General features: G+C 59.9%; 110 protein-coding genes and 2 riboswitches (2 of these 112 cut by a window edge). Of the genes, 58 read left to right on the top strand and 52 right to left on the bottom strand.

The features are described from left to right. A protein-coding gene (glcE, locus tag FMN63_RS16990) for a glycolate oxidase subunit GlcE (protein WP_148585284.1) crosses the window boundary here: on the top strand, positions 1-643 show its 3' portion. It extends 548 nt beyond the left edge of the window; 643 of the gene's 1,191 nt are visible here — the last part of the coding sequence; its start codon lies beyond the left edge, outside the window; the stop codon is at positions 641-643. A gap of 43 nt (positions 644-686) precedes the next feature. Beyond that, complete coding sequence (locus tag FMN63_RS16985) at positions 687-1,046, top strand: DUF4870 family protein (protein ID WP_148585283.1); 360 nt, start codon at positions 687-689, stop codon at positions 1,044-1,046. A gap of 73 nt (positions 1,047-1,119) precedes the next feature. Here the strand turns inward: FMN63_RS16985 and FMN63_RS16980 are convergent, their stop codons facing one another. After that, on the bottom strand, positions 1,120-1,749 hold the full coding sequence (locus FMN63_RS16980) for a hypothetical protein (protein WP_148585282.1): 630 nt from the start codon (positions 1,747-1,749) through the stop codon (positions 1,120-1,122). Positions 1,750-2,019: 270 nt separating this feature from the next. Here FMN63_RS16980 and glcF point away from each other — a divergent pair, with 270 nt between their 5' ends. Beyond that, positions 2,020-3,357, top strand: coding sequence for a glycolate oxidase subunit GlcF (gene glcF, locus FMN63_RS16975; RefSeq protein WP_148585281.1), 1,338 nt, complete (start codon positions 2,020-2,022; stop codon positions 3,355-3,357). A 58-nt stretch (positions 3,358-3,415) separates the two neighbouring features. On the opposite strand, the gene clcA is transcribed toward glcF, so the two are convergent. The 3 genes from clcA to FMN63_RS16960 form a co-directional block, all read right to left on the bottom strand. After that, positions 3,416-4,777: a H(+)/Cl(-) exchange transporter ClcA gene (gene clcA / locus FMN63_RS16970; protein ID WP_148585280.1), complete on the bottom strand. Its 1,362-nt coding sequence runs from the start codon at positions 4,775-4,777 to the stop codon at positions 3,416-3,418. 155 nt (positions 4,778-4,932) lie between these two features. Further along, entirely contained in the window at positions 4,933-5,697 is a 765-nt protein-coding gene (locus tag FMN63_RS16965; RefSeq protein WP_498930155.1) for a L,D-transpeptidase family protein, read from the bottom strand. A 251-nt stretch (positions 5,698-5,948) separates the two neighbouring features. Continuing rightward, positions 5,949-6,674: a DUF2927 domain-containing protein gene (locus FMN63_RS16960; RefSeq protein ID WP_148585279.1), complete on the bottom strand. Its 726-nt coding sequence runs from the start codon at positions 6,672-6,674 to the stop codon at positions 5,949-5,951. 250 nt (positions 6,675-6,924) lie between these two features. Between FMN63_RS16960 and FMN63_RS16955 the strand changes: the two genes are divergently transcribed. Further along, on the top strand, positions 6,925-7,674 hold the full coding sequence (locus FMN63_RS16955; protein WP_148585278.1) for a protein phosphatase CheZ: 750 nt from the start codon (positions 6,925-6,927) through the stop codon (positions 7,672-7,674). 143 nt (positions 7,675-7,817) lie between these two features. Further along, entirely contained in the window at positions 7,818-8,498 is a 681-nt protein-coding gene (locus FMN63_RS16950) for a DNA-3-methyladenine glycosylase I (RefSeq protein ID WP_148585277.1), read from the top strand. A gap of 314 nt (positions 8,499-8,812) precedes the next feature. Here FMN63_RS16950 and hisG read toward each other — a convergent pair whose 3' ends face one another. Genes hisG through hisS form a run of 3 tightly spaced genes read right to left on the bottom strand, consistent with a single transcriptional unit; the run spans position 8,813 to position 12,401 of the window. Continuing rightward, entirely contained in the window at positions 8,813-9,781 is a 969-nt protein-coding gene (gene hisG, locus FMN63_RS16945) for an ATP phosphoribosyltransferase (protein ID WP_148585276.1), read from the bottom strand. After that, positions 9,778-10,932: an ATP phosphoribosyltransferase regulatory subunit gene (locus FMN63_RS16940; RefSeq protein WP_148585275.1), complete on the bottom strand. Its 1,155-nt coding sequence runs from the start codon at positions 10,930-10,932 to the stop codon at positions 9,778-9,780. The genes hisG and FMN63_RS16940 overlap by 4 nt, the downstream gene beginning before the upstream one ends. A 2-nt stretch (positions 10,933-10,934) precedes the next feature. Then, a complete protein-coding gene (hisS, locus tag FMN63_RS16935) occupies positions 10,935-12,401 on the bottom strand; it encodes a histidine--tRNA ligase (RefSeq protein WP_148585274.1) in 1,467 nt (488 codons plus the stop codon). Between the two features lie 472 nt (positions 12,402-12,873). Here hisS and FMN63_RS16930 point away from each other — a divergent pair, with 472 nt between their 5' ends. The 4 genes from FMN63_RS16930 to FMN63_RS16915 all read left to right on the top strand — a co-directional run bounded on the left by FMN63_RS16930 (position 12,874) and on the right by FMN63_RS16915 (position 17,373). Then, positions 12,874-14,016: a glycosyltransferase gene (locus FMN63_RS16930; protein ID WP_148585628.1), complete on the top strand. Its 1,143-nt coding sequence runs from the start codon at positions 12,874-12,876 to the stop codon at positions 14,014-14,016. A 9-nt stretch (positions 14,017-14,025) separates the two neighbouring features. Next, a complete protein-coding gene (locus tag FMN63_RS16925) occupies positions 14,026-15,525 on the top strand; it encodes an ArnT family glycosyltransferase (protein ID WP_162855045.1) in 1,500 nt (499 codons plus the stop codon). A gap of 95 nt (positions 15,526-15,620) precedes the next feature. After that, a complete protein-coding gene (locus FMN63_RS16920) occupies positions 15,621-16,418 on the top strand; it encodes a ChbG/HpnK family deacetylase (protein WP_162855044.1) in 798 nt (265 codons plus the stop codon). 358 nt (positions 16,419-16,776) lie between these two features. Further along, positions 16,777-17,373 (top strand): Crp/Fnr family transcriptional regulator, encoded by a 597-nt coding sequence (locus FMN63_RS16915; RefSeq protein WP_209001155.1) that lies wholly within the window; start codon positions 16,777-16,779, stop codon positions 17,371-17,373. Positions 17,374-17,520: 147 nt separating this feature from the next. Here FMN63_RS16915 and FMN63_RS16910 read toward each other — a convergent pair whose 3' ends face one another. Beyond that, entirely contained in the window at positions 17,521-17,952 is a 432-nt protein-coding gene (locus tag FMN63_RS16910; RefSeq protein ID WP_148585272.1) for an RrF2 family transcriptional regulator, read from the bottom strand. 97 nt (positions 17,953-18,049) lie between these two features. Between FMN63_RS16910 and FMN63_RS16905 the strand changes: the two genes are divergently transcribed. From FMN63_RS16905 to yciA, 3 genes are all read left to right on the top strand, one after another. Beyond that, the gene (locus FMN63_RS16905) at positions 18,050-18,553 is read left to right on the top strand and encodes a group III truncated hemoglobin (protein ID WP_209001154.1); all 504 of its coding nucleotides are present in this window, start codon (positions 18,050-18,052) and stop codon (positions 18,551-18,553) included. Next, positions 18,544-18,765, top strand: coding sequence for a hypothetical protein (locus FMN63_RS16900; protein WP_148585271.1), 222 nt, complete (start codon positions 18,544-18,546; stop codon positions 18,763-18,765). Before FMN63_RS16905 ends, FMN63_RS16900 begins: the two co-directional genes overlap by 10 nt. 224 nt (positions 18,766-18,989) lie before the next feature. After that, complete coding sequence (yciA, locus tag FMN63_RS16895) at positions 18,990-19,376, top strand: acyl-CoA thioester hydrolase YciA (RefSeq protein ID WP_148585270.1); 387 nt, start codon at positions 18,990-18,992, stop codon at positions 19,374-19,376. A 217-nt stretch (positions 19,377-19,593) separates the two neighbouring features. Here the strand turns inward: yciA and FMN63_RS16890 are convergent, their stop codons facing one another. Next, the gene (locus FMN63_RS16890) at positions 19,594-19,893 is read right to left on the bottom strand and encodes a hypothetical protein (protein WP_148585269.1); all 300 of its coding nucleotides are present in this window, start codon (positions 19,891-19,893) and stop codon (positions 19,594-19,596) included. 41 nt (positions 19,894-19,934) lie between these two features. Further along, positions 19,935-20,058, bottom strand: a riboswitch (SAM-I-IV-variant riboswitch). 84 nt (positions 20,059-20,142) lie between these two features. Here FMN63_RS16890 and FMN63_RS16885 point away from each other — a divergent pair. Beyond that, the gene (locus FMN63_RS16885; RefSeq protein ID WP_148585268.1) at positions 20,143-20,844 is read left to right on the top strand and encodes a YoaK family protein; all 702 of its coding nucleotides are present in this window, start codon (positions 20,143-20,145) and stop codon (positions 20,842-20,844) included. Positions 20,845-20,903: 59 nt separating this feature from the next. On the opposite strand, the gene FMN63_RS16880 is transcribed toward FMN63_RS16885, so the two are convergent. From FMN63_RS16880 to FMN63_RS16865, 4 genes are all read right to left on the bottom strand, one after another. Further along, positions 20,904-21,629 (bottom strand): ABC transporter ATP-binding protein, encoded by a 726-nt coding sequence (locus FMN63_RS16880; protein ID WP_148585267.1) that lies wholly within the window; start codon positions 21,627-21,629, stop codon positions 20,904-20,906. Continuing rightward, complete coding sequence (locus FMN63_RS16875; protein ID WP_162530073.1) at positions 21,626-22,864, bottom strand: ABC transporter permease; 1,239 nt, start codon at positions 22,862-22,864, stop codon at positions 21,626-21,628. The genes FMN63_RS16880 and FMN63_RS16875 overlap by 4 nt, the downstream gene beginning before the upstream one ends. Beyond that, positions 22,861-23,874, bottom strand: a complete 1,014-nt coding sequence (locus FMN63_RS16870; protein WP_148585265.1) for an efflux RND transporter periplasmic adaptor subunit — start codon at positions 23,872-23,874, stop codon at positions 22,861-22,863. The genes FMN63_RS16875 and FMN63_RS16870 overlap by 4 nt, the downstream gene beginning before the upstream one ends. 140 nt (positions 23,875-24,014) lie before the next feature. Further along, positions 24,015-24,227: a SlyX family protein gene (locus tag FMN63_RS16865; protein WP_148585264.1), complete on the bottom strand. Its 213-nt coding sequence runs from the start codon at positions 24,225-24,227 to the stop codon at positions 24,015-24,017. A 198-nt stretch (positions 24,228-24,425) separates the two neighbouring features. Here FMN63_RS16865 and FMN63_RS16860 point away from each other — a divergent pair, with 198 nt between their 5' ends. Continuing rightward, a complete protein-coding gene (locus FMN63_RS16860; protein WP_148585263.1) occupies positions 24,426-25,124 on the top strand; it encodes a glutathione S-transferase N-terminal domain-containing protein in 699 nt (232 codons plus the stop codon). A gap of 23 nt (positions 25,125-25,147) precedes the next feature. On the opposite strand, the gene FMN63_RS16855 is transcribed toward FMN63_RS16860, so the two are convergent. The 6 genes from FMN63_RS16855 to FMN63_RS16830 all read right to left on the bottom strand — a co-directional run bounded on the left by FMN63_RS16855 (position 25,148) and on the right by FMN63_RS16830 (position 31,269). After that, a complete protein-coding gene (locus tag FMN63_RS16855) occupies positions 25,148-25,351 on the bottom strand; it encodes a hypothetical protein (protein WP_148585262.1) in 204 nt (67 codons plus the stop codon). Positions 25,352-25,740: 389 nt separating this feature from the next. After that, positions 25,741-27,384 (bottom strand): chaperonin GroEL, encoded by a 1,644-nt coding sequence (gene groL / locus FMN63_RS16850; RefSeq protein WP_148585261.1) that lies wholly within the window; start codon positions 27,382-27,384, stop codon positions 25,741-25,743. Between the two features lie 57 nt (positions 27,385-27,441). Further along, entirely contained in the window at positions 27,442-27,729 is a 288-nt protein-coding gene (gene groES, locus FMN63_RS16845; protein ID WP_148585260.1) for a co-chaperone GroES, read from the bottom strand. A gap of 277 nt (positions 27,730-28,006) precedes the next feature. Further along, positions 28,007-28,570 (bottom strand): hypothetical protein, encoded by a 564-nt coding sequence (locus FMN63_RS16840; RefSeq protein WP_148585259.1) that lies wholly within the window; start codon positions 28,568-28,570, stop codon positions 28,007-28,009. Positions 28,571-28,755: 185 nt separating this feature from the next. Then, complete coding sequence (locus FMN63_RS16835; protein ID WP_148585258.1) at positions 28,756-30,249, bottom strand: sigma-54-dependent transcriptional regulator; 1,494 nt, start codon at positions 30,247-30,249, stop codon at positions 28,756-28,758. 213 nt (positions 30,250-30,462) lie between these two features. Continuing rightward, the gene (locus FMN63_RS16830; protein ID WP_148585257.1) at positions 30,463-31,269 is read right to left on the bottom strand and encodes a hypothetical protein; all 807 of its coding nucleotides are present in this window, start codon (positions 31,267-31,269) and stop codon (positions 30,463-30,465) included. A gap of 350 nt (positions 31,270-31,619) precedes the next feature. Here FMN63_RS16830 and FMN63_RS16825 point away from each other — a divergent pair, with 350 nt between their 5' ends. Beyond that, positions 31,620-33,203 carry an EAL domain-containing protein gene (locus FMN63_RS16825; RefSeq protein WP_148585256.1) on the top strand — a complete coding sequence of 528 codons (1,584 nt, stop codon included), beginning with the start codon at positions 31,620-31,622 and terminating at the stop codon, positions 33,201-33,203. Between the two features lie 350 nt (positions 33,204-33,553). Here FMN63_RS16825 and FMN63_RS16820 read toward each other — a convergent pair whose 3' ends face one another. The 5 genes from FMN63_RS16820 to ileS form a co-directional block, all read right to left on the bottom strand. Further along, positions 33,554-34,882 carry a M16 family metallopeptidase gene (locus FMN63_RS16820; protein ID WP_209001153.1) on the bottom strand — a complete coding sequence of 443 codons (1,329 nt, stop codon included), beginning with the start codon at positions 34,880-34,882 and terminating at the stop codon, positions 33,554-33,556. Positions 34,883-34,884: 2 nt separating this feature from the next. After that, complete coding sequence (locus FMN63_RS16815; protein WP_209001210.1) at positions 34,885-36,285, bottom strand: M16 family metallopeptidase; 1,401 nt, start codon at positions 36,283-36,285, stop codon at positions 34,885-34,887. Positions 36,286-36,552: 267 nt separating this feature from the next. Next, complete coding sequence (locus FMN63_RS16810; RefSeq protein ID WP_148585255.1) at positions 36,553-37,260, bottom strand: hypothetical protein; 708 nt, start codon at positions 37,258-37,260, stop codon at positions 36,553-36,555. A gap of 78 nt (positions 37,261-37,338) precedes the next feature. Then, positions 37,339-37,872 carry a signal peptidase II gene (lspA, locus tag FMN63_RS16805; RefSeq protein ID WP_148585254.1) on the bottom strand — a complete coding sequence of 178 codons (534 nt, stop codon included), beginning with the start codon at positions 37,870-37,872 and terminating at the stop codon, positions 37,339-37,341. Between the two features lie 21 nt (positions 37,873-37,893). Then, a complete protein-coding gene (ileS, locus tag FMN63_RS16800; protein WP_148585622.1) occupies positions 37,894-40,854 on the bottom strand; it encodes an isoleucine--tRNA ligase in 2,961 nt (986 codons plus the stop codon). Positions 40,855-41,209: 355 nt separating this feature from the next. Between ileS and FMN63_RS16795 the strand changes: the two genes are divergently transcribed. Then, positions 41,210-42,517 carry a glycosyltransferase family 87 protein gene (locus FMN63_RS16795; protein WP_162530057.1) on the top strand — a complete coding sequence of 436 codons (1,308 nt, stop codon included), beginning with the start codon at positions 41,210-41,212 and terminating at the stop codon, positions 42,515-42,517. Here FMN63_RS16795 and FMN63_RS16790 read toward each other — a convergent pair. The 3 genes from FMN63_RS16790 to FMN63_RS16780 form a co-directional block, all read right to left on the bottom strand. Beyond that, the gene (locus tag FMN63_RS16790; protein WP_148585252.1) at positions 42,509-43,444 is read right to left on the bottom strand and encodes a DMT family transporter; all 936 of its coding nucleotides are present in this window, start codon (positions 43,442-43,444) and stop codon (positions 42,509-42,511) included. The genes FMN63_RS16795 and FMN63_RS16790 overlap by 9 nt on opposite strands. A gap of 264 nt (positions 43,445-43,708) precedes the next feature. Then, positions 43,709-44,707, bottom strand: coding sequence for a bifunctional riboflavin kinase/FAD synthetase (locus FMN63_RS16785; RefSeq protein WP_148585251.1), 999 nt, complete (start codon positions 44,705-44,707; stop codon positions 43,709-43,711). 357 nt (positions 44,708-45,064) lie between these two features. Next, on the bottom strand, positions 45,065-45,511 hold the full coding sequence (locus FMN63_RS16780) for a MaoC/PaaZ C-terminal domain-containing protein (protein ID WP_498929547.1): 447 nt from the start codon (positions 45,509-45,511) through the stop codon (positions 45,065-45,067). Positions 45,512-45,761: 250 nt separating this feature from the next. Between FMN63_RS16780 and FMN63_RS16775 the strand changes: the two genes are divergently transcribed. Beyond that, positions 45,762-46,145, top strand: coding sequence for a response regulator (locus tag FMN63_RS16775; RefSeq protein ID WP_006935666.1), 384 nt, complete (start codon positions 45,762-45,764; stop codon positions 46,143-46,145). Positions 46,146-46,345: 200 nt separating this feature from the next. Then, positions 46,346-47,011, top strand: coding sequence for a protein phosphatase CheZ (locus FMN63_RS16770; RefSeq protein ID WP_148585249.1), 666 nt, complete (start codon positions 46,346-46,348; stop codon positions 47,009-47,011). 200 nt (positions 47,012-47,211) lie between these two features. Here FMN63_RS16770 and FMN63_RS16765 read toward each other — a convergent pair whose 3' ends face one another. Continuing rightward, the gene (locus tag FMN63_RS16765) at positions 47,212-48,087 is read right to left on the bottom strand and encodes a TIGR01459 family HAD-type hydrolase (protein ID WP_148585248.1); all 876 of its coding nucleotides are present in this window, start codon (positions 48,085-48,087) and stop codon (positions 47,212-47,214) included. Positions 48,088-48,201: 114 nt separating this feature from the next. Between FMN63_RS16765 and mutL the strand changes: the two genes are divergently transcribed. Both mutL and FMN63_RS16755 read left to right on the top strand, forming a co-directional pair. Then, on the top strand, positions 48,202-50,094 hold the full coding sequence (gene mutL / locus FMN63_RS16760; protein WP_148585247.1) for a DNA mismatch repair endonuclease MutL: 1,893 nt from the start codon (positions 48,202-48,204) through the stop codon (positions 50,092-50,094). A gap of 63 nt (positions 50,095-50,157) precedes the next feature. Then, positions 50,158-51,030, top strand: a complete 873-nt coding sequence (locus tag FMN63_RS16755; RefSeq protein WP_209001152.1) for an alpha/beta hydrolase — start codon at positions 50,158-50,160, stop codon at positions 51,028-51,030. An 87-nt stretch (positions 51,031-51,117) separates the two neighbouring features. On the opposite strand, the gene FMN63_RS16750 is transcribed toward FMN63_RS16755, so the two are convergent. Then, complete coding sequence (locus FMN63_RS16750) at positions 51,118-52,302, bottom strand: porin (protein WP_148585245.1); 1,185 nt, start codon at positions 52,300-52,302, stop codon at positions 51,118-51,120. A 161-nt stretch (positions 52,303-52,463) separates the two neighbouring features. Next, entirely contained in the window at positions 52,464-52,940 is a 477-nt protein-coding gene (locus tag FMN63_RS16745) for a nucleoside deaminase (RefSeq protein WP_148585244.1), read from the bottom strand. Between the two features lie 215 nt (positions 52,941-53,155). On the opposite strand from FMN63_RS16745, the gene FMN63_RS16740 reads away from it, so the two are divergent. Next, the gene (locus FMN63_RS16740; protein WP_209001150.1) at positions 53,156-54,631 is read left to right on the top strand and encodes a pseudouridine synthase; all 1,476 of its coding nucleotides are present in this window, start codon (positions 53,156-53,158) and stop codon (positions 54,629-54,631) included. Further along, a complete protein-coding gene (gene rsmD, locus FMN63_RS16735; protein ID WP_148585242.1) occupies positions 54,628-55,185 on the top strand; it encodes a 16S rRNA (guanine(966)-N(2))-methyltransferase RsmD in 558 nt (185 codons plus the stop codon). The genes FMN63_RS16740 and rsmD overlap by 4 nt, the downstream gene beginning before the upstream one ends. 76 nt (positions 55,186-55,261) lie before the next feature. On the opposite strand, the gene FMN63_RS16730 is transcribed toward rsmD, so the two are convergent. The 6 genes from FMN63_RS16730 to purD form a co-directional block, all read right to left on the bottom strand. Further along, entirely contained in the window at positions 55,262-56,122 is an 861-nt protein-coding gene (locus FMN63_RS16730; RefSeq protein WP_209001149.1) for an MBL fold metallo-hydrolase, read from the bottom strand. A gap of 217 nt (positions 56,123-56,339) precedes the next feature. Beyond that, the gene (locus FMN63_RS16725) at positions 56,340-56,600 is read right to left on the bottom strand and encodes a hypothetical protein (protein ID WP_209001148.1); all 261 of its coding nucleotides are present in this window, start codon (positions 56,598-56,600) and stop codon (positions 56,340-56,342) included. Between the two features lie 193 nt (positions 56,601-56,793). Beyond that, positions 56,794-57,642 carry a patatin-like phospholipase family protein gene (locus FMN63_RS16720; protein ID WP_148585241.1) on the bottom strand — a complete coding sequence of 283 codons (849 nt, stop codon included), beginning with the start codon at positions 57,640-57,642 and terminating at the stop codon, positions 56,794-56,796. Between the two features lie 123 nt (positions 57,643-57,765). After that, positions 57,766-60,894, bottom strand: a complete 3,129-nt coding sequence (locus FMN63_RS16715) for a sensor domain-containing protein (RefSeq protein WP_148585240.1) — start codon at positions 60,892-60,894, stop codon at positions 57,766-57,768. Positions 60,895-61,303: 409 nt separating this feature from the next. Then, positions 61,304-62,224, bottom strand: coding sequence for an alpha/beta fold hydrolase (locus FMN63_RS16710; RefSeq protein ID WP_148585239.1), 921 nt, complete (start codon positions 62,222-62,224; stop codon positions 61,304-61,306). Positions 62,225-62,327: 103 nt separating this feature from the next. Beyond that, positions 62,328-63,605 (bottom strand): phosphoribosylamine--glycine ligase, encoded by a 1,278-nt coding sequence (gene purD / locus FMN63_RS16705; protein ID WP_148585238.1) that lies wholly within the window; start codon positions 63,603-63,605, stop codon positions 62,328-62,330. Positions 63,606-63,905: 300 nt separating this feature from the next. Between purD and ubiA the strand changes: the two genes are divergently transcribed. Beyond that, complete coding sequence (gene ubiA, locus FMN63_RS16700) at positions 63,906-64,862, top strand: 4-hydroxybenzoate octaprenyltransferase (RefSeq protein ID WP_148585237.1); 957 nt, start codon at positions 63,906-63,908, stop codon at positions 64,860-64,862. Positions 64,863-64,913: 51 nt separating this feature from the next. On the opposite strand, the gene FMN63_RS16695 is transcribed toward ubiA, so the two are convergent. Continuing rightward, entirely contained in the window at positions 64,914-65,504 is a 591-nt protein-coding gene (locus tag FMN63_RS16695) for a DUF6101 family protein (protein ID WP_209001147.1), read from the bottom strand. 443 nt (positions 65,505-65,947) lie between these two features. Here FMN63_RS16695 and FMN63_RS16690 point away from each other — a divergent pair, with 443 nt between their 5' ends. From FMN63_RS16690 to lpxK, 6 genes are read left to right on the top strand one after another with little or no spacing between them, the layout of a single operon-like run. Next, the gene (locus FMN63_RS16690; RefSeq protein WP_148585236.1) at positions 65,948-67,291 is read left to right on the top strand and encodes a TldD/PmbA family protein; all 1,344 of its coding nucleotides are present in this window, start codon (positions 65,948-65,950) and stop codon (positions 67,289-67,291) included. Beyond that, the gene (locus tag FMN63_RS16685) at positions 67,278-68,111 is read left to right on the top strand and encodes a 3'(2'),5'-bisphosphate nucleotidase CysQ (RefSeq protein ID WP_148585235.1); all 834 of its coding nucleotides are present in this window, start codon (positions 67,278-67,280) and stop codon (positions 68,109-68,111) included. Before FMN63_RS16690 ends, FMN63_RS16685 begins: the two co-directional genes overlap by 14 nt. Positions 68,112-68,145: 34 nt before the next feature. After that, positions 68,146-68,385, top strand: a complete 240-nt coding sequence (locus FMN63_RS16680; RefSeq protein ID WP_148585234.1) for a DUF4170 domain-containing protein — start codon at positions 68,146-68,148, stop codon at positions 68,383-68,385. A gap of 31 nt (positions 68,386-68,416) precedes the next feature. Next, positions 68,417-69,115, top strand: a complete 699-nt coding sequence (locus FMN63_RS16675) for a lysophospholipid acyltransferase family protein (protein ID WP_148585233.1) — start codon at positions 68,417-68,419, stop codon at positions 69,113-69,115. After that, the gene (locus tag FMN63_RS16670; protein ID WP_148585232.1) at positions 69,108-70,424 is read left to right on the top strand and encodes a 3-deoxy-D-manno-octulosonic acid transferase; all 1,317 of its coding nucleotides are present in this window, start codon (positions 69,108-69,110) and stop codon (positions 70,422-70,424) included. Before FMN63_RS16675 ends, FMN63_RS16670 begins: the two co-directional genes overlap by 8 nt. Beyond that, entirely contained in the window at positions 70,421-71,443 is a 1,023-nt protein-coding gene (gene lpxK, locus FMN63_RS16665) for a tetraacyldisaccharide 4'-kinase (protein WP_148585231.1), read from the top strand. Before FMN63_RS16670 ends, lpxK begins: the two co-directional genes overlap by 4 nt. A gap of 26 nt (positions 71,444-71,469) precedes the next feature. On the opposite strand, the gene FMN63_RS16660 is transcribed toward lpxK, so the two are convergent. Next, the gene (locus tag FMN63_RS16660) at positions 71,470-71,685 is read right to left on the bottom strand and encodes a DUF2093 domain-containing protein (RefSeq protein WP_162530072.1); all 216 of its coding nucleotides are present in this window, start codon (positions 71,683-71,685) and stop codon (positions 71,470-71,472) included. Between the two features lie 307 nt (positions 71,686-71,992). On the opposite strand from FMN63_RS16660, the gene tldD reads away from it, so the two are divergent. Together tldD and FMN63_RS16650 are read left to right on the top strand one after the other, a co-directional pair. Further along, positions 71,993-73,417: a metalloprotease TldD gene (gene tldD / locus FMN63_RS16655; RefSeq protein WP_148585229.1), complete on the top strand. Its 1,425-nt coding sequence runs from the start codon at positions 71,993-71,995 to the stop codon at positions 73,415-73,417. Positions 73,418-73,436: 19 nt separating this feature from the next. Further along, complete coding sequence (locus FMN63_RS16650; RefSeq protein ID WP_148585228.1) at positions 73,437-74,051, top strand: HAD family hydrolase; 615 nt, start codon at positions 73,437-73,439, stop codon at positions 74,049-74,051. An 11-nt stretch (positions 74,052-74,062) separates the two neighbouring features. On the opposite strand, the gene FMN63_RS16645 is transcribed toward FMN63_RS16650, so the two are convergent. Then, positions 74,063-74,737 (bottom strand): hypothetical protein, encoded by a 675-nt coding sequence (locus tag FMN63_RS16645; RefSeq protein ID WP_209001146.1) that lies wholly within the window; start codon positions 74,735-74,737, stop codon positions 74,063-74,065. Positions 74,738-74,978: 241 nt separating this feature from the next. On the opposite strand from FMN63_RS16645, the gene FMN63_RS16640 reads away from it, so the two are divergent. After that, complete coding sequence (locus FMN63_RS16640; RefSeq protein ID WP_148585227.1) at positions 74,979-76,772, top strand: monovalent cation:proton antiporter-2 (CPA2) family protein; 1,794 nt, start codon at positions 74,979-74,981, stop codon at positions 76,770-76,772. 91 nt (positions 76,773-76,863) lie between these two features. Here the strand turns inward: FMN63_RS16640 and FMN63_RS16635 are convergent, their stop codons facing one another. After that, a complete protein-coding gene (locus FMN63_RS16635; RefSeq protein WP_286192691.1) occupies positions 76,864-77,346 on the bottom strand; it encodes an invasion associated locus B family protein in 483 nt (160 codons plus the stop codon). A 575-nt stretch (positions 77,347-77,921) separates the two neighbouring features. Here FMN63_RS16635 and coxB point away from each other — a divergent pair. The 8 genes from coxB to FMN63_RS16600 all read left to right on the top strand — a co-directional run bounded on the left by coxB (position 77,922) and on the right by FMN63_RS16600 (position 84,597). Beyond that, positions 77,922-78,893: a cytochrome c oxidase subunit II gene (gene coxB / locus FMN63_RS16630; RefSeq protein WP_148585226.1), complete on the top strand. Its 972-nt coding sequence runs from the start codon at positions 77,922-77,924 to the stop codon at positions 78,891-78,893. Between the two features lie 77 nt (positions 78,894-78,970). Beyond that, complete coding sequence (gene ctaD, locus FMN63_RS16625; RefSeq protein ID WP_148585225.1) at positions 78,971-80,566, top strand: cytochrome c oxidase subunit I; 1,596 nt, start codon at positions 78,971-78,973, stop codon at positions 80,564-80,566. Positions 80,567-80,716: 150 nt separating this feature from the next. Next, a complete protein-coding gene (locus FMN63_RS16620; RefSeq protein ID WP_148585616.1) occupies positions 80,717-81,652 on the top strand; it encodes a heme o synthase in 936 nt (311 codons plus the stop codon). A gap of 4 nt (positions 81,653-81,656) precedes the next feature. After that, positions 81,657-81,818 carry a cytochrome c oxidase system small membrane protein gene (locus tag FMN63_RS29575; RefSeq protein ID WP_162855043.1) on the top strand — a complete coding sequence of 54 codons (162 nt, stop codon included), beginning with the start codon at positions 81,657-81,659 and terminating at the stop codon, positions 81,816-81,818. 10 nt (positions 81,819-81,828) lie between these two features. After that, positions 81,829-82,437: a cytochrome c oxidase assembly protein gene (locus FMN63_RS16615; protein ID WP_148585224.1), complete on the top strand. Its 609-nt coding sequence runs from the start codon at positions 81,829-81,831 to the stop codon at positions 82,435-82,437. Between the two features lie 45 nt (positions 82,438-82,482). After that, a complete protein-coding gene (locus FMN63_RS16610) occupies positions 82,483-83,355 on the top strand; it encodes a cytochrome c oxidase subunit 3 (protein WP_148585223.1) in 873 nt (290 codons plus the stop codon). 84 nt (positions 83,356-83,439) lie between these two features. Further along, a complete protein-coding gene (locus FMN63_RS16605) occupies positions 83,440-83,832 on the top strand; it encodes a DUF983 domain-containing protein (protein WP_148585222.1) in 393 nt (130 codons plus the stop codon). 27 nt (positions 83,833-83,859) lie between these two features. Further along, entirely contained in the window at positions 83,860-84,597 is a 738-nt protein-coding gene (locus FMN63_RS16600; RefSeq protein WP_148585221.1) for an SURF1 family protein, read from the top strand. A 205-nt stretch (positions 84,598-84,802) separates the two neighbouring features. On the opposite strand, the gene FMN63_RS16595 is transcribed toward FMN63_RS16600, so the two are convergent. Beyond that, positions 84,803-85,291: a peroxiredoxin gene (locus tag FMN63_RS16595; protein ID WP_148585220.1), complete on the bottom strand. Its 489-nt coding sequence runs from the start codon at positions 85,289-85,291 to the stop codon at positions 84,803-84,805. A gap of 145 nt (positions 85,292-85,436) precedes the next feature. Beyond that, positions 85,437-86,258 carry a protein-disulfide reductase DsbD domain-containing protein gene (locus FMN63_RS16590; RefSeq protein WP_148585219.1) on the bottom strand — a complete coding sequence of 274 codons (822 nt, stop codon included), beginning with the start codon at positions 86,256-86,258 and terminating at the stop codon, positions 85,437-85,439. Between the two features lie 184 nt (positions 86,259-86,442). Between FMN63_RS16590 and FMN63_RS16585 the strand changes: the two genes are divergently transcribed. From FMN63_RS16585 to FMN63_RS16565, 5 genes are all read left to right on the top strand, one after another. After that, positions 86,443-87,039 carry a YqgE/AlgH family protein gene (locus tag FMN63_RS16585; protein WP_148585218.1) on the top strand — a complete coding sequence of 199 codons (597 nt, stop codon included), beginning with the start codon at positions 86,443-86,445 and terminating at the stop codon, positions 87,037-87,039. A 229-nt stretch (positions 87,040-87,268) separates the two neighbouring features. Beyond that, complete coding sequence (gene thrC, locus FMN63_RS16580) at positions 87,269-88,675, top strand: threonine synthase (RefSeq protein WP_148585217.1); 1,407 nt, start codon at positions 87,269-87,271, stop codon at positions 88,673-88,675. A 4-nt stretch (positions 88,676-88,679) separates the two neighbouring features. Then, positions 88,680-89,969: a M16 family metallopeptidase gene (locus tag FMN63_RS16575; protein ID WP_148585216.1), complete on the top strand. Its 1,290-nt coding sequence runs from the start codon at positions 88,680-88,682 to the stop codon at positions 89,967-89,969. 29 nt (positions 89,970-89,998) lie between these two features. Further along, a complete protein-coding gene (locus FMN63_RS16570) occupies positions 89,999-90,637 on the top strand; it encodes a GNAT family N-acetyltransferase (protein ID WP_148585215.1) in 639 nt (212 codons plus the stop codon). A 31-nt stretch (positions 90,638-90,668) separates the two neighbouring features. After that, the gene (locus FMN63_RS16565; RefSeq protein ID WP_148585214.1) at positions 90,669-93,578 is read left to right on the top strand and encodes an EAL domain-containing protein; all 2,910 of its coding nucleotides are present in this window, start codon (positions 90,669-90,671) and stop codon (positions 93,576-93,578) included. Positions 93,579-93,806: 228 nt separating this feature from the next. Here FMN63_RS16565 and FMN63_RS16560 read toward each other — a convergent pair whose 3' ends face one another. Genes FMN63_RS16560 through ispH form a run of 4 tightly spaced genes read right to left on the bottom strand, consistent with a single transcriptional unit; the run spans position 93,807 to position 97,186 of the window. Further along, positions 93,807-94,730 (bottom strand): diacylglycerol/lipid kinase family protein, encoded by a 924-nt coding sequence (locus FMN63_RS16560; RefSeq protein WP_209001145.1) that lies wholly within the window; start codon positions 94,728-94,730, stop codon positions 93,807-93,809. 32 nt (positions 94,731-94,762) lie between these two features. Next, positions 94,763-95,218 (bottom strand): ribonuclease HI, encoded by a 456-nt coding sequence (rnhA, locus tag FMN63_RS16555; protein WP_148585213.1) that lies wholly within the window; start codon positions 95,216-95,218, stop codon positions 94,763-94,765. Beyond that, on the bottom strand, positions 95,215-96,180 hold the full coding sequence (gene thrB / locus FMN63_RS16550; RefSeq protein WP_148585212.1) for a homoserine kinase: 966 nt from the start codon (positions 96,178-96,180) through the stop codon (positions 95,215-95,217). The genes rnhA and thrB overlap by 4 nt, the downstream gene beginning before the upstream one ends. Before the next feature lie 4 nt (positions 96,181-96,184). Beyond that, on the bottom strand, positions 96,185-97,186 hold the full coding sequence (ispH, locus tag FMN63_RS16545; RefSeq protein WP_148585211.1) for a 4-hydroxy-3-methylbut-2-enyl diphosphate reductase: 1,002 nt from the start codon (positions 97,184-97,186) through the stop codon (positions 96,185-96,187). Between the two features lie 188 nt (positions 97,187-97,374). Between ispH and FMN63_RS16540 the strand changes: the two genes are divergently transcribed. From FMN63_RS16540 to FMN63_RS16505, 8 genes are all read left to right on the top strand, one after another. Then, a complete protein-coding gene (locus FMN63_RS16540; RefSeq protein WP_209001144.1) occupies positions 97,375-97,959 on the top strand; it encodes a hypothetical protein in 585 nt (194 codons plus the stop codon). 214 nt (positions 97,960-98,173) lie between these two features. Continuing rightward, a riboswitch (glycine riboswitch) is annotated at positions 98,174-98,266 on the top strand. A gap of 182 nt (positions 98,267-98,448) precedes the next feature. Further along, complete coding sequence (gene gcvT / locus FMN63_RS16535) at positions 98,449-99,600, top strand: glycine cleavage system aminomethyltransferase GcvT (RefSeq protein ID WP_148585209.1); 1,152 nt, start codon at positions 98,449-98,451, stop codon at positions 99,598-99,600. Between the two features lie 26 nt (positions 99,601-99,626). Next, entirely contained in the window at positions 99,627-99,998 is a 372-nt protein-coding gene (gene gcvH, locus FMN63_RS16530; protein WP_148585208.1) for a glycine cleavage system protein GcvH, read from the top strand. 3 nt (positions 99,999-100,001) lie between these two features. Beyond that, a complete protein-coding gene (locus tag FMN63_RS16525) occupies positions 100,002-100,487 on the top strand; it encodes an OsmC family protein (RefSeq protein ID WP_148585207.1) in 486 nt (161 codons plus the stop codon). A 232-nt stretch (positions 100,488-100,719) separates the two neighbouring features. Then, the gene (gcvPA, locus tag FMN63_RS16520; RefSeq protein ID WP_148585206.1) at positions 100,720-102,066 is read left to right on the top strand and encodes an aminomethyl-transferring glycine dehydrogenase subunit GcvPA; all 1,347 of its coding nucleotides are present in this window, start codon (positions 100,720-100,722) and stop codon (positions 102,064-102,066) included. Then, the gene (gcvPB, locus tag FMN63_RS16515; protein WP_148585205.1) at positions 102,063-103,655 is read left to right on the top strand and encodes an aminomethyl-transferring glycine dehydrogenase subunit GcvPB; all 1,593 of its coding nucleotides are present in this window, start codon (positions 102,063-102,065) and stop codon (positions 103,653-103,655) included. Before gcvPA ends, gcvPB begins: the two co-directional genes overlap by 4 nt. A gap of 284 nt (positions 103,656-103,939) precedes the next feature. Then, positions 103,940-104,407, top strand: coding sequence for a MarR family winged helix-turn-helix transcriptional regulator (locus FMN63_RS16510; RefSeq protein ID WP_148585203.1), 468 nt, complete (start codon positions 103,940-103,942; stop codon positions 104,405-104,407). A gap of 22 nt (positions 104,408-104,429) precedes the next feature. Next, positions 104,430-105,074: a cysteine hydrolase family protein gene (locus tag FMN63_RS16505; RefSeq protein ID WP_148585201.1), complete on the top strand. Its 645-nt coding sequence runs from the start codon at positions 104,430-104,432 to the stop codon at positions 105,072-105,074. Positions 105,075-105,109: 35 nt separating this feature from the next. Here the strand turns inward: FMN63_RS16505 and FMN63_RS16500 are convergent, their stop codons facing one another. Continuing rightward, the gene (locus tag FMN63_RS16500) at positions 105,110-105,814 is read right to left on the bottom strand and encodes a glutathione S-transferase family protein (RefSeq protein ID WP_148585199.1); all 705 of its coding nucleotides are present in this window, start codon (positions 105,812-105,814) and stop codon (positions 105,110-105,112) included. Between the two features lie 95 nt (positions 105,815-105,909). Between FMN63_RS16500 and FMN63_RS16495 the strand changes: the two genes are divergently transcribed. The 3 genes from FMN63_RS16495 to tyrS all read left to right on the top strand — a co-directional run bounded on the left by FMN63_RS16495 (position 105,910) and on the right by tyrS (position 108,645). Then, positions 105,910-106,353 carry a MarR family winged helix-turn-helix transcriptional regulator gene (locus FMN63_RS16495; protein WP_148585198.1) on the top strand — a complete coding sequence of 148 codons (444 nt, stop codon included), beginning with the start codon at positions 105,910-105,912 and terminating at the stop codon, positions 106,351-106,353. Between the two features lie 98 nt (positions 106,354-106,451). Next, positions 106,452-107,036: a hemerythrin domain-containing protein gene (locus FMN63_RS16490; protein ID WP_148585196.1), complete on the top strand. Its 585-nt coding sequence runs from the start codon at positions 106,452-106,454 to the stop codon at positions 107,034-107,036. Between the two features lie 331 nt (positions 107,037-107,367). Continuing rightward, the gene (gene tyrS / locus FMN63_RS16485) at positions 107,368-108,645 is read left to right on the top strand and encodes a tyrosine--tRNA ligase (RefSeq protein WP_148585194.1); all 1,278 of its coding nucleotides are present in this window, start codon (positions 107,368-107,370) and stop codon (positions 108,643-108,645) included. A 5-nt stretch (positions 108,646-108,650) separates the two neighbouring features. Here tyrS and FMN63_RS16480 read toward each other — a convergent pair whose 3' ends face one another. From FMN63_RS16480 to FMN63_RS16465, 4 genes are all read right to left on the bottom strand, one after another. Further along, positions 108,651-109,211 (bottom strand): DUF4166 domain-containing protein, encoded by a 561-nt coding sequence (locus tag FMN63_RS16480; protein WP_148585192.1) that lies wholly within the window; start codon positions 109,209-109,211, stop codon positions 108,651-108,653. Positions 109,212-109,365: 154 nt separating this feature from the next. After that, the gene (locus tag FMN63_RS16475; protein WP_148585190.1) at positions 109,366-109,581 is read right to left on the bottom strand and encodes a tautomerase family protein; all 216 of its coding nucleotides are present in this window, start codon (positions 109,579-109,581) and stop codon (positions 109,366-109,368) included. 1 nt (position 109,582) lies between these two features. After that, the gene (locus FMN63_RS16470) at positions 109,583-109,969 is read right to left on the bottom strand and encodes a nuclear transport factor 2 family protein (RefSeq protein WP_148585188.1); all 387 of its coding nucleotides are present in this window, start codon (positions 109,967-109,969) and stop codon (positions 109,583-109,585) included. Beyond that, positions 109,966-110,580: a glutathione binding-like protein gene (locus tag FMN63_RS16465; RefSeq protein WP_148585187.1), complete on the bottom strand. Its 615-nt coding sequence runs from the start codon at positions 110,578-110,580 to the stop codon at positions 109,966-109,968. The genes FMN63_RS16470 and FMN63_RS16465 overlap by 4 nt, the downstream gene beginning before the upstream one ends. Positions 110,581-110,736: 156 nt before the next feature. On the opposite strand from FMN63_RS16465, the gene FMN63_RS16460 reads away from it, so the two are divergent. Both FMN63_RS16460 and FMN63_RS16455 read left to right on the top strand, forming a co-directional pair. Further along, entirely contained in the window at positions 110,737-111,111 is a 375-nt protein-coding gene (locus tag FMN63_RS16460; RefSeq protein WP_148585185.1) for a winged helix-turn-helix transcriptional regulator, read from the top strand. Between the two features lie 42 nt (positions 111,112-111,153). Then, positions 111,154-111,492 (top strand): hypothetical protein, encoded by a 339-nt coding sequence (locus tag FMN63_RS16455; protein ID WP_148585183.1) that lies wholly within the window; start codon positions 111,154-111,156, stop codon positions 111,490-111,492. Positions 111,493-111,591: 99 nt separating this feature from the next. Here FMN63_RS16455 and adh read toward each other — a convergent pair whose 3' ends face one another. Further along, on the bottom strand, positions 111,592-112,533 hold the 3' portion of the coding sequence (gene adh / locus FMN63_RS16450; protein ID WP_148585181.1) for an aldehyde dehydrogenase. Its footprint extends 579 nt past the window's final position; the window shows 942 of its 1,521 coding nt (coding positions 580-1,521); its start codon lies off the right edge, out of view — the gene reads right to left on this strand; the stop codon is at positions 111,592-111,594.

Here is a 112,533-nt window from a genome sequence, read left to right as displayed (position 1 = left end):
GCCGGAAACATCGGCGACATTCATGCTTTCCGGGCTCAATGACGACGACGGCATCAACGCGTTGTGCCAGGCCATGGGGTCGTCTGCGGAAATCTCGGGCGCGGCCCATCTGCCCGCGGGTGTGAATGGCGGCAGCAGCTCAACCGTGCTGCGCCTGGAAGGCTTCTCGACTTCGGTGGATTACCGCTTCAAGACCCTGCAGGCACTGCTTGCAAGCTATGGTGCTCCGTCGCGGCTGGAGGCGGTGGAGACCGGCTCGCTCTGGCAGACGATCCGGGATGTCAAACCCTACGCCGGCGGTCAAACGCCTGTCTGGCGGATTTCCGTTGCGCCGACGGCAGGGCCGCAACTGGTTGCCAGCTTGAGGGAAACGTTCGAACTGCAGGCCTATTACGACTGGAGCGGTGGTCTCGTCTGGCTGTCCTGTCTGGACGGCAGCCTGCACGAGGCAGATATCAGAGCAGCGATCGATACTGTCGGCGGCGGTCATGCAACGCTTGTGCGGGCCGATGCGTCTCAGCGCTCGAATGCTTCGGTGTTTCACCCGCAGCCCGCTCCGCTGGCAGCCTTGTCACGCCGCCTGAAGGAGCAATTCGACCCGAAAGGCATCCTAAATCCTGGAAAAATGGTCAGTGGCGTGTAGTGTGAAGGCATAATTTCACGCGCATTTCAAACGGGGTGCCTTCATGGATCAACAGTCCGAAGTTTCAGGTTACATGGAGCCCGGCGGCAAGAACGCCACGCTCGTCTATATTCTTTATCTGGCAAATATCATTGTTCCCTTCACCGCCATTGTCGGTGTCATCTTCGCTTACATCAATCGAGGCAAGGGATCTGCCTGGGTCGACAGCCACTACACCTACCAGATCCGCACTTTCTGGATCGGATTGCTCTATGGCATCGTCAGCGGTCTTCTGACCCTGGTGCTGATCGGCTTCCTGATGCTGATTGCCGTGCTGATCTGGATGATCGTTCGCTGCATCAAGGGGCTTCAGCTTGCAGGCCGCAACGAGCCTGTGCCGAACCCGGAAAGCTGGTTGTTCTGAGAATGAGACAAGGCCCGTCCGCGGTGCGCGGTACGGGCCTCGAACTTTCAGAAAAGGGTCTCTGCGGCGAATATCACTGCGCCGGCAGGCATTTCACCGTGACCTTGTAGGCGTAGCCATCACGCTGATTCGAGGTGTTTTTCCAGGACCACTTGTTCTTTTTGGCCTTGTTCTTCTTTGCCGCCACGGCGTCCAGCTCGAAATAGGCCTTCGCGGACACAGTCCAGGTCTTGCCGAGCGCGACAGACTTCTTCATGCCCCCCTTCAGCACCTTGTCCAGATTGAGCGAGCACGCCTGAACCGGATCCCAGCCCTGCCACTTCACCTTGGCCATTGGGATCACCGGCTTGTAGGAAAGGGAAACCGTGCGCTTGGTGCCTGCGCCGACATCGCGGTACTGGAAACTCTTGCTCCACAGGGTACCGTCCCCTTCGAAATACAGCACGTTCTTGAAAGAACCGACCTTCATGGCGACAATCCGCTCGCCACTCGTGGCCTTGGCCGAAAGGCGCAGCAGGAACCGGTGATTGCCGGACTTGATCTTGGTGTAATTGTAGGAGTTTGCCTTCACTGCGACGGGAATAACGTCGATGCCGTCGCGCTTGACTTCCACTTTCTCGATCCAGTCCTTAGCCATGGCACCTGTTGCAACACTGGCCAGAACAGCGGTCAGGACGGCGGTTTTTGAAATCGTCTTAATCATCAAATCAATTCCTTGTTTGGCATATCAATCGCCCACGCCTTGCACCTTAGGCAGCCGGGGTTGAACCGATCCTGAGCGCGCCATTTATTCTGGGTTCATGTTGCAGGGCCTGGTGTGCCTGGGGCGCCGAAAGCGGTGGGAAGGAGAGTCCGCAGCGGCAAAACCGTTGTGCCTCAAAGGTGCCTTGTGCGGTTCTTCTTCTGACCGTACGATCCGCCTCGCTCGGAAGGAGAGGCCCGGTTTGACGGGCCATTGAGGGATACGGGAGCAATGCAGACAAATTTCACCGCAGAACAGTTGAAAGACAGTCACGTCGCGGCGTCGGAGAAAATCCTGCGCAAATGCGTACACTGCGGTTTCTGCACGGCCACGTGCCCGACCTTCACACTGCTGGGCGACGAACTCGACAGCCCGAGAGGCCGGATCTACCTGATCAAGGATATGCTGGAGAACGACCGTCCGGCGGACAAAACCATCGTCAAGCATATCGACAGGTGCCTGTCGTGCCTTGCCTGCATGACCACTTGTCCCTCCGGCGTGCACTACATGCATCTGGTCGATCATGCGCGCACCCACATCGAGAAAACCTACAAGCGCCCGCTTGCCGACCGCCTGATGCGGTCGTTGCTCGCCTTCGTGCTGCCTCACCCCAAACGGTTCCGTCTGGCTCTGATGGGCGCTTTTTTCGGTCGGCCTTTCGCGGGTCTCCTGAAGAAGATGGGCGGCCCGCTCGCCAAGATGGGCGCGATGCTGGAACTGGCACCTTCCAAAGCACCTGGGCGTGGTCAGCTCGAAGGGCCCGGAGTGTTTTCGGCTGAAAGCCCCAGGCGCAAGGGGCGCGTTGCGCTCCTCAGCGGCTGCGCCCAGCCTGTGCTCAATCCCGGTATCAACGACGCGACCATCCGTCTGTTGCGCCGCGCCGGGTATGAGATCGTGCTGCCGAAGGGTGAGATCTGCTGCGGCGCGCTTGTTCATCACATGGGCAAGGAAGAGGCCTCCCTGGAGAACGCCCGCCAGAATGTCGATGTCTGGATGAAGGAAGCCGATGGGGAGGGGCTGGACGCCATTCTCATCACCGCCTCGGGCTGCGGCACCACCATCAAGGACTACGGCTTCATGCTGAGGGACGACCCGGCCTATGCCGAAAAGGCGGTCCGGGTGTCAGCTCTTGCGAAGGACATCACAGAGTTTCTGGCAGAAGTCGACCTGGGCGAGCCGCCGATGACGCCCGGCCTGACGGTTGCCTATCACTCGGCCTGCTCCATGCAGCATGGCCAGAAGATCACCCGCCAGCCGAAGGATCTCCTGAAGGCAGCCGGTTTTGTCGTCAAGGATGTTCCCGAAGGCCATCTTTGCTGTGGGTCGGCCGGCACCTACAACATTCTCCAGCCGGAGATCGCCCGCCGTTTGCGCGACCGCAAGGTCGCCAACATCGAAAAGACCCGGCCGGATGTGATCGCAACAGGCAACATCGGCTGCATGACGCAGATCGGTCTTGGCACCGACATTCCGATCCTGCACACGGCCGAATTGCTTGACTGGGTTTATGGCGGCCCGCAGCCTGAGAGCCTGACGCCGGTGCTTCAGCAGCGCGTGGCGGCGGAGTAGCCAGGTTCAGGGTGCAGGGCAGGACGACCCGCAACTTGCGGGGCGGAGCTGTGGCCAGTCACTTCTCGCGTGCACCCAGTTGAAGCGGTGTCTTGTCTTCGTCCGGCGGGTCATCCACAGGCTGACCCGCCAGACGGAGCGTGCGTTCCAGAAGTTCCTCGTAAATGGGACGTCCGCCCATGTGGTGGGCCGCAAGCGAGGCCGTGGTGCAGGTGATCAGCACCGGCATGATCAGCGAATAAGCGCCTGTCAGCTCCATGACCAGCACCACGCCGACGATCGGTGCACGCACCGAGGCGGCGAAAAAGCCGCCCATGGCAGCGACGGCGCATGCGCTGCGGAACTCATCTTCCACCGGCAACAGTTCGACTGACAAGACGCCGAAAGCAAGACCGGCACAGGTCGCGATCGACAGCATCGGGGCAAAGATGCCGCCGGGAACGCCGGATGCATAGGAAAAGAGAACTCCGCCGAAGCGCAGCAGTGTCAGCAACAGCAGCGTCACCACTCCGTAATTCGTCAGAATGAGGTCGTGAACCAGTTCCTCCCCGCCCTTTGTTGCCGCCGGAAGAACGTTGAGCAGAAGGCCTGTCGCCGCCCCGATGAGAACGGCCGGCACCCAGCGCAGACCGGAGGGGATCTTCAGGAAGAGATCCATGACCGTGATCAGCGCACGGTTGAAGAACACGCCGAGAGCCCCGAGGAGAAGGCCGAGAACCGCCAGCAGCGCAAAGCTCCAGACAGGCACGAAACCGACATCCACCTGCAGCGTCGGACCGATACCGGTCAGTTGTTCGGTGATGGCCGCACTCAGGATCGATGCGATGATCACGGCCATATACGTGCGATAGCCGAACGGAAACTGGCGGCGGGTTTCCTCGACGATAAACAGGATTGCGGCAAGCGGGGCGTTGAACGCGGCTGCAAGTCCGGCTGCCGCGCCGGCGGCCAGCAGCCCCTTGTGGTCATCTCCCGACAGGTCCTGCGAGCGCGACAGGGCCTCGGCGGTCATCGCCCCCATGTGGATGGTCGGACCCTCCCGCCCGAGCACAAGCCCGGCTCCGAGCGCCAGCAGGCCACCAAAGAACTTGGCAATGAGAACGCGCGGCCAGTGAAGCGGCCGCTTGTCTTCCATTGCGCCTTCAATTTCCTGGATGCCGCTGCCGGCAGCTTCCGGGGCGATGCGCTTGACCAGCACATAGGCCCCCGTGACACAGGCGGCCGAGATGGCCATGGACACGACATACGGCAGGTACCCCGGACCAAGAGCCTTCCGAAGCGCCGTATAGTGGGCAAAAAGGAAGTCTAGCCCGGTATGAAATCCGGTCGCCAGGCTGCCGACCAGAATTCCGACAAGGGTGGCCTTCACAAAATAGGCGGCATCCGAACGAACCGAAAAGGAGGAGAATGGGTCTTTCATGCCGCGGTCCTGAAGGAGAATTCGAAGAAACGTGGGGCAGGCCGGCGATTCGACCCTTCGTGCCGTCACACTGCAAAGAAAAGCCGCGACTCGCAACAAAAACGCGCGGCAAGCCGCGCGTCAGTGTTTCGTTCACCGGAGGGCGATCAAGGCCGTCAGATGACATGCACCGTTGTGCCGACCTTCACCCGTTCGTAAAGATCCATGACATCCTCGTTGCGCATGCGGATGCACCCGGAGGAGACCGCGTGGCCAATGGTCCAGGGCTGGTTGGAGCCGTGGATACGGTAGAGGGTGGATCCCAGATACATGGCGCGGGCGCCAAGCGGGTTTTGCGGTCCGCCGGCCATGAATGTGGGCAGGTCGGGACGGCGCTTGCGCATTTCCGCAGGCGGGCGCCAGTCCGGCCATTCCGCCTTGCGCGAAACCTTGTGGGTGCCCGCCCATTCGAAGCCGGGCTTGCCGACGCCGACGCCATAGCGCCGCGCGGTGCCATCGCGCTGCACCAGATAGAGGTACTTCGCATTGGTGTCGATCACGATCGTGCCAGCCTTGTACGGGCCGTCGTAGTCAACGATGGTCGGCAGGAACTGCGGCGCGATCTGGCGGGACTGCGGTGCTTTCGCCTGGCGTTGCTGCTGCTGGCGCACCGGTTGCTGACGGGGAGACCACCAGTTGGCACGGCGCACCCGAGGCTGTTGAACGCGTTGCTGGTAACGCTGCGTCGTCGCGCGCCGCTGCACCTTTGGCTGGAGCTGCAGCATCCAGGGTTCGGTCAGGTTTGGGCTGAGCACGAGCGGGGGCGGCGAGACCTGACCCGCGGTTGCCGGAGAGCCGGAAAAACCGGCAAGACCGGTTGAAAGAACAAGGACACCGGCAAAACCGAGAGCCTTGGGAAGCATATTGCGCAAGCGGAACATGGCAGCACTCATCAACTTGTTATCGACCACGTTCAGCGGCCTTTTACAGCCGCCGGTTAACGGATTGGCAACGATGATAAGCAGCTCAGGCTATTGCAAAGATGAATCCGATGCACGGAAATCAGGTAATCTTTTCTTATGGTTAGTCGTTGGTTGAGGAACAGGCTTAATGAAAACACAACCGCGCCAGCCGTCGCTGGAACAGCCTTTGCACGCCGTTTGAAAAGACAGTGCTTTCCACGATTCCTTGGTTAACGCACGCGCCGCCGGGCATCGCGTGCCACCAGCGGCAGGATGGGCCGGGTCTGCTGCATGGACATGCCTGGCTTGATGCGCGGATCGTAAAGCATGTTCAAAATGATCTGGTCGAAGACGGTAAAACGGCTGTGGCGCGACGAATCGTTAAAAACCGAATGGGTGAGCTGCTCGTCGTCGTTCATCGGGCCCAGCCCCTGCAGAAGTTCCTCGACAAGACAGCGTTTGAACAGGAACTCGCCTTCGTCGGAAACGATGACGGCCGCCGAGCGCTTGATGCCGTTGCGGCCGGAAACGACACGCACAAGGCAACGGCCCGGAACCCGGGCACGATCGTTCTTGTATATGTCCTTTTTCACCACAGGCTCATACTGGGCCCGGTCGACCACATAGACCTCGAAATTCGCGGCCGCGGGATCGTTGGTGACCTTTGTCGTGATTCCACCGACGCGCTTGCCGATTTCCCGGATGAACCTGTGAACGGTCTGCGTCCTGTCGCGGGCGGACAGGTTATGGACATAGAACAGGACCGGTTTGGTGAATTTCTTGACCAGATAGGGACGCCAGCTCCAGCTACGGTACTCAAGCCCGAACACCGTCTTTTCAAAACCCGCGAGAAGCTCTTCCGTAGAAAAGGAATCGTTCGCAGACGAAGCGGAACTGAAAGTGACGGGACCTGTAAGAAGCAGCAGACAGATGACGAGGAAGCGCACGAAATTCATCTAGGTCAAAGCACCGTTGGCAGCCACACTGGCCTGAGGGTCATGCCTGTTCATGCGCGCTCAGTTCGTTGTTAACGAGGGCAGGATACCCAAAGCGTCTCCGTGAGGAAAGCCAAGAAACCGTTACCAAACACCAAATGATGTCATTAAGGCTGCCAAGCTTTGGAAAAACAATTCTTTAAACTTCCCGCGCTATAAGGACGATATTGCGATTTACGAAAGCCTGCAGGGGCGGGAAACGGGAGTAGGCATGGCCGCGGTGAAAAGATCCTTTCGAGCGGAAAGCTTGATACGCATGAATTCCGGGGCGAATGAAAACCCCGCCTATGCAGAAGAACGTCGTCACCAGGAAGTTCTCGCGGAAATAGCCAGCCTCAAATCCATGATGAGGAATGGCCCGGACACGTCGGCGCAGCTTGATCCGGAAGAGATGAGTGCGAAGTTCATGGCCGAGTTCCGCAAGGAGCTGTCAGAGGCCGCCAAGCTGAAGGTCGAGCTGGACGCCATCTATGAGGCAATCGCGCAGACGAAGCGTGAGATTGCCACCCTGCATCAAACCACCGGTGCCAAAGGTGAAGAGATGACCCGGGTCACCAACGAGCTTGATGCCGTTGTGCTCGGAACGGAAGGGGCGACCGAAACAATTCTCTCGTCTGCCGAATTCATCGATGAAACGGCCAATACGCTGTCCGCGCGTCTCGGCAAGGAAGATTCCGAACTTGCCAACGATATCCGGGACAAAGTGATCCATATCTTCGAAGCCTGTAACTTCCAGGATCTGACCGGTCAGCGGATCACCAAAGTGGTCTCGACGCTGCGGTTCGTCGAAGACCGTATCACGCAGATGATGGATATCTGGGGCGGCATCGAAACCTTCAAGGATATTGAAGTTGAAGAGCGGGAACGGAAAGAGGGCGATGCTGCATTGCTCAACGGTCCGGCGCTCGAAAGCGATGTCGATGTGGCGACGCAGGACGATATCGACGCCCTGTTCGCCTGACCCAATTTTCCTGCCTCCAGTTACGAAACCCGGCCTGTCTGGCCGGGTTTTTGTTTTTCAAGGGACAGCTCACATTTCGGGTTGCCTCAAGGTAATGGGGAGGATACCAAGATGGGAACAAATGGTGAATATCAAGGTGGCGCATGGCAGATCGGAAACCAGCAGAAACGACCAAACCGGAACGCGACCCGGTCACAGGCCTGCTGTTGGGCGAGGACGGCAGGAACCGTTGCTGGTGGCACGGCGGGCTGGCGGACTACCAGCAGTATCACGATACGGAATGGGGCTGGCCGGTTGACGAGGACAGGCGTCTTTTTGAAAAGATCTGCCTGGAAGGGTTCCAGTCGGGCCTGTCCTGGCTGACCATCCTGCGCAAGCGCGACGCCTTCCGGGCAGCTTTCGCCAATTTCGAGTTTGAACGGGTGGCAGAGTTTACGGAAGCCGACGTTGAACGCTGTCTGCAGGATAGCGGTATCGTCCGCCATCGCCGCAAGATCGAATCCACCATCAACAACGCGCGGCGGGCCCTGGAACTGCGCCAGGAATTCGGGTCTCTTGCAGCCTATTTCTGGTCGTTCGAACCAAAACCGGCGGATCGTCCGCAGAAACTGGATTTCGCCACCGCCAAAACCCTCGGCAAGACAGCCGAAAGCACGGCGCTTTCCAAGGACCTGAAAAAACGTGGCTGGAGTTTTGTCGGTCCGACAACTGTTTATGCCTTCATGCAATCCATGGGCATGGTCAACGACCACCTGGAAGGCTGCTGCTGCCGGGAAAGCGTCGAAGCGGCACGCGCAGCGTTCAAGCGTCCGGTACCGCGCTGAAGGCCCTCAGGTCTTGAAAAGTTGCAAGACCTAATTTCTAATCCCTATCCACGGACGCTTCAGTTCGTTCTCCAGTAAGAAGCAGGGGCTCAGGCGGTTCAGCCGACTGTGATTCTTGCCATTTCGTCTTCATTTACGAGGCCACACACTCGCGACCCTCGGCAGGAGACGCAGGGCTGTGAACTGGCTCGGCAGGGTTCCCTTCCCCCTGTGGGGAAGGGTTAGGGAAGGGGGTATTCGGCGAAGCCGAAAAAACTCCAGACTCAAGCAAACCCTGCAATCATATCTCGGGTTCCGGAAACGCTGCGGCGTGCTTATGCGCCCACCTTTGCCTTCAACGGAGAAAATAGCCGGTTCTCCTTGGAAAAGATGTAGTCGAGCGTTTCGACGGTAACCGTCTCCGCGCCTTCCTCGATCAACAGCTGGGCACAATCGGCAACGGCATCCTTGGGGCACAGAACGCTGACATGATGCAGGTCGTCGACCTCGGAAAAGCGCTGCTGAGCTCCCACATTGCTGACACTCCGAAGGGCCTGTGTGCGGTCGGCGACGACGGCTTTCACCAGCTTGACGTTGCGCGCAGCATCTTCCGCAGCCACCCGGTCGAGGATTGCCCGCGCAGCGCCAAGAGCCTCAGTGGACCAGTCCGCGTTGAGCGAGGCCACGAGATTGGCCTGGCTTTTCAGCATCACCCCATCGGTCAGGATCTTCAGGTTGTTGGCCTGCAGTGTCGAGCCAGTGGTGGTGATGTCGACAATCAGTTCAGCGGACCCCGTCGCCGGTGCGCCTTCGGTCGCGCCCGCGCTTTCCACAATGCGGTAATCGGCAATGCCGTGACCGGCGAAGAACGAGCGGGTGAGATTGACGTATTTGGTCGCGACACGCAGGCGGCGGCCATGGCGGTTGCGGAAATCCGAAGCGACATCGGAAAGATCCGCCATCGTCTCAACGTCGATCCACGCCTTCGGGACGGCAACCACCACATCCGCCGGGCCGAAGCCGAGCGGGGTGACGATGTGAACCGTGCTGTCCGGATTGGCAATGTTCTCATGCACCAGGTCCAGGCCAGTGATGCCGAAATGAACCGTGCCGTCGGATAGTTCGCGAGCGATTTCGGAAGCCGACAGGAACGCGATTTCCACATTCGGCAGACCCTTGATGGCGCCGCGATAGTTCCGCGCGCCGCCGGGCTGCACCACCTTCAGGCCCGCGCGGCCAAAGAACTCGTGCGTGTTTTCCTGCAGACGGCCCTTGGAGGGGATGGCGATAATCAGTTTGCTCATGACTTAACACTCGCTGCAATCCGGTCCAGCCACATGGAAAAGCCGATGGCCGGTACGTCGTCTTCAGCCCCCAGAAGCGTTACCAGCTTGTCATAGCGCCCGCCGCCAACCAGCGGACCTTTCACCGGCGGATTGACCGCGTGAATTTCGAAGACAAAGCCGGAATAATAATCGAGGCGACGGCCGAACTCGGCCGCGAAAGTGAGCCGCGCAGGATCGATGCCCTTGGCATCAAGCGCCGAAAGGCGTTGTTCGAAGGCGGCAATCGGTGTGTCCAGGCCAAGGCCGAAGTCGCTGGAAAAACCGCGCAGCACGTCGGCGGCGCTGGCGCCATCCGCCTTCAGGGCCAGATAGGCCGACAGTATTTCCGCCGCCTTGTCGTGGCCGCGTGCACCGCTCGCAAGGGCCGCCTGTTCCAGAAAACGGTCGGCGATTTCGCTGGGGGTACGTCCGCCGACAGCTGAAATTCCGGCAATCGACAGAAGATCCTCAACCACCGCATGGGCCGCTTCAGGGTCAGCCCCTTCCAGCGCTGACAGGAAGCCGAGACGGACATCGCGGCTGTCGTCGTCGGAGGCAGACCCTCCGGCCATCCGGGAGATGGCTGCGGTCAGCCGGTCTGTCTCCCCGAAGAGATCGCGCAGGCGGCGGCGCCAGACGGTCGGCAGGTCAAGACCTTCCAGCACGGCGGCAAACAGGGTTTCATCACCAATGCGGATCACGATGTCCGACAGGCCAAATTCTTCCAGAGCCTTGACGGAGAGAGCAAGAAGGTCTGCATCCGCTTCTGCTGTGTCCGTGCGGCCGAGGCTTTCCGCGCCGAGCTGCGGGATTTCCCCCAGGCCGTCCGGGCGCTGGCGGAACACCGGGCCGTTGTAACAATAGGCGGTCGGAAGCTTGACGGTGTCCTGCGCCAGATGGTGACGGCAAACCGGAATGGTGAAGTCGGGGCGCAGGCACAGGTCGAGCCCGTTGGTACCGCTGGTCAGATAGAGCCGGCGACGGATGTCCTCGCCGGTCAGGTCCAGAAAGACGTCCGCCGGCTGGAGGATCGGCGGGCTGACTTCGTCATGGCCCGCAGCCTTGAACAGGCCGAGTACCGTCTCGATCTTTTCCGGGTCCAGTCCGGTCACCTGTGCCGCCCCGCTCATGTTCAACCCTCGTTCTGACGGCGGCGGTCGTCCGCCTGTCCGTCCAGGATACTGCGCACGGTCTCGATGAGGGCCGTTTCCTTGACGGTCACCTGTGCCGGGCGGCTTTCGCGCCAGGTAATGTTGTCGCTGATCTCTTCGGAAAGGCGCTTGCCCTCGATCAGATCCTTGACCTGGATTTCGCCCGCCTCGCGCTCGTCCGAGCCCTGGATGATGGCGATCGGGCAGTTGCGCCGGTCGGCGTATTTCAGCTGGTTGCCGAACTTCTTCCAGTTGCCCTGGTACATTTCGGCGCGGATACCGGCCTCGCGCAAGTCCTGCACCATCTTCTGATAACGCCCGAGCGCCGCCACATCGCCGTCCATCACGGTGACCAGCACCGGCGCGACCACGTCGGACGTGCCGAGCTTGCCAAGGTTCTTAAGCGCCGTCATCAAGCGCGAAACGCCGATGGAAAAGCCCGTTGCGGGCACATCGCGACCGGTGAAGCGCTTGACCAGCCCGTCATAGCGACCGCCACCGCCGACGGAACCGAACTGGACGACGTCGCCCTTCTCGTTGGTCACGTCGAAGAGAAGCTCAGCTTCGAACACTGTCCCGGTGTAATATTCCAGGCCGCGCACGACGGACGGATCGATCTTGATACGGTCCTCGCCATAGCCACAGGCCGAGAAGATCTCCGCCATGGTGTTGAGCTCTGTAATGCCTTCATTGTCCAGGGTGCCGGTTCCCGAGACAAAGGCAATGATGCTGTCGATGCCGTCCGGGGTAAGCTCCGCTCCCTTGGTGAAGTCGCCGCTCTCGTCCTTGCGGCCTTCGCCCAGCAGCAGCCGAACACCTTCCGTTCCGAACTTGTCGAGCTTGTCGATGGCTCTGAGAACCGTCAGCCGGCGCCCTTCGTGCTCTTCACCGCCAAGGCCGATGCTTTCCAGCACGCCGTCCAGAACCTTGCGGTTGTTGACGCGGATGACATATTGACCGCGCGGGATGCCGAGGGCTTCCATCGTGTCGGACATCATCATGCACATTTCGGCATCCGCCTGGACGCCCGGTGCGCCGACCGTATCGGCGTCGAACTGCATGAACTGGCGGAAACGGCCCGGCCCTGGCTTTTCGTTGCGGAACACCCAGCCGGCCCGGTAGGTGCGGTAGGGCAGCTGGATCTCGTTGATGTTTTCCGACACGTGGCGGGCCAGCGGTGCGGTCAGGTCGTAGCGCAGGCTCATCCACTGCTCGTCTTCGTCCTGCACGGAAAAGACGCCGGCATTGGGCCGGTCGGTATCGGGCAGGAACTTGCCGAGGCAGTCGGTGAATTCGAAGGCCGGGGTTTCAATGGGATCGAACCCGTAACGCTCATAAACGGCGCGGATCTTCGCCAGCATCTCGTCCGTGGCACGGATGTCCTCGGCAGAGCGGTCAACGAAGCCACGCGGCAGGCGGGCTTTCAACTTGTTCGGTTTTTTGGCCATAAGGGTCTTGAATCCTGGCGAGTTCCCGGCCGGACGCGCCCAAGGAAACCCCTTGCATCCGGCTGTCTGATGTTGCGGCTGTCGTAGACGAAACACGGCGCAAGGGCAAGGCGGTGCAACATTCTGCCGGTTCGTTCGATAGACGGGACGCAGGTGGTCGATGCCGAACATCGGCAGGTCAACGCCTCGCGGACCGCAGGGACACTTTGTCAATTCTTAAGTCCGTGCCTTGTTTGCATCACAGTTCGCGGTAAAAGGGCGCCTCAGGAACAGTGAAAGTGCGGTTGCGAATGGCCGGTAAAGCACAGTGCTCCGGCAAACCGGCCGGAAGGTGCAGTCGTTTCATTGTCTTTTCTTGTATTTAATTTTCGCCGGGCTATGGTCCGCGCGGATCGGGTGAAAAGGGCCGTCCCGGTGCCAAAGGAAGGCGCGGGAGCGGCGGACGGGGTTCAGTATGGACAGTGCGGTGCGCATGGCGGACGGAAATGCCGGCGAAGGTGGAACAGAGGCCCTGACAGAACAGGGGCTGAAGGCTGCCGAACTCAGTGTCATCCTGCCGAGTTTCAACGAAGCTGAAAACATCCCCATCCTGATCGGCCTTCTGGACGAGGCGCTTGCCGGAATCGCCTGGGAAGCCATCGTCGTCGACGACAATTCGCCTGACGGAACGACCGAGGTTGCCCGCAAGATTGCGCTGACCGACGGCCGAGTCCGGGTCATCCGCCGCATTGGCCGTCGGGGCCTGTCCGGGGCGTGCATCGAGGGTATTCTGGCGTCTTCGGCCCCTTTTGTCGCCGTCATGGATGCTGACCTGCAGCACGACGAGACAATGCTGCCCAAGATGCTGGCCGCCCTGAAGGCCGACGACACGGACCTGGTGGTCGCAAGCCGCAAGGTCGATGGCGGTACCATTGGCGAAGGCCTGTCGTCTTTTCGCGCCTGGGGCTCCAACCTGGCCAACGGGCTTGCGCAGAAGCTCTTGCACGTCACCCTGAAAGACCCGATGAGCGGGTTCTTCATGATCCGCCGGGACAAGGCTGAAGCGCTCGCACCAAAACTCTCGGCGCAGGGTTTCAAGATCCTGCTCGACCTGGTTTCCAGTGCAGGAGGCACGTTGAAGATCAAGGAAATGCCGTTCACCTTCCGCGAACGCCAGCATGGCGAAAGCAAGCTGGATACGCTGGTAACGCTCGACTATTTCGGGCTGTTGCTTGCCAAGTATTTCGGCAATGTCGTCTCGGTTCGCTTCCTGATGTTCGGCCTCGTGGGGGCCAGCGGCCTGTTTGTGCATCTGGCGGCGCTGCGCGTGTTGCTGCTGAGCGACGTGGAATTCAACCTTGCCCAGACGGCGGCCTCATTTGTCGCCATGACATCGAACTTCTTTCTCAACAATCAGCTTACCTACCGGGACAGGCGCCTGACCGGCATGAAGGTTCTGATCGGTCTTTTGACCTTCTACGCGGTCTGTTCGGTCGGCGTTCTCGCCAACGTGGGGGTCGCCAACCTGATGTATGCCGATCCGTCCTACTGGTGGTTTGCCGGAACGGCAGGCGCAATCATGGGCGCTGTCTGGAACTACGCGGCAAGCTCCGCCCTGACATGGCGCAAGTCGTAAGGGCCTGTCTTGACCGTTGAAACCCAGACCGGACCGCTGCCTTTTTACCTGCGTCCCGCAGGGTTGATCCTGATCGTCGGGCTGCTGACGGCGCTGAAGATATTTGCCGCCGCCAACTCCCATTTTGTCGAGGATGAAGCCTATTACCGGCTCTGGGGGCTGTCTCCGGCCCTGAGCTACTATGATCATCCGCCGATGATCGGCTGGTGGATCGGCATCGGCCAGGCGCTGTTCGGCGACACTGTCTTTGCAGTGCGCGCACTTGTCATCGCATCCGGAGTGATCGGGTCCCTGGCCTTGTGGCGCACGGCGTCGCTGCTATTCGGACGCACGGCGGCTGCCTGGTCCGTGCTGTTCCTGAACGCCAGCCTGCTGGTTGGCATCGGCGGCATTCTGGCAACGCCTGACGCACCTTCGGTGCTGTTCTGGGGACTTACCCTGTGGGCAATGACGGAGCTGTCGGTATCCAAAAACGCCAACTGGTGGTTCATGGTCGGGCTTATGGCCGGCTGCGGGCTGCTTGCCAAATATTCGGTGCTTTTTCTGGGTGCGGGCATCGTGCTCTGGCTGGTCTGGGTGCCCGATGCGCGGCGCTGGTGGCGTTGCTGGCAGCTCTGGGCCGGCGGTCTGCTTGCGCTGCTCTGCTTTTCGCCCGTTCTTTACTGGAACCATGCCCATGAGTGGGTGAGCTTCTACAAGCAGTTCGGCCGGGCTGGCACCGGGGGATACACGGCAAGATATGTTCCGGAGTTCCTTGGGGGCCTGATTGGCCTCATGAATCCGCTGATTGCCATCTTGGCGGCCGCCGGTTCCGTCAGGCTTTTCAAGGGGCTGCGAGCAAGGGAAAATGCCGCGTCCCTCCTGCTTCTGACCGTTTTGCCGTTCCTCTTCTACCTCGTCTATCATTCGCTGCATGCGCGGGTGCAGGCCAACTGGCCGGCACCGCTGTTCCCGGCCTTCGCCATGATGGCGGCTGTGTTCGTCACGAGCAGGCCTGCCGGTTCGGCTTTCTGGCGGCGTCTGGCGCAAGCCGGGGTCGCCCTGGGGCTTGCCGTTGCCCTGGTGGTTCAACTGCATGCGGTCTGGCCGGTAACGGGCGCTTTCGCCCGCAAGGACCCGACCTTCCAGTTGCGCGGCTGGCCCGAGATCGGAAGGGACGTGAAAACCCTGGCCGAACGGGAAGGGGCCGGTTTCGTGGTAACCACCAGCTACGGCCTCAACGGCCAGCTCGACTTCCTGCTGAAGAACGATCTGCCAGTGTTTCAGCTCACCGAGCGTATCCGCTACGTCATGCTGGACGAACCTGACATGTCGCTGTTCGATGGCCCGGGGCTGTATGTTGCTGAAAAACGCCGCAACCGGGAAAGCGACCTGCGACAGTCCTTCACCACCGTCGAGGAAGTCGGAGAGCTGACGCGCAAGGTCAAAGACGTGCCGCTGGAAAAGCTTGTCGTCTACAAGGTCGATGGCCGTATCGGTCCGGTGTTCGAGCCTGTTGACACCAATTGATCCGCGAGAACTCAACAACCGACTTGATTTGCTTGGCCATATGCCGCAGGGATGTGGCGTAATATTCACGGTATCCGGTCCGCCTGCGGAATTTCATGAAGCGAATTACACTTGGAGCGTTGGACTATGGCCTGGCCTTCGGGGTCGACCGCGCCTTGCGTGACCTTGTGGAGCGCGGGCGTCTCAGCGCACTCGGGGCCATGGTTGCCACCGAATTGTGGCCGCGTGAATTCCGTCCGCTTCAGGAAACCGCCGAAAAGGTTGGCAAGCGCGCCCTGTTCGGCGTGACGCTGGCCTTCAGCGGCGACCGTGTGTCGCCCGTCAGCGCCCGCATGCAGGAAATCTACGGCGACCGAATGTTCACCCGTGAGCAACTGCAGCGTCGCGCCTTGCTGCGTCTTCTGCCCGACCAGCTTCTTCAGGAGGAAGCCCAGGCGCAGCTTGCCCGTTACAGCGTGTTGATGAAACGCCCGCCGGATTTCGTGGCGGTGCGCGAGGGGCTTCTGGAACGCACGTCCCTGGCGCGGATCGTAGTGAAGGCGATCGAGCACGCAGGTTACGGCGAGCCGCCTTTGTTGATTTCGCCGGTGCAGTCAGGCCTCAAGGCGATCCGGTTGGCCCGTCTTGCAAAGGCGCATGGGCTCAAGCTTCTGCCGAAGGCCGATCCCCTGCCGGAAACAGACGACCAGGAAAAGCTACACACTCTTTTGCACAATCACTTTGACGGCATGAGCGATCTAAGCTTTGTTGCAGCTATTCCGGGCCGCTCGGATGACCGTCTGCGGCGGGACGAGTCGCGCCGGAAGATTGCGATACGCGAATGTCAGTATGAGGTTCTCTCCAGCCAGAGGTTCTTTCACACGCTGGAGAAAAAAGACGTTTTTCTGAACTGAAATCGATGGTTTGCTCAGGTACAGGCGGCCGAAGCTTGTTACATTTGGTTTTGGCCGGGGCACGCCAGGAAAAGACTGCAACGAAAAAACGGCCCTGCGGGGAACAGGGCCGTTTTTCGTGGAGGTCGGGAAGAGGGGAGGGGCGACCCCGCTTCCATGTCCTTAGATATAGGGTTATTTTGCTGGAATGCACGTGATGGGTATCACAGGTTTACATTAAATTTTGGAAATTCGCGGGCATCAGCGCGTTTGGCAGGGGGAAGGTGTGGCGGAAATCAAGGATTTTTTAAAAAATAGCTTTTCACTCGAAGGGCTTGATCCGGAATTGGCAGTTGGTCTTTCGCGCCTTGCAAGGCCGATGAAAATATCGGCTGGCACCATTCTCTTCGAAAATGGCGATCCCGGAAACGGCTGTTATGCGGTCCTGGAGGGGTCGCTGAAGGTGGCGCTTCTGTCTGTGGAGGGCGATGAGCAATTGCTTGCGGTTCTCGGCCCGGGCGATCTCGTCGGCGAACTGGCTCTGCTTGACGGGCGTCCGCGATCGGCCACGGTGATTGCTTTGAAAGAAGCTCAGCTCGCCTTTATCGACAAGGCCGCCTTCCAGCGCTTTGCCGACGAAAACCCGGCTGTCTACCGGCACATGTTGTCGATTGTCGGAAAGCGGCTGCGCCATGCCAATGACGTGCTGGCCGCACGGTCGTTCCTGCCCTTGCCGGGACGGGTCGCGCAGACCCTGCTGCAATTGGCGGAAACCTTCGGCAAGCCGCTCGACGATGGCCGTTTGCTGATCCACTACAAGCTCAGCCAGGCCGATATCGCCAACATGGCAGGCGCGGCGCGTGAAAATGTCAGCCGCGTCCTCAACGACTGGAAACGGGCTGGCACGATCAGCCGGATTTCCGGTTACTACTGCCTGGAACAGATGGACTTCCTGGAGAAAGCCTCGACGCTTTAGGAAAAGCGCCGCGGCCTTCGACAGAACAGGACTTACCGAGGCAAGTGATTGAAGGCCGTGCCGCCTTCAGGACGCTTCACGCTGTGACTTGAGCCATACATGCCTTGCGGGAGGGAGTGCGGGATCGCTTTACCGGCGCAGGTGAAATCATGCGCTTGGGTCTACAGGCAGTGCCATTTGCGTTCCTGCAAGGATCGAGGCCAGCGTCTCGGTGTTGAGGCTGGCGAGAAAGGCTTCCGATGCCCGTGCCATCGCACCTTTCAGGGCACATCGCGGCAGGAAGGCGCAGATTGTGGATTCGGGCTTCAGGCAGGCAACGACACCCAGGTCCGGTTCGATCAGCCGCACAACGTCCCCCAGCCGGATCGTGTCTGGCGACTTGGCCAGCCGGATGCCGCCGCCACGTCCTCGTGTCGTCTCCAGGTAACCGCCCTTGGCGAGATGGGCGACGATTTTCATCACGTGCGATTTAGCGAGCCCAAGCTGCTTTGACAGCTTGTCGACGGTCTGCGGATCCTCCGACTGGCCGGTGGCCATCAGGATTCTCAAGGCAAAATCGCTGGCCTGACTGAGGCGCATGACTGGGTCTCTTTAAACATTCATCTTATATGTTGATTTTAGCGTGTTGCTGTGTCATTTAAAAGATGCATATGAAATGAATGTTATGGAGGCGGCTATGGAAGCCCCTGACACCAGTACCAACAGGTACAAGCTGAAGAGACGCGAACAGCCGAACAACGGCGACCGCCTCCAACGGTATGAGCAGGTCGACGAACAGGCTATCCACGTGATGGTGCACACCTTTTATGGCTGCATTCGCCAGCATCCGCGATTGGGAGGTATTTTCGAGCGCCGCCTCGCTGGCCGCTGGGAAGAGCATCTGCCGAAAATGGAAGCCTTCTGGCAATCCGTCCTGCTGAAAAACGGCGCCTACAAGGGCAAACCCGTTCCGGCCCACCTGAAGCAGAAAGAACTGGTCAGTTCGGACTATGGCGAATGGCTCAGTGTCTTCCGGCCTGTGATCCGCGAATTGTTCGTGCCGGACCTTGCGGACGAGATTGTCGCCATTGCCGAACGCATTGCGCAGAGCCTGTGGCTGGCGACTTTCGCGACCCCCGGAGCCAATCCGCCTGCCGAGCTGACGTCGCAACCTTCTGAATGGAGCGGATCATGCTGGTAGCGATTGTCCTGATAGCGGAAGCGCTGGTGGTAGTCTGGTTCACCGTCTTCTTGCTGATGCTTGTGTCCATGTACCTGGAGTCGCGCGCCATGCCTCTGCCGAAGCTGGATATCGCCGGGCGCACACTCATCGGCAGCGCGAAACTGGCCTTCATCACGGGCATCGTCGCCCTTGCGGCGATGACGGTCATCGAAATCCAGGCCTTCAACTAGAAAGTCACAGCAATGAATGCGTCCAATCTGCTGCAGCGCGGCCTGCCGATTTTCCTGATCTGGGTCGCGGCCCCCATGCCGCTCTGGATCATGGCAATCCTGATGTTTGTTCTGTGATAACCGGCGTTTTTCTTGGTTCAACAGGATAGGGTGCTGTTCAAACACTTCTATTCTTGCAAACTATGACCTAGTCTTTTTGTAGGAATCAACAGAGGGGCTCAGGCGTGGACGACGACAAGCCGACAGGCGATCTGACATTACGTACCATGGCAATGCCGGCCGATACCAATGCCTCGGGAGATATCTTCGGGGGCTGGGTGTTGTCGCAGATGGATCTGGCAGGCGGTATTTCTGCCGGTCAGCGGGCCGAAGGGCGTGTCGTGACCATCGCGGTCGACAAGATGAAATTCATCCGGCCTGTCCATGTTGGCGACGTGCTGTGTGTCTATGCCCAGGTCGTTCACGTCGGCAATTCGTCAATGGAAATCAAGCTGGAATCCTGGGCCCTGCGCCAGCGCTACGGCCACCGCGAAAAGGTGACCGAAGCGATTTTCACCATGGTGGCTGTCGATGACGACGGCAAGCCGCGCCCGGTCCCCAAGAGGGACTGAGCGTCGCGATCTCACCCGGCTTGGTTCTCCAAAAAACCTCATCCTGAGGAAGCGCGTCAGCGCTGTCTCGAAGGGTGGGCGGCATACTGATGAGCAAGCGGCCCATCCTTCGAGACAGGCCTTCGGCCTTCCTCAGGATGAGGCGAGTTGTTGCAGCATACCTGTATCAACGAAATAGGCACAGTGCAGACATTGAGCACCACACGGGACAGCCCCGTCAGTGTCTGACCATGCCGTGCCGGTTGAGGATATCGGCAAAAAGGTCTTCGTCGACAGCACGCGTGCAGCCGTTCGCCCACAGCTGGAGCAGCGTTTTCAGACGCTCGGTACGGGCTGTCGGCGTTAGCGGCGCCTTGTGCCTGGGCAGGCCGCCCAGAATGCGCAGGGATTTGATCCGCGCCAGCACGCAATCTTCAGCGGCCTGGCACCAGGTATCCGTTGCAGCGAGTTTGGAACTCGCCACCACATGGTTCTCGATCAGATCTGCCGCTCGTCCGGCAAAATGGTCCTGAGACAATAAATCCTCCATCGGTTGCCCGAGGAGGACTGGCGCATGCAAATTAACCGCTTCGTTGCCGGAATACCTCTATTGAGGATCTGACCGGCCGCATCCCTGTTGCGGAAACCACCTTGCCCGGACGGCAGGTTGGCGAGGGCGCCAGCCCTTCTCTTGATGATGGCGGGCTTATGCCACGTCCATTCCGGCTTGGCAAGACCGTCAGTGCATGGCACATCTTCCTGGAAAGACTAGCTCGGGAGCAGGTCGTTGGACCGATCCATTTTGCATCACAGCCGGCCGATAGTGCCGGTTCTGCTCGCCTTTTGCGCCTGCTTCATTGATGTGGTTTGCATTCTTGGACTGTTTCACACGTTCACGGCCTTCATCACCGGCACGCTTGTCGTTTTGTGTACGGAGATGTTTCATCAGGCAGATAACGCGGCGCTGAAAGTGTTCGTGCTCGTGGTCTTCTTTGGCTCAACCCTCTTCTGGTTCGCTTCCGTCACGAGACTTGTTCAGAAAAACAGGATCGCCGTCCGGCATCTGTTCGCTCTTGAAGCGATCCTCGTCGCTCTCTTCATGCTTGTCGCAGGCCTTGGCGATCCAGCCGCCAGCGGTCCGTTATCCGCCGTTACCCTGACAGCAGTCGGCTTTTCGACCGTGGCCATGTCGCTGCAGAACGTGATCATGCTGACGCTGCTCAACAGGCATGTTCCGACAACGGTCATGACCGGCAACACACTCAAGCTGGTGCTTGGCATTGCCGACTATTTTACGCACCCCGAAACCCGCTCCGGCAGCCGGTCGCTGATCCGTCATCAGACGCTGGTGCTGTCCGCTTTTGCGGCTGGAGGTCTTCTGGCGAGTTTTCTGATGACGATCCTGAGTTTCTGGGCGCTCGCGATACCCGTTGCCCTGCTGATGCTGCTGGCGGTCGTTCAGCCGCCACATGAGGCGCAGGCTGCCTGATTCTGGAGCGCCGCCCGCAGCAGGGCTTCAGCCGTCCATCTGTCTCTGTCCGGTGTTGCTTACCCCTGGCGAAGCCTGTCGTAATCAACGCGGCCATCAACGAGATGGATCCGCCGGTCCATCCGGTCTGCAAGCTCAAGGTCGTGGGTGACGGCAACAACGGTTGTCCGTTCGCTCTTCACGATGTTCTGCAGGCTTTCAAACACCTGTTCTGTCGATGCGCTGTCGAGACTCCCGGTCGGCTCATCCGCCAGGATCAGCGCTGGCGAATTGGCAAGCGCACGGGCAACGGCCACGCGCTGGCGCTGCCCCCCGGAAAGCTGTTCCGGGCGGCGGTGCAGAAAGTCTGCCAGACCAAGCGCCGCCAGAAGCTCCGTTGCATGATCAAGCTGTGCCCTCGGGCTGCGTTTGCCGAGCCGCTGCATCGGGTTCATCACGTTTTCCAGCGCGGTAAACTCGGGCAGCAGAAAGTGAAACTGGAAAACAAAACCAAGCTTTTCCAGGCGGAGATGCGCCATCTCGGCAGACGTCAGCGCATGGGTGGGCAAGCCGTCTATCCGGACTTCGCCTGAAGTGGGCCGGTCCAGAAGGCCAAGCAGGTACAGAAGCGAGGATTTGCCGGACCCGGATGGGCCGGTTATCGCCACAAACTCCGCTTCCCCCACCTGAAAGCTGACATCCTGCACCAGGGTCACCGGCACGATGGCAGGCAAAATGCGGGTGAGGTTGCTGGCCTCCAGCAGAACGCGACCGGCAGTCGCCAGTTGGTCCGGGGCAGGGGTCATGTCGCCCCGCGAATGATGTCGACAGGGTTGAGCCGGGCGGCTTTCCGGGCGGGGATATATCCGGCGATCCCGGAAGAAAACAGCGCCAGCAGGCAGGCGATGGCATAGTGCAGGGCGGAGAAATAGATCGGCAGGTGGGTCATTTCCACGTCCTGGGAAAACTCGAACTTGACCGAGGCCAGATAACTCGACAGGCCGAACCCAAGCGCCGAACCTGCGAGCGCGCCCAATATCCCGATCACCAGCCCCTCAAGCACGAAGATCTGTTGAATGTCGCCCTCCGGAAATCCGAGCGACTTCAGGATCGCGATGTCGCGCGCCTTTTCGTGCACGATCGTCGAAACGATGTTGAAGATACCGAAGCCGGCAACGACCAGAATGGCCCCGACAACCGTATACATGATCACATTGCGCACGAAGAAGGCCTCCATCAGCCCCTCGTTGGCCTCCTCCCAGGAAACCGCCTTATAGCCGAGCTGCCGTTCCGCCCGGGCGGCGACCTCGTTGGCGTCGCCGATGGCATTGAGATGAATGGCAATCGAATTGATGACATCGGGCTTTTCCAGAAGGATCTGCACCGCCTTCAACGGTGCATAGGCAAGGCCTTCGTCGCTGGTGGTGATGCCGCTGTGGAACAGGCCGACGATCTTGAAACGCTTGGCGACTCCGTTGGCCGATGTCAGCGTCACCGTATCGCCCAGCTCCGCCCCCAGCCGTTCAGCGGCCTTGTCGCCGATAACGAGCCCGTTGGATGTCGTGTCCAGATCCTCGAAGGCCCCCTCGCGCATGTCTTCGCCGATTTTGGAGACGGTCAGTTCGCGCCTGGGTTCAACGCCGATCAGCGTCATGCCGATGTCCTGTCCGGCATACCGCAGCACCGCCTGTCCGCTCAGGCGCTGCGCCATCGCGCCGTTGACCCAGTCGCGCAGCGAGGCAAGCGCTTCGGTCGGGTTGCGGATGCCGCGAAGGTCTTCCTTCGGTCTGAGGCCATGATAGGCAACGGCATCGTAGACGGCGCTGGCCGGTTGCTGCGCAGGCGCGCGCTGCTCGTCAAGGATCTCCACATGGGGAATGGCATCGATCAGCGTTGCCGTGAAATCCCGCTGGGACCCTTCCATGAGGCTGGCCATCGCCACCGAAAATCCGACGCCGAGGGCAACACCAAGCGTCGAGACGATGGTTTGGCGCAAGCGGTTTCGAATGTGGGTGGAGGCGATGCGCAGGAGAAGCATTATTGACCGTCCCCGGGCACCGGTCTGACCTTCTGTCCTTCCACCAGATCGGTGTCGTAGGGAAAAACGACCCTTGTGTCTGCCGTGACGCCACTCAGCACTTCCGTGGCGCGTGTGCCCGTGATCCCGGTTTCGACCGTCAGCGGAACAACCTTGTTTTCCGCGTCCAGCGTCAGCAGTTTCGAGCCGTCAAAGGCAGCAGCAGGCAGCAGCAGGGCATCTTCTTTTTCGGCCGTAATGATATTGATTTCGGCAGTCATGCCGATGCGCAGCGGTGTATCTTCCGGCAGGTCGAGATAGACCCGGTAATTCTTCAGCACCGGATCGCCCTTTGGCGTGATGCTGGCAACTTCCGCTGTCAGTTCCTTGTCGGGAAAGGCATCGGCGCGGATGAGCGCCTTGTGACCCTTGGCGACCTTGGGAATGTCCTCTTCGTTGACGTCCGCCACCAGTTGAAGCGGAGACGGCTGACCGATCCAGAACAGGATTTCACCGGGCTCCGCAACTTCTCCCACCGACCCGTCGGCCCGCAGCACCATGCCGTCCATGGGGGCAACGATGACGTAGTCGCGCAGGCGCTCTTTCTGGGCTGCCGTCGTGGCGTTGATGCGGATCAGCTCATTCTGGGCCTTGTCGTAAACCTGCTGGCTGACGACCCGCCGCTCGAGCAGTTGCAGGGCACGTTCCTTGTCGGATTGCGCCAGCTCCTGGCGTGCCTCCAGCTCGGCGAGTGTCGCACGGGCGTCGCCGCTGTCGAGTTCCGCTAGCTGGTCGCCCTTCTTGACCTGATCGCCCTCGCAGCCGCACAGCGATACGATGCGCTCCCGGATGATGCTGGTGACCTTCGCCCATCGCACAGGCTCAACGACGGCTGTGGCATAGACCACTTCCGCCGCCCGTCCGGTCGCCGGCATGACCGTGTGGACTTCAGCCGGTTTCTTGAGCCACCAAAACGTACCGGCGGCGATACCTGCGATCAGCAGGACGAATATCAATAGTTTCAAAAAGCGCATGGCACACCCTTGGCGGATCTACCGCCACATTACCGCCTGGGGCGGGGGATGCCATGGCCTGGATCAAATCTGGATGCGCGCGCTGCAAGACTTGCCGGATGGGCCGTCGAATGTCAGTTCAGGGAGAGGGCCTAGAGGGATCAGTAATGAGGCGGCTTTTCGATCTGATGGCCGGGCAGAACGTTGTCCATCAGTTCCGTGACCTGATCCGTCATATTGGTGACGAGCCGGTTGAGACGGTCGAGTTGCCGTCCCTGATCGAAGACGACGGTGTTGAGCTCATCGATGGTATTGAGCGCATGGGTGAGATCGATTTCAAGCTTCTCGATCCGGGCTTCCTTGTCGTCCGCCATGGGCGTCTCCTGCGTCTTTTTGGGGCAGCCAGTCTTCTGTCGCGCGCCCGGTGTCTGTTGAGGCAGATATATTGCGGTAACGGCAAAACACCAACTGTCATCATCAGTTGACTGTCTGTTTTAAACGGGTGGAGCTGCCCTATATCGAGGCGTACTCCCGAAAGGGGCTGGTACCTGAACATGACTCAAGAGGGCTATATGACTGACCTGAACGACTTCGAGATCTCCCGCAAATGGCCTGCAAAACATGCTGACCGCATTCAGCTCTATTCATTGCCGACGCCCAACGGCATCAAGGTGTCTGCCATGCTGGAGGAGACAGGCCTGCCATATGAACCGCATCTGGTCGATTTCGGCAGCAAGGATCAGCTGAGCCCGGAGTTTCTGTCGCTCAATCCGAACAACAAGATCCCCGCTATCATCGATCCGATCGGCCCTGGCGGCAAGCCGCTTCCATTATGGGAATCCGGAGCGATCCTGATTTATCTGGCGGAAAAGTCCGGCAAGTTCCTGCCGCAGGATCCGGCAAGGCGCGCTGAAACGCTTCAATGGCTGATGTGGCAGATGGGCGGTCTTGGACCGATGGCGGGGCAACTCGGCTTCTTTCATAAGTTCGCCGGCCGTGAGTACGAGGACCGCCGCCCGTTCGAACGGTACCGCGACGAAACAAAACGTCTGCTCGGCATTCTGGACCGGCAACTTGAGGGGCGTGAGTTCATTGTAGGAAGCGAATACACGATCGCCGACATGGCCTGTTGGCCCTGGGCGCGCAACATCAATGGGTTTTATGAGGCCGGCGAGGTGACAGACTTCGCATCCTTTGAGAATGTCGTTCGCTGGGTCGACACTTGCATGAAACGCCCGGCGAGCCGGAAGGCAGTCGACATTCCTTCCTGACGCCGCGGACCGGTGTTCATCTCTCAGCCCAGGAAGAAGACCGATGTCAGCAGCGCAACCAGCAGAATGATGACCGCTAAGAGCCGCCATATCGTGCCATATTTGGAACGCGGCGGAACCTGGGACTCAAGGTCCTGGTCGGTCTGAGCCTCCTGAGCGATCGTCCTGTTGAGCTCGTCAACGTTTTCAAAACGTTCTGAAGCTGCCTGTCTCGCATCCTGTGCCATAGGTCTCTCCGTGTTTCCGTTCATAAGGAAAACCGGCTGAGAGAGCTTAGGTTCCGAAATGAGTAACACACGGTCGCGGACGGAAGCTGCGGCCAAGAAAAAAGGGCGGTCCGAAGACCGCCCTTTCGTAAAGCTGTTGAGCTTTGGGCTTCTTAGAAGCCCATGCCGCACCCCGTGCCGCAAAGCGGCACAAAGGCGAGATGGTGGGCGGCAAACAAAAAGGGCGGTCCGAAGACCGCCTTTTCGTAAAGCTGTTGAGCTTTGGGCTTCTTGGAAGCCCATGCCGCACCCCGTGCCGCAAAGCGGCACAAAGGCGAGATGATGGGCGGCAAACAAAAAGGGCGGTCCGAAGACCGCCCTTTCGATAAAGCTTTTGAGCTTTGGGCTTCTTAGAAGCCCATGCCGCCCATACCGCCCATGTCGCCGCCCGGCATTGCCGGTGCAGAGTCTTTCTTCGGCAGTTCAGCAACCATGGCTTCGGTGGTGATCAGCAGACCAGCGACGGAAGCTGCGTCCTGCAGAGCAGTACGGACAACCTTGGTCGGGTCGATGATGCCAGCTTCGATCATGTTGACGAACTTTTCGGTCTGAGCGTTGAAACCGAAGGTCGGATCGTCGTTTTCCTGGATCTTGCCAACAACGATGGAGCCTTCGACACCAGCGTTTTCAGCGATCTGACGGATCGGAGCTTCCAGAGCGCGCAGGACGATCTTGATACCGGCCATAATGTCGGAGTTGTCGGAAGCAAGGCCTTCGACAGCCTTCTTGGCGCGCAGCAGAGCGGTACCACCACCTGCAACGATGCCTTCTTCAACCGCAGCGCGGGTTGCGTTCAGCGCATCGTCGACGCGGTCTTTCTTTTCCTTCACTTCGATTTCGGTCGCACCGCCAACGCGGATCACGGCAACGCCGCCTGCGAGCTTTGCAAGACGCTCCTGGAGCTTCTCACGGTCGTAATCGGAAGTGGTTTCTTCGATCTGAGCCTTGATCTGGGAAACGCGGCCGCTGATGTCGTCCTTGGAACCTGCACCGTCAACGATGGTGGTGGTTTCCTTGGTGATGGAGACCTTCTCGGCGGTGCCGAGCATGTCCAGCGTAACGTTTTCAAGCTTGATGCCGAGATCTTCGGAGATCACGGTACCGCCGGTCAGGATCGCGATGTCTTCGAGCATTGCCTTGCGGCGATCACCGAAGCCCGGAGCCTTCACAGCAGCGATTTTCAGGCCGCCACGCAGCTTGTTGACGACGAGCGTAGCAAGAGCTTCGCCTTCGACGTCTTCAGCGATGATGAGCAGCGGACGGGAAGACTGAACAACAGCTTCCAGGATCGGCAGCATGGCCTGCAGGTTGGAGAGTTTCTTCTCGTGCAGCAGGATGTACGGCTTTTCCAGGTCAGCCAGCATCTTGTCGGCATTGGTGACGAAGTACGGGGACAGGTAGCCGCGGTCGAACTGCATGCCTTCAACGACTTCGAGTTCGGTTTCGAGGGACTTTGCTTCCTCGACCGTGATCACGCCTTCGTTGCCGACTTTCTGCATGGCTTCGGCAATGTCCTTGCCGACCTGCTCGTCGCCGTTTGCGGAGATCGTGCCGACCTGTGCAACTTCGCTGGAGGTGGTGATCGGCTTGGAAGCGGCAGTCAGAGCCTTGACGGCTTCTGCAGCAGCGAGATCAACGCCGCGCTTCAGGTCCATCGGGTTCATGCCGGCTGCAACAGCCTTGGCGCCTTCCTTGACGATGGACTGAGCCAGAACGGTTGCCGTGGTGGTACCGTCGCCAGCGATGTCGTTGGTCTTGGAAGCCACTTCACGCACCATCTGGGCGCCCATGTTTTCGAACTTGTCTTCCAGTTCGATTTCCTTGGCAACCGAGACACCGTCCTTGGTGATGCGCGGTGCGCCGAAGGACTTGTCGAGAACGACGTTACGGCCTTTCGGGCCGAGGGTTACCTTGACGGCATTTGCGAGTGTGTCCACGCCGCGCAGCATGCGTTCGCGAGCGTCGGAACCAAATTTTACTTCTTTAGAAGACATGTGATCGTCTCACTTATTCTGGAATGTGAATTGAGATCAGAAGCGGTTCGCGAGTGGTTACGCGATCACGCCCATGATGTCGGATTCCTTCATGATCAGGAGGTCTTCACCGTCGATCTTGACTTCGGTGCCGGACCACTTGCCGAAGAGAACGCGGTCGCCTGCCTTGACATCGAGAGCGACGATTTCGCCGTTGTCCTTGCGGGCACCGGAGCCGACTGCGATGATTTCGCCTTCCTGCGGCTTTTCCTTGGCGGAGTCCGGAATGATGATGCCGCCAGCAGTCTTTTCTTCAGAATCTACGCGGCGTACGACGACACGGTCGTGCAGTGGACGAAATGCCATAACACTGTTTCCTCTCATGAGCGCGCCCCACGCAATAGGCAGCGCGCGAGACATGAACAATTGGGTTGCGTTGCACGGAAGGACGTTGCCTCCCGCCACCAATTAGCACTCCTTAACAGCGAGTGCTAACAGCGCCATGGATTTATGTAGCTGAGGTCAGATTGTCAATGCTTTGTGACGAGAATTTATCGCAATCGGTCTCGATGCGCCCGAGGTCTACTCAACAGATATGCCCGGCGAAATTATGACGAAACCTGCGTTGCTTCCTGAACGTCGTTCAATTCGAAGCGGAAACGCTGAAGGGGAGGGTAACGGCGCTCGTTGCCCCACCGATTTCATCGGTGAAACGCGTTTCGAGCTGGTAGTCGCCAGCCGGCAGGCCGCTGAACTGGAATGTGAGGGCGGCAGAGAGTTCGCGCTGCTTGGAGCGGCCGCTACCGGAGAAGGTCGCGAAGTTTTCCTGTTCCGCAAGCACCTGGCCGGTTTTGGTCAAAAGCCTGTAGTCAGCTGTCAGCTCGTAGGCAAAACCGCCTTCGGTTTCCCGAAAGCCGTATCCCACCGGTTCCGCATAGACGTTAAGCGCGTCTCCGTCAGAAAAGACGGCATCACCGCGTGGCGTATAGTGTCCGTACCCGCTGCTCGGACCGTCAGAGAAAACTGCGACCATAAAAGCGAGATCGGCATCCGACCATGCCTGGTCGTAGGCGGCCAGCGCATTCTTGAAAGCTTCTGAAGGGGGAGCGGGAGACTGGGCCTGCGCGGACACCAGCCCCGCAGATACGCCTGTTGCGATCACTGCAGCGGACAGCATCCGCCTCAAAACACGACTTCCCACCAGCATCATCCGTTTCCCCGCACGCCTTTAAATCTTGTCTTTTTCAGCGATTTTTGCCGATATAAACCGACTTGTCCGATTAAACAAGGCAATGTGTGCGGCGCGGTAAACGCCGGATTTCAAGACGCGCAACACGTTATCCGCGAAACAAGAAAACCCGATTGCGGTCAAGGCCTCGCCGATGCCGGGCCTTACATGCTGCGCGCCGTCCAGGACTGGCGCTTGCGGTAGATCGTGGAAGGGCTGATTTCGAGGGCTGCGGCGGCCATCGCAATGTTGCCGTCGAAGGCGTCAAGGGCGTCTTCGATAATGCGCCTCTCCTGTGCCCACAGCGGCTCGATGGCTCCGAACGGCCGGGCTGGCGGCGGCGCCGCGCGCGAACGTTCGCGGGACAGGTCTATCAGCGTGCCCGGCCGGCTGCTCTGGTCGCGAATGACCATCGGCAGCATGTCGTAGGTGACCGCGGCTCCATCGTTCATGACGACGATCTGCCGGACCGTGTTCTCGAGCTGGCGCACGTTGCCTGGCCAGGGGTAGGAGACGATCCGCGCTTCCGCGTCCGCGTCGAACCCTCTGAAACCGCGCCGTTCTTCGGCTGAATAGCGCTCCAGGAACGTTTCCGCGAGTGGCAGGATATCGTCGCGGCGTTCCCTGAGAGGCGGCAGATGGATCGGCAGGACGTGCAGGCGGTAGTAGAGATCTTCTCGGAAACGCCCGGCGGAAATCTCCTGAACCGGGTTACGATTGGTGGCGCAGATGATGCGCGCGTCTACCTTGCGGGTGTGTGTGTCGCCAAGGCGCTGGAAAGTTCCCGTCTGCAGGAAGCGCAACAGCTTGCTCTGCAGGAGAAGGTCCATTTCGCCGATCTCGTCCAGGAACAGCGTTCCGCCATGGGCCTGCTCGGCCGCACCTTCGCGGTTGTCCGTTGCTCCGGTAAAGGCGCCGCGTACATACCCGAAAATTTCACTTTCGATGAGGTCCCGCGGAATCGCGGCGCAGTTCAAGGTCACGAACCGGTTCGAGCGCCGTTCGGACAGGTCATGCACCGCAGCGGCACACAGCTCCTTGCCGGTCCCGGATTCACCGGTAATGAAAACCGGGGCCTGGGAAGGCGCCATGCGCGCGATCTGATCGTGAATGTCGCGCATCTTGGAGGAGGCGCCCACAAGCCGGTTCGTTCCGGACGTTTCCGGTCTGGCAGGAGCTGTCCGGGCCGGAGGCGCGGAAAACTCTGCCAATGAAACGGCAGGCTGCACGGACTGCGGCGCTGCGGGAGCAGCCGGCTGAACGGGCCTGCGCTGTTTCAACTGGAAGGAGATCTTGGAGGCAAGTGCATCGAGCGAGAAAGGCTTGGTCAGGAAATCATGCGCACCGGCGCGCATGGCACTGACGGCCCTGGAGACCGACCCTTTGGCCGACACCGCGATGATGACTGCCTTGGGGCAGCGGACCGCATAGGCTTCCAGAGCTTCGTCACCGCCGATGGTTTCCAGATCGATGATCAGGATGTCGGTGGTCTTGTCTGCAAGGTCTTGCAGACAGGAAGAGGATTCCGTGTACAGGATGGGGTCCGTACAGGCATGAGACAGCTTGGCGCAAACCGCAGATGTGCGGGCGGCCTCGGAGGCCGTTGCGTCAAGTACGCGTACTACTACAGGCAGTTCTTTGCCCTCATTACTCCCCATTGCTGGGTAACTCCCATCGCTGGATACGTGTCAATCGAGTATCGAAAGATTCGTCAATTTGATAATTCTCCGAACAGGGTAAACAAAGCGTTGTCAGATGGTGCAATTTGCAGTCGATCTTCGGCTTCGGCACAGAAAAGGGCCGAAATCAGTAAAATAATCCACTGAAGGTGGTCGTTTGCGAGGGGCGGGAGAACGCTCACCCCTTAGAAATCAAAGCTTGCCTGCAAGATATCCTGCCAGAAAACTCGCCAGACAGAGGGCGAACACGAGCCGTGGAGCAACGGGATTGGCCAATCCACCCTGCAGCTTGCGGTAGAGACCCGACGCGGTCGTCCGGTTTCGCGCATGTGCTTCGGCCTGGAAAGGGGGCGCCGTTGGCTGGGAGGCGTAATAGCCCTCGCTGGCTCCCGGAGCGTCACCTGTTTCAAGGTGCTGTTGAGCCATCGCCTCCAAAGCGGGGTGTCTTCCCGCAGGATCACTATCAGCCTTGTCTTTGGTGGAGAGGTCTGCAGAACAATCCGGCAGCTCTTTCCCTTTCGCCGAATGGAACTCCGGTGCGTAGCTGCCTTTCGGAATGGTTATGCGCACAGCAACGTCGGCGCCGGAACCAGCATAGTATTTTTCAAGGCGGCGCCGCAGCCGGGCAGCCTCGACACGAACAATCGGGTCGGTCACCGGATTGAAGTCTTCCGGCCGTCCAAGCGCTTCAACCGCGATGGTATAACCCTTGATCTTTTCCTGTTGCCTGTTCAGCGTGGCATGCACGACAAAGCCCAGGAAGGCCCGCAGTTGGGGCGCTGACTGGAATTCAGGGCTATTCAGGGTGTCGATGAGGGCAGCTTGTATTTGTTCTTCGCACGTAATCCGGACCGGGGCAGCCGTGCGGGCAGCGGCTTCTCCGGTCGCAACGGAAAGAGGCGCGTCCGGCGCGGAGTGTTCCTTTGCAGGCTGGTCGGTTTTCGCATCCGGCGAAGTACCGCGCGGTGCCCGGAATGCCGTTTGTTCGGCTGCATGCATATCAGCCCCCTGCAAGACGTATTGGTGATCGGTTGCGAAAAGTGCCCTTACGTAAGGTTAGACGAAGTGTTCCTGATTGCAAAGGACAAAGAGTGAAAGTAGCGTTGCCGCAGAGGGCTGTTGGTTGTAAGCCGTCTCCGATACACCGAACGCTGCGGCAGGTCCGAAATCACCAAAATTACGTGATGCATCAACCATAGTCGGGGACAAGTCACCGATTCCAGACCGCAAGGCGGTTGTAGATTCGGCCATGTATGCTTCTTAAGGCATGATTAACCAGTAACTTTTGATTCGCGTTGGAACTTTCGAATACCATGGGGCGGACAGGGACCATATTTGTAGCTATTTGCATGGCCGTGATCGCGCTGTCCTCTGCGACAGTCCTGATCTTCCAGTTCGGACGGCCGTTCGGCGAAGCTGTTTCCCTGTCGCTTGCGCTCATGTGCACCATGATCCTGATCCATCTGCTGATCGGGCGCGCGCGCGACCGTGGCGCCGTCAGCGAGGCGGTGGACCGTCTTGAAGAACGCATGGCGGATCTGGACGAGGATGTCGGCAATATCGAAGGCAGGCTCACGGGTATGGAGCACACCATGCCGCGCCGGACCCGCGCCGAAATCGATCCGCTGTTTGCCGAAGTCGAGGTTCTGGGAACCCTGGTCAAGCAAATGGCCGAGGCCATGTCGGATCTGGAGGCGAGGGTAGAGGACCAGCAGGCCATCGCCCCGCCGCCACAGATGCCCAGCCTGCCGCGCTACCAGCAGCCACAGCAACCTTATCAGGACGAAAGCCGGCCTTCTTCCTATCAGGGGCCGCAAAACTGGCCGCCTGTGCAGCAGCCGGCCCCGGCCCCTGCACCGCAGCGCCAGCAGCGGGCTCCGGCTCCGGCCGCGGCACCATCCTATGCTCAGGCGCCTGACGCGGGCATGCAGGACCCTTATGCTTCTACTGCCGCGCCCGGGCGGGACATGAACGACTTCGAGCGTCGCTATGGCGTTCAAACACCGCGCCTTGGCGACAAACTTGGTCATGTTTACGCCGACGAGCAGCCGGTTCATCACGAGCAGGATTTTTCGTTCGATCCACCCGAGCAACCTGAACAGCGTCCTCCAGAGCGCACCGCACCGGTAGAAAAGCCCAGGCCGAACATGGCCATGCGCGAACTGATCACGTCGGCGCTCAACGCCAATCGTGTGGAACTGCACCTGCAGCCGATCGTGTCATTGCCGCAGCGCCAGGTGAAATTCTATGAAGCCTTCACCCGCTTGCGGGACAATGGCGGCAATCTGATTGAAGCTTCAGCCTTTGTTCCGGAAGCGGTGCTCTCCGGCCAGATCGCGCGGATCGACAATCTGCTGCTGTTCCGTTCCATACAGGTTGTTCGCAGGCTGACCTCGCGCAATCGCAACGCCATCCTGTTCTGCAATATCTCGTCGCAGTCGCTTGTCGACGAAACCTTCTTCCCGGGCTTCCTGGAATTCGTGAAGGCCAATCAGGATCTGGCGGATGTCCTGGTGTTCGAATTCTCCCAGAACGATGTCGCTCAGATGGGCGCAATGGAACTGGAGAGCCTGAGTTCGCTGTTTGAAGCCGGGTTCCGCTTCTCTGTCGATCAGATCGTCGACATGAAGATGGATTTCAATTCGCTGGCCGGCCGCGGGTTCAAATACGGCAAGCTGCACGCCGACTATCTCATCGGCCGCCGTGAGGCCAAGCATGGCCACATCCATCCGTCCGACTTTGGCGACCTCTTGCACCGCTATGGCATGCAGTTGATCACCGATCACGTCGAAACGGAGTCCCAGGTGCTGGAACTGCTGGACTATGACGTGAAGCTTGCCCAGGGCAACCTGTTCTCACCGCCGCGCCCGGTGCGGGCTGAAGTGCTCCAGGGCGCACCTGCGCCCGGCCCGAGGCGGTCTGCTGCGGGCTGAACCACTCGCGGCTCGCGTCAGCTGAACCCAAATCTACCCAATAGATGACAACGCCCGCGCTCCGAGGCCGCTGCTTTCTATCGTGAGCGGTCGCTTCAGGGAAAAGAGCAGGCTGCCCAGGGCTTTCCCGTCAGCCTTTCCGCCGCCGTCTTCACAGGGTTCGGTATTGCCCCCGGAATAGGTGGATCGCAATGGTCCCTCGGAATTGTGCCTGATGCCGTGAACACCGCCGCAGGCCTTGCCCGGCAACGGATCTCGTGTCCGATTTGCGCCCCGCAGCCTTGAAACCGAAAACGCCCCGGTCTGAGCCGGGGCGTTTGTCATTGAAGCATGTTGCAGGAGACGCAGCGTTATCCCTGCTTGGGGCCAACCGTCACGACGGTGGGTGACTTGTCCGCCAGAAGGCGTTTGGCAACCCTTTTGACGTCATCCAGCGTTACCGCGTCGATCTCGCTGTTGCGGCGGTCGAAATAGTCGATCCCCAGCCCGGCGTCCTGCAGCGCGACCAACTGACGGGCGATCTTTCCGGAGCTGTCGAAGCGCAAGGGATAAGAGCCGGTCAGATACTGTTTGGCAGACTGCAGTTCGTCTTCGCTCGGCCCGGTCTCGGCCATCCGCTGGATCTGTTCCAGCATGATCTTCACCGTCTCATCCGCCCTGTCCGCCTTGGTTGCGGCGTTGCCGATCAGAAGACCCGTGTGCGCATAGGGTGAGAGTGAGGTTCCCGCGCCGTAGGAAAGTCCGCGTTTTTCACGCACTTCCTCATACATCCACGAGGTGAAAGTCCCGCCGCCCAGGATATGGTTCATCACATAGGCAGCCTGGTAATCCGGATCGTCGCGGGTCAGACCCGGCAGACCGAGCAGGATCGTGGTTTGTGGAACGGCCAGTTGCTGGTTCACCTCTGTCCCGAATTCCGGTTCGATATCGGCAATCTCGGTGAGTTGACCTTCCTCCGGCAGTGGGGCGAAAACCTTGTCCAGAACGCGGGAAAGGGTTTCAGCATCGATTGCGCCGACAACGCCGATGATCAGTCCCTTGCGGGCAAGAAGCTTGTTCTGCTGGCTTTCAAGATCATCCGACGTCAGGCCGCCCAATGTCTCGGCGGTGCCGAGTGTCGGCCGGGCGTAGGGATGATCGCCGAACATCGTTTCGGCGAGGGACCTGCCGGCTATCGCGCTAGGATCGCTTTCATTGCGTCTTGCGCTTTGCGAAAGCTGGTCTTTCATTCGTTCAACCGGCGTTTCGTCGAAACGGGGCTGGTTGACGGCCAGCGCCAGAAGGTCGCTTGCTTCTTCAAGGGTCGGCGTCAGAGTGCGCAAGCTGCCGTAGAACCGGTCCTTGCCGGTGTTGAAGCTGATGCTGACGGCCAGCTCTTCCAATTTGGACTGAAAGGTCTCGGAATCCATGTCGCCCGCACCTTCGTCAAGCGTGGCGGCAAGCAGGCGTGTCAGGCCTTCCTTGCCGGCCGGGTCCTGTGCGGAGCCGCCATCAAACGAAAAGTTGAGCGCGATAATGGGCACGGTGTGGTCTTCCACCAGCCAGGCCGTGACGCCTTTCGGGCTGGTGACTTCCTGGATTTCGACAGCCTCCGCCAGCTTCATCATGCCAAGCAGGGCTACGAGCGACAGGGCGAATGCGGAAACGGGACCGCGCATTGCGAGGAAAGAGTGTGCCATGATCAGGACTTGTCCTTCATCTGGGGCGCATCGGTTAGGGCGGCGTCAGGCACGACCGGCGGTTCCATACGCAATTCGCCGGTCACCGGCATGCTGGCGAGATAGGTGCGTGCCGCATCAACAACGTCTTCAGGCGTGACGGCCTGCACCTGAGACGGCCAGGTCTGAACATCCTCGAGCGTTTGCCCGGTGGTCAGGGCGCCGCCAAACAGGCGTGCCAGACCGGACTGGCTGTCCTGGGCATAGATCGCGCTGGCGATCATGCTATTGCGGGCCCGTGCGACTTCGTCTTCAGTGACGCCCGTTTCTATCAGCTTTTTCAGTTCGACCTCGATAAGGCGTTCCATGTCCTCCAGCGTGTAGCCCGGCCGCGGCACGGCGTAGACGCCGAAGCGGCCATTGTCGAGGCTGTTGCCCTGATAGTAGGCCCCGGCGCTCAGGGCGGCTTCCTGATCGAGGACCAGCGCTTTATGCAGTCGACTGGAGGGACCCTCACCGAGAATATACGACAGGATGTCGAGCGCCTCGGGAGTACGGCCTTCGCCGGTGGTCTGGCTCGGCACAATCCAGGTCTGCGACAGGGACTCCTGACGCACGCGCGGGTCGGAAACGGCTATGCGTCTTTCGCCCGAAAGCGGCGGTTCGGCCGGGCGAATGCGTTCACCGGGTTCGGCGCGTCGGGCAACCTTGCCGTAGGTTTCCTCAGCCAGTTTGTGAACCGCATCCACATCCACATCGCCGGCGATCACCACCACCGCGTTGTTGGGCGTGTAGAAGCGATTATAGAACGCAATTGCGGCTTCCTTGTTGAGTGCTTCGATTTCGCTCTGCCATCCGATGACGGGAGAACCGTAAGGGTGGTTGACGAACGTGATGGAATTGAGGGCTTCCTGCAGACGTGAACCAGGTTCGCTGTCGACCCGCATGCGCCGTTCTTCCAGAACCACGTCCCGTTCCGGCGTCACCACGTCGTCGGTCAGCACAAGGTTTTCCATCCGGTCCGCTTCCAGCGCCATCATCAGCGGCAGGTGCTGCTTGGCGACCTTCTGGAAATAGGCGGTGTAATCCGTGCTGGTGAAGGCGTTTTCCTGGCCGCCGCGATCCGCAACTATTTTGGAGAATTCGCCATCTGGATGGTCATGCGTGCCCTTGAACATCAAATGTTCGAGAAAATGCGCGACGCCGGACTGGCCTTCCGGTTCATCGGCGGAGCCGGCCTTGTACCAGATCATGTGGGTGACCACCGGTGCACGGCGATCCGGGATCACCACCACCTGCAAGCCGTTGTCCAGCGTGAAGCTTTCAAGGTTCGGGGCAATCGTCAGATTTCCAGTGGCTGCCGGGGCGGATAAGGCGGTTGCCGGAACCAGAGCCGTGCCACCGGCAAGCAGGAGCGCAGGCATTAGCACCAGGCCGATGGAACGCTTCAACCGCCGCACGGGGGAGGTCGCGGCGAGTTTCGAGGGGGATGGGTTCACATGCAACTCCCGTTCTTTGTCTTTCAGTCAGCATGCGCTTCAACAAGGGCAGGGAAAAGCGCAAGGCCGGACAATTTCAAGGTGGCCAACAAAAAAGACCTCCGGACCTACCTGCATATAGGAGGTGTGGTCCGGAGGTCCCGTTACATTTTTGTCATTTGACGCGTGAGCGAAGGTCCGCTCAACGATCGGTCATTTACAGAAAGCCTGATCGCCTTCCAGGCAACGCGGATCGAGCGGCTTGGCACTGTACTCGTCGTAATTGGTCGGCTTGCCCTTTTTCTTCACGACTTCAGGCAATGGTGCATCTGGCGACGGCGTGCTGTAGCCGGTGGGCGGGTCGGTCAGATAGCGACGCGATGACAGGCCGTTCTGTTCGATACCGGCCTGCTGGGACCGCAATTTCTGCAAGCGCTCCCATTCGGCTTTCTGCTCCGCACGGGTCAGCTTGCCACCTTCGGTGACTTCGTTGAAACGTCGCTCTGCTTCCAGGTCGCGGGTCTGGCCGGTCGCACCGGTAATCTTGAACCCGCGCGCCTGTTCCGGCGTCAGTTTATCGCTGTTCATGCTGCCGGCCTTGCCGGAACTGGCATAAATTTCCTTCAGCTTGGTCAGCTCTTCGTTCTCGCGCTGATCAGGCCAGTTCTTATCGTTCACGCCGGCGACATTGGTCTCCGGCTCAGGCAGGCTTGTCGGCTCCGCGGGCATGGCAAGGGGCGCACGGGGTTTGTATTCGATCGGCTTTTCGTTCGGATCGACAGCGCCAAGGCCTTTCATGACCGAATTGACAAGGGCGACATCCGGTGCCTGGCTCGTGCCATCTGCCGCCTGGCACGCGGCCAAGCCGGCCAGAAGCACCAGCACTGCAGAATTCTTTACAAACCCAACTAACGTCCGCACTGCGCAGACCCCTCGATTTCTCATAAAAAACAGCCGGCAGCACTCCGCCCGCGATCAGTCTTAGCTCAGCCTAAACCACTATTTTACGGCTGAATTAGGACCAATTCGAAAACTGTCATACAGGAGAGCGACGACGCCCGCAACGATCCACACATCCGCCATGTTGAACACGTACCAGGAGAACGTGCCGACATGGAAATGGACGAAATCGACCACGGCGCCAAAGGCCAGTCTGTCGATGCCGTTGCCGATCGCTCCGCTGATGACAAGCGCCAGCGCGAGCGCCAACAGGCGCGACTGGCAACGCGCCGACCAGATCCACAGGCCGATGGTGACCGCAACCGTCAAGCCGGCCAGAAGCCAGCGCCCCAGTTCGGTGTTCTGCTGGAACAGGCCATAGGAAATGCCGCGGTTCCAGACCAGCACGAATTCCAGAAACGGCAGAAGATCAACCGGTCCGTTGTGGCGAAGATCGAAGCCGTAGAGAAGCCAGAGCTTGCTGATCTGGTCGATGGCAACGCCCATCAGCACGATCAGCAGCACGAAGCTGCTGAAACGGCCCCAGAGGAGGGGCCGTTTCGTATCTTTGGAAGATGTTTCCTGAGGTGTCATCGTGACCGGAAACCCTGCTGCTCAGCCTGCGGCATGGGCGGCGTCCCATTCACGCAGGGCAGCTGCATCGCGCAGGGTCACGTCCGGATAGTCCGGATCGGAGCCGACTTCCGGCAGCACCTTCCAGGAACGGGCGCATTTTGTGCCATCGGCAAGACCGGGCACAACGGCAACACCCTTGGTGTCGCTCAGCGTGAAAGCGCCTTCCGGTGCCGGTTCGCTGCTGAGCGTCAACTGGCTGGTGATGGCGATGTCTGCCATGTCCTTGCCCTGGATCGCGTCCATCAGCTCCGGGTCGGTTACATGCACAACCGGGTGAGCTTCCAGGGACGAACCGATCCGCTTCTCACGGCGCTCGATTTCCAGCGCGCCAGTGATCACGCGGCGCACCGTCTTGATCTTCGCCCATTTGGCTGCCAGCGCATCGTCCTGCCACTCGGCCGGAATGTCAGGAAACTGCTGCAGGTGAACGCAGGTTTCTTCGCCGTGGCGGGACGTCCAGCTCTCGTCCATGGTGAAAGGCATCATCGGTGCCAGCCAGGTGACCAGGCAATCGAACAGCTTGTCGATCACGAAGAGAGAGGCCTTGCGGCGTACGGAGGAGGCCGCGTCGCAATAAAGCGCATCCTTGCGGATGTCGAAATAGAAGGCCGAAAGTTCCACCGTCATGAACGTGAACAACTGGTGGAAGACCTTCTTGTAGTCGAACTCCCAGTAGGCTTCGCGGATCATCTTGTCGAGTTCGTACAGCCTGTGCAGCATCAGCCGCTCCAGCTCCGGCATATCGGCCGCGGCAACTTCTTCGCCGGTGGCGTGGGCAAGGGACCCCAGCATCCAGCGCAGCGTGTTGCGCAGCTTGCGGTAGCTGTCGACACTGGTCTTGATGATCTCCGGCCCCAGGCGCTGGTCTTCCCAATAATCGGTGGAAGCCACCCACAGGCGCAGGATGTCGGCGCCATACTGCTTGATGACGTCCTGCGGGAACACCTGGTTGCCGAGGGACTTCGACATCTTGCGGCCGTCTTCGGCCATGGTGAAGCCATGGGTCAGAACGGCGTCATAGGGCGCATGGCCGCGTGTGCCACAGCTTTCCAGCAGCGAGGAATGGAACCAGCCGCGATGCTGGTCGGAGCCTTCCAGATAAAGGACGTAATCCTGGCCGCCATCGGTCTTGCGCTTGGGCGCAAGGTCTTCACGCTGTTCCAGCACGAAGGCATGGGTGGAACCACTGTCGAACCAGACATCCAGAATGTCCGTGACCATGTCCCACTCGTCGGCCTTATAGTCGTTGCCCAGGAAACGCTGCTTGGCATCGTCCGCGAACCAGGCGTCGGCACCTTCCGATACAAAGGCATCGTAGATGCGTTTGTTGACGGTTTCGTCCTTCAGCACTTCCGCGCTGTCCTTGTGGATGAAGACGGTGATCGGAACACCCCAGGCGCGTTGGCGCGAGAGCACCCAGTCCGGCCGGTTTTCGATCATCGACCGCAGACGCTTCTGACCGGCACCCGGCACGAAGCGCGTCTCGTCGATGGCGGTGAGCGCGCGCGTGCGCAGCGTGTCGCCTTCGACGGAAAGCTGCTTGTCCATATAGACGAACCATTGCGGCGTGTTGCGGAAGATCACCGGTTTCTTGGAGCGCCAGGAATGCGGATAGGAATGCTTCAACCGGCCGAGACCGATCAGGTTGCCGCTTTCCTTCAACTTCTCGATAACGGCCTTGTTGGCCTTGCCCTTTTCGCCCTTGTGCGTGATGACCTCGCAACCTTCGAAGCCCGGGGCTTCCTTGGTGTAGAAACCGTCATCGGCGACGGTGAACGGGATGGCGGTGTTGATGCCGCGCGCTTCCAGATCGGCTCGCTTGGTCATCCAGATTTCAAAGTCGTCCGTGCCGTGGCCCGGAGCGGTATGGACAAAGCCCGTACCCGCATCGTCGGTGACATGGTCGCCGTCCAGCAGCGGCACGTCGAAATCATATCCGCCGAGGTCGAGACCAGCCAGCGGATGGGCGCAGGTCAGCGTTTCCAGCTCGTCATTGCTGACGGCCCGTACCCGTGTGAAATCGGTGATGCGGGCATTCTTGAACACTTCACCGGCAAGCGCATCGGCCAGGAGCAGCTTGTCGCCCTTCTGGACCCAGTTGTCGTCCGGCAGCCCGTCCTGCGTGACCTCGTAAAGGCTGTAGTCGATACGGGAGGAATAGCTGATGGCGCGGTTGCCCGGGATGGTCCAGGGGGTGGTCGTCCAGATGACGACGGCTGCGTCGAGCAGTTCCTCGACGGCGGCCTCATCGCATCCACCAGCGCTTTCAATCGGGAATTTCACCCAGATCATGTCGGACTGGTAGTCCTGATACTCGATCTCGGCTTCGGCAAGCGCCGTCTTTTCGACAACCGACCACATCACCGGTTTGGAACCGCGATAAAGCTGGCCGGACGTGGCGAACTTCATCAGCTCCCGCGCGATGATGGCTTCGCTTTCGAAGCGCATCGTCAGGTAGGGATTGTCCCAGTCGCCCTCGATGCCGAGGCGCTTGAATTCCTTGCGCTGCACGTCGATCCAATGCTCGGCGAATTCCCGGCACTCACGGCGGAATTCGTTGATCGGCACCTCGTCCTTGTTCTTGCCCTTGGCGCGGTATTGTTCCTCGATCTTCCATTCGATCGGTAGGCCATGGCAGTCCCAGCCCGGCACGTAGTTGCTCTCGTATCCGGTCATCTGCATGGACCGGGTGACGATGTCTTTCAGCGTCTTGTTGAGTGCGTGGCCGATGTGGATGTTGCCATTGGCATAGGGAGGCCCGTCATGCAGCACGAACTTCTTGCGGCCCTTGCCCTGTTCGCGCAGCTTTTTATAGACGTCCATCTGTTCCCAGCGGGCCAGGATTTCCGGCTCCTTCTTGGGAAGTCCTGCACGCATCGGGAATTCGGTCTGCGGCAGGTTCAGCGTTTCGGAATAGTCGCGTTTGTCTGTCTCGGTCATCGTCACGTCGATCCGGTCGTTCGGGCCCTGGGCCCGCGTCATTTGTCAGGATGATTGCCGTCCCGTTTTCGGGCAGCAACATGAAATCAGGAAGTCCCGGTCCCTGGCGCCGCATTGCCGCGTCAGCCGAAGGCCGGGCAAGTAATTCGCGTAATCGCGGTCGTCGGTCTGGCGACGACTATGAGAGCCGTGTGTTGCATGGCAAGGGACATAGCAGCACTTCGGCGATGAATAAAGATGTTCCGGCAAATCCTGTGTTGTTTGTCTGCGCTCTACCGGTAGGACTGTCTGAAATTGGCTTCAGGTAACCGAATATGAATGTCTTTGCGGCATGGATAGGCCCGGATTGGGACGGGTGAGCGACGGACAGACCGGCAAGATGGCCAATGAAGCGAAACAGATGGCGATGGGATCGCCGGAAGCGGTGGAACAGGCGAGCCTCTGGTCCCGCGGGGTCGTGACCGGCGACTGGCTGAGCTGGGACAGGATCGGCTTTGCCTGTCTGTGTTCGGCCATCGGTTTTACGCTCGGTCTCCTTTGGATGCTGGTCGTGCCCAACAGTTTCGGTGCGCCCAATGGCACATTGCTGATGGATTACCTGAGCTTCTGGCTCGCGGGGGGGCAGGCCCTCAACGGTACGCCGGAGGTGGCTTACAGTCCCGCTGCGTTTTCCTCGCTCCAGCAGCAGTTCACCGGATCGGATACCGTCTTCGGTTTCTTCTATCCGCCCACTTTCCAGATGCTGCAGATGCCACTCGCGCTTCTGCCCTACAAGATTGCGTTTGCGGCCTTTATCGGGATCACCACAGGGCTTCTGTGCCTGGCTTGCCGCCTGATTGCGGGCAACTGGTTGCTGGCTGCCTGTCTGATCCTCGTTCCCGCCTGCGCCAACAATGCCTTTCATGGGCAGAACGCGGCTCTCACAGCAGCGCTTTACGGTTTCTTTCTTGTCGGGATCGAACGGCGGCAGATGCTTTGGGCAGGTGTTGCGCTGGGGCTGCTGACCATCAAGCCGCAACTCGGCATCCTGATTCCGCTGGCCCTTGTTGCCAGTTTCAACTGGCGCACGTTCCTCAGTGCCTCGGTCACAACGCTGGTGTTTGCGGCTCTCAGCGTCGTGGTGCTTGGCTTTGGCGTCTGGCAGGCCTTCTGGGTGCAGGCACCGGTTGCCTCGGCCATGATGGAGCTGGGCGGCGTGGAATGGGTCAAGATGATTTCGGTCTATGGCGCGAGCAGGGTGCTCGGGCTCGCCCACCTTCCGGCCATGATGCTTCAGGCGACCTTTGCCCTCGCCGCTGCCATCTGCGTGTGGCGCGTCTGGCGCCGGACGGAGGCTATGGCCGTGCGGGCCCCGGTCCTGGTCGGCGGCACCTTGCTGGTAACGCCCTTCGCCCTTTCCTATGACCTGACGCTGATCATCATTCCCTGCGCTTTCCTGATCCGCGAGGGGCTCAGAAACGGTTTTCTGCCCTACGAGAAAATCGCGCTTTTCATGGTCATCGGCCTGTCGGCTTCCACCAGCCCGTTTGCGATCTGGCTTGGCCTGCCGATTGCGCCCGTCCTGCCGGTAATTCTTGTCTGGCTGGGCCTGCGCAGGCTGCAATCGGTTACCGCCGGTGCTGAACAAGGCGCACCCAAAGGTGCGGTTGCCCAGTCACTTTGACGCCATCTGTCTCAGCTTGCGCTCCCGGTGGGTGATGTAGAGCCCGCTCATGATGATGAGAGCAATCCCGAGCCAGGTCGGTCCATCCGGGAAATTGGCAAACACCAGATAGCCTAACAGGGTCGCACTGACGATCTCGATATATTGCAGCGGTGCCAGCAGGCTGGCGTTGCCGCGTTGAAACGCGGAAACGACGAGGCCGTGGCCGGCAAAGGAAATCAGACCGATCAACGCCAGCAGGCTGGACTGGGGCACATCCGGCATCACGAATTCCGTACCTTCGATGCCCGTCAGATTTCCGATCAGAAGCCCGATGCCGAGCAGCACCGAGCCGGACAGACCGGCGCTGAACTGGATGGTCAAGAGATCGTCGCGAACGGGGTAGAGCCTGTTAAGCAGCAGGTAGAAGGAAAACAGAACGGCGGTCACCACCGGCAGCAGGCTGAAAAGACCGACTTCGGCCAGTGTCGGCCGCAGCACGATGATGGCGCCCAACAGACCAACGAGAATGGCGCCAATCCGGCGCGGGCCAACCTGTTCCTTCAAGAGCACAGCCGCAAGGATGGTGAGCACCATCGGCTCGATGAAGAAGATTGAGATCGCGGTCGCTACCGACATGTATTTGACGGCGGTAAAGAAACACAGGGACGCGGTGCCCAGAAAGATACCGCGCAAATAGTTCACCACCGGCTGTTTGCCCCTGAGCTGAAGGAGCCGGCCGGTCAACAGTGCGATTGCGAGGCTGAACAGGAACTGGAAGAAGAAGCGGCCGAAGGTGATTTCAAGCGGCGGCAGGTCCGCTGACAGATATTTGGCGGTAATATCCATGACCGGCAGCAGCAGCATGGCCGACGTCATCAGCAAAATCGCCGTCAGCGGGTTCTGCTCGACGCCCTCTGTCTGTGAAGAACTGGATTGACGCTTCATCGTGCTGCAACCTCCGGAGCGTCTTCACCAAAGAAAACCGCACAAACTGGGATATCGCCGCCTATCCGACGATCAGACGACCGCATTGGACATCGGCTGGCAACAAGGAAAGGGCCGGACAAAGACCCAAGGGTGTGGACCCTCGTGTTGAGTGCCGCAGCATCAATCTCCGGTCCGACCGACTTCCTTGTGAAGTCGAACACCGCTCGGGGCAAGCCGGGAAAAGGCTGAACCGTCAGAATCGAGAAAATAATTGGCGGCGGTTCAGGCGGAAAGGTCGAGCAGCTTCATGTCGAGTTCGGACAGCGGCTGCAGCGAGCCCAATGCGGCGCGGGCTTCTTCGCTGTCCCGGTCCATCTGGGCGACCAAGGCCTCAACCGTATCGAACTTTTCCTCGCCTCGCAGATAGGACACCAGGTGAACACGCAGCGTCTTGCCGTAGAGATCGCCGGTAAAATCGAACAGGAACACTTCAAACAGAGCAGCACCGTTGTCGAAGGTCGGGCGGCGCCCGTAACTGGCAACACCGTCATGCCAGGCGCCATCGACACGGACCTTGACCGCGTAGATGCCCTGTTTCAACGGGCAATCCTCGACCAGGCTCATATTGGCTGTCGGGTAGCCGAGGTCGCGGCCCCGCTTGTCCCCATGGCGCACGTCCGCGTCGAAGAACCAGCGGTAGCCCAAAAGGCCGTTCGCCTGCGCAACATCCCCCCGCGACAGACTTTCGCGGATCCGGGTGGAGGAAATGATCTCGGCGCCTTCGTCGTCCTGCTGCTGCACGATTGTCACGCCGAAACCGTGATTGGCACCGGCAGAGCGCAGATAGTCCGGCGTGCCCTGGCGGGCCCGGCCGAAGTGGAAGTCATATCCGGTGACCGCATGGGAGATGCCGAGCGTATCGATCAGGATATCCTGAACGAAGGCGTTGGCCTCGATGCCCGCGAATTCCTTGGTGAAGGGCAGGATAAGCGCGCCGTCGAGCCCGCACAGGCGCAGCAAGTCAAGTTTCTGCTGCGGCGGTGTCAGACGAAAGACGGGTTTGGACGGATTGAAAACCGTCCTCGGGTGCGGCTCGAAGCTCATGGCATAGACAGGATGATGTGTCCCGTGACCGAGGCCGAGAGCGGCCTCCAGAACAGCCCGGTGCCCCCTGTGAACGCCATCGAAGTTGCCAATGGCCACGATGCCGCCTTTCAGGGCCGCCGGAAAGGCATCCAGATTTTCGATAATCGGAAAGCTGGAAGGATCTTTGGAGCTCATGCGGCAAACTTTCGCGCAAGGATGACGGCAGAACGGACCGTGGTGCCGGCCAGTTTTGCAGGAACATGCCAGCAAACCCCGGAGAAGGTCCTGCCGACTTTGGCGTGGAACCTGCCGTCAAGCAAAGCAAAGGTCAAGATGGGTATGTGCTGAAGACCAGGGAGTTGACCTTCGCATGAAGACGAAATGGCATTTCCCATGTCCTTCGGAGTTGACCGGATTGGCCCTCTTCAGGGGTGCGAAAGCTTGAAAATGAGTCGCATTTCCTGTGCGTCCCCCTTGAGGACGACCAATCCACCTCAAACCAGTCAATCTTCGTTCATTGGTTCACACCCACGCCTTTGTGGACGCTGTCCGTTAAAGACCTGATTGGTCCTCGTCACGGCTTGGAACCTTCACCAGCGCTTCCCCCTCAAGGACGACGTTGCCTTCGACACTGCAGATGCACGACAACCGGGCCCGATTGCCTCGCTCCATCAGTTCCTCGACGGTAACCGTCACCTTGACGTCGTCGCCTATCCTGACCGGGGCCTTGAAGTTGAGCGTCTGCGAAAGATAGATAGCGCCGGGGCCGGGCAGCCGGGTTCCGAGCACGGCCGAAATCAGGCTGGCCGTATAGAGGCCATGGGCGATTCTCGTCTTGAAAGGCGTACGGGCCGCAAAATGTTCGGACAGATGAATAGGGTTTCGGTCGCCGGATACTTCCGCAAAGCCCACTACGTCCGAAGAACTGACGTGCTTTACAAGTTGTTCACTCATACCCACCGAAAGATCTTCGAAGCAGAGTTTTTGCAGTTCCAACATCACGGTTTCCGCCCTTTTTTTGCTTGATTGAGAGTAGGCGGACGCTAGGCGGTGCAAGGTTTTCTGGCAATTGTGCTTTGGGCGAAGAAAAAAAAGTCCGCTATTAACGGTCTTTTCAGGGGCGGCCCGTAGATTGTGTTGAGTGTGGGGAGGTGAGGACACAATAATGTGTCGCTCTCCTTCGAAGTCATAACGCGTTTCCACCGGCCCACGGCCAGGGGCCGCGCAAATTGACAGTATGGAGTAGACAATGGCCCTTGATCTTCAGATGCCGGTCCTCGTGGTCGATGACTACAAAACGATGATTCGCATCATTCGGAACCTGCTCAAGCAACTTGGTTTCGAAGACATCGACGATGCTGCGGACGGCACCGAAGCTTTGGAAAAAATGAAACAGCGCCGCTATGGCCTGGTGATTTCCGACTGGAATATGGAGCCGATGACTGGTTACGAACTGCTCAAGCAGGTTCGTGCCGACGGCAGCCTCAGCAAAACACCGTTCATCATGGTGACTGCTGAATCCAAGACGGAAAACGTGATCGCCGCCAAAAAGGCCGGCGTGAACAACTACATCGTGAAGCCCTTCAATGCTCAGACATTGAAAGGCAAGATCGAGGCAGTCTTCTCCGACTAATTTCTTGCACATGGCGGGGGACAAGCCCTGGGGCGCTCCCCCGCCAGTGCCGGACGGATGCACATGATCGGCGCGGTCTTGCTGGGCAGGCAGGCCGGGTTTGTTCTGGCGCACCCGAGAAGTAATAGCGGTTCCTTAGTACTTCGGTTCTGCGCTTCGGAGGATGCTCCCAATTGGAAAGGCTCGACCTAGTGGCTAGCATGAAACAAGAAAACATTGCCCGAGTCATAGACTTCCTTGAGGAAAACAAGAACAGGGAAGGTGAAGTTTCTCTGACAGACGTAATGCATCTTGCAGAGGTCATGTCAGGTTCGATGCATGATTTCCTGTCGACGGTCCAACCGGCCATCACCGAGGAACTGACTACGATTGCCAGAGAAATCAGGCGCATGAAGGATGAAATATCCCAATTGCGTGCCAATGACATGACAGGCAGCAAGATCCCCGACGCCGGACGGGAACTGGATGCCATTGTGGAGGCGACTGAAAAAGCCACCAACACAATCATGGAAGCGGCTGAAGACATCATGGGGGCTGATGCCAGCGACCACGATGCCTACCAGGAACTGGTCAGCAACAAGATGATCAGCATCTTCGAGGCCTGCACCTTCCAGGACATCACCGGCCAGAGAATTTCCAAGGTGGTTGAAACGCTGCGATACATCGACGAGCGCGTCACCTCCTTCATCGAGCAACTGCGCATTCCGGAAGATCTGGATGCGAACGTGGTCGAATCCGAGGCGGAGCGTCGCAAGCGCGAACTGATCCTTCACGGTCCGCAGCATTCCGGCGAAGGCGTGTCGCAGGACGACATCGATGCCCTGCTGGGCGGCGCCCAGGCGGATATCGACAAGCTGTTCGACTGATCAGACATCGCCGCTCAAGCTTTGAAAGGCTCCCGTTTCGGGAGCCTTTTTGCTATCTGAAGCGCTTTTCGTTTGGTGCCGAGCGGCATGCGAATTCTCGCCCACCCGAGCGCTCACCCCGGCTCCTGGCCCGATTGGCCAAAACGTCCGAATGCCTGCAGGCTGTCAGGCGTGTCCAGTCCGGGCAACTGGTCAGCGCATTACCACCAGAGGCGCGGCAAGGCAGCGCGTGCGCGCAGGCCTTCTTCAGCAAGGCGGCGACGAATCAGGTGTTCGTCCGGGGCATCACTGGGGCCGAAGTCGGAGGCATGAATGCCGGCGGTGATGAACAGCACGTCGAGATCCTGTGACACTGCGCCACGGATGTCGGTCGGCAGACCGTCGCCAATGGCCAGAACATCTTCCTTGGCAACCTCTTCACCGGCAAGCTTTGCAAGACGTTGCATCGCCGCATCGTAGATCGGCGCATGCGGCTTGCCGAGAATGGAGACTTCGCCACCCAGATCTTCATAAAGGCGAGCAAGGGCACCTGCGCACCAGATCAGGCGATCGCCGCGTTCCACCACGATGTCGGGGTTGGCACAGATCATCGGCAGGCCGCGGTCGGCCAGCTTCTGCAGACGCTCGCGGTAATCGTCCGGGGTTTCGACCTCATCGTTTTCCAGACCGGTGCAGCTGATGCCTTCCGCTTCCGCGTCATTCACCGTGAAGGTGGCTTCAAGTCCGTGATACAGCGGCTGGTCCCGGTTCGGGCCGATGTGCAGAAGGGTCTTCGTTCCCTGAGCCACCAGAACGTCCCGGGTCACGTCGCCGGAGGTGACGATGTCGTCATAGGTGCCGTCCGGCACGCCGAGACCTGCCAGCATCTCGCCGACCTGTTTGGCCGGGCGTGGTGCATTGGTGATCAGCACCACCTTGCCGCCCGCTTCCTCGCGGAAGGCCCTCAGGGCTTTGTGAGCTTCTTCAAAAGCCGATACACCATTGTGCAGCACGCCCCAGACATCGCACAGGATGCCCTTGTAGGACGGGGCGAGGGTGCGGAGCCCCTCAACAAGAAGCGGTGCAGAAACTGTCATGGCGGGTCACTCGGATCTGGGTAGGTCTGATAAGCTTTGCTCAAGAATCGACGCAAACTCGGCGCGGACCATATAGGAACATGACACAGTGCGAAACCGAGTAGAGGGAGTTTCATGAAGGTCAGGCAACTTGGCGAACAGGTGATCAACCAGATTGCAGCCGGCGAGGTGATCGAACGACCCGCCAGCGTCATCAAGGAGTTGGTTGAAAACGCTGTCGATGCCGGGGCGAAACAGGTGGAGATCGTCACGGCGGCCGGTGGCAAGACCCTCATGCGTGTCGCCGATGACGGCGACGGCATGCGCCGGGAAGATCTGCAGCTTGCCATCCGTCGTCACTGCACTTCCAAGATTTCCGATGACGACCTGTTCGATATCCGTACGCTCGGGTTTCGCGGTGAAGCGCTGCCGTCCATCGGCTCCGTCGCCCGGCTGGCGATCCAGACCCGCCACAAGGACGAGGATCATGCCTGGGCCATCGCCGTCGAAGGCGGGCGGGAACAGCCGCTTGTGCCGGCGGCCCGTACCAAAGGTACGCAGGTCGAGGTGCGCGATCTCTTCTTCGCAACACCCGCCCGATTGAAATTCCTGAAATCCGACCGCGCCGAAGCGGCCGCCATCACGGAAATCGTCAAGCGGATCGCGCTTGCCTATCCGGAAATCGGCTTTTCTCTCGGCGGTGCCGACCGGCAGTCCCAGAGCTGGCCTGCCGCGCGCGGCGGCGAACCGCATCTGGCGCGGATCGCGCAAATCCTTGGCCAGGACTTTGTCGACAATGCCATGGAGATCGACGCCGGCCGGGAAGGGGTCCGCCTCACCGGCTTTGCAGGCCTGCCGACACACCATCGCGGCAATGCCCAGCACCAGTTCTTTTTCGTCAATGGCCGCCCGGTGAAGGACAAGCTGCTGCTGTCCGGTTTGCGCGGTGCCTATGCGGACGTCCTTGCCCGCGACCGGCATCCGGTCGTCGTTCTGTTCATCGAACTCGACCCGGCGCTGGTGGATGTCAACGTGCATCCGGCCAAGGCCGACGTGCGCTTTCGTGACAGCCAGCTTGTGCGCGGACTTCTGGTTGGGGCCATCAAGCATGCGCTGGTTCAGTCCGGCCACCGGTCATCGACATCCAATGCGGCTGTTGCACTGGATGCCATCAGGGCGCAATCGGCCGGGTTCGCGCAACCGGGCTATACGCCGTCCGCCCCGGTGGGGTCCGGCGGCTACAGCGGCGGTTCCTTTGCCCGAACCTCCGCGGCGCCTCACTGGGCACCGGAAGCTTTTCGCCCGCTCCAGATGGACGGGGCCCCGGCAACAGGCTTTGCCGAAGCTCCGCAGCCGGCCTTCGAACGGCAGAACGGCTTTGCCGACTTTGCCGCGCCATCTGCCGATGCCCGCGCGAATGACGTTCCGGTCGAGACTGAAAAGACCCGCCTGCCGCTGGGCGCCGCCCGAGCGCAGGTTCACGAGACCTACATCATCGCCCAGACCGAGGACGGCGTCGTCATCGTTGACCAGCACGCTGCGCACGAGCGGCTTGTCTACGAACGATTGAAGGAAGCGCTGGCAAAGAAGGACGTTGCCCGCCAGATCCTGCTGATTCCCGAGATCGTCGAGCTTCCGGAAGAAGATGCCATCCGGCTTGCCGATCGCGCGGAAGATCTTGAAAAGGTCGGCCTGTCGCTGGAGGCCTTCGGTCCAGGCGCCATCGCCGTGCGCGAAACACCGGCAATCCTGGGTGACATGGACATCCAGGGCATGGTCCGCAATCTGGCCGACGAACTTGCCGAATGGGATACGGCCGAAGGCCTGAAGGAAAAGCTGGACCATGTTGCCGCGACGATGGCGTGCCACGGTTCCGTCCGGGCGGGCAGGCGCATGCGCCCGGAAGAAATGGATGCACTGTTGCGCGATATGGAAGCAACGCCGCTCTCCGGCCAGTGCAATCACGGCCGGCCAACCTGGGTGGAGCTGAAACTCGGCGATATCGAAAAGCTGTTCGGCCGCAAATAACCCGGCACCCTGATCGGCCTTCCGTTGCGGTGCGTAGACACCGCAGCGATGGGAGACAGTCATATGACGGAAACCAGCTCAGGCGGCGCGGGCGAGGCGATGAACAAGACCGGCAGGCCAGGGCGCTTGCTTTGGAAGGCCCTGTTGCGCGTGGCCGTCATTGTCGGCATCGCCTACGCCATGGCTGCCGGTTACATGTATTTCAATCAGCGCAGTTTCATCTTCATTCCAAGTGGTGAATTGAGCACGCCGGAGGAAAAAGGGCTTTCGGGTGTTTCCGTCGAAACGGTTTCCATGTCCGATGGCACCAACGTGACTGTCTGGCGCGCGGAACCTTCTGCCAGGGGCGCTCCGACGGTGCTCTATTTTCAGGGCAATGCAGCCAATGTGTCTTCCCGCTGGAAGCGCTTCAAACAGATTCTGGACAGTGGCTTCGGCCTTTATGCGCCAAGTTACCGGGGGTATCCCGGCAGCGAAGGCAGTCCATCGGAACAGGCGCTGATTTCGGACGGGCTGGAACATTTCGACCGGCTGGCGGGATCGGGAACGCCGCTTATCATCCACGGAGAAAGCCTTGGCTCGGGTGTTGCAGCGGCGGTTGCCGCAGAACGTCCGCAAACAGATCTCGTGGTGCTGGAAGCGCCCTATACGGCGCTGATCGACATGGCCACGAAGCGCTATCCCTGGTTGCCCGTCGGGCTCCTGATGAAGGATCCGATGCCGACGCGGGACCGCATCGGCAGGATTGCTGCCCCGGTTCTGATCGTGCACGGAACGGAAGACAGTCTCATTCCGGTGGAGCACGGCAGGCGGCTTTTTGAATTCGCGAACAACCCGAAGCAGCTTGTGATCGTCGAAGGCGGCGGTCACAGCACTCTGTGGTCAAACGGACTTTGGAACACCGTTCTTTCTGCCTGGGCACAGCGGCAGGAATGAAAGCGTCTGATATGGAAGTGCCAGAGCTCTAAAAGCAGAAAACCCCGGGTAAGGACCCGGGGTTTTTGTTTGTCTGATTGCCGGCTTTTAAAACGTGCGTTGCAGACGGAACGTGCCGTAAAGCTCGTAAGTATCATCGAGGCCGGAGGAGCGGCTGTAGTCGAGGTCGCGATACTGGAGCTCCGGCCCCATCAGGAAGCCGGAAACAGGTTCCCAGACCACGTTGGCAGTCGCGTCCCACTGGGTGAAGTCATAGGCGCTGGTGCCGCCGTCGACATCATGATAGCCGCCTTCGACATTCACCTGGACGGTGTCGGTCACGCCGAGCGTTACGCCGCCGAAGATGTTCAGCGTCCTGGTGGTCTCCGTGCTGCTGCCGTTCCACACCGCGTCGGTGATGCGGCTGTTCCAGCCCGTGGACCCGAAGCCGCTGGCGCCATCGGTATAGACCGCCTGCAGGGAAACGGCACCGCCCTTGGCAAAGCCGCCGAAGTTGACGGTTACGCCAGCGCCCGCAGCCCAGCCGAGTTCATCTTCGGTCCGGCCAGCAAGGCCGTTGTATGTGGCGTTCGGATAAACCTGGTGCAGGGCACCCATGATCTGCGCCTGGCCCCAGCCCTGGTTCACGCCGAGAGCCGCGACGAAGTCGGGTGCGCGGGTGCCGCCATAGGTCTGGTTGGTGCCGTTGATTGCAATGTTCTGTTCGCGGCCCGACCGGTCTTCCAGTGCAAGCGTTGCATTGAAGCCGTTGCCGAATGCCATGGTGTAGGCGATCTGGTCGACCTTGCGGTCGGAATAGCTTTCGATCTGGGCGTTGAAGGCATAACCGGTGAAGAAGTCGAAATTCGACCCGTTGCGGCCGGCCAGCAAGCCGCCCCACTGGATATACGCCTTGTCCAGCGTGGCTGCGTTCGAGCCGTTGGTCAGCGTGATATAGGATTCGATATAGGCGCGCAGGGTTCCGAATTCGGTGGCGGTGCGTGCATCAAGGTAGAGATAGCCGCGTGAGCGCCACTGGTAGCCGTCGGTGTCCCGGTCGCCCCAGGCATTTTCCGCCTTGCCGAAGTTGCGGACGCGGAACTCGGTCCGCACACGGCTCCCGACGCGCAGGCACGTTTCGGTGCCGGGAATATAGTAGAAGCGAGCGCCATAAGCGTCACAGATCCGGACGTAATCGACAGGTTCCGGAGCCACCGGCAGGTCTGCGGAAAGGGCCGGGCTTGCAGCCAGAAAAAGTCCGGCGATTGCTCCGAGAACAGTATTTCGAGTCATGTGATGCTCCGATGAAGTGCGCAAATGCCCTGCGAACAATATGCTGTTCCTAGAAGAAACTTTCAGCTTCGCGAAGTAACGAAACCCGCCTCTGTGCGTGTTTGGTGGTCGCTGTTGCTATTGGGCAACGTGCAATCCGGTCAAATTGCACGAGAAACGAGCTATGAGGCGACACCCTGGCGTTTCGCCTGGAAGAAGGCTTTCAGCAGCCCGGCCGCCCGCGTCTCGCCGATGCCGGAATAAACGTCCGGTGCATGATGGCAGGTAGGTTGGCAAAAGAATCGGGTGCCGTGATCGACAGCTCCGCCCTTTTCATCACCTGCGCCGTAATAAAGCCGGCGGATCCGCGCAAAGGAAATCGCCCCCGCGCACATGGGGCAGGGTTCGAGCGTCACATAAAGATCGCAGTCCGGCAGGCGTTGAGAGCCCGCCAATGCACACGCGGTGCGGATCACCAGCACTTCCGCGTGGGCCGTCGGATCGTTCAACTCAAGTGTCCGGTTCCCGTCCCGGGCAATCACGTGTCCACCGCGAACCAGCACTGCACCGACAGGCACTTCCCCCCGATCCGCCGCCTTACCAGCTTCTTCAAGCGCGAGATCCATGAAAGATGTCTGATTGGTGAAAGCTGTGGGCATCGGGCTGGATGGGTTGGAGCGCAGGAGTGCAGACTGCCTTGATCTGAAGGCCGCTGATAGGTCCTGTTTACCCGCAAATGCCGTGGCCGTCAGCCCCGACGATGGCCTTTGCAGGCAGCAAAAGGCTCCGCCATGCGTGCGGAACACGGTGCCTCTGCGGTTTTTGCAGAAAACAAGCGATTCCCGAAAGGCTCAAGCTCTGCTATGACGCGCGCATGACGACAAAAAAATTCTCTTCCGAGCGCCCGGGTCCCGCAAAAGGCCGGGGACGCGACAAGCGTGCACCGGAAAAACGCCGGGCTGCACCGAACGACAAATCGAAAGCCGGCCCCAAGAAGGGCGGCTTCGAAAAACGGGCGCCGAAACCGGCGACTGCACCGCTGGCAGGCGAAGCCAATGACCGGGGCGAGCGCATTGCCAAGGTGATGGCGCGTGTCGGCCTGTGTTCCCGCCGCGAAGCGGAAGTATGGATCGAAAACGGCCGGGTTGAGCTCAACGGTAAACTGTTGACCACGCCCGCCGTCACGGTCACACCCAACGACAAGGTAGTGGTTGACGGCGAACCGCTGCCGATGCGTGAGCGCACGCGGCTCTGGCTCTACCACAAGCCGCGCGGTCTGGTGACCACCAACAAGGATCCGGAAGGCCGTCCGACCGTTTTCGAACGCCTGCCCGATGACCTGCCGCGTGTCCTGACCGTGGGACGGCTCGACATCAACACTGAAGGCTTGCTGCTCCTGACCAACGATGGCGGACTGGCGCGCGTTCTGGAATTGCCGGCCACCGGCTGGTTGCGCCGTTACCGCGTACGCGCCTTCGGCAAGGTGACCCAGCCGGATCTCGACACTCTGAAGGACGGCATTGCGATTGAAGGCGTGCTCTACGGCGCCATCGAGGCAACGCTCGACAAGGAGCAGGGCAACAACGTCTGGATGACGGTGGGGCTGCGCGAAGGCAAGAACCGTGAGGTCAAACGGGTTCTGGAGCATCTGGGCCTTGCCGTGAACCGGCTGATCCGTTTGTCCTATGGCCCCTTCCAGTTGATGGATCTTCCGGAAGGGGACGTCCGCGAAATTCGTGGCCGCGTTCTGCGTGACCAGTTGGGCGATGCCTTGGCCGAGGAAGCCGGCGCCGATTTCGACGCTCCGATCTTTCATGCTCCCAAGCCTGAAGCCGAAAAGAAGCCTGCAGGCGCGAAGCGCGGCGGCGGCAGGGAAGGCGGTGGCCGGGATGGCGGCCGTGACCGTGGCGCCCGAGATGGTGGCAACCGAGACGGAGCTGGCCGAGACGGTGGTGGCCGGGAGGGTGGCCGACGCGAGGCCAGCCAGGGCCGCTGGATGACGGCGCGCGAAGGCCGCAGCGAAACCGACCGCAAGCGGGCAGCCAAGAACGAACGCAACGAACAGCGGGAAGATCGCAAGAAGGCATCCGGCCAGGGACCGCGAAAGAATTCCGGGCCGCGCCAGGAAAAAGTAAAAGTCTCGCCGCGTTCCCGTTTCCGTCTGACCTCCGAGCCGAAACCGCGCAAGGATTTCAGTGAAGATCGGTTTTCCCCGCTCCCGCGCCGCATCTGGGGTGAGGAAGGCAAGGTGGAAGACAAGCAGCAGGAAAGCCGGTCCAACCGTGACAAGGACGAACGGCGCGGACCTCCCAAGGGTGGCCGTCCGCCGAGGCGCGGAGACCGGTCTTGAGAATAGTTGCCGGGCGTTTCAAGGGAACGGCCCTTGCCGCGCCGAAATCGCACGACACCCGCCCGACCAGTGACCGGCTTCGGGAAACCATTTTCAACATCCTGGCACATGGCCTGGATGTTGATCTTGAGGGCGCAAGAGTGCTGGATCTTTTTGCCGGAACCGGCGCGCTGGGCTTTGAAGCGATCAGTCGGGGCGCGCGTCACTGCACCTTCATCGAAGAGGGGACAGAGGCACGCGGCATCATTCGCCGGAACATGGAAGCTCTCGGTCTCAATGGTGCCGCCAAGATCTTTCGGCGCGATGCCACACGGCTCGGCAGCGCCGGCACTATTGAACCTTTCGACCTGGTTTTCGCCGATCCGCCTTACGACAAGAAACTGGGCGAAAAAGCCCTGGCCTCTGCCGCCGGGGGAGGCTGGCTGAAGCCAGGGGGCTTGTGTGTCCTGGAAGAAAGGTCTTCGGCCCAGGTCGACATTCCGGAAGGCTTTGAAGAACTCGACCGCCGCCAGGCGGGCGACAGCCAGGTCCTGTTCCTCAGGTTTGAAGCCTGAAGCCTGAAGCCTCTTTCGGTCTGCTATCAGAGCTTTTGTCTGGCGTCCGAATGCCTTCAGGAAGCTATCTGGCGCGTCAAGAACCACCCGGCATCATGATGTAGGCGGTTTTCCGTGTGGGCAGGCTGGACCGGCTGACAATCAGCGCGGGCGTTTTTGCTCGCACGATGTCGTACCCTGCCTCCTCGGCACGGCCGACGAAAGCCTGCAAGGCGCCGTGGAAATGAAAATGCATCGGGATGACCATTGCAGGACCGATGCTTTCCAGCACGTCCATCAGGCTTTCCAGCCGGAGCGTTGACGAATTGTCGATTGCCGCAAACACGACGTCGATCTGGCCAAGGCGTATCAGATCTTCCTGTGTCAGCCGATGATGCAGGTGGCCCAGATGAGCAATGCACATGTCGGCGACCTCGAAGATGAAAACCGAGTTGCCGAGCCGGCGCTCCGCCCCGTCCCAGCCGCGAATGTTGGTCTGAATGTTGCGGATGCGCACATCGCCAACCCGCACATCATGATCCAGCGGTCCGCCCTTCGGGTCCCAGCCGTAAAGCAGATGCTCGATGTTCGGGTCCGGGCTGACGGAGTAATGCGTGCTGTGGGCGCCGTTCATCGTTGCAACATCGGGTGGCAGCAGCGGACGGACGCTGTCGTTGTAATCGGTCGCGATCCGCACGCCCTTGGGCGTTTCGAGTTCGAATGTGGAGTGGCCGATATAGCGGATCTGTACTTCGTTGGCCTGCAACGACGCGCGCCATATCCGAACTTCATCCGGCCCCGGTGCTCTGAACGGCGCTTCGGCGACCAGTTGGCAGACCGCGAAGGCCTGTCCGGTCAACATCGCTGAAATCAGTATCCCGAACAGCAGGGGAACAATCCGGAAGAGCCCGCCCGCCTTCTGTCGCCGTCCGTGAAATGGGAAACTGAATATCGCCATATCGAACCATCCCGAGAACCACACCTGTTGCAAATAGTAGGGGGCGGACCGGCAACGGCAAGACGTCGCCACGGCCTTGAGGGCCGTTTGCTCGAAACTTGCGACGTTTTGAAAGGCGATGCCAAAAGAAAAGGCAACCGGCCCGCGCTGATAGCTGCAAGGGCGGTTGCCTAAGGTGGGGGCGGGTGGGAGGAAGAACCAGCCCCGGAATGGACTTTCAAACCACGTACAGACTGACCGGCGGCTTTCCGGACTTCGCAGTCCGGCTGATCGCATCGCCCTCGGTCGAGACGCTGCTTGCCTGCCGGTGGATCAGGTCGCCTGCATGCCCGGCTTCCATGACAAGAGCCTGCTGGCTGCAGAGGGACGCCAGTGACAGGCCCAGCCGGCGGAAGTGGGCCCGGCGGTAGCAGTAGACGGCAAGCGCAGCACGCTGCTGTTCCGGCAGTTGTTGCCCAACATCCGTTACCGCGTTCAACGTTGCGTCCAGTAAGCGTTTCAGCAAATCGTCCGATACCGGACAGGCTTCCAAATCTGTTGATCCTGATGGCCGCATTGACCCTCTCCTAATAGATTAAGAAAAGTATTTAGGAGTAAGATTAATGATGTGTTAAAGGCAAAGATTGTTTCAATAAAAAGGGATAATACGTATTTATCAGTGGTTGTTGCCATCAAGTAATTGCCATTGTTTCTTTTATCAGTTTCTCCAGTTGTTCCCTTGTAACTGTACGCAAAGACTCTGCCTTATCCAGAATGCTTTCCGCTTTCATGAAGTCCAGCACACGGACCGAGTCATGAGGTGGGCTGACCAGGATATCCGGTTGATCTGACTTAAGTTTTTGCTTCGTGATGGTTTGCATGAGAATCTGGGAGGACCCAAACAGGGAGTCCAGCATGCTGATGTCGTCCTTGTTTTCTCGTGGAACCGGCGCCCCAACGACATCAACGGCAATCACGATATCGCAATTTGCCCTGAGACCGTCAAAAGGCAGTGGATTGACAACACCACCGTCGATCAGAAATCGGTCGTCATAGCGCACAGGCCTGAAAACAGCGGGAATCGCGATCGAGGCTGCCAGAGCGGGCAACAACGGACCGCTTTCGAAATCGACTTCCTCGCAGCGGTAGAAATCCGTTGCAAGCATGCGCAGCGGGATTTCCAGATCCTCAAAAGTTTCGGACAGATAGTCGGAAACAAACACTTCCAGCACCCGCAACGGGTCGAACTGCACCGGGCCGCCCCGGAACATGTCGGCGAGCTTGCGAGGTCTCAGCTGCCAGAGGCGCGACAAAACGCTGTTGCGATCCGCGAAGATCTCCAGCGCGATGTCTCGTATTTCCTGGCCACTGCGGCCGCTGGCATAGGCGGCGCCCATCAGCGCGCCGATTGACGTGCCGTTGATCCGCACTGGCTTTATGCCCAGGTCGTCAAGCGCTTCCAGAACGGGGATGTGAGCAAGGCCACGTGCGCCGCCGCCGCCAAGGGCCAGGCCGATTTTGGGAGAAGAGGTGGAGAGCATGTTCCGGATCCGGCAGTGAGTGTGTCAGGTACTGCACATGGGTGTTGCAGCGCAACTTGCCAACCTTATGGCCGTCGGCAAAATTCTTTCCGTTGCGAAACAGCCACGCGGTGCCAGGCACTATCAGATCACGAAATACAGGTCATCCGTGGCTTCCGACATCCAGTCCGTCGCCTGCTGGAACGGCATTGGCCGGGCGATCAGGAAACCCTGGATCGAAAAATCGCCCATCATCCTCAAACGGTCGTATTGGGCATCGGTCTCCACGCCTTCACAGACGATACCGATATCCAGCGATCTGGCCAGGTGGATGAGCTGGTTGACGATCACTTCCTTTTTCGAGTCCTGCAGCATCTGGCGGGTGAAGGAGCGGTCGATCTTGAGCCCGTTGATCGGCAGATCGGAGACATGGGAAAGCGATGCATACCCGGTTCCGAAGTCGTCGAGCTCGATATGGACACCGAGTTCGAAAAGTTCCCGCAGCGCCGCCAGGTGTCCGGACCGGTTGTCGTTCAAAAACACCGATTCAAGCACCTCGGCGGTGATCCGGTCCGGTCCGATGTTGTGTTTTTCCATACCGGCCTTGAAGTGCTCGAGCAGCAGTCCGGACGAGAGATGCGAGGGCGAAACGTTCACGGAGATGCGGCCGAAGTCGATCCCCCGGTCGATCCAGCTTCTGGCGGCGGCAAAGGCCTTGTCGATGACAATCTCGCCAAGGATCGGAGCCAGCCCGGATTTTTCCACCACAGGCAGGAAGTCCCCGGGGGAGACGGTGCCGCGCTCGGGATGCTGCCAGCGCACAAGCGCCTCGACGCCTGTGACGGCCTGGGTGCGCAGATTGACCTGCGGCTGGAACTCGAGGAAGAACTGATCGTTCTTGACCGCGTCCCTCAGTTCCAGTTCGATCTGCGCTTCCGTTTCGCTGTCGGTGCGCATGTCCGGCCGGAAGAATGTATAGCGATCCTTGCCGTTTTCCTTGGACTGATAAAGGGCAAGGTCCGCATTGACCAGAAGCGTGTCGAAGTCGTGGCCATCGTCCGGGCAGAGTGCCAGCCCCATGCTGACAGTCGGCCAGAACCTGCTGCCGTTGAATTCCATCGGCATCCGCATGATGCGGCGAGCCCGTTCGAAGAGCTCGTTCGGGTCCGACGTACCCTGTTCCGCCAGGATGACGAACTCGTCTCCGCCCCAGCGATAGGCTGTGCCCAGCCCCCGGCAGACTTCGCGAAGCCGGCGCCCGGTTTCTTCCAGACATTGATCGCCCGCAAGATGACCGAGCGTATCGTTGACCCGCTTGAACCCGTCCATGTCGACATGAATCAGGAAGGCCGGCTTTTCACGACGAGCAAAGCGTTCCTTCGCATCGCGCTGGCAGCCGGCGCGGTTGGACAGTTTCGTCAGGGGATCGAAATAGGCGAGACGTTCGGCCCGTATCTTGGCGTCGCGGGTTTCGTTTTCCCGCTGCACCCGTTCCGACACATCATTGGCAATCGCCACAAGCAGATCACGGTCCTGGTCGCGGAGAACCTGCACCTTGAGGTCGACCGGATACTCGCTGCCATCCTTGCGCCGGTGAACGCTTTCGACCGACAGATTGTCTTTGTGGCCCTTCAGCAGACGTGCGACATGCAGGCGGACCGTGTCCTGATCGTAAACGGGATCGATATCACCGATTTTCTGGAGCTTCAGCTCTTCCAGAGTGTAGCCGAGGTTGGTAAGGGCGCAGCGGTTGGCATATTCGATCTGCAGCGTTGACGAGTCCAGAATGTAGATCTCGTTGAGCGAAGACTCCAGAATATGTGCCAGCAGATGGTTCTTGCGCTCGGCCAGACAGCGATCTGTGATGTCGTGAATGGTGCCGATCAGCTTGGCAGCCTTGCCACCAGGGCCTGAAAACACGTAACCGAGAACGTGCACATACTGGGTACTGCCGTCGTCATGCACCATGGAGTGTTCGATGTCGAATTCACCGCAGGTCTTCAGGGCGGTCGTGACTGTGTCCAGGGTTGTCTGTCGTTCCGCTTCGGGAATGCGGGAAAACACAAAGCGCTGGATTTCGTTTGCCGGAAGGCCCGGCGGAATTTTCATGACCCGATAGAATTCCTCGGATCCCAGAATTTCGTTTGCCGTGATGTCCAGTTCCCAACTGCCAACATGGGCGATCCGCTGCGCTTCGATAAGCTGCTGCGAACTGCTTTCCAGCTTGCGGGTATTCTCCTGAACCTCTGCCTCAAGACGGGAACGCGTCAGTTGGACGGAAGACTGAAGACGGGACAGCAGGCGGAATACCACGGTCCAGGCAAGCAGTGCCAGGCCGACACCCGCCATCAGCGACAGCGAGGTCCCCTTGGCAAATGCCCAGATGTTGTTGGTGATGTCCTTCACCAGCAGAAGTTTCACGTCATGGTTCGGACTGACGATCGTAATCGGCAGGTCTCGAACCATGAAGACCTTGTTGTCCTGAAGGGTGAAACTGCTGAAGCCGTCGAAATGACCGTGGGACGTGACTTTGTCGAAGTCGAAGCCGGTCGGCGCCAGGTCGCCTAGAACCTTGTAGTGAACGGCGCTGGTGTCATCGGCATCGAGGACCTCGAAAGCCTTGACGATCTGTGCATTCACCGCGGAGCTGGCCAGCGCCAGCGATTGTTCGATGTTGATCGCAAGCTTCAGATATCCGATCCGGGTACCGTCGACGTGCCATGGTTTGAACACACTGACGACAAATTCGTTATCCGGGCCGAGTTCGATTGCATCGACATCCCGAAACCTTCTGGAGTTCAACTCGGTTTCAAAAGTGCCGGCGTTCCGGACTGTGGAAACGTTGCTTTGGGCGCGATAGATGATCTCCTGGTTGGCGGAGAAAATGGTCAACTCCGCTATGTGGAGATCTGCTGCCTTCCCGGCAAAAACCCTGTCGGCAACGGCCTTGATGTTGGCCGCATCTCTCTTGCGAATGGCGGTCTGCAAGTCGGTGTCGGCGCTGACAACGCTGACTGCCTGATCCAGCGCTTGCTCTCCCAGCGACCGTTGGTGCATCAGCAACCGCTCGGTCGTGCGCACGATCAGATCCTGCGGTTCGCTGAGCGTGCGATATTCCGTGACAACGTTCTGAAAGGTGAGGACAGCAACCGTCAGGCAGAGAAACGACAGAAAGACGGCGCGAAGCGGTTTTTCAAAGCGGGTTTCATCCTTGCACCAGCGGGCGAGAAGCCGGTCAACAAGGGCACTCGGGCCTTGGCCACGCGCATGCATGCGCGATGCCTCGTCGCCTGAGTCCGTCCCTGGCCATGACTTTTGCTTGCCCACGCGTTGCATCTGTTCCCCCGAGCAGCCGCAGCTCCTCTTTTCTTGGCAAGGACAGTTCACTTTTTGTTATGGCCACCCGGTACGGTGTTATTAGGTAAACAATCACTGCCAATTTTCTCAATAGGCCTTATTAGTTAAATTGTTTTAAATGTGTCTGTTAAAGGGCATTAAGAAAAAACGATGAGAAGTTTCGATTTCACTGTCTTGTTCTGAGCTGTATTCGTTCGTGAACTGATGAAAAAGGCGCGAGTGAAAATAGTTTAAATGTTGTTCGGTGATCATCTCTATCCATGTCACCGTACAATGCACTCCCGTTACGTTAAGTGGGGTGGCAATCCTAAATAGGTAAGCAATTTCAAGACCCGCTTGGCGTGTTTTTGAAAAACGCGATCAAGGCTCCGGCCGTTTCCCGTGGGGCTTCTTCAGGGAGGAAATGCCCGCAGCCAAGAGCTTCGCCGGTCGCGCTCGCGGACCAGCTTCGCCAGACCTCAAGCGGATCATCGACGCTGGTGGCGATGCCTCTGCTTCCCCACAGGGCGAGCAGCGGAGGCTGAATTTTTTTTCCAGCCTTGAGGTCTGCACGATCATGCTCGTAATCGATTGTCGCCCCTGCGCGGTAATCCTCGCAGGTGGCTGACACCCGGTCTGGTTCGCTGAACCAGTCGCGATTGTGTGTCATGGCCTCTTTGGAGAAGCAGGAAAGATCCTTGGCGGCGGTCCAGCTTGCCAGCGTGTGATCAAGAAACGCCACAGGCGCGGCAGAAATCATGTTTTCCGGGAAAGGTGCCGCCTGGGCCAGAAACATCCAGTGATAGATCTTCAGGCCGAACAGCCTGTCTATCCGGTCCCAGTAGTCGCAGGTTGGCAGAATGTCGAGAACGGCAACCTTCGTGAGCACGTCGGGATGATCGAGCGCCAGTCGGTAAGCCACGCGGCCACCGCGGTCGTGTCCGGCCAGCATGAAGGTCGCGTGGCCCAGAGCCTTCATGAGTTCGACCATGGCTGCTGCCATGTTTCGCTTGGAATAAGCGGCATGATCGGCCGACAACGGCGGGACGGACGAAAGGCCATACCCCGGCAGGTCCGGCATGATGACCGTGAAATGTTCGGCAAGCTGCGGGGCCACCTTGTGCCAGCAGACATGCGATTGCGGATATCCGTGCAGCAAGAGCAGCGGTGGCCCGGATCCGCCAGTCCGGCAGAACAGGCGCATGTCATTGACGTCGACAGTGATGCTGTCGAACTCCGGAAAAAGATCCGGCAAGTCGTTTTCCACGTTTGCCTCCCCAGCCTGCGCTGGAGAGGAGATTAGCTTTGATACTGCGCGCGCGCCAAGTCCCGGAAGCGCAAATGCCGTAAATTCGGGAAAACGGCCTGCGTCAGCCTTCGCTTTCCCGCGCGATGGCGCGCCAGCCGATGTCGCTTCGGCAAAAACCTTCCGGCCAGTCGATGCCGCGGATGCGCTCATAGGCACGCTGCTGCGCCTCGCGAACGGTGGCGCCGACGGCCGTGACGTTCAGGACACGTCCGCCGTTGGCAAGGATCTGCGCACCGTCGCGTTTGGTGCCGGCATGGAAAACGGCTACGTCGTCCGTCGCGGCCGTTTCGAGACCGCGAATCTCTGTGCCCTTGTCGTAGCTGCCCGGGTAGCCCTTGGCGGCCATGACGACGGTCAATGCGGCTTCGTCGCGCCAGTCGGCTGTCGTCTGGTCGAGCCGGCCTTCGGCGCTGGCAAGCAACAGCTCCAGGAGATCGCTTTTCAGGCGCATCATCATCACCTGACATTCCGGATCGCCGAAACGCGTATTGTATTCGATCAGCTTCGGGCCGTTCTCGCCGATCATCAGACCCGCATAGAGAACGCCCTTGAAGGGCGTGCCGCGTTTGGCAAGCGTTGCGATGGTCGGTTCGATGATGGTGCGCATGACCTCGGCAATCAGCGCGTCTGTCAGAACGGGCGCTGGCGAATAGGCGCCCATACCGCCGGTGTTCGGACCTTCGTCGCCATCAAAGGCGCGCTTATGGTCCTGGGCGGTGGCCAGCGGCAGTGCATTGGTGCCATCGGACAGCACAAAGAAACTTGCTTCCTCGCCATCCAGGAATTCCTCGATGACGACTTCCGCACCGGCCTCTCCGAAGGACCCCTCGAAACAGGCCGTCACCGCGTCCTCGGCTTCTCTCAGGGTCATGGCGACCACGACACCTTTGCCGGCCGCGAGCCCGTCCGCCTTGACGACAATCGGAGCGCCCTGTTCGCGAACGTAGGCGAGTGCATCTTCTGCGGTGTCGAAGCGGCCGTATCCGGCTGTCGGAATATCCGCTTCGTCGCAGACACCCTTGGTGAAGGCCTTGGAGCCTTCCAACTGGGCTGCCGCTTTCGACGGACCGAAAGCCTTGAGGCTGGCTGCTTCCAGATCGTCAACGAGGCCAGCCACAAGCGGGGCTTCAGGGCCGACAACGACGAAGTCGATGTCATGGTCACGACAGAAACCGACCACCGCCTGATGATCCGCGGTGTCCAGGTTGCAAAGCTCGGCGACCTCGGCAATGCCGGCATTGCCGGGTGCTGCGTAGAGCTTGGTCAGTTTTGGAGATTTTGCCAGCGCCCAGGCAAGCGCGTGTTCGCGGCCGCCGGATCCGATCAGGAGAAGTTTCATAAACGGGCAGTCTCTTCGTAAAGATGGAAGCAGGAGGGCCGTCACCTAACACGGAGGGTCGCATACCGCAATTGGCGGTGCAGGCAATGGCACGTTTCCGCCGGTCAGCATGCCGCCGTGACGCGGCATTAGACATTGATGTCCTTCTTCAGATCCGCATCCCCAGATGCTCACTCGCCCTAATGACAGCTTCGCGATAGCGCCTCTGTGACGTCTTGCGGGATGAATTTCCTGCCGAATGTCGCTAAAAGAACCGGAGAAGAGCGGAAAACGGAAGCGTTTCCGCCGAACAATCGACAAATGGACGGATCGAAAGTGTTTTCCACGAACGACACGGGGCCGGTTGCGGATGCGGTCAAACAGCACTGGGTGGATACGCGGTTGCCCGCTGGCTTGCGCCCCTATGCCCGCCTGGCCCGCTGGGAACGTCCAATCGGCTGGTGGCTTTTGCTGTGGCCCTGTTTCTGGTCGGCGGCACTGGCGGCAATTGCCGGTGGAAAGGCCTGGCCGGACCTTTGGCATATGGTTCTGTTTTTCATCGGCGCGGTCGCCATGCGCGGTGCGGGCTGCACCTATAACGACGTTGTCGACGTCGATATCGATTCAAAGGTAGAGCGGACCCGCTCACGGCCGATCCCGGCGGGGCAGGTCAGCAAGCTTCAGGCAAAGATCTTTCTGGTGGTGCAGGCGCTGGTCGGACTGGCGGTGCTGCTGCAGTTCAACACCTTCACGATCTGGCTCGGCATTGCCTCGCTTCTGCCGGTCGCGATCTACCCATTCATGAAGCGCATCACCAACTGGCCGCAGTTGTTTCTGGGCTTTGCCTTTTCCTGGGGGGCGTTCATGGGGTGGGCAGCCGCTTTCGGCTCGCTGTCCTGGTCACCCGTGTTTCTTTACGCCGGCGGCATCTGCTGGACGATCGGCTACGACACCATCTACGCCCATCAGGACAAGGAAGACGATGCCCTTGTAGGGGTGAAGTCGACGGCCCGTCTCTTTGGTGAGCACACCAAGCTGGCCCTCATCGGGCTCTACAGTTGTGCAACGGTCCTGTTTTTCATGGCGGCGATGTTTGCTGATGCCGGTCCGGCCGCCTTTGTCGGCATTCTGGCCGGCGTTGTGCATCTTGGATGGCAGATCGCGGTACTGGATATTGACGATGGCGATCAGTGCCTGCAGCTGTTCCGTTCCAACGCGACCTATGGCTGGATCCTGTTTTTCGGCTTCGTCGCCGATGCAATGATCGGCGCGCTGTAACGAAAAAAGCCCCGTACGACGGGGCCTTTCAAGAAATCTTTGTCCGCACCATCAGGTGCGGGCAATAATCTCGCGTTCGTTGGCATGAACGGTTGCCGCAGGCTGCTGTCTGCCGGGAAGACGGCGGTTCAGGAAGCGTGGCCGGCGGCCGGTCAAAAGGCGAAGCTTGCGCCGGGGCGCAGGTTTGGATGCCGGAACGGCGCTATAGGCTTCGATCGGCTTCACCTTTCCACCAAGGTCGCACACCAGCATCGGCAGGTTGAAAACCTGGGCCCAGCGGCTCCAAAGAACAGCCAGGTCGTCGGATTTCTCTGTTTCCGCAAGGGTGATCGACAGCGCGCTGTCGGGATGTTTCAGGATCAGGGCCGCAACGATTTCGCCTGGCACTGCCCCCGGAACAATCCGGACCATGACACCGTCGAAACCTTGTGCAGGCACCACCACCGTCACCGGAACACCGGCTACCCGCCGCTTGATGACCGCCCTGTCGCGATCCAGAAAAATTTCGGCTGGCAGGGAAGGAGTGCCCGGCCGGTTTTCAAGGCGTTGCTCGAAGTGGGCCGGAAGGCAACCGGGGTGCGGCATCGTATTCGTGCCGGCCCCGGTTGCTACCATTTCCTGTATTTCTGTTTGACGTCTCAAATGACTCTCCACCGGACCTTTAGGTCGGACCTTTTTGGTCTCTCGATGTGTTTCAATGTACGGAACAAAAGTCGTGAACCACTTAAGATACAGAGTTAAAAAAGTCTGATTTATAAGAGGGTTACTGGAATGTAAGCAGGCGGGTAACATCTTGTTCAGTCGTGTGGCAGAAGTGGCGAAATACAACCTGAGACTGAATTTCGCGCTTTGTCCCGATCTCGCCTATCCTGCCGTCATCATTACGAAAACCCGTCGCAGGGTTGCGGCATTGCAACCTCTTGCCGATACGGATGTAAAATCCCATTTGCAGCCGGTCAGGGGAAAACTCCCGTGGCTTGCACGTCCTGCAGCAGCCGGATTGCCCGCAAACAGCCCCGGCAGTTGCAGCACAGCCGTGCGGAGCGTAAACAACTGCCGAACCAGAAGACGAGAGAGCGGACACGATGTCGGAACTGATTGATCAAAGCGAACTGCAATCCCGGGCGGCCCGTCTGGTGGAAGCAGCCCGCAAGGCCGGAGCTGACGCCTGCGATGCGATTGCGGTTACCGGGGTTTCGCTGTCGGTCGATGTCCGCGAAGGCAAGGTAGAGGAAACCGAGCGCGCTGAAGGCGATGACGTGACCCTGAGGGTGTTCGTCGGCAAGCGCACCGCGGCTGTATCCGCCAACCGGCTCGACGATCCGGCAAGCCTCGCCGAACGCGCCGTCGCAATGGCGAAGGTCGCCCCGGAAGATCCTTATGCCGGCCTCGCCGACCAGGATCTTCTCGTGAAGGAATTCCCGGACCTTGAACTTCTGGACACCAGGGAAATGACCGCTGAGGATCTGACGCAGATCGCGCTGGAAGCGGAAGCCGCCGGTCTGGACGTCGAAGGTGTCACCAAGTCTGGTGGCGCGGGGGCTTCCTGGCGCCTTGCCGGGGTTGTCCTGGCGACCAGCCACGGGTTTGAAGGCTCCTATATGTCGTCCCGCTATGGCATGTCCATGACAGCCGTTGCCGGCGAAGGCACCGGCATGGAGCGGGATTACGACTTCGACAGCCGCACCTTCTTCGAGGATCTGGAAGCGCCGGCGGAAATCGGCCGCAGGGCAGGCGAAAGAACGGTTCGCCGCCTGAACCCGAGCAAACTGTCGACCCGCACCGCCAACGTCATTTATGAATCACGCGCCGCCCGCAGTATTCTCGGCCACCTTGTCGGGGCTATCAACGGGGCGGCGATTGCGCGCAAGACCAGTTTCCTGAGGGACCGGATGGGCGAGGCCGTTTTTGCTCCGGGCATTCAGGTGGTGGATGACCCGTTCAAGCGCCGGGGTGCCGCAACACGCCCGTTCGATGGAGAAGGAACACGCGCGGAACGTCTCGATGTCATTGAAGACGGTATCCTGCGCCACTGGTTCCTGGATGGGGCTTCCGCCCGTGAATTGGGGCTGACGCCAAACGGCCGGGCCCACCGCAGCGGCAGCGGTACATCCCCAGGGGCAACCAACATCACGTTGATGCCGGGCGAAAAATCGCTGGAGGAACTGATGGCGGACGCCGGGCAGGGTCTGCTGGTCACCGATCTGATCGGTCACGGCGTGAATGGCCTCACCGGGGACTATTCCCGCGGCGCAGCCGGCTTCTGGTTCGAGAACGGACAGATTGTCGAAGCCGTCAGCGAAATCACCATTGCAGGCAATCTGAAGGACATGTTCGCACGGCTGGTTCCCGGCAGCGATCTGGACAATCGCTACTCTGCTGCCACCCCGTCGGTGATGATCGAAGGAATGGCCCTTGCCGGAAGCTGACAAGGGATCGGCCGACATCAAACTGGACGAAGCGGGGCGGGACGCAGATCTGCGCCTGCTGGAAACGGCCGCGCGCCAGGCTGGCGATATCGCGCTGGGCTTCTTCGGTCAGGATCCCGAGACCTGGTTCAAGGGCAAGGCGGGCATGTCGCCGGTGTCAGAGGCCGATCTGGCAGTGGATCGGTTTCTCGCCGATTATCTGCGTTCTGCCCGTCCAGACTACGGCTGGCTGTCGGAGGAAACGGCAGACGACCGGAGCCGCCTCAACCACGAGCGCGTGTTTATAGTCGATCCGATTGACGGCACGCGTGCCTTCCTGGCAGGGGGAGACGAATGGACCGTGGCAATTGCCGTGGTTGAGGCCGGCCGTCCCATTGCCGGTTCGGTTTTCTGTCCGCGCCGGGACGAGATGTTCCTGGCCCGCGCAGGCGGCGGAGCCTGGCTCAATGGATCTCGACTGGCGGTATCGGACCGGACAGACCTTTCCGGCGCGACGCTGACGGGACCACATTCCATCGTCGCCAATCGGGACGTTGTGGATGCAGGATTTGTCGGTGCGGAAATCCTGCGCTCACTGGCCTATCGGCTGGCCGTCGTTGCTGCAGGACGGGTCGATGTCGGCGCCGCGCGGGGAGGCCCGAGCGATTGGGACCTTGCAGCGGCGGATCTTTTGGTGCAGGAAGCGGGCGGTATACTGACCGACCTGTCGGGCCGGAACCTGATCTACAACCGCGCCAAGACCGGCCACCCGGCCCTGATCGCAGCTCCTGTTGCGCTGATCGGGCCTGTGCGCGACGTGCTCGACGATCTAATCGGTTAGCGGCACGGCTGCAGCGACGAAAGCGAGGAAATTCATGAGTGACACCGATACTCCGAAACAGCTCCTTCATCTTGTGTTCGGCGGCGAGCTGGATTCACCGGAAGGGCTGACGTTCCGGGACCTGGACGATCTGGATATCGTCGGGATCTATCCGAATTATGCCGAAGCCTACAAAGCCTGGAAATCCAAGGCACAGGCGACGGTCGACAATGCGCATATGCGCTACTTCATCGTCCACATGCACCGCTTGCTTGATCCGGAATCGGCTTCTTAAGGCGGGCAGCTCTTTCAGGCGACAACACCAAATGATCAAACGCCTCGGACGCCAGCCCTGGGTTCTGTCCACTATCGGCACCTTGATGGCCGCATACCTCAAGCTGGTCTATCGCACCAATCGGTTCGTCATCGAGCCGGAGGGCGTCCACGAACAGTCCGAAAAGGATCTGCCGGTGATCGTGGCCATGTGGCACGGGCAGCACTTCATGGTGCCTTTCGCCAAGCCGGCCCACTGGCCGGCCAAGGTGATGATCTCCCGCTCCGCCGACGGTGAGGTGAACGCAATTGCGGCCCGCAAGCTCGGCCTGGGTCTGATCCGTGCCTCCGGCGGCAAGAATGCCCGCCAGATCAAGAAGCGCGGCGGCATGCGCGGTTTCATCGAGGCGCTGCGCGCGCTGAAGGAAGGCTATTCCATCGCGATGACGGCGGACGTGCCCAAAGGCCCGGCCCGCAAGTCCGGCGTCGGCATCGTTCAGCTGGCCAAGCATTCGGGCCGCCCGGTGCTGCCGGTGGCCGTGGCCACCAGCCGCAGCATCGAGCTCAACAGTTGGGACAAGGCCAGCGTCAACCTGCCTTTCGGCCGTGGCAGCATCGCGGTAAACGATCTTATCTGGGTGCCCGCCGATGCGGACGACGAAACCCTTGAGGATTATCGCCTCAAGGTCGAGGAAGGGCTCAATCAGGCGACGAAACGGGCGTATGAGCTGGTCGGAAGGGCGGATGGCTGACCGGCGCCCTCTCGTCTTCACTCTCTACAGAGGGCTTGCCCGGGCCCTTACGCCTCTGTTCAATCTTCTCTTCTGGTTTCGCAGCCGGTCCGGCAAGGAAGTGCCGACCCGAAAGGGCGAGCGCTTTGGCCGGACGGCTACAGGCCGCCCCGCTGGATCACTTGTCTGGATCCACGCCGCCAGTGTCGGCGAAACCATGTCCGTGCTGCCGCTGGTCGAGGACCTCACAGCATCCGGGCAACAGGTGCTGCTGACCACTGTCACCGTGACAGCGGCGGAACTGGCGCAAAGCCGGTTGCCCCAGGGTGCGCTCCACCAGTTCATGCCATTTGACGCACCCGGCCCGGTTTCCCGGTTTCTCGACCATTGGGCGCCGGATCTGGCGATGGTGGTCGAATCCGAAATCTGGCCCTGCCTGTTTGACGAGATGCGCGCGCGCCAAACGCCCTTCGTTCTGCTGAACGGCCGCCTGTCGGACAGGTCCTACCGAAGCTGGGCGCGGTTTCCGCGTATTTCGGGATATCTGTTTCGGTGCCTCGATCTGGTTCTGGCGCAAAGCGCCGCCGATGGTGAGCGGTTCCGTCTTCTGGGCTGCGGCAACGTTTCAACGCCCGGTAACCTGAAATATGACGCACCGGAGCCGGCAGTGGATGAAGACCAGGCAGCCGCCTTGAGGGCGCAGACAGCAGGGCGTCCGGTCTGGCTCGCCGCTTTGACGCACCCCGGCGAGGACGAAATCGTGCTGGAGGCCCATGGCCGCCTGTGCGAGGAATTTCCGGAACTGTTGCTCATTCTGGTGCCGCGCCATCCTGCCCGTGCAGATGATATTGCAGGCCTCATCGAAAATCGGGGCCTTCGCACGGCACGCAGAAGTCTGGAACAGGCAATCGAAACAGACACAGATGTCTATCTCGGTGATACACTGGGTGAGATGGGACTTTTTTATAGATTGGCACCGGTGACGTTTTTGGGTGGTTCTTTCAACGATGCAGGCGGTCATAACCCGGTGGAAGCCGCGCTTTCGGGCTCGGCGCTGGTCACTGGGCCGCGCGTGGCAAACGCCCGGGCCGTCTACAAGGATTTCTGGAGCCGGCAGGCTTCGCTGAAGGCGGAGCTGCCGGAAAATCTGGCGGAGCGCATCGGCAGTCTCCTGCGCGACCCGGAAAAAGCAAGGGTGCAAGCGGAAACAGCCAGAGCCCTGGTTGAGGCCGGACGCGGTGCGTTGGTCGAAACCCTGAGGGTGCTTCAACCCATGCTCGGAAAAACTGGCCCGGCGCCCGATAATCCACTGTCTCGAGAACGTGCATGAAGACGGCGCCTGACTTCTGGTGGAAGCCGGGATCGACGCTGGCAAGCTGGCTGTTATCGCCGGTGGGCTGGATCTATGGCCTCGTCTCTGGACGGCGCATGTTGAAGAAACCGAAAGCCGGCAGCCGTTTGCCCGTCATCTGTGTCGGCAATTTCGTGGTCGGTGGCACCGGCAAGACGCCCTTTGCCATTGAGCTGTTCTACCGTTTGCAGGAAGAGGGCCTGCACCCCGGTTTTCTTCTGCGCGGATATGGCGGCAAGGCCAAGGGGCCGCTGCTCGTCGATGCCGGTCTTCACGATGCCGATGTGGTTGGTGACGAAGCCTTGTTGCTGGCCAGATACGGTCCAACCGTGATTTCTGCCGACAGGCCTGCAGGCGCTCGGCTTGCCGAACAGCAGCCGATCGATGTTCTTTTGATGGACGACGGATTTCAGAACCCGGCTCTGGAGAAAGACCTCAGCCTGGTGCTGGTCGATTGCAGTGTGGGTTTTGGCAACGGCAAATGCCTGCCTGCCGGGCCCTTGCGGGCTCCGGCGGCGAAGCAGATCGTCAAGGCCGACTGCCTGGTTCTGGTGGGCGAGGGCGATGCGGCTGAAGAAGCGATCCATCTGGCCGGGCGCAAGGGGCTGCCAATCCTGCACGCACATATGCGGCCGCAGCCGAACGACGAATTGGACGGATTGAGGCTCTTTGCCTTCGCCGGTATCGGCCGGCCGCAGAAATTCTTCGATACGCTGAAAACGCTTGGTTACGACGTGAAGAAAACACGGGAGTTTCCCGATCACCATCCCTACACGCAAGCCGATGTGCGCGCGCTGTTGACCGAAGCCGAGGCATCCGGGTTCAAGCTGGTGACGACGTCAAAGGACATGGCACGGCTGGAAACCACAACGGGAGAGCTGTTCCACTGGATCGCATCCAGCGCAGCCGTACTGGAAGTGCGAATGGAAATCGACGACGAAGACAGGCTCGTCACACTCATCAAGGAACAACTGCGGCGGCGTCAGTTCGGTAAATAAAGCTGCCGCACCTTGCCAGAAGCCGCTCAGCGCGTTTCCAGATACCGCTTCATGGATGCATTGGCATCGACATAAGCTTCCTGCCGCGCGACAGACCAGTATTTCAGTTCGTCCAGCGGAATCGCTGTTCCGGTCACCGCGCAGCGTACGAAGGTCCCCGGTGTTTCCACCTGATAGTCGCCGTCCAGGTAACGGACGCGGGCTTCGTGCGGGATGCGCGGATTTTCGTAACGGTTCATGATCTGCTGTTTGGCTGTCGGTTCATCGGGATGTCTTGGTAGCATTTATGGCAGACTGGCAGGTGAGGGCAAGTCAAAGCTTTGCCAGGCGCATGTCCCATAGCAGTCATTTCGGGCTGAAAGCCCGCAGGGCACTTGATGATCGTCACGCAAGAGAGTTTGGGGACTTGCGGAATTGGCAAGTGGAATTCTCCGCTTATGGGATGAATTGCGCGCCAAAACACTTATGTTGGAAGAAACAACCAAGTTGCCCGGCCTGGCAGCGTGAGCTTCACCGGCCAGACGATCCGGGCGAAATCAGGACAGACAGATGACCCTTTCCACGACCGATCTTATCGAATCTTCAGGCCTGGGGCTCGAAACGGCAAGGCGGATCACCCAGGACGCACTTGATGGCGCGGATGACGGTGAGCTTTTTGTCGAATACCGGCAAAGCGAAGGGCTCGTGTTCGATAATGGTCGTCTGAAGGGAGCCAATTACGACACCGCGCAGGGCTTCGGCCTCCGTGCGGTTGCCGGCGAAGCTGCCGGCTACGCTCACGCTGGCGATATTTCCGAAGGGGCGTTGAAACGGGCCGCCGATGCGGTCAGCGCCGTCAAGAAGGGCTATTCGGGCAGCTACGCCTCAGCCCCCGCACGCACCAACCAGACGCTCTATACGGATGCCAATCCGCTGGGCGGACCGAGCTTCGAGGACAAGGTCAAGCTTCTGCAGGAAATCGATGCCTATGCACGGGCGAAAGATCCGCGCGTGCGGCAGGTGTCCGCGTCGCTTGCCGGATCCTGGCAGGTGGTCGAGATCCTGCGCGCAGACGGTCATCTGGTCCGCGACGTCCGTCCGATGGTGCGGCTGAGCATTTCCGTCGTCGCCGGCAATGACGAACGCCAGGAAAGCGGCTCTTTCGGTTGCGGTGGCCGTGAAGGATTCGAGCGATTCATCACCACGGAAAACTGGCAGGGCGGCGTCGATGAGGCGCTGCGTCAGGCGCTCGTCAATCTGGAAGCGGTTCCCGCCCCCGCAGGCACTTTCGATGTCGTGCTGGGGCCGGGCTGGCCGGGCATCCTGCTGCATGAAGCCGTCGGCCACGGCCTTGAGGGCGACTTCAACCGAAAGAAAACCTCCGCGTTCGCCGGCCTCATGGGCCAGCGCGTTGCCTCACCGGGCGTGACCATCGTTGACGACGGCACCATTGCCGATCGTCGCGGATCACTGACGGTGGACGACGAAGGCACGCCTTCCAGCCGGACGGTGCTGATTGAAGACGGCATTTTGAAAGGCTACATGCAGGATCGCCAGAACGCCCGTCTGATGGGCATGGAGCCGACCGGAAACGGACGCCGGCAGTCCTATGCCCACATTCCCATGCCCCGCATGACCAACACGGTGATGATGGCCGGTGACAAGGACCCGGACGAGATCCTGGCGTCAGTCAAGGACGGCATTTACGCGGTGTCCTTCGGCGGCGGTCAGGTCGACATCACCTCCGGAAAATTCGTGTTCTCCTGCACCGAGGCCTATCGTGTTCAGAACGGCAAGGTCGGCGCGCCGGTGAAAGGGGCAATGCTGATCGGGAACGGACCGGATGCGCTGACACGCGTTTCCATGATCGGCAACGACATGAAGCTCGACCCCGGCATGGGCACATGCGGCAAGCAGGGGCAGGGCGTGCCAGTCGGCGTCGGCCAGCCGTCCATGCGCATCAATGCCATGACCATAGGCGGAACGGCAGTCTGACAAGGCTGGCAGTGGACCTATGCCTGAAATCAAATTCGTTATCTTCGATATGGATCTGGTGCTCTACGACTACGATCACCAGATCCGCCTGAAGCTGCTTGAAGAGCTGACGGGGCGGCCCGCTGCCGAAATCGACCAATCGGTCTGGGGTGGCCCGCATGAAAATGCGGCTGAGGCAGGGGAACCTGCAACGGCCGAAGCCTATCTGGAGCAATTTTCAAGGCTGCTCGGGTTTCCGATCGACTTCGAAACTTGGGCGGATGTACGCTGTCAAATGATGCGCGCACGGCCGGACGTGCTGTCGCTGGTCAGCAGGTTGAAGACGACGGCGGACATCGCGCTTCTCACCAACAACGGCATGCTGTTGAAGGATGCCTTGCCGGTCTGCGCGCCGGAGACCATCGAGATATTCGGCGAGAAGGCCCATGTCTCGGCGGAGTTTGGCGCCCGTAAACCCGATCCTCTCGTCTATGAGCGCATCTGCAGTCGCTATGGCTACCATCCTGAAGTAAGCGCGTTTGTCGACGACCGTGAGGAAAATGTGGAAGGTGCGCAAAGCGCGGGCTTGACCGGCCATCACTACAAGACCGCCGACGGCCTTGAAACGTTTTTGAGGGCTTGCAAGCTGCTCTGACTGGCCGCCTGTCAGGGTTTCGGGTGAAAGTGGCTCTGAGGCAGCAGGTCGTCCGCGCTGAACGTCCCGTTGCCGGCGATGACCATGCCGCGGGCCACGGTCAGATTTCTGGCGATGCCGCTGCCTTTCAGCAGTCCGGCCCTGAGGTCCGGATCATCTTCCTCATAGGAGCCTCCGTCCGCCAGCGTACAGCCATCGACGGTGATACTGCCGAGGATCTGGCTGCCGTTGCCTAACTCGCACCTGCCGAACAAGGCCGGATTGTTCAGGTAGCGGCCATGACTGCCGATCCGGATTTCCGCGCCAGGCCTGTTGGCCTTGGCAGTAAACCCGCCTTCACCAAACTGGTTGTTGCTGCCAATCAGAATGTTGCCGGTCGCGGCTTCGAAATGGCTTCCCGAGTGCACGCAGTTGTCGTCGGCAAGGATTATCTTATGCCCGGATAAGGCTTTCAGCGTGACGCCTGGGTAAAAGATATTGTGTTTCCCGGCCGATACACCTGCCGATATCAGCGTGGAAAAGGGATCCAGAACGTGATTTCCTTCAAGAGCCTCCATCATTTGAGACAGGGTCAGAAACCCGCAGGCAAGGCGGGCAGCGTCGATTGAGGCAAACAGGCCGGACATGCTGTGTGTGAGGTCCCTGTTGGAGGGCAGGTGAAAATCGCCAGCTTGCAGAGGGTTCACTGTCTTTCAAGCTGTTTCACCGGCTTTCCCGCAAGGCTAAGCGGCAAATTTCCAGCTTGCAATCAAGTTGAGCAGATCTTGGCGCATGGGGGCGTGCTTTGATTGAAAATAAAGCACTTTTCTGTTGCCTGCGCTGGATTTGTTGAAGGGATGGAGCGTATTCTCTGATATGTTTGAAAAGGTCCTGATTTGCTGGTCGGAAACAGGCGAACAGGCGGGATCTAACGGCTAAGGAGAAGGAATGGCAGCAGAAGGAGCCCCTCCGTTTTTCGCTGAGTCGATCGTGTTTCTGGCGGCAACGGTTGTCGCGGTTCCGATCGCCAAAAGGCTGGGGCTTGGCTCGGTGGTCGGTTATCTCGCCGCCGGAGCCGTGATCGGCCCGCACGGTCTTCAGCTTCTGGGGTCTGGCGAGGATGTGCTTCATGTCGCCGAACTGGGTGTTGTCCTGCTGCTCTTCGTCATCGGTCTGGAGCTTGATCCGCATAAACTGTGGCGTATGAAGCGTGATATCTTCGGTCTTGGATCCGCCCAGGTGCTGCTCACAGGTATCAGCCTTTATGCCATCGGGCGGTTCGCCGGCTATTCCTTCACGACGTCTCTGGTGGCCGGTTTCGGCCTTGCCCTCTCATCCACGGCATTTGCGTTGCAGATCCTGCAGGAACGCGGCCAACTGTCCTCTTCCTACGGTCAGAGGGCGTTCGGCATTCTGTTGCTTCAGGACATCGCCATCGTGCCGCTTCTGGCGATGGTTGCGATCCTGGCGCCGGGGGAAGGCCCGTCCACCTACACCCAGATCCTGAGTGAAATCATGATCGTTCTGGCGGCAGTGGCCGCCGTTATCCTTGCCGGCCGGTATCTGGTCTCGCCGATCTTTCTGTTGCTGGCGGCAAGCCGGGCTCGCGAAGTCATGCTGACGGCGGCGCTTCTGGTCGCCCTCGGCAGCGCCGGCATCATGCACGCGGTCGGCCTTTCCATGGCGCTCGGGGCCTTCCTGGCCGGTGTGCTGCTGGCCGAATCGAGTTTCCGGCACACGCTGGAAGCGGATATCGAGCCCTTCCGCTCTTTGCTGATGGGGCTGTTTTTCGTCGCTGTCGGCATGTCGCTGGATTTTTATCTGGTGATGAACGATTGGGAAATCCTCGCCATTGGCGTGCTAAGCGTCATGGGGGTGAAGGGCATCTTTCTCTGGGCTCTGTCGCGCGGCACCGGCTCGCCGAATTCGGATGCCATGCGCATTGCCGTTACCCTGCCACAAGGGGGAGAATTCGCCTTCGTGCTGTTCACCGCGGCCGTTGGCGAAAGCCTGCTGACCTACCAGAACGTCAACCAGCTGAACGCGATAGTTGTCCTGACCATGCTGCTGACACCGGTCGCCTGTCTCGGGCTGGACCGGTTGGCCGCCAGGGTCAAGGCACGGGGTGTTGAAAATCCATCCATTGAAACCTTCGAGGAAGCAACGCCCACTGTGCTGGTGATCGGCTTTGGCCGCTTCGGCATGGTGGTTGCCCAGATCCTGACATCAGAGGGATTGGAGATCACGGCAATCGACAACCGGCCGGACCGGATCGCCTATGCCCGCAAGCAGGGCTACAAGGTGTATTACGGCGATGCCACGCGGGCCGATGTGCTGGCGGCGGCCGGTGCCGGCAAGGCGGCGCTTGTTGCCATGTGCATTGAAAACGACAAGGTGATGGGCAAGGCAATCGATCTCGTTCGCGAAGGCTTTCCCGATACCCTGATCTTCTGCCGTGCGACAGACCGCGCGCATATGCTGGATCTCACCAAGCGTGGCGTGGATTTCCAGATTCGCGAGACGTTTGAATCAAGCGTGGTCTTCGGCCGCGCGGCGCTGGAAGCGCTTGGAACCCCGCTCGACCGGATCGACCAGATCGAGGAAGACGTGCGCGACCGGGACGAGGAGCGCCTTGCCCAGCAATTGCGCGAGGGCATGTTTGCCGGTGCGGACAAGCTTCACAAGGTGACACCGCGCCGGACACTGGAGGCCAAGGCCCCCGACGCGCCAGCTGCGGAATAAGCTTCCAGCGGCGCATCGGCGCCGGTGCCTGGATACAAGAAAGGCGCCGCAGGGGCGCCTTTTGTATGTTTGCTGTCTGCGGTGGTCCCGGTCAGGGCAGGGCTTCGAAGCCCGCAGAGAAACCGTTCAGCGAGATCGGAATGCCGATTCCTTCTTCCGGGGTCTGGAAGATGATGAAGGTGGCCTGTGATCCGGCCTGCAACTTGCTCAGAAGATCTTCTTCCAGAATAACCTCGGCGATACAGCCGTTCGGCAGGCAGCGGACGAAGCCGGCGCGGCCGATGTCGGCATTGTCGACCCTCAGGCCGAGGCCTGACGGCAGAAGCACGCCAAGAGGTGCCAGAACCCTGAGAATGCGAGCCTGCTTGTCGGCGGTTTTCAGAATGATCACCGACAAGCCGACGTTTTCACGATCGGCGGCGGTGACGTTCTGGATCAGCGCGCACTGCTCGCCGGTAGAGCCGGGGGGCGTGTCGCAGCGCATTTGCCAGTCGCCGTGAGTCGAACGGACCTCGCCTTGTGCCGCGGCGGGCAGATTTCCGTATGTCAACGAGCTGCAGACGATCCCGGCAATGGCCGCGAGTTTGGAAAAAGACAGTCTGGAACGACCGTTGGGGCGGGCAGCCGGTGACTGCGGCAATTGGGTTGACAAGAAATCCTCCAGTCAAACGTTGTCCGGTTCGCTACTGGCCATCTTGGTAAAAAGAAGCGGCCCGTTTGGCGAATCAAAGTGTAATTCAAGGCCAGACATTGCCGCATGACGGCGCACGTTTCCAGTCCGGCGGCTCAGGAAGCGCAGGAATAAACGCAATTCTTGTCGAAAATTCGTATGTCTTTGACCCGTGTCAAAAGGCCTGGCGCATCCGAGGGCTGTGAAAAGTTGGAAATTCCGTTGCAGCCCGGCGTTTCTTGTGGTTTTTGTGCGGCACAAAGGTGTCGGTGGATTGATGCGGCACATCGCCGCTATGCCCGATGGTAGCCATCGCCCTTTATATGAGTTTGTGGTTATAGTCCGGTCAAACTCATGACCTTGTCCAACGCCAGGACGCAGCAGATTCGGCTTGTGCGGTTCCGCCAAGCCTTCTACTGCCGCAGCGGATTGGACCGGATCTGAGTCCGGAAATTTAGCATTTCCGCCATTTAAGGCGGATGAGGGAAGGGAGCGCGGACGTGAAGGCAGTCTTCAAGCGTCTCATGACTATGGCCGGTGCGGCGGCAACTTTTGCTGGAGTGTCGACGGCGGCCCTGGCAGCGGAGTCCGGTATCAAGGAATGGCAGTTGGGTTTTCAGTCCTCTGTCACCGATGTAATGGACGACATTACCTGGTTCAATGGGTTCACCCTGGTGATCATCACCGTAATCACGCTGTTCGTGCTGGCGCTGCTGATCGTTTGCGCGACCCGTTTCAGCGCGAAGAAGAACCCGGTTCCGTCCAGGACCTCGCACAACACCATGATCGAAGTGGTCTGGACGGTTGCGCCGATCCTGATCCTGGTCGTGATTGCGATCCCGTCTTTCCGGTTGCTTTACAAGGAACTGGACATTCCCGAATACGACATGACAATCAAGGCAACCGGTTACCAGTGGTACTGGGGCTATGAGTACACCGATGAAAACATGGGCGAACTCTCCTTTGACTCCCTCATGGTTGGAGATCCTCTCGACCCTGCAAAGGATCTGGCAGATCGTCAGGAAGTTGCGGATGCTCGTGGCGTCACGCTGAAACAGGTTCCGCGCCTGCTGGCTGTCGACTATGATCTTGTCATTCCGGTCGACACCACGGTCCGCGTTCAGGTGACTTCCGAGGACGTGATCCACTCTTTCGCGATGCCGTCCTTCGGCGTCAAGATCGATGCCATTCCGGGCCGTCTGAACGAGACGTGGTTCCACGCTCGCGAGGAAGGTGTCTACTACGGGCAGTGTTCAGAACTGTGCGGCAAGGCACACGCCTTCATGCCAATCGCGATCCGGGTGGTTTCCAAGGATCAGTTCCAGACCTGGGCAAGTGCCGCTCAGGACGACCTGGACACTGCAAACGAGCAGCTGTACGCGTCGATTGAAGATGCGAAGAAAGTGGCTGCCGCAGGCAAGGTGGAAGAGATCTCTGTCGCCGCGAGATAATGCGGCGGCGATCCTGTTTGGCGATGCGCGCGATGTCATGCAGCGCCGCTGAGAAAGTCTGAAAGAGGGAGCCCAAAATGGCTGCGACCGAAGCACATGCGGCACATGGCCATCCGACCGGATGGCGCCGCTGGGTCTATTCGACCAACCACAAGGACATCGGTATCATGTACCTGATGTTCGCTATTATGGCAGGTATCGTTGGCGGCGCGCTCAGCGTCGGCATGCGGATGGAACTTCAGGAGCCGGGGATGCAGATCTTCGGAGATCCGCACCTGTTCAACGTGTTCACCACCGCTCACGGCCTTATCATGATCTTCTTCATGGTGATGCCGGCCATGATCGGCGGTTACGCCAACTACTTCGTGCCGATCATGATCGGTGCGCCGGACATGGCGTTCCCGCGGATGAACAACATTTCCTTCTGGCTGCTTCCGCCGGCCTTCCTGCTGCTCCTTCTTTCCCTCTTCGTTGAAGGTCCTCCGGGTTCCAACGGCGTCGGTGGTGGCTGGACCATCTATCCGCCGCTGTCCACCTCCGGTCAGCCCGGACCGGCAATGGACCTGGCGATTCTGGCCCTGCATATCGCAGGTGCTTCCTCGATCCTCGGTGCCATCAACTTCATCACGACCATCTTCAACATGCGCGCGCCGGGCATGACCCTGCACAAGATGCCGCTGTTTGCCTGGTCCGTGCTGATCACCGCGTTCCTGCTGCTCTTGTCTCTGCCGGTTCTGGCTGGTGCCATCACCATGCTGCTGACCGACCGTAACTTCGGCACCACGTTCTTTGCACCTGCCGGTGGCGGTGACCCGATCCTGTTCCAGCACCTGTTCTGGTTCTTCGGTCACCCGGAAGTGTACATTCTGATCCTGCCGGGCTTCGGCATCATCAGCCACATCATTTCCACGTTCTCGCGCAAGCCGATCTTCGGTTACCTGGGCATGGCCTACGCCATGGTCGCCATCGGCGTCGTCGGCTTCATCGTGTGGGCGCACCACATGTACACCGTCGGCATGTCCTCCGAGACGCAGGCCTACTTCGTGGCTGCCACCATGGTGATCGCGGTTCCGACCGGCGTGAAGATCTTCTCGTGGATTGCGACCATGTGGGGTGGGGCCATCGAGTTCCGCACGCCGATGGTCTGGGCAATCGGCTTCATCTTCCTGTTCACCGTTGGCGGGGTGACGGGTGTGCAGCTTGCCAACGCCGGTCTCGACCGTTCGTTCCACGACACCTACTACGTGGTTGCTCACTTCCACTACGTGTTGTCGCTGGGTGCCGTGTTCGCAATCTTTGCGGCCTGGTACTACTGGTTCCCGAAAATGTTCGGCTACATGTATAACGAGACGATCGGCAAGGCCCATTTCTGGATCACCTTCGTCGGCGTGAACCTGGTGTTCTTCCCGCAGCACTTCCTGGGTCTGAACGGCATGCCGCGCCGCTATGTCGACTATCCGGATGCGTTTGCCGGCTGGAACTTCGTATCGTCCATCGGTTCTTACATCTCAGCCTTTGCGGTTCTGGTGTTCCTCTTCGGTATCTTCGAAGCGTTCTCCAAGAAGCGCGTTGCCGGTAACAACCCGTGGGGCGAAGGCGCAACGACCCTGGAGTGGACCCTGTCTTCTCCGCCGCCGTTCCACCAGTTCGAGACTCTGCCGCGCATCAAGTAATTCGCGGCGGGAGGTGCGCCTCCCGGTCAAGATCAGCACCGCGCCGGTTGCCGGCGCGGTGCTCCCTTTCAGGAAAACTGCCGGGCCATGTGCAACCGGAATCGCGATCCCGGGATCGCGGACGAAAACAAGAACTCGAAGGAAGCGCCTATGTCGCTCGTTGAGCGCCAGGATATGATGAACCAGGAAACCGCCGTCTGGAACGGTGGCATGGGATCGGTGAGCGACTATGTGGCGCTCCTGAAGCCGCGTGTGATGTCCCTGGTTATCTTCACCGCTTTTGTCGGCCTGATGCTGGCACCTGGAACCGTGCATCCGGTGCTCGGGGTTGTCGCGATCCTGTGTATTGCTATCGGTGCGGGTGCTTCCGGCGCTCTCAACATGTGGTACGACGCCGACATCGATGAAGTCATGACGCGGACCCGCAAGCGGCCGATCCCGGCCGGCAAGGTCACGCGCGACGAAGCGCTGGCCTTCGGTGTCACGCTGTCCATCGGTTCGGTGGTCTTGCTTGGCCTTCTGGTCAACTGGTTTGCCGGGGCGTTTCTGGCCTTCACCATTTTCTTCTACGTGGTCGTCTATTCGATGTGGCTGAAGCGCTCGACGCCGCAGAACATCGTCATCGGCGGCGCTGCGGGCGCGTTCCCACCGATGATCGGCTGGGCATCGGTTACCGGCAGCGTCAGCCTGGAAAGCTTCGTGCTGTTCCTGATTATCTTCATGTGGACGCCGCCGCACTTCTGGGCGCTGGCGCTGGTCAAGAATGGCGACTATCAGGCCGCCAAGATCCCGATGCTGCCTGTGGTCGCTGGCGAGACCGTGACACGGCATCATATTCTTGCCTATGCCGTTCTGCTGGCCCCTATCGGTGTCGCGCCTTACCTTCTTGGCTTTGCCAGCCCCGTTTACGGGGTGGCGTCAGCGGTTCTCAGCGCCATCTTCGTCGGTCTGTCGTTCGACGTCTGGCGCAAGCGGGAAGGCGACCCGGCCAAGGCTGCCTGCTGGCGTCTGTTCAAGTTCTCTATCTTTTACCTGTTCATGCTGTTCGCCCTTCTTCTGGGCGAAAGCCTGATCGCAGGAGCGTGACGTGATGGCCGAGCAGGAAAAGGGCATTGCGCTCACTGAAGAACAGAAGAAGAAGCGCCGGTCGCGGTCGATTGCGATTGCCTGCGTGCTCGGCGGCCTCGTCGTGCTGTTCTATGTCGTGACCATCGTCAAGATGGGCCCCGATATTCTGAACCGGGCGCTTTGAGGGAGATCGCGTGAGCAACGGACGAGACACTTCCAACCTGTCACGCAGCAACCGCAAGGTCGCGGTGGTCTGCGTTGGCATGTTCATGTTCATGGTGGGGGCGGCCTACGCCGCTGTGCCGCTCTACAATCTTTTCTGCCGCGTCACCGGTTTTGGCGGCACCACGCAGGTTGCCACAGCTGAGAGCGACGTGGTTCTCGACCGGAAGATCACCATTCGCTTCGACGGCAACGTCAATCACGAGCTGTCGTGGAAGTTCAAGCCGGTGCACCGCTCAGTCACGCTTCAGATGGGCGAAACCGCCCAGCTCGAATATGTGGCAACCAACACGGGTTCCGAGCGGTCTGTCGGTACGTCGACCTTTAACGTGTCGCCGCCGACGGCCGGAGCCTATTTCAACAAGCTGCAATGCTTCTGCTTCACCGAGCAGGCGCTGGAAAGCGGCGAGACTGTCGAAATGCCGGTCGTCTTCTTTGTCGACCCGGAAATGGACAAGGATCCTGAGCTGAAACACGTGAAGGAAATCACTTTGTCCTATACCTTCTTCCCGGTAGAACAACCGGAACGCCCTGTTGCAGCAAAGGCCGAGAAGGCCGAAGCTGAAACAAAAATTGAGTGATTGGCGCAACCGCGCCTGAAATGAATGTCTTTGGGGAGCTTGCCGATGGCTGAGGCACATACCAAAAATCACGACTATCACCTGGTCGAACCAAGTCCGTGGCCGTTCATCGCATCTGTCGGTGCGTTCGTCATGGCGCTGGGTGCCATCGGCTTCATGAAATATGCTCAGGGAACCGAATTCGTTCTGCTTGGCATGAATCTCACCGGCTGGGGCCTTTTCGCCATCGGTTTGCTGATCGTCCTTTATGTGATGTTCGGCTGGTGGCGCGACACCATTCGCGAATCCGCTCAGGGTCACCACACCCGTGTGGTCTCGCTGCATCTGCGCTACGGCATGCTGCTGTTCATCGCTTCTGAAGTGATGTTCTTCGTTGCCTGGTTCTGGGCCTATTTCGATGCCTCGCTCTTCACCGGCGAAGCCATCCAGTATGCTCGCGTTGAGGCGACCGGCGGTCACTGGCCGCCCGCGGGTATCGAGACTTTCGACCCATGGCACCTGCCGCTGCTCAACACGCTGATCCTGCTGTGCTCCGGCACCACGGTTACCTGGGCGCACCATGCCCTGCTTCACGATGACCGCGAAGGTCTGAAATGGGGCCTGACCTTCACGGTTCTGCTCGGCGTTCTCTTCACCATCTGCCAGGTCTACGAATACACTCACGCTGCATTCGACTTCGGCGGCAACATCTATGGCGCGACCTTCTTCATGGCGACCGGGTTCCACGGTTTCCACGTGATTGTCGGAACCATCTTCCTGGCCGTCTGTCTGTTCCGAGCTCTGGCCGGGCAGTTCTCCGTCCAGAAGCATTTCGGTTTCGAAGCAGCTGCCTGGTACTGGCACTTCGTTGACGTCGTCTGGCTGTTCCTGTTCGTCTCCATCTATATCTGGGGCGCAGGCACACCGGCCGCTCACTAGGTTCGCGCCAGATCGGCACGAACAACGCCCGATCCGGTCCCCCGGATCGGGCGTTTCCATTTTCGCTGAAGCTTGAGGCACACCATGGAAGACAAGGCGCATTTCCCACCGGTCAATCCGGTTTCTGCAGGCCTGTCGGGCAAGTGTCCGCGCTGTGGCCAAGGCAAGCTTTTTGACGGTTTTCTGAGCGTCAAGAAATCCTGCATGGCTTGCGGACTTGACTATTCCTTTGCCGACAGTGGCGATGGCCCGGCGGTATTTGTCATCATGATCGTCGGCTTCATCGTCGTCGGCCTGGTGCTTTTCGTTGAACTGTCCTACCAGCCTCCGATCTGGGTACACCTTATCCTCTGGTTGCCGCTTACGGTCATTCTGGCCGGCGGCGTGCTGCGGCCTTTGAAGGGCCTGATGATCGCGCTTCAGTTCCGCCACAAGGCCGCCGAAGGCCAACTGGACAACGGCAAGGACAACACCTGACCGGGCTGCACCCGGGAAGACAATCCCATGCGTAAACTCATTATTCCGACGCTTGCCGCCATCGCGGCACTGGCGGTTCTGCTCAATCTGGGTTTCTGGCAGCTCGACCGGCTGGCCTGGAAAGAAAACCTGATCGACCAGGTAGAGGCTGGCCTCACGAGTCCGCCGAAGCCCGCACCCGAACCCAAAAACTGGGCGAACCTTTCGTCCTCGGACGACTATGAGCGCGTCAGGCTCAGCGGTCGTTTCCTGGAAGGTGCGGTCTTTTATTACACCGCATTGAGCGAACCGGCCGGAGCCGTGGGTGGTCCGGGCGTAATGGTCTATGCACCTTTTGAAACGGATCAGGAGTGGGTTGTCCTGGTCAACCGCGGGTTCCTGCCGCAAGGTCTCGACAAGTCCTTGCGCCAGCAGGCTATCGTGCCGCCGGATGGCGCATGGGAGCTGACGGGATTGCTGCGGCTAAGCGAAAAGCCCAACTGGACGACACCGGAACCGGGCAAGGAAGATCGTATCTGGTTCGCGCGCGACACGGACGCCATGGCTGCCGAACTGGGGCTTGATCCGACGAAACTGGCGCCCTACAGCATCGATCTCGACGCCTCCTTCACGCCGCCTTCCGGCCTGCCTCAGGCGGGCGAAACCATCGTTCGCTTCAAGAACGACCACCTCGGCTACGCGTTGACCTGGTTCGGTCTCGCCGCGACGCTGATCGGTGTCTACCTGACCTACGCTGCAAGCATCCTGTGGCCGCGCAAACGTTAGGCGCGTGAAAAGTCGACCAAGTTGGTGGTGCTGGTGGGGTATTAACGCGAAAAAATGCGGCTCCGGCGGGTGGAGAAAAGCCAGTCCCTCCGTCTTCAAACCGGATCACCAGGTTGCCGTGTCCGGGATGGCCTGCTGAGGAGGGGAAGCAAAAAAGGGCCCCGCAGGGCCCTTCGTCGTTTCATTTGAAAGCCTTGCGTCAAGCTTAGCCAAGTGCTTCCAGAATAGCGGCGGCGCCGGATTTCACGGCTTCGCCCGGTTCATCTTCGATGGCCATGAAGGTCACGACGCCGTCTTTTGCGATCAGTGCAAAGCGCTGTGAACGCAGGTGACCGAAAATCGGTGCCGGGCCAAGGCCCAGACCGGCAGCTTCCACGAAAGCGGCGCCCGTGTCGGACAGGAAGGTGATGCTGTCACCGGCATTGGAGGCCTTCTTCCACGCATCCATGACGAACACATCGTTGACGGACAGGACCGCGATTGTATCGACGCCCTTGTTCTTCAGGGTTTCTGCATGCTCGATGAAGCCGGGCAGGTGGTTCATGTGGCAGGTCGGGGTGAAGGCTCCGGGAACACCGAAAAGAACAACGGTTTTGCCGGATGTCAGGTCGCCGGTCGACATTTCGCCGGGGCCGTCCGCGGTCATGATGTTGAACGTTGCTTCAGGAAGACGATCCCCAACAGAAAGTGTCATAATGAATATCCCTTCATTGTCCGGCTGCAACGACATGGCAGCCCCGCGACACAGATAGGGCTTGTTAGGCCATCCGTCGAGGGAGGTTCGGGCAAAAGCGTTTCGGTGGTGCAGTAGGTGCCGAGGATGCACCAGGAACCAAAGCCTAGTTCAGCCAATCCGGATCGATTGCAAAAAGCTGCTCGACCGCGCGGCCATCCGAAGACAGCACAAGGCGCAACGCAGTATCGCTATCCGTCGTTTTCATGCCTTTGAGCGAAAGGCGCCAGACATGACTGCCGCTGCTCTGCCCGGTGTGTTTCGGCAGGCCGATGTAGGATCCTTCGGGAGCTGCTGCAAAAAGATCGGGCGAGGTGTTTTCAGGTGCCAGAACCTCAATGTCCAGCGCATCGCCGTCGGCTGACAGCGTGACGGACTTGATCTGAAGGTCTTCTGAAGGGGCGGCGTCTGGTACGGCATCAAGGTCCCGCGCAATCAGCGTCTGGGCAAGACTGTCGGTCTCGCCATCGGGTGCCAGATCCAGCGTCAGGGTCGCGTCTCCGGGGACGCAGATCTCGTTGCAGATGCCGAAAAAGACATCCAGCGACAGCGTTACCGGCTGGTCCGGGGCTTCCGGTTCGATCCGTAGCGGCAGAACAATGCCGTTGTGATAGACGATCGATTCCGAAAAACCGTCGTCATATCGCTCCGGCACGGGAAAGAGCACTTCCTTTGACTTGAGGTTCGCGCTTGCCGACGTGTCTATCTGCGGCGGAATGCCCGCTTCTCCCGGATAACGCCAATAGGTGTGCCATCCCGGCTCGAGCATGAATTCCAGCCCGGCTTCATAGTGGCCGTCCTTCATGGGACCGGATGCGATCAGCCTGACGGCCCCTCCCTGGACTTCCGTCCAGCCGGTCATGGCGGCATGGGCGGGTGGGGCAAGGACGGCAAGAGCGAGCGCAAAGGCGATGACAGAGCGTTTCATGTCCTCTCTGCTACACGAGTTTCAGGCAAGCGTCATCGGTCAGGGCGGGCAATTCAGGTCATATCCTTGTGACGGTGAGTTGAGCCGGACGCCATGCGGAGGCACAAACAGACATTAACAAAGCTTCTTAAAGGAGCTATGCTTTTTTCCAAGGCAAAGAGCGTCAACAGAAAACGAGGTTTGCATGTCCGAAGCAGCAGCAACAGAATCCCTTGAAGGTCAGTTTCTGATTGCAATGCCGGGCATGTCAGACAATCGGTTCGAACACTCTGTCATTTATCTGTGCTCTCATTCCGACCAGGGTGCAATGGGCATCGTGGTGAACCAGGTGGCGCGTCACCTTTCTCTGGAAGAGCTTCTGATCCAGCTTGATATCGTCAACGACGACGGCGCCATTCGGCTGCCGCCGAAGGTTCGCGACATGAGCGTGCACAAGGGCGGGCCGGTCGAGGTCGAGCGTGGCTTCGTGCTTCATAGCGACGATTTCATGCTGAACCAGTCGACCCTGACCATCGACAACGGCATTTGCCTGACGGCCACACTGGAGATCCTGCGGGCGCTCGCGCAAGGTGAGGGCCCGGCCCAGGCCATGCTGGCGCTCGGCTATGCCGGGTGGGCGCCGGGGCAGCTTGAAACCGAAATCCAGGCCAACGGCTGGCTGACTGCACCGGCCGATCCCGAAATCCTGTTCGACCGGGCTTCCGACAAGAAATGGCATCGCGCGCTTACCAGCATGGGGATCGACCCTGCCATGCTCTACGCCGATGCCGGGCACGCCTGAGCGCGTCAGCCCCGTGATCGGTTTCGGGAAACTGTCTCTCCGAGGTCATCATTTTAACCAAAAGCGACTTGCGCTTGAATGTTATGGCGCGTAAGTCGCATCAATGGCATGGTTTGTTTCAAATTTGCTGGAATTCAAGTAGGCTGATCTTTCTCGCATCAGAGGTCTGGCAAGCAGGCAGGGGACGCGGGCGTCCCGCGACAAACAAAAGCAAGAGGAACGTTGCGCGGTGAAATACATCAGTACGCGTGGTGAAGCACCAGTTCTGGAATTTTCCGATGTCCTGCTCCAGGGGCTCGCACGCGACGGCGGACTTTACTTACCAGAAACCTGGCCGCAATTTGATGCCGATACCATCGCGTCTTTCGCCGGAAAGCCCTATCAGGATGTTGCCTTTCAGGTCATTTCGCCTTTCGTGGGCACTGCCATTCCCGAAGACGATCTGAAGTCCATGATCGCAGAAGCCTATGAGGGCTTCCGCCACCCGGCCGTCACACCGCTGGTCCAGACGGCATCCAACACCTTCATTCTGGAACTCTTCCACGGGCCGACGCTGGCGTTCAAGGACGTTGCGATGCAGTTGCTCGGCCGGATGATGGATTATGTCCTGAGCAAACGCGACCTGCGGGCGACCATCGTCGGCGCGACGTCGGGCGATACCGGCGGTGCAGCCATCGAAGCCTTCCGCGGGCGTGAGCGCACCGATATCTTCATTCTGTTCCCCGACGGGCGCGTTTCCAGCGTGCAGCGCCGCCAGATGACGACACCGGCGGAAAAGAATGTCCATGCCCTGGCTCTGAACGGCAACTTCGACGATTGCCAGGCGATCCTGAAAGGCATGTTCAACCATTTTTCATTCCGCGACAGGGTGGCCCTGTCCGGTGTCAATTCGATCAACTGGGCGCGTATTCTGGCGCAGATCGTCTATTACTTCGTTGCAGGCGCTGCCCTTGGCGCGCCGCACCGGAAGATCTCGTTCACGGTGCCGACCGGCAACTTCGGCGATATCTTCGCCGGCTATGCCGCCATGAAGATGGGGCTTCCCGTCGAAAAGCTGGTAGTGGCAACCAACGTCAACGACATCCTGGCGCGGACACTTGAAACCGGCCGCTACGAAAAGCGCGGCGTGACACCGACCATTTCTCCGTCGATGGACATTCAGGTCTCTTCCAATTTCGAACGGCTTCTGGCCGAAGTCTGCGGCCGCGATGGTGGGACTGTTCGCCGGATGATGAACCAGTTGAACCAGTCCGGCAGTTTCGAGATAGAAGAAGGCCCGCTCCGCGAGATGCGTGCGATCTTCGGGGCTGGGCGCTGCAACGAGGACGAAACGGCAGCGACCATTGCCGAGACCTGGAACGAGGCTGGCTATCTTCTGGACCCGCATACGGCAATCGGCGTTCATGTGGCGAAAAGCCAGGATACGGGCGAGACACCGATGGTGGTGTTGGGCACCGCCCATCCGGCCAAATTCCCGGATGCGGTGGAAAAGGCATCAGGAAACCGGCCGGAGCTGCCGGACAACCTGAAAGACATGATGAATGCGGAGGAGCGCCAGCAGGTTCTGGCGGCGGAACAGGGCGTGGTGGAGCGATACATCGAAGATCACGCCCGGGCCGTTACTGCTGGGGTGTGAGCATATGAAAGTACAAACAACAATTCTCGACAACGGGATGACGGTCGTCACCGACCAGATGCCTCATTTGAAAACGGCGGCTCTTGGCGTGTGGGTGCGCACCGGTTCGCGTGCGGAAGCGGTGCATCAGAACGGGATAACCCATCTGCTGGAGCATATGGCCTTCAAGGGAACCAAGTCCCGGACGGCCCGCGGCATTGCCGAGGAGATCGAGGCCGTCGGGGGTGAGCTGAACGCCTCCACCAGCATCGAACACACCAATTACTACGCGCGTATCCTGGCCGAAGACACGCCGCTTGCGGTCGATATTCTCGCCGACATCCTGCAGAATTCCACGTTCGATGCCCAGGAACTGACGCGCGAACAGCATGTGATCCTCCAGGAAATCGGCGCCTCCAACGACTCACCCGACGATCAGGCATTCGATCTGTTTCAGGAAACCGCCTGGCCGGAGCAGGCGATCGGGCGTCCGATCCTTGGAACGCCGGAAACGGTGCAGGGGTTCAATCGGGACGCGCTCAACGCCTATCTCGCAGATCGCTACCGGGCGCCGGACATGGTTCTGGCCGCTGCCGGGGCGGTCGATCACGACGAGCTCGTGGCTCTGGCGCGTGAAAAATTCGGCGGCTTCAGTTCCGAACCGGCGGCGCCGGAATCGGAAGCGCGGTACCGGGGCGGGGAAATCCTTCGGCCGAAGGATCTGATGGAAGCGCAGGTCCTGATCGGTTTCGAAGGCCAGCCTTACAGATCCGAGGACTACTACGCCATCCAGATCCTCGCGTCCGTTCTGGGCGGGGGCATGTCGTCTCGCCTGTTTCAGGAAATCCGCGAGAAACACGGCCTGTGCTACGCCATCTACAGCTTCCACTGGGCGTTCTCCGATACCGGCTTGTTCGGTCTGCATGCGGCCACCAGCCAGGAAGACCTTGCAGCTTTGATGCCGATGATCGTGGAAGAGCTGATCGCCGCGACGCAGACGATTACCGACGACGAAGTCGCCCGCTCCAGAGCGCAGATTCGTGCCGGCCTGATGATGGCGCTGGAAAGCCCGGCTGCACGGGCCGGGCAGATTGCCCGCCAGATCCTGGTACACAACCGTGTGCTCGTTCCCGATGAGATTTCCTCGAAGATCGAAGCCGTGACGGCTGCCGACATCCGCAGGGTCGCCCACAAGACCTTTGTAGGCACGGTGCCGACGCTGACAGCGATTGGCCCGGTAGACGGTATCATGACTGCGGACGAACTCGCCGGACGGCTTCAGCAAAGCCCGGTCCTGCGGGCTGCGTCCATGTAAGGCAGGCAGAGCAAGGCGGAGAGTGGGGCATGGCGCTGTTACGGCCGGGAGCATCACCTGACGCCGAACTTCTGATCGAGGCGGGAGGCTATTACCTCCGCCCGCCGATCATGTACGATTTCAAGCCCTGGGCGGAACTTCGCAGCGAAAGCCGGGGCTTCCTGAAACCCTGGGAACCGCTCTGGCCATCCGACGACCTGACCCGCACCGGTTTCCGCCGCCGCTTGCGCCGCTACGCGAAGGATCGCAAGGAAGGCCGCAGCCTGTCCTTTCTTCTGTTCCGCGCCCGCACAAACGAGATCCTCGGCGGCCTGACCCTCAGCAATATCCGCAGGGGCGTAAGCCAGACTGCGACACTCGGCTATTGGATGGGAGAACGACACGCGGGAAAAGGACATATGTCCTCGGCTGTCGCCATGATCTTGCCGTTTTGTTTCGACGTTTTGAACCTTCATCGTATTGAAGCGGCCTGTCTGCCAATCAACATGCCGTCCATCCGTCTGCTCGAAAATGCCGGGTTCCACCGGGAAGGCTACGCACGCAACTATCTGTTAATTAATGGGACCTGGCAGGATCACCTGCTGTTTGCCTGTTTGGCGGAAGACCATGCGTCACGACCTGAAAAGGTGGCACCGAGCGTCGAGGGAATCTTGAAAGAATTCTTGTGACATGCGCCACAACCCGGTACTTCTTCGCCCCATGTCGATTATGATACCGGATCCGATAAGAAGCGTGTTCAAAAACCTTGTCATTGCTCTGGCGTTGTTTGCAACGTTGCTTGGCAGCCTGCCCGCGCGGGCGCTGGAGCCGATCCCTGTTCCGATCGATGTCGAAGCGCTGGATATTACCAATTCCGTCGACCTGCATCGCGAGGCCGGAACCCGCCTGCAGGTGTCGACCGCGCCGGGTGCGGACGGCATCGTGCGCCGCATCGAGGTTCCATCGCGTGAAGGCACCAACACGAACTGGGCGGTTTTCGCGCTGGCCAATACCAGCGATGAACAGATCGACCGGCTGATCGTTGCCCCCAACTACAAGCTGGTTGGCTCCGACCTGTTCTGGCCGGACCTTGGCTCCTCGCGCATCCTGGCGATCACACCGAGCCAGGGCATCGCCCCGGAACGCCAGAAAAGTCTTGAGGCCGATGTCTTCCTGGTCACGCTCGACCCGGGGTCCATCGTCACCTTCGTTGCGGAAATGACGACGCCGAACCTGCCGGAAATCAGGGTCTGGGAACCGGACGTTTACGAGGAAACCGTCAACGCCTACACGCTTTATCGGGGCATCATTCTGGGCATTTCCGGACTGCTGGCCCTGTTCCTCACCATCTTGTTCGTGGTCAAGGGCACGGTCATGTTCCCGGCCACCGCGGCGCTTGCCTGGTCGGTTCTGGCCTATCTGTGCATTGATTTCGGCTTCTGGGGCATGGTGTTCAATCTGGAAGGAGGCGGCAGCCAGCTTGCGCGCGCTTGTGCCGAGGTCATGCTCGCGGCCAGTTTGATCATCTTTCTCTACGCCTATCTCAATCTCAACCGCTGGAACATTCACTACTCTCATCTGGCTCTGACGACGCTGATCCTGATTCTGGGTCTGCTGGGCGTCGCTGTCTGGGACCCGTCGATTGCCGCCGGTATCGCCCGTCTGGCACTCGCTGTGATCGGCATTCTCGGCTTCGTCACCATCGCCGTGCTTGCCTTCCAGCGGTATGACCGCGCCATTCTTCTGATCCCGACCTGGTGCCTTCTGATGGCCTGGCTGGTCGGGGCAGCGATGACCGTGACCGGATATCTGTCCAATGACATCGTTCAGCCGGCTCTTGGCGGGGGTCTCGTCCTTATCGTCTTGCTGATCGGCTTCACGGTGATGCAGCACGCCTTTGCCGGTGGTGCGATTGCGCAAGGCCTGATTTCCGATGTCGAACGCAAGGCCCTGGCCCTGACAGGGGCTGGCGACATCATCTGGGACTGGGACATCGACCGCGACCGCATCTACACGGGCAACGAGGTTGAAGACCTGCTCAACCTGAAGCGTGGCACCCTGGAAGGACCTGCGCGCGACTGGCTGGATATCCTTCATCCGCAGGATCGCGACCGGTTCCGGGCAACGCTGGACGCGGTCATCGATCAGCGTCGCGGCAAGGTAACGCAAACCTTCCGCCTGCGCTCCGAGGATGGCCATTTCCGCTGGTTCCGCCTGCGAGCCCGTCCGATTATCGGCTCCGATGGCGAGGTGATCCGCTGCGTCGGCACGCTACTGGACGTGACCGAGGAACGTACGGCGGAAGAACGCCTGCTGCACGACGCCGTCCACGACAATCTGACCGGCCTGCCGAACCGGGAGCTGTTCGTTGACCGTTTGCGCACCAGCGTCATCCGGTCGCGAGCGGAAGAAACCACCAAGCCGACCTTGCTCGTGCTCAATCTGGACCGGTTCAAGCAGGTCAACGACAGCATCGGTCTGTCCGCCGGTGACAGCATTCTGCTGACGGTCGCCCGCCGGCTCGGCCGTCTCATCGGTCAGCAGGACACGCTCGGCCGCCTGTCAGGCGACCAATATGGCCTTGTTCTCCTGTCCGAGCAGGAGCCGGACCGGATCGTCGCGCTGGCGGATTCGCTGCGCAAGGCCGTCCGTGCCCCGATCACCTTCGGCGACCGCGAAATCTTCCTGACCTGCTCCGTTGGCATCGCCTTCTTCGAGGGCGGCAAGCAGGCGGTGGAGGACATGGTCACCAATGCGGAGATCGCGCTCAATCACGCCAAGCGTCTGGGGGGCGACCGCCAGGAAGTGTTCCGTCCGATCCTGCGCCCGCTGGACAAGAACATCATCGATCTGGAAGCCGATCTGCGCGAAGCGATCAAGAAGGAAACGCTTGGTGTCTATTTCCAGCCGATCATCCGGCTGGAAGACCAGTCCGTGGCCGGTTTCGAGGTGCTGGCGCGCTGGAACCACGCCAAGCGCGGCAAGATTTCGCCGTCGGAGTTTATTCCGGTCGCCGAACAGTCCGGCCTCATCAACGAGCTGGGCATCTACATGCTCGACAAGGGCGCGCAGCAGCTGGCTTTCTGGCAACGCGAGTTCCCGATGCCGCAGCCGCTGTTTGCGTCGGTCAATCTCTCGTCCCGCCAACTGCTGAAGCAGGATCTGATCAACGACGTGAAGGCGGTCCTGTCGAGGACGTCACTTACTCCGGGCACCTTGAAGCTGGAACTGACGGAATCGCTGGTCATGTCCAATCCGGAATATTCCGCCAAGGTGCTTGAGCGCCTGCGCGGGCTCGGTGCGGGCTTGTCGCTGGACGACTTCGGCACCGGGCATTCCTCGCTGTCCTATCTGCAGCGTTTCCCGTTCGACACGATCAAGATCGACCAGTCCTTCGTGAAACCCAACGGCTCGTCCGCGCGGCCCGTGCTGCTCAGGACAATCGTCGCGATGGGCCACGACCTGGGCATGTCGGTTGTCGCCGAAGGAGCGGAGAGCGAGAATGATGCGCTGGAGCTTTACCAGCTCGGCTGCGAATACGCTCAAGGCTTCTATTTCGGTGAAGCGGTCACGGCAGCGGAAGCCACCAAGATCCTGCGCAAGATGCCGGCGCAAGCCGAAACGGCTTGATGTTCGCTAGCGTCTGTTACTCCGGGTAGTAGTGCCTTCCGGAACAATTGCGAGCGAGCCTGCATTTCACTCACTCCTTGATGCCCATTGGCTCTCCCTCGGCTGAGGCCTCGGGTAAGGGGCGGTCATGGAATGGATGAGCAGCGTCAAGCGCTGCAATGACGGTGGAATTGGTTTGATCCGGTGAGGTTCGGAAGGCGAGGGCACGATTGCCGCCCGGTTATCGCGTCAAGGTGCCAGAATGGGCACTGTCTTGTCCGTCTGGCGGATTTCCAGCGGCGTCGCTCCGAAGGGATCGCCGTCCACCTGCGCGGCGACGGCGCCTGTTGCAAGAATGGATGCGGATGTGAAGGGACGTACCAGCGCACCCTTCGCCTTGTGAATGCGGCCCATCAGGAGCGCGACGCCGTAACAGAAGGACGACCAGGGATCGTCTCTTTCCAGAACCAGCATATGAAGGCCCGGATCTGTCGCCCCGCCGGGGCAAATGATGAAAGGGCCGCCGTAGTGGCGGGCATTGCTGGCAACGGCCAGCTTGCCGGTCAGCTCTTCGCCGTCCAGGACCACTTTCAGCGAAGCGCTCTTGCGCTTGAAACCGGTGCGCAGGGCCGTGATGACATAGGCGAGTTTGCCAAGACGCCGCTTCAGCGACAAAGGCACAGCGTGCACGACTTCCGCATCGAACCCGGCGGACGCCATCAGCACGAAAGGCCTGCCGTTGGCGAGGCCGTAATGCAGTTGCCGGGTCTTGCCGCGCCGAATCAAGGCAGCGATCGCTTTCGCGGTGCGTGGCAGGCCAAGTTCCAGCGCCAGCACGTTGGCGGTGCCAAAGGGGATGATACCCAATTGCGGCGGGGCGGGATGGTTTTGAAACCCGGTCAATGCCTCGTTGACGGAGCCATCACCTCCGGCGACCACAAGCGTCTGCACGGGCAATGAGGGGTCGGAACAGATGTCCCCGATTTCACCGGCGCGACGGGTCAGCCGGATCTCGGTCTTGCAGCCGAGATCTTCCAGCCGGTTACGCACGTCATCCAGAAGCTCGGCGTTGTAGCCACCCGAGGTCGGATTGGCAATAATCAGCACCTTTCCGGCCATATCCGGAACCATTGTGCGCACTGCTGCTGCGCCGGACCACCCGAAAAGTCTCACTCAAAATCCTCTGCACATGAGACAGGATTTGTTTATGCGCCGTTCTTATACGGGGCCATTCCGCCGCGCGCCAGTTCATCCGCACGTTCATTGTCCGGATGACCGGCATGTCCCTTGACCCAATGCCAGGTCACGTCGTGACGTTCCCTCGCAGCGTCAAGGGCTTGCCAGAGATCCGCGTTCTTTACCGGTTTGTTGGCAGCCGTGCGCCAATTCTTGCGCTTCCAGCCATACATCCATTCCTTGATGCCGCTGCGCACATAGGTGCTGTCGGTATAAAGGTCGACCGCGCAGGGGCGCTTGAGGGCATTCAGTGCCTCGATGGCGGCCATCAGTTCCATGCGGTTGTTGGTGGTTTCCGCCTCGCCGCCGGAAAGCTCTTTCTCGTGCTCCCCGAACCGCAGGATCACTCCCCAGCCACCAGGCCCCGGATTGCCGGAGCAGGCGCCGTCCGTATAGATCGTGACCCGATTGGTGTTTTCCGTCATCGCTCCAACCCATAGGCTTCGGCGGAGGAAATGCTCTGGTGAAAGCGAAGCTTCTTCAGGTACTCCATCGGATCCTTCGGCGTCACCAGCGCCCCTTCCGGAACGCTCAGCCAGTCGTAAAGCCGCGTCAATAGAAAGCGCAGTGCAGCGCCGCGGCAAAGGGTTGGTAGAGCATCATATTCGGCCTCACTCAACGGCCGTACAGCGGAATAACCCTTGAGCAGCGCCTTCGCCTTGGTGACGTTGAACGACATGTCCAGCTCGAAGCACCAGGCGTTGAGACAGATGGCAATGTCATAAGCGAAGGCGTCGTTGCAGGCGAAATAGAAATCGATCAGCCCGGAGAGCTCATTGCCGAGAAAGAACACGTTGTCCGGAAACAGATCCGCATGGATCACGCCACCCGGAAGATCCTTCGGCCAGACCTTCTCAAGATGAGCCAGTTCACTCGCGATCTCGATGCCGAGGCCAGGGTGAACCGTATCGCTGCGCACACCGCATTGCTCGAAAAGGGGACGCCAGCCGCTGACGTCGAGCGCATTCTTGCGGAAGCCGTCGTAGTCGGCGCCGTCCAGATGCAGTTCTGCCATGGCCCTGCCAAGCTCGGCGCAATGGTCGACCCTGGGCCGCTTGACCCACATGCCGTCCAGAAAGGTGACGAGCGCCGCCGGCCGTCCGGCGAGCGTGCCCAGAAGCTTGCCATCCCTTGAGGGAACGGGGGTCGGGCAGGACAGACCCTTTGCAGCCAGATGCTGCAACAGGTTCAGAAAATACGGCAGATCGTCCGGGTTCACGCGCTTTTCGTAAAGCGTCAGAATGTAGGTCGCCTTGTCGGTGTGGACGAGGAAGTTGCTGTTCTCGACACCCTCGGCAATGCCCTTGAAGGAGAGCAGGCGCCCGACATCATAGCTGCCGATGAAGTCGTTCAGTTCCTCATCGGTCACTTCGGTATAAACAGCCATGGGGTTATCCGGCGGCGGCCTGGGAGGCGTCGATCATGTCGCGCAGCTCCCGCGGCAGGTTGAAGGAAATCGTTTCTTCGGCAGTGCGAACCGTCTCGACCTTGACGTCGAACCGGTCGGCGAAGGCCGCGATGATTTCCTCTACCAGAGTCTCGGGGGCCGATGCACCCGCTGTCAGACCCAACGAGGTGATGTTTTCGAAGTTCCGCCAGTCAATGTCGCTTGCGCGCTGGATCAGCACGGCCGTCTTGCAGCCGCCCCGTTCCGCAACTTCGCGCAGGCGCTGGGAGTTTGACGAATTCGGAGCACCGACAACGATCATCGCATCAACCTTGGGCGCCACATGCTTGACCGCTTCCTGCCGGTTGGTGGTTGCGTAGCAGATGTCTTCCTTGTGCGGAGCGACAATCTGCGGAAACCGATCCTGCAGCACGGCGACGATGCCGGCGGTATCGTCCACGGACAAGGTGGTCTGGGTGATGTAGGCGAGGGGGCGGTCGGTCTTCGGCGTGAAGGCGCGCGCGTCGTCTTCTGTCTCAATCAGGCTGACCGTGCCTTCCGGCAATTGGCCCATGGTACCGATCACTTCGGGATGGCCGGCATGACCGATAAGCAGAATCTCCCGGTCCCGCCGGAAATGGATTTCCGCTTCCTTGTGAACTTTCGACACCAGCGGGCAGGTGGCATCCAGGTAGAACATCTTGCGGTTCTGGGCGTCTTCCGGCACGGACTTTGGCACACCGTGCGCCGAGAAGATAACCGGCCTGTCTGTATCCTCAGCCGGAATTTCCTCCAGCTCTTCCACGAAGACAGCGCCTTTGGCCTTCAGCCCGTCGACGACGAACTTGTTGTGCACGATTTCGTGACGGACGTAGACCGGACTGCCGTATTTCTCCAGGGCGAGTTCCACGATCTGGATCGCGCGGTCAACGCCGGCGCAAAACCCGCGGGGCGCGCACAGGTGAATGGCAAGCGGTGTTTTTTCCTGTCTGCTCTCGGTCATCATGCTCTTTCGAGGAACGTTTCTGAGCGCAATAAGGGCTTGCAGTCGCGTCGTGTCAAGGGATGTGCGGCAAGCTGAACCAATTCAGCCACAATGAGCTACTTGAAGGTTTGCGTTTGACAAGCCTCGCCAAGCAATTCCGCACCTGCTATGAAGCTCCGCCGACAAGTGTTGCATTTTATGGAATGAAGATGATCAGTGCGATTCACGCCGTCTCCGGCAAGACCCTGAAGACAATTCTGGCCGTGGGCCTGTCCGCCGTGGCTCTGGCGGGGTGTATGAGCGCCGCTGACGGTGTTGCGGGCAAAGTGATTTCCGGTGGTCAGGAGCCGATCGAGATTTCGCCCGATACGTTCGCGCCGCCCGTTACCTGTCCTTCGCTGCAGCTTCAATCCAACACCTACCTGATCCGCAAGTATGTCCGGGGCAAGGATAACGACCCTCAAGGGCTGCTGTACCAGGCAACCGTCAAGGATTGGGCCAACACCTGCACGCAGCAGCCTGACGGCAGCCGCCGCATGAAGCTGGGCCTGTCCGGCGATGTCACGTCCGGTCCGGCCTGGAAAGGCGGTGAAGTGGTCCTGCCGATCCGTGTCGCCATTGTGCCCGGTGGCAGCGGGGCGAAGCCGATCAGTTCCGAGGTCCTGAAAATTCCGGTCACGCTCGGGGCCAATTCCCCCAGTGAAACCTGGACGCTGATCGAAGATAAATTCACCATACCGGCAGGTGCGGAAGCCAAGGTCATCTTTGGCTTTGATGAAGGCCGCCGCCGGTAAGGCAGCACAGCGCACGCATCCCTGTGCTTGATCTGGTCCCGCCCGGGCGTCTGAAACCGGCGGGCCGCCGGGCGCGTTTGGCCTGAAAGGCGGTGCCTAAAATTTGCACCGGCAAAATTGCGGGGGCCACATGTCGCATATTGACAAGACTATGTCCGACTCGCACAATCCGGCCCTAATCGGGGTCGTCCCCCGATTGGCGTGGAAACACGTCAATGTTTATGCGGGAGAGGCCGGGTGAAAGGATCCTGGCGCCGAAGGAGCAACCGCCCCGGAAACTCTCAGGCAGAAGGACCGCATGAACTGCAACGCTCTGGAAAGCAGTGCTCCGCAAGTGAGTTTGTGGACTGCTCACCGAAGGAGTAACCGCAAGGTGCTTGAGGCGCCGTGCGGGAAATCTCTCAGGTACTCGGACAGAGGGGGTGCAGACGGATCGGGACCTGCAGGGGCCGATTCGGGACTGCGCAACCCCGAATACGAGGACCGTTCATGGCGGAAACCGTTGCAGACGAAGATCTGAAACAAACGCCTCTTCACGACCTTCATGTGGAACTGGGTGCACGCATGGTGCCGTTCGCCGGCTATTCCATGCCCGTGCAATACAAGGCCGGCATCATGGCCGAGCATCAGCAGACGCGCACGAAGGCCGGCCTTTTCGATGTTTCCCACATGGGCCAGGCCCTGCTGACGGGTCCCGATCACGAAACGACGGCCCGGGCGCTGGAAGCACTCACCCCTTCGAACTTCGTCGAACTGGGTCATGGCCGTCAGCGCTACACGGTGCTGCTGAACGACGAAGGCGGCATTATCGACGATCTGATGGTCACCCGGCCTCTGTCCGAAGACGAGGACGGCAAGCTGATGCTGGTGGTCAATGCCTCCCGCAAGGATGTCGACTACGCCCATTTGCGCGACAGATTGCCTGAAAACGTGACACTGGACGTGATTGAAGACCGTGCGCTGATTGCGGTTCAGGGACCGGAGGCCGTCGCCGCCGTCGCCGCACATGCCCCACAAGCGGCTGACCTTGGCTTCATGTCCGCGGCACCGATGGAATTTGACGGCATCGACTGTCACGTCGCCCGTGCCGGCTATACTGGCGAGGACGGCGTCGAGATGTCCGTGCCTGCCGGGGCCGCCGAAGCCATTGCCCGCGCGCTGCTGGCCGACGACAGGGTCGAGCCGATTGGCCTTGGCGCCCGCGACAGTCTGCGTCTGGAAGCCGGGCTTTGCCTTTACGGTCACGACATTGACGAGACGACGTCGCCGGTCGAAGGCGCGATCACCTTCTGCATGCAGAAACGCCGGCGCGAAGAAGGGGGCTTTCCCGGAGACGAACGCATTCAGGCAGAGCTTGAAAACGGACCGGGCCGTGTCCGCGTCGGCCTGCGCCTCGAGGGCAAGGCACCTGCGCGGGAAGGGGCCGAGATCGCGTTGCCCGATGGGCCGGTGGTCGGCACTGTCACCTCCGGCGGCTTCGCGCCGACCGTGGGCGCACCGATTGCCATGGGCTATGTGCCGGCTGAGCATTCCAAAACCGGCACGCCTCTTGAATTGATCGTCAGAGGCAAGCGCCTGCCCGCCACCGTTGCGGACACGCCGTTTGTTCCGAACCGCTATTACCGCAAACCCAAAGCATGACTCTTTCCAGATAACGGACGCATAAAATGACCACCTATTATTCCAAAGACCACGAGTGGATTGCCGTTGACGGCGACTCCGCCACCATCGGCATCACGACTTACGCACAGGAACAGCTTGGCGACGTCGTTTACGTGGAACTGCCGGAAGCCGGCAAGGCGCTGTCGCAGGGCGATGAAGCCGCTGTCGTCGAATCCGTCAAGGCAGCCAGCGAAGTCTACGCGCCGATCGACGGCGAAGTTGTCGAAGCCAATGAGGCACTGGTGGACGAACCGGCCAAAGTCAACGAAGATCCGGAAGGCGCCGCATGGTTCATCAAGATGACCGTCGGCAATTCGGATCAGCTGTCCGACCTCATGGACGAGGCAGCCTACAAGGCGTACGTGGAGACGTTGTAATTCATGGCAGGGCACTACTACACGGCACAGGTGGAATGGGCATGCGACGGCGACTATGCCGCAAACGCTTATTCCAGAGGACATATCTGGCGTTTTGACGGTGGTCTGGAGATCCCGGCAAGCGCATCGCCCACAGTCGTGCCCCTGCCATACGCCATAGAAGCCGCCGTCGATCCGGAAGAGGCTTTCGTCGCCGCTATCTCGTCCTGCCACATGCTGTCCTTTCTGGATCTGGCGCGGCGGGCGAATTTTGTCGTCGCCACCTACAGCGATCAGGCCCAAGGCCAGATGAGCCGCGTGGCGCGGGGCAAGATGGCGATTTCGAAAGTGGTGCTGCGGCCTGCAATCACGTTGGTTGCAGCTGAAAATCCGGACCCGACCTGGCTGACGGATCTGCATGAAAAGGCGCATGACGTCTGTTTCATCGCCAACTCCGTGAACTGCGAGATCGTTGTGGAACCCGAACCGCTCCGCCTCGTCGCACCGTGAATTTGCGGACTCGGCCGCACGCTGTCGTGGCCGATTCCATGCTCTGGATGGCTACCAGTTCTCTCCTCCGTCCACCCGGATGGCGCAATGGCGCCGACCCGGGATCGGGGAACCCGTATCCGGGAGCCTGCCGGCTCTCTGGTTCGGGATCGCATTCCCTTCACCCGGGATGACGAAATGAGAGCGTGGTTCATGCCGGTCCGTTTTTAGATCAACCCTTGGGAGCTGCCTGATGCGCTACCTGCCTTTGAACGATACCGACCGCAGCGACATGCTTGCGCGCGTCGGCGTCAAATCTGTTGACGAACTCTTTGCGGATATCCCCGAAGACGTTCGCATGAAAGGTCTGCTCGACCTTCCCAAACGGGCCAGCGAAATGGAAGTGGAGCGCAAGCTCTCCGCCATGGCCTCCAAAAACACGGCCGCCGGTTCCGTACCGTTTTTCGTTGGGGCTGGTGCCTACAAGCACCATGTGCCGGCAACGGTCGACCATCTGATCCAGCGGTCGGAGTTTCTGACGTCCTATACGCCGTATCAGCCGGAAATCACGCAGGGCACGTTGCAGTACCTGTTCGAATTCCAGACCCAGGTCGCGCGCCTCACCGCCATGGATGTCGCCAATGCTTCCATGTATGACGGCTCCACCGGCACCGGTGAAGCCGTGCTGATGGCGCACCGGGTGACGAAGCGCAACAAGGCCGTGCTGTCCGGCGGGCTGCATCCGCAGTACCGCGAAGTGGTTGAAGGCCTGTCCAACATGGCGGGCGACCGGGTCGTCAGCCTGCCGGCAGATCCGACGGGCACGGAAGACATCCTGTCCCAGATCGATGACGAAACGTCCTGCGTTGTCGTTCAGTCACCGTCGTTCTATGGCCAGATGATCGATCTGAAGCCGATCGCGGAAAAGGCGCATCAGCACAAGGCACTGCTGATCGCCGTCTTTACCGAAGTGGTGTCGCTCGGCCTGATCGAACCTGCGGGAACGCAGGGCGCGGATATCGTGGTCGGCGAAGGTCAGTCCATCGGCAACGGTCTTAATTTCGGCGGGCCTTATGTCGGCCTTTTCGCCACCCGTCAGAAATACGTTCGCCAGATGCCAGGCCGGCTCTGCGGCGAGACGGTGGATGCGGAAGGCAAGCGCGGTTTCGTGCTGACGCTGTCCACCCGCGAGCAGCATATCCGCCGCGACAAGGCAACGTCGAACATCTGCACCAACTCGGGCCTCTGCTGCCTTGCCTTTACCATTCACATGTCGCTGCTGGGGCAGGCGGGGCTGACCAAGCTCGCCCGTATCAACCACGGCAATGCGGTGAAGCTGAAGAAACTGCTTGCCGGTGTGCACGGTGTTGAAGTGCTGAACTCTGCTTATTTCAACGAGTTCACCATCGCCCTGCCGAAAGTGGCGGAAGATGTGGTCGAGCAATTGGCCGAGCGTGGCATCCTCGCCGGCCTGCCGGTTTCGCGTCTGGAACCGGGCAACAAGGATCTGGCAAATCTGCTGGTCGTCGCATCGACCGAAGTCAACACGGATGAAGACCGCGCGGCCTTTGTGGACGCGCTGAAGGAGGTGCTGGCATGAGCATGAACACGCAAGGCCGTCCGACAGCAGCGGGCGACGTCGGTGAGACCTTCCGCCCGAAGACCTTCACCGGCAACCGTGGTCTCGACATGGAAGAGCCACTGATCTTCGAATTCGGCTCGCTGGAAACCACCGGTGTCGATCTGGACGAGGACGAAAGCGCTGAGTTTGAGCTTGGCGGCTTCAAGCGCACCGCGGAGATTGGTCTGGCGGGTCTCGCTGAACCGGAAGCCATGCGCCATTACGTGCGCCTGTCGCGGAACAACTATGCCATCGACAGCGGTCTTTATCCGCTCGGCTCGTGCACCATGAAGCACAATCCGCGCCTTAACGAGAAGATGGCCCGCCTGCCGGGCTTCGCCGACATCCATCCGCTGCAGCCGGTCTCCTCCGTGCCCGGCGCGCTGGACCTGATCGATGAGCTCGCCCACTGGCTGATGGTGTCAACCAACACCTCTGCTGTTGCAATGAGCCCGAAGGCCGGTGCTCACGGCGAACTGTGCGGCATGATGGCGATCAAGGCGGCCCATACGGCGGCTGGCCGCGATCCGAAGATCGTGCTGGTTCCCGAAAGCGCCCATGGCACCAACCCGGCAACGGCGGCACTGCTTGGCTATAAGGTCGTCAGCATCGAGGCCAAGGACGACGGCACTGTCGATCTGGATGCCCTGAAGAAGACCATTGCCGAACACGAGGGCAATATTGCCGGCATCATGCTGACCAATCCGAACACCTGCGGGCTGTTCGAAAGGGACGTGAAGCAGATTGCCGATTTGATCCACGAGGCGGACGCCTATTTCTACTGCGATGGCGCCAACTTCAACGCCATCGTCGGCAAGGCTCGCCCGGGGGATCTCGGCGTCGATGCCATGCATATCAATCTGCACAAGACCTTTTCGACGCCTCACGGCGGCGGCGGTCCGGGGTCCGGTCCGGTGGTTCTGTCCGAGCGCCTGGCGCCTTTCGCGCCACTGCCCTTTATCCGAAAGACGGACAAGGGTCTCGAACTGGTCGAAACCGAAGCCGCTACCAAGGACGGTGAGCAGCCCTTCGGCCGCATGACCGCCTTCCACGGCCAGATGGGCATGTATGTGCGGGCGCTGTCCTACATGATGAGCCACGGGTCCGACGGCCTGCGGCAGGCGTCGGAAGATGCGGTGCTGAACGCGAACTATGTCCGCGTCGGCCTGCAGGACCTGATGAGCCTTCCTTTCGGCGAACGTCCGTGCATGCACGAAGTGCTGTTCGACGACAGCTTCCTGAAGGACACCGGCGTTACCACGCTCGACTTCGCCAAGGCGATGATCGACGAGGGCTATCACCCGATGACCATGTACTTCCCGCTTGTGGTTCACGGCGCAATGCTGATCGAGCCGACAGAATCGGAAAGCCGGGCCGCGCTGGACCTCTTCGTGGCCACCATGCGCGATCTCGTCATGAGCGCCAAACGCGGTGAAACGGAACGCTTCTCCGGCGCGCCGTACCTGGCTCCGCGCCGCCGTCTGGACGAAACGGGCGCTGCCCGCAAGCCGGTCCTGAAGTGGACCGAACCGGCTCCGGCCGAAGTGACACCGGCCGCCGCCGAGTAACGCTTCGCACGCTCCGCAAGAGTTTGAAAACCCCGGCTTCGGCCGGGGTTTTTGTTTTTCGAACCACCGGTGCGTCATCCCGGCTCACCGTCTGCTCGACTGCGATAGCAAAGAGCGAATTTTCGCGTCGCTTTTAGCAGAGACACGGATGCGATTTGTCCCTTCACCTGGAAGTGGCCGGCACCTTTGCCGTAGGCACTCGCGCTACTTTCGCAGTCGACACCTCATAATAATTTGACAATAAATATGTCAAAATGACATAAGAATTGTCAAATGAGGTGCCCATGAAGAAGTCCGTCGAGCTTTACGAAATCATCCGTCTGATACGTCCTGTGCACCGGCGCCTCGCGCGGGCGGTGGAAGCGAAGCTGGATGAAACGGGCGTAACCGTTGGCATGCGCGCGGTCATGGAAGTGCTGGAGGAAGCAGGCCCCATGGCTGTGCCTGACATCGGCCGGGCGCTGTTTCTCGCCCGCCAGCAGATCCAGCTTCTGATGAACGCCCTGGAGGAGCAGGGCCTGGTGGAGCGCCACGCCAATCCGGCACACAAACGCTCACCGCTGTTTGACCTGACCGAAGCGGGGCACGACAGGTTCGGCGAGATCCGGGCGCGGGAGAACAGTGAGATCGATGCCGTCTGCGAGCTCTTCTCGGACGACGATCTGCGCTCCACGCAGCGCGTCATGTGCACAATGCTGGATCATTTTGCCGCGTTCGAGGACGACCCCGACAGCCCCAGAGGGCTGGAATAATGTCGCAAACAGGAGAGGTCACATGACCGGTATCTGGATTGTCAGCGGGCTCTGTGCCGCTGGCATTGTTGCCTATGTCGTCTATTGCCTGAAGAGACTGGGAACGCCGACGAAAGGCACCCGCATCGAAAAGGCAATGCGGCCGGGTACGGCGCTCGTGGTGATTGACGTGCAAGAGGACTTCACCCGCAACAGCGGTAAACACGCTTTCGATCCCGCACAAAGAGATGCGGCACTGGCTGAAATCAGCCGGCAGGTGGAAGCGCATCGGATGGCGGGGCATCAGGTGGTTTTCATTAAGAACGTTTTTCGGGACTGGCCGGTTATCGCTGCGATGAAGATGGCTGCGGACGGTATCGGCACACCCGGGCGCGACGGACTGAAACTCGACCGGACGCTTGATGTGGGCAGCGCCCCCGTCTTCGAAAAATCGATTGGAGACAGCTTTTCCAGTCCACAATTTGCTGCCTGGCTGGAGGAAAAACGGATTGGCCGGCTGGTTCTGGTTGGTCTTGATGCCTGCCACTGCGTGCAGTTGACCGCAAAGGGGGCGTTGAACCGTGGGTATGAGGTCGAAATCAGGGATCCGGCGACGCTGACGACCACGCCGAACAAATGGGCTGAACTGAAGGGCGAGTTGAGCAAGCTGGGCGCTGCCTTCGCCTGACGTGGACGGGGCGGCTCCGGCAGCGCCGAAAGACTTTAGTGTGCAGCCTGGAGCGCCTTCTCCCGGCTGCGCAGATCAAGCAGATGTGACATCCAGCTACCGCGCTTTTGCAAAAAGACGGTGAGGAGCTTTGGATAGTCTTTCGAGACCGCTTTTTGGACTGAAGGTCTCGCCGAAAGGCTGGTGCGCCAAGCCATGACCCGGTCGAGGGTATCGAATGTTCCAAGATCGGCAAAACCGTCAAAGACATCGAAATAACGGAAAACCGGCGCGTAAGCTGCATCAACAAGTGAAAAGGGTCTACCGGCGAAGAAGGGGCCAGTCGGATCAAGTTCGCCTTCCAGATGTCGAAACTTCGCACGAACTGCTTCACCGGCAGCATAAAACCCGGTGTCGTCCCTGGCATTGTAGAGCGCGCCGATGCCATTCAGGATCTGTGAGGCAAATTCCACATAGGCCCGGTGCCGGGCGCGGTCTGCCGGATCTTCCGGGTGCAGCCGGCCAGGTTGGGTTTCATCCAGAAATTCGACGATCGGGGCAGATTCAAAGAGATAGCGGCCATCACCCAGTTTCAGCAGCGGCACCTTGCCGAGCGGTGAAGCGGTGCGGAACCAGTCCGGTTTGTCGGCAAGGTCGATCATGATCCGGTCAAACGGCACATTCTTTTCATCAAGAACAATCGCTGCGCGCTGCACGTAGGGGCAAAGCGCGTGGCTGATCAGGGTAAGCTTCGTTGGCATCTGAAAACTCCTTTTCATGCAACTGCATTAAGATGAATGCAGTTGCATGAAAAATCAAGATTGATGCACTTGCATAAATTTTCTATCCCTTCGTCATGAGACAGACTACGCCACCACCGCCAGCCGCCATCGATGCCTGGGCCCGTTTGCAACGGGCGAGTGGTGCTGTTCTGGCTCGCGTCGAGACGCGCCTCAAGGCGGACGGGTTTCCGCCGCTTGGCTGGTACGATGTGCTCCTTGAACTGAGCCGCGCCGAGGACAAGACACTGCGCCCGGTTGAAATCGAAAAGCGGATGCTGCTGGCGCAATACAACGTCTCGCGGCTGCTCGACCGCCTTGCGGGCGCTGGTTACATCGAAAAGCTGAAGAGCCCGGAGGACGGCAGGGGCGTGTCCGTGCGCCTTACATCTGAAGGCGACGCGCTCTTGAAGGCCATGTGGCCCAGCTACCAGGCGGCGGTGGAGGCCGAGTTTACGAAATATCTGGAGCCGGGCGACGCCGAAACGCTCTGGAGTGTGCTGGGCAGGCTCGTGCCCTGACATCTGTTCCCGGGGAGTGAACGCACTGTTTCCCCAAGACACGCCAAAACATGCGTATAAGGTCGGCAAAACCTCTCGATGACCGGACTCTGATTGCCATGACAGACAGCACCAACCTGGACGAACGGACCGGACTTCCGCAGGAATGGCTGTTCCTTCTGGAAGAACATCCGCGCGAAGACTGGTCGGCTCACCGGAACCTGGGGCCCTTGACCGAGTTCTGGCTTGCCCGGCACAACGGCTTTCGTCAGCTCGGCGGTGACCTGGCCACAATCCTGACCGACTTCCGCGAACAGAAGATCCCGGTGAACCGGTTCGGCAACCTTTTCGCGCCGCGCCTGCAGCAGTTCCTGAGCGAGTTGCATCACCATCACATGATCGAGGATCAGCACTATTTCCCGGTTTTCATGGAAGCGGAAAAGCGCCTTGTCGACGGGTTCCAGCTGCTCGAAGGCGATCACGAGCTGATCCATCACCGCATTGAATCGGTCATCAAGAGCGCAAACAAGCTGTTCGGACAGCTGCAGACAAAAGACCGGGACGCCATCCGTCGTGCAGCCGACAGTTTCGCCGGTGTCAGCGACACGCTGATCTCCGGCCTGATGCGCCACCTGGATGACGAGGAAGATCTGATCGTGCCGCTTATCCTGGATCGGGGCGAGCGGAAACTGGGACTTTCGTAAAAGCGGCTGTGCAGGCGGTTGGCCAGGGATCCTTGATCCGGTTGGAACTGAGTGCTTTGCCCACGTCACGGTGTTGAGGCTTTCCGGTTACACTTGGCCGGGCCGTGGATATCGGCGGTACAACAGGCTTGACTCCTTTCCCGCTCTCACGCATTTAAAATGGCATGACCAAGATGAGCGCATTCTTCGTGTATTTTTATTACGTCACCGACATACCGGCGGCTGCGTAGGATCTTGTTCACCCCATAGACACCTCAAAAGCCGCCGCGTCAGGCGGCTTTTTGGTTTCTAGAGACCCGAGCTTCCTGGCGGGGGAACCAGGAAGCGAAAAATGACCAGACATATGATCGAAGCCGGTAAACCGGCAACAAAACTCAAATCGGAAGCACTTGCCGTGCTTCTGGAACGTGGACTCGTGCATCAGTGCACGGATATCGAGGCACTCGACCAGACCCTGTCGCAGGGGCCGATCACCGCATACGCCGGGTTCGATGCCACCGCGTCCAGCCTTCATGTTGGCCACCTGATGCCGTTGATGACGATGCGTTGGCTGCAGAAGCTCGGCCATCGTCCCATCGTCGTGCTCGGTGGCGGTACCAGCCAGATCGGCGACCCGAGCTTCCGGAACGATGCCCGGCCGATGCTGGAAGAACGCCAGATCGCCGCCAACATCGCGACCATACGACGATCCGTCGAACGGCTCGTCGACATGGAAGGCGAAGATGGGGCTTTGCTGGTCGATAATGCGGAATGGCTCAATGAATTCCGCTTCCTGGAATTCCTCCGCGACTATGGCTCCCAGTTCACCGTCAACCGCATGATGACCTTCGACAGCGTCAAGTCGCGCCTCGATGCACAGATGCCGCTGACGGTTCTGGAGTTCTGCTACATGATGCTGCAGGCTGTCGATTTCCTGGAACTGGCAAAACGTCACGGCTGTTCGCTTCAGGTTGGTGGGTCCGACCAGTGGGGCAACATTGTCAACGGTGTGGAACTTGGCCGCCGCGATGGCCGCAAGCTGCACGGTTTGACGGTGCCGCTGCTGACGACCGCCAGCGGTGCCAAGATGGGCAAGACAGCGGCCGGTGCCGTGTGGCTGCATCCCGAACATCTGTCGCCCTTCGGCTTCTGGCAGTTCTGGCGCAACACCGCCGATGCCGATGTCGCCAAATGCCTGCGCCTTTTCACCGAACTGCCGATGAGCGAGATCGAACGTCTTGCGGCGCTGGAAGGGGCGGAACTCAACGAAGCCAAGAAGATCCTGGCCACCCAGGTGACGGCTATCGTTCACGGTCCGGAAGAAGCGCGCGGAGCCTTGCAGCAGGGCGATGCACTGTTTGCCGGTGAAGGCGAGATCCTGGAACCGACCCACAGTATGCCGCTGAAAACGCTGGCGGAGGGCCTTGGTCTTCTGGAGCTTGTGGTCGCGGTCGGCTTCGCGTCCTCCAACGGCGAAGCCCGCCGGTTGGTGGAAGGGGGCGGCGTCCGCCTCAACAACCAGATTGTTGACGACGCGCGTCGCCGTATCGCGACAGGTGATCTTCAGGCCAATGACCGCCTATCGATATCCGTCGGCAAGCGCCGCAAGGCGCTGGTGGGATTTGAGTGAACCGCTTAGACGGCTTCCGCGTCATCGATCAGAACGGCCGGCTCCAGCCGGCCGTTGTAGCCGAAGACCTTCCCGATCAGCGGGAAGGTCACCTCAACGCTGAAACTATACCTGCCATCGACAACACGTTCGCGCCCGACCGCTCTCGGAGCAAGGGGCAGCGGCAGAGATAGAGGACCGAGTGAAACTTCCGCCGGAGTGATGTCGATACCCTGTTCGGTCGCACTCACCTGCATCTTGAACAGGAAGGGGCCAAGACGCTCCAGCATGCAGGGATAGGCTTCGCCGTTTCCGGCCATCATGTCGGTTTGGAATGGCTGCCTGTCAAACCGCCGCGTCCAGCGCTCTCCACCCGCGATAGGTTCAAAGCTGGTCTCGACCGGAACACCCATCCGGGCTTCCGGGAACTTCGCCAGCCGGCAGATCAGTCTGGCTGCCAGGGAAGTGCCTCTGCTGACATCAGCGATTCCACGCGCCACTCGCGCAAAACTGTGCATGTAGCGAATCTGTTCCGGAACCTTTGCGAAGTCGGGGCCGAGTATGTCCTGATAAAGTGTGCGGGGCATGTGTGAACTGCTTTGATGTCGATGTGTCTTCCCAGGCAGACCACTCCGGAGGCGTTTGGGCAACTGGAAATCGTCTTTGTGCTTATTGCGTGACGTCCAGTTGAGCAGCACCCCAAAGAAAGAAGCCGGGAGATCCCGGCTTCATTTGGTTTGCTCAGCTTTGTTTCTCCAGCTGCCTTGCCCGGTAGTCTGCCACCGGCAGGCCGCCGACGCCCCAGTTCTCAAGGTCCACTTCCTCGATCACCACGAAGGTGGTTGCGGGGGTCTTGTCGAGCACATCGACCAGAAGGTCCGTCGCGCCCTTGATAAGCCGGGCTTTCTGCTCTGCGGTCACCCCTTCACGGGTCACCTGGATATTCACGTAAGGCATGTCAGGTCGCTCCTTCGGTGCGGGGCCGGATTTCAAAGATCTTCGCCATGATTTGCCAGCGGTCCTCGTCACGCACGAATGTCAGGAAGTCGGTGAAATCGTTACTGCCGATCGAGCAGCGAACCCTGGCAAAGGCCGTGTTATCGCCGGCAAACTGGATTTCATCGATGACATCGCGGCGCTCCTCGCCCCGGGACGCCGGCGACTGACGGGCGGCGACGACCGGCACATATTCGGCCATCGTGCGGTAGAGCAGGGGTGTTTCGTCTGCAGTGGCGTAGATCGCCCGCTCGTGAAACACCTGCTGCAACAGGTCGGTATCGCAGTGATAAAGCGCATCGAAATAGTCGGAAATGACCTTTTCCAGCGCAGCCAAGGCACTGCTCATGCCGCCAGACCTTCTTCCTGAAGGGTCTTCTGGGCCGCCGGACGGGCACGGATGCGCTCGACATAGGCTGCCGTCTTCGGCCAGTCGCCAAGAGATACGCCGATGAAGTTGGTCCAGTTCAGGATGACAAAGGCGTAGGCATCTGCAACGGAGAAGCTATCACCCAGCAGATAGTCGCCGCCCTTGGCCAGCAGGGCATCGAACTGTCCGAGCCTGATCTTCAGCTTGGCCAGGTTATCAGCCGCGTCTGCTTCAGAAAATTCCTTGCCGGAAAAGAACGGACTGAACCCCTTGTGCAGTTCGGAGGACAGGAAGCTGAGCAATTCCAGGACGCGGAACCGGTCGAGCGGTTTGCCGGCGCTATCGGAGGCAAAGTCCGGATATTGCTCGCCAAGCCAATGCAGGATCGCGACGTTTTCCGTGAGGACGTCGCCGTTTTCAAACCGCAGTGCCGGTACGTAGCCGCGCGGATTGGTCTCGTCGTAAACCGCGCCGGTTTCCGTCAAGCCCGCAGATGTATCCACTTTTTCGAGACTGTAGGTGGCTCCCGCTTCGTTGAGAATGAGATGAGCAGCCATGGAACAGGCACCGGGTTTGTAGAACAGTTTCATCGATTGGCTCCTTGGTTCATATCGATGCCTGGAAGGTGTAATCTTAGGTCACCATTGACAAGCAGGTTTCTATTGGTAACTTGAATTATTGAGTTACCGGGCAGAAACCTGATGGTTCCCGCGTGACCTTGGAACTTTAAAGATCGTGTGGTGCCCATGGCATTGAAAATGCGCAAGAACCTCAGCCCGAAGCCGCCGCAACCCTGCAGTCTGACCCAGTGCATGAAGGTGATTTCCGGCGCCTGGGCGCCCAACGTTATCTGGAACCTGCGCGCAGGTCCGCGCCGCTTCAACGAGCTGAAGGCGGATATTCCCCCTGTTTCCGGCAAGGTTCTGTCACAACGCCTTTCAGAACTGGAAGGGCGCGGCATCCTGTTGCGCCATGTCCGGCCGACATCGCCGCCGTCGGTCGAATATGAGCTGACGGACCTCGGCCAGGATCTCGTTCCCGCGCTGGAAGCCATCGTCGAAGTCGGTCACAAACTGAAGGAACGGCGTGATTTCCAGAAGGCGGCGGAAGCTGCCGAATAGGCGCTGGATCGGGGAGGGCGACTTGAAACACCGGACCTTTGTTTGTGTCCATGGCGTCTGGCATGGTGTCTGGCATGGCGGCTGGTGCTGGTCGCGTCTGGCAAACATTCTGCGGGAACGCGGACACCGCAGCTGACCCAGCATCCGTTCCAGACCTTCACCACAGCCCTGGAGCTGAAACACCTGGTCGGAAACGGCCTTCCGGCTCACTACATTGAATGCACAGACCCGCCCTATCCGCCTGCAAAAGTCGCCTTGGCTCGCGCGCAAGCCAAAGGCTGGCCGGTCTCGCAGATCGCGTCCGGGCAGGATGCGATGGTGAGCGAACCGAAGGCGCTGGCAGACTTGCTGGAAGGCGTTGCTGAAGAGTTATTACGATGAAGCCGCAGGTTAGGGGCCTTGAACGGAGAACGGGGCAGCCCTCTGTCGAAGGCTGCCCCGCGTCACTGCCAGAACAAGGTCGTGTAACCTCGGTAGCCTTTAGAAAAAACCGAGCTTGTTCGGGTTGTAGCTGACCAGCATGTTCTTGGTCTGCTGATAGTGATCCAGCATCATCTTGTGGTTTTCGCGACCGATACCGGACTGCTTGTAGCCACCGAAGGCCGCATGGGCCGGGTAGGCGTGGTAGTTGTTCACCCACACGCGGCCCGCCTCGATAGCGCGGCCGAACCGGTAGCAGCGGTTGGCATCACGGGACCATACTCCGGCGCCAAGGCCGTACATGGTGTCGTTGGCAATCGCCAGGGCTTCTTCGTCGGTCTTGAACGTGGTGACCGAAACGACCGGACCGAAGATTTCCTCCTGGAAGACCCGCATCTTGTTGTGGCCCTTCAGGATGGTCGGCTGAACGTAGAAGCCGCCGGAAAGGTCGCCGTCGAACTTGGCTTCCGCGCCGCCGCACAGCACTTCCGCACCTTCTTCGACGCCGATGGTCAGATAGGACAGGATCTTGTCCTGCTGCTCACGGCTGGCCTGGGCGCCGACCATGGTTTCCATGGAGCGCGGATCACCCTGCTTGATGGCTTTCACACGGGCAATCGCTCGCTCGATGAAGGCTTCGTAGATGTCTTCCTGGATCAACGCCCGGCTGGGGCAGGTGCAGACTTCGCCCTGGTTGAATGCGAAGAGAACAAAGCCCTCGATGGCCTTGTCCAGGAACGCATCGTCCTGGCTCATGACGTCGGAGAAGAAGACGTTCGGCGACTTGCCGCCGAGCTCCAGCGTCACCGGGATGAGGTTCTCGGTCGCGTACTGCATGATCATCCGGCCGGTTTGGGTCGAGCCGGTAAAGGCGATCTTCGCAATGCGGTTGGACTTTGCGAGCGGCGCGCCGACTTCCGCACCAAAGCCGTTGACGATGTTGAGAACTCCATCCGGCAGCAGGCCACCAATGAGCTCTGCCAGCACCATGATCGCGGCCGG

This window comes from Stappia sp. BW2 (assembly GCF_008107695.1).
Classification (GTDB): domain Bacteria; phylum Pseudomonadota; class Alphaproteobacteria; order Rhizobiales; family Stappiaceae; genus Roseibium.
This window is presented reverse-complemented; position numbering and strand designations above follow the sequence as displayed.

What these genes read in the sequence shown, in the direction of transcription:
- FMN63_RS16985 (WP_148585283.1), top strand. Translation starts at nt 687, where the DNA reads ATGGATCAACAGTCCGAAGTTTCAGGTTACATGGAGCCCGGCGGCAAG.
- FMN63_RS16980 (WP_148585282.1), bottom strand. Translation starts at nt 1,749, where the DNA reads ATGATTAAGACGATTTCAAAAACCGCCGTCCTGACCGCTGTTCTGGCC.
- glcF (WP_148585281.1), top strand. Translation starts at nt 2,020, where the DNA reads ATGCAGACAAATTTCACCGCAGAACAGTTGAAAGACAGTCACGTCGCG.
- clcA (WP_148585280.1), bottom strand. Translation starts at nt 4,777, where the DNA reads ATGAAAGACCCATTCTCCTCCTTTTCGGTTCGTTCGGATGCCGCCTAT.
- FMN63_RS16965 (WP_498930155.1), bottom strand. Translation starts at nt 5,697, where the DNA reads ATGTTCCGCTTGCGCAATATGCTTCCCAAGGCTCTCGGTTTTGCCGGT.
- FMN63_RS16960 (WP_148585279.1), bottom strand. Translation starts at nt 6,674, where the DNA reads ATGAATTTCGTGCGCTTCCTCGTCATCTGTCTGCTGCTTCTTACAGGT.
- FMN63_RS16955 (WP_148585278.1), top strand. Translation starts at nt 6,925, where the DNA reads ATGGCCGCGGTGAAAAGATCCTTTCGAGCGGAAAGCTTGATACGCATG.
- FMN63_RS16950 (WP_148585277.1), top strand. Translation starts at nt 7,818, where the DNA reads ATGGCAGATCGGAAACCAGCAGAAACGACCAAACCGGAACGCGACCCG.
- hisG (WP_148585276.1), bottom strand. Translation starts at nt 9,781, where the DNA reads ATGAGCAAACTGATTATCGCCATCCCCTCCAAGGGCCGTCTGCAGGAA.
- FMN63_RS16940 (WP_148585275.1), bottom strand. Translation starts at nt 10,932, where the DNA reads ATGAGCGGGGCGGCACAGGTGACCGGACTGGACCCGGAAAAGATCGAG.
- hisS (WP_148585274.1), bottom strand. Translation starts at nt 12,401, where the DNA reads ATGGCCAAAAAACCGAACAAGTTGAAAGCCCGCCTGCCGCGTGGCTTC.
- FMN63_RS16930 (WP_148585628.1), top strand. Translation starts at nt 12,874, where the DNA reads ATGGCGGACGGAAATGCCGGCGAAGGTGGAACAGAGGCCCTGACAGAA.
- FMN63_RS16920 (WP_162855044.1), top strand. Translation starts at nt 15,621, where the DNA reads ATGAAGCGAATTACACTTGGAGCGTTGGACTATGGCCTGGCCTTCGGG.
- FMN63_RS16915 (WP_209001155.1), top strand. Translation starts at nt 16,777, where the DNA reads ATGAAAATATCGGCTGGCACCATTCTCTTCGAAAATGGCGATCCCGGA.
- FMN63_RS16910 (WP_148585272.1), bottom strand. Translation starts at nt 17,952, where the DNA reads ATGCGCCTCAGTCAGGCCAGCGATTTTGCCTTGAGAATCCTGATGGCC.
- FMN63_RS16905 (WP_209001154.1), top strand. Translation starts at nt 18,050, where the DNA reads ATGGAAGCCCCTGACACCAGTACCAACAGGTACAAGCTGAAGAGACGC.
- FMN63_RS16900 (WP_148585271.1), top strand. Translation starts at nt 18,544, where the DNA reads ATGCTGGTAGCGATTGTCCTGATAGCGGAAGCGCTGGTGGTAGTCTGG.
- FMN63_RS16880 (WP_148585267.1), bottom strand. Translation starts at nt 21,629, where the DNA reads ATGACCCCTGCCCCGGACCAACTGGCGACTGCCGGTCGCGTTCTGCTG.
- FMN63_RS16870 (WP_148585265.1), bottom strand. Translation starts at nt 23,874, where the DNA reads ATGCGCTTTTTGAAACTATTGATATTCGTCCTGCTGATCGCAGGTATC.
- FMN63_RS16865 (WP_148585264.1), bottom strand. Translation starts at nt 24,227, where the DNA reads ATGGCGGACGACAAGGAAGCCCGGATCGAGAAGCTTGAAATCGATCTC.
- FMN63_RS16860 (WP_148585263.1), top strand. Translation starts at nt 24,426, where the DNA reads ATGACTGACCTGAACGACTTCGAGATCTCCCGCAAATGGCCTGCAAAA.
- FMN63_RS16855 (WP_148585262.1), bottom strand. Translation starts at nt 25,351, where the DNA reads ATGGCACAGGATGCGAGACAGGCAGCTTCAGAACGTTTTGAAAACGTT.
- groL (WP_148585261.1), bottom strand. Translation starts at nt 27,384, where the DNA reads ATGTCTTCTAAAGAAGTAAAATTTGGTTCCGACGCTCGCGAACGCATG.
- groES (WP_148585260.1), bottom strand. Translation starts at nt 27,729, where the DNA reads ATGGCATTTCGTCCACTGCACGACCGTGTCGTCGTACGCCGCGTAGAT.
- FMN63_RS16840 (WP_148585259.1), bottom strand. Translation starts at nt 28,570, where the DNA reads ATGCTGGTGGGAAGTCGTGTTTTGAGGCGGATGCTGTCCGCTGCAGTG.
- FMN63_RS16835 (WP_148585258.1), bottom strand. Translation starts at nt 30,249, where the DNA reads ATGGGGAGTAATGAGGGCAAAGAACTGCCTGTAGTAGTACGCGTACTT.
- FMN63_RS16830 (WP_148585257.1), bottom strand. Translation starts at nt 31,269, where the DNA reads ATGCATGCAGCCGAACAAACGGCATTCCGGGCACCGCGCGGTACTTCG.
- FMN63_RS16825 (WP_148585256.1), top strand. Translation starts at nt 31,620, where the DNA reads ATGGCCGTGATCGCGCTGTCCTCTGCGACAGTCCTGATCTTCCAGTTC.
- FMN63_RS16820 (WP_209001153.1), bottom strand. Translation starts at nt 34,882, where the DNA reads ATGGCACACTCTTTCCTCGCAATGCGCGGTCCCGTTTCCGCATTCGCC.
- FMN63_RS16815 (WP_209001210.1), bottom strand. Translation starts at nt 36,285, where the DNA reads ATGCCTGCGCTCCTGCTTGCCGGTGGCACGGCTCTGGTTCCGGCAACC.
- lspA (WP_148585254.1), bottom strand. Translation starts at nt 37,872, where the DNA reads ATGACACCTCAGGAAACATCTTCCAAAGATACGAAACGGCCCCTCCTC.
- ileS (WP_148585622.1), bottom strand. Translation starts at nt 40,854, where the DNA reads ATGACCGAGACAGACAAACGCGACTATTCCGAAACGCTGAACCTGCCG.
- FMN63_RS16790 (WP_148585252.1), bottom strand. Translation starts at nt 43,444, where the DNA reads ATGAAGCGTCAATCCAGTTCTTCACAGACAGAGGGCGTCGAGCAGAAC.
- FMN63_RS16785 (WP_148585251.1), bottom strand. Translation starts at nt 44,707, where the DNA reads ATGAGCTCCAAAGATCCTTCCAGCTTTCCGATTATCGAAAATCTGGAT.
- FMN63_RS16780 (WP_498929547.1), bottom strand. Translation starts at nt 45,511, where the DNA reads ATGTTGGAACTGCAAAAACTCTGCTTCGAAGATCTTTCGGTGGGTATG.
- FMN63_RS16775 (WP_006935666.1), top strand. Translation starts at nt 45,762, where the DNA reads ATGGCCCTTGATCTTCAGATGCCGGTCCTCGTGGTCGATGACTACAAA.
- FMN63_RS16770 (WP_148585249.1), top strand. Translation starts at nt 46,346, where the DNA reads ATGAAACAAGAAAACATTGCCCGAGTCATAGACTTCCTTGAGGAAAAC.
- FMN63_RS16765 (WP_148585248.1), bottom strand. Translation starts at nt 48,087, where the DNA reads ATGACAGTTTCTGCACCGCTTCTTGTTGAGGGGCTCCGCACCCTCGCC.
- mutL (WP_148585247.1), top strand. Translation starts at nt 48,202, where the DNA reads ATGAAGGTCAGGCAACTTGGCGAACAGGTGATCAACCAGATTGCAGCC.
- FMN63_RS16755 (WP_209001152.1), top strand. Translation starts at nt 50,158, where the DNA reads ATGACGGAAACCAGCTCAGGCGGCGCGGGCGAGGCGATGAACAAGACC.
- FMN63_RS16750 (WP_148585245.1), bottom strand. Translation starts at nt 52,302, where the DNA reads ATGACTCGAAATACTGTTCTCGGAGCAATCGCCGGACTTTTTCTGGCT.
- FMN63_RS16745 (WP_148585244.1), bottom strand. Translation starts at nt 52,940, where the DNA reads ATGCCCACAGCTTTCACCAATCAGACATCTTTCATGGATCTCGCGCTT.
- FMN63_RS16740 (WP_209001150.1), top strand. Translation starts at nt 53,156, where the DNA reads ATGACGACAAAAAAATTCTCTTCCGAGCGCCCGGGTCCCGCAAAAGGC.
- FMN63_RS16730 (WP_209001149.1), bottom strand. Translation starts at nt 56,122, where the DNA reads ATGGCGATATTCAGTTTCCCATTTCACGGACGGCGACAGAAGGCGGGC.
- FMN63_RS16720 (WP_148585241.1), bottom strand. Translation starts at nt 57,642, where the DNA reads ATGCTCTCCACCTCTTCTCCCAAAATCGGCCTGGCCCTTGGCGGCGGC.
- FMN63_RS16715 (WP_148585240.1), bottom strand. Translation starts at nt 60,894, where the DNA reads ATGCATGCGCGTGGCCAAGGCCCGAGTGCCCTTGTTGACCGGCTTCTC.
- purD (WP_148585238.1), bottom strand. Translation starts at nt 63,605, where the DNA reads ATGAAACTTCTCCTGATCGGATCCGGCGGCCGCGAACACGCGCTTGCC.
- ubiA (WP_148585237.1), top strand. Translation starts at nt 63,906, where the DNA reads ATGGACGGATCGAAAGTGTTTTCCACGAACGACACGGGGCCGGTTGCG.
- FMN63_RS16690 (WP_148585236.1), top strand. Translation starts at nt 65,948, where the DNA reads ATGTCGGAACTGATTGATCAAAGCGAACTGCAATCCCGGGCGGCCCGT.
- FMN63_RS16680 (WP_148585234.1), top strand. Translation starts at nt 68,146, where the DNA reads ATGAGTGACACCGATACTCCGAAACAGCTCCTTCATCTTGTGTTCGGC.
- FMN63_RS16675 (WP_148585233.1), top strand. Translation starts at nt 68,417, where the DNA reads ATGATCAAACGCCTCGGACGCCAGCCCTGGGTTCTGTCCACTATCGGC.
- FMN63_RS16670 (WP_148585232.1), top strand. Translation starts at nt 69,108, where the DNA reads ATGGCTGACCGGCGCCCTCTCGTCTTCACTCTCTACAGAGGGCTTGCC.
- lpxK (WP_148585231.1), top strand. Translation starts at nt 70,421, where the DNA reads ATGAAGACGGCGCCTGACTTCTGGTGGAAGCCGGGATCGACGCTGGCA.
- tldD (WP_148585229.1), top strand. Translation starts at nt 71,993, where the DNA reads ATGACCCTTTCCACGACCGATCTTATCGAATCTTCAGGCCTGGGGCTC.
- FMN63_RS16650 (WP_148585228.1), top strand. Translation starts at nt 73,437, where the DNA reads ATGCCTGAAATCAAATTCGTTATCTTCGATATGGATCTGGTGCTCTAC.
- FMN63_RS16640 (WP_148585227.1), top strand. Translation starts at nt 74,979, where the DNA reads ATGGCAGCAGAAGGAGCCCCTCCGTTTTTCGCTGAGTCGATCGTGTTT.
- coxB (WP_148585226.1), top strand. Translation starts at nt 77,922, where the DNA reads ATGAGGGAAGGGAGCGCGGACGTGAAGGCAGTCTTCAAGCGTCTCATG.
- ctaD (WP_148585225.1), top strand. Translation starts at nt 78,971, where the DNA reads ATGGCTGCGACCGAAGCACATGCGGCACATGGCCATCCGACCGGATGG.
- FMN63_RS16620 (WP_148585616.1), top strand. Translation starts at nt 80,717, where the DNA reads ATGTCGCTCGTTGAGCGCCAGGATATGATGAACCAGGAAACCGCCGTC.
- FMN63_RS29575 (WP_162855043.1), top strand. Translation starts at nt 81,657, where the DNA reads ATGGCCGAGCAGGAAAAGGGCATTGCGCTCACTGAAGAACAGAAGAAG.
- FMN63_RS16610 (WP_148585223.1), top strand. Translation starts at nt 82,483, where the DNA reads ATGGCTGAGGCACATACCAAAAATCACGACTATCACCTGGTCGAACCA.
- FMN63_RS16605 (WP_148585222.1), top strand. Translation starts at nt 83,440, where the DNA reads ATGGAAGACAAGGCGCATTTCCCACCGGTCAATCCGGTTTCTGCAGGC.
- FMN63_RS16600 (WP_148585221.1), top strand. Translation starts at nt 83,860, where the DNA reads ATGCGTAAACTCATTATTCCGACGCTTGCCGCCATCGCGGCACTGGCG.
- FMN63_RS16595 (WP_148585220.1), bottom strand. Translation starts at nt 85,291, where the DNA reads ATGACACTTTCTGTTGGGGATCGTCTTCCTGAAGCAACGTTCAACATC.
- FMN63_RS16590 (WP_148585219.1), bottom strand. Translation starts at nt 86,258, where the DNA reads ATGAAACGCTCTGTCATCGCCTTTGCGCTCGCTCTTGCCGTCCTTGCC.
- FMN63_RS16585 (WP_148585218.1), top strand. Translation starts at nt 86,443, where the DNA reads ATGTCCGAAGCAGCAGCAACAGAATCCCTTGAAGGTCAGTTTCTGATT.
- FMN63_RS16575 (WP_148585216.1), top strand. Translation starts at nt 88,680, where the DNA reads ATGAAAGTACAAACAACAATTCTCGACAACGGGATGACGGTCGTCACC.
- FMN63_RS16570 (WP_148585215.1), top strand. Translation starts at nt 89,999, where the DNA reads ATGGCGCTGTTACGGCCGGGAGCATCACCTGACGCCGAACTTCTGATC.
- FMN63_RS16565 (WP_148585214.1), top strand. Translation starts at nt 90,669, where the DNA reads ATGTCGATTATGATACCGGATCCGATAAGAAGCGTGTTCAAAAACCTT.
- rnhA (WP_148585213.1), bottom strand. Translation starts at nt 95,218, where the DNA reads ATGACGGAAAACACCAATCGGGTCACGATCTATACGGACGGCGCCTGC.
- thrB (WP_148585212.1), bottom strand. Translation starts at nt 96,180, where the DNA reads ATGGCTGTTTATACCGAAGTGACCGATGAGGAACTGAACGACTTCATC.
- ispH (WP_148585211.1), bottom strand. Translation starts at nt 97,186, where the DNA reads ATGATGACCGAGAGCAGACAGGAAAAAACACCGCTTGCCATTCACCTG.
- FMN63_RS16540 (WP_209001144.1), top strand. Translation starts at nt 97,375, where the DNA reads ATGATCAGTGCGATTCACGCCGTCTCCGGCAAGACCCTGAAGACAATT.
- gcvT (WP_148585209.1), top strand. Translation starts at nt 98,449, where the DNA reads ATGGCGGAAACCGTTGCAGACGAAGATCTGAAACAAACGCCTCTTCAC.
- gcvH (WP_148585208.1), top strand. Translation starts at nt 99,627, where the DNA reads ATGACCACCTATTATTCCAAAGACCACGAGTGGATTGCCGTTGACGGC.
- FMN63_RS16525 (WP_148585207.1), top strand. Translation starts at nt 100,002, where the DNA reads ATGGCAGGGCACTACTACACGGCACAGGTGGAATGGGCATGCGACGGC.
- gcvPA (WP_148585206.1), top strand. Translation starts at nt 100,720, where the DNA reads ATGCGCTACCTGCCTTTGAACGATACCGACCGCAGCGACATGCTTGCG.
- gcvPB (WP_148585205.1), top strand. Translation starts at nt 102,063, where the DNA reads ATGAGCATGAACACGCAAGGCCGTCCGACAGCAGCGGGCGACGTCGGT.
- FMN63_RS16510 (WP_148585203.1), top strand. Translation starts at nt 103,940, where the DNA reads ATGAAGAAGTCCGTCGAGCTTTACGAAATCATCCGTCTGATACGTCCT.
- FMN63_RS16505 (WP_148585201.1), top strand. Translation starts at nt 104,430, where the DNA reads ATGACCGGTATCTGGATTGTCAGCGGGCTCTGTGCCGCTGGCATTGTT.
- FMN63_RS16500 (WP_148585199.1), bottom strand. Translation starts at nt 105,814, where the DNA reads ATGCCAACGAAGCTTACCCTGATCAGCCACGCGCTTTGCCCCTACGTG.
- FMN63_RS16495 (WP_148585198.1), top strand. Translation starts at nt 105,910, where the DNA reads ATGAGACAGACTACGCCACCACCGCCAGCCGCCATCGATGCCTGGGCC.
- FMN63_RS16490 (WP_148585196.1), top strand. Translation starts at nt 106,452, where the DNA reads ATGACAGACAGCACCAACCTGGACGAACGGACCGGACTTCCGCAGGAA.
- tyrS (WP_148585194.1), top strand. Translation starts at nt 107,368, where the DNA reads ATGACCAGACATATGATCGAAGCCGGTAAACCGGCAACAAAACTCAAA.
- FMN63_RS16480 (WP_148585192.1), bottom strand. Translation starts at nt 109,211, where the DNA reads ATGCCCCGCACACTTTATCAGGACATACTCGGCCCCGACTTCGCAAAG.
- FMN63_RS16475 (WP_148585190.1), bottom strand. Translation starts at nt 109,581, where the DNA reads ATGCCTTACGTGAATATCCAGGTGACCCGTGAAGGGGTGACCGCAGAG.
- FMN63_RS16470 (WP_148585188.1), bottom strand. Translation starts at nt 109,969, where the DNA reads ATGAGCAGTGCCTTGGCTGCGCTGGAAAAGGTCATTTCCGACTATTTC.
- FMN63_RS16465 (WP_148585187.1), bottom strand. Translation starts at nt 110,580, where the DNA reads ATGAAACTGTTCTACAAACCCGGTGCCTGTTCCATGGCTGCTCATCTC.
- FMN63_RS16460 (WP_148585185.1), top strand. Translation starts at nt 110,737, where the DNA reads ATGGCATTGAAAATGCGCAAGAACCTCAGCCCGAAGCCGCCGCAACCC.